Here is a 115,343-nt window from a genome sequence, read left to right as displayed (position 1 = left end):
AGCTTGAGGAAGGTGTACCAGAGCAAGAGCTCCCACTTTTGAGCCTAGAAGAAGCCGAAAAACGCATGATTGCAAGAGCGATCCGCCATTTCGATGGCAATGTAGTGGCCGCTGGAGAGTTTTTGGGCTTGAGTAAATCTGCAATTTATCGACGCCTAGAAAAGCATGATATGAGCCCAAAGGCAGAGCTTGATGGCTAAGCTGGTATCACTTGAGCACAAGTTACTGGTGGGCTTTGCGATACCTATAATTACACTTGCTATGCTCGCGCTTGGGATGAGCTACTATTTTGAGCTTACGCTGTTAAGTGCAATCACTTTGTTGCTCGGTATGATGCTCCCCTCTGTATTCGCACTGAGTTACGGCTATCGGGTAGTAATGCAGGTACTTGAAAATTTGGCTGTCCAGTTGGACGGTGTGACCAACGAAGAGTTTGGTGTATGGCAGTTAGCGCAATACCGCAAGGGCCGGGTTGAATTGCTCAAGGCCGAGCTCAAAGAAGCTGCCACGCGATTACAGCAAAAGCGTCAAGAATATGGTCAGAATGAAGCTTTTGTATTTAATTTTATTAGCGAACTCACTCTGCCAATAGTGGTACTTGATGCGCATCATCATGTGTATTTTGCTAATCATGCCATGAATACCGTGTATCCAGAGCAGGTGTTGCATGGTGCACATGCTAAAACACTGGCGCTTCAGTATGTGGATGAACAATGGCAGCATACGCAGCACATCTCTCGATTTAGCATTGCGGCTCATAAGCTATACCGGGGGCAGCGGGTCTATCAATTACTGGTGTTTTTCTCAGTAGAGCAAGCGCTGCGAGATAATGAAAAGCAGGTATGGCAAAAGCTACTATCGGTGCTCAATCATGAAGTGCGAAACGCTTTAACTCCGGTCTACTCAATGGCGCAATCTCTACAACAAGATGGGAATATCATTTCACCTGAGATGCAGCAAACTATGCTCGGGGTAATAGAAAGCCGTGCCGCTCACTTACAGCAATTTGTTGCAAACTACGCACAAGTAGCGCAGCTTCCACCCGTTGATATGCACAGCATTGAGGTAGAGTTGCTGGTATCCCGCTGGCAGGCTTTATTTCCCGGTGTTGAGATAAAGACGCTTAATAAAGGCTTGGTTTATTGTGATGAAGCTCAGCTAACGCAGGCTATGATCAACCTTGTCAATAATGCTGAGCAAGCAAATCAATCTGCGGGGAATGATGGCGTAACACTAACCATAGATAGACCAAAAAATTGGCGCTTTACCCTAGAAGATAACGGCGCTGGAATCGCCAATCCAGATAACCTTTTTGTACCTTTCTATTCCACTAAACCAAATGGCTCAGGTATCGGTTTGGTGTTGAGCAGGGAGCTTATTCGTAATCAGCAAGGGGAGTTGCATTTGGCGAATTTACCTGACAATAAAGGGGCTCAAGCTGTGGTTACTTTGCTTTCGCGTTAATAATAAGTGGTGATAACTTGGTCGTTATCACCACTTGGCGGGTCTAATCGTTGAGTGTTTTTTTAATGAACAAACCCGCCATAGAGATATCAGTAGAATGTGTCATGGGCGCATTCTCAAGTCCCACAGCGCTTAACACGCCATTTTGAATGGTTAAATCTTGGAAACTGGCGGAACGTGCTGTGCTAGTGGTTTCAACAGCAATATCGGCTAGGTTTTCAAGGTTGATTTTTCCAATAAACGCCTTGCTATGTTCAACCCAGCTATTTGTGTCCACTTGTACACCACCAGTATGGCCGTACACAAATAATGTGTCGTTGCTGATCTTTACTCCACGTAGCACATCTTCTTTATCTAAGTCATACCAATAACGCTCAGCAGCCCTTTCACCATGGTAAATTTTTACTAAGCCAATATCCCATTCGCTTGAATATCTTGTTTTACCCGTTTTGTTGCGGCGTGCCGATATACCAACAAATACACTGTCTTGGTGTACTTGAACATCCTCAACTAACGATGAGTCAGTATCACTGATAAATTGTTCATTGAGTTGTTCGCCGTCTACATTAAAGGTTTTTACAATCATGTGCATTGCACTTTGCTCTGTGTTATCGGGTATCGCATGGTTGGTCGAAAATTTATGATTGTAGGCAGGAATTGCATCAGTACTAATATTTTGCACTGTGTATAAAAATCCATTCTCAGAGAGCGCCATTTCAATTGCTTCAGAAGCACGCGAACTGTTAGCCCAGTAACGAATATCGATCAGCTTTTGCCATTTAAGTTGGAGGTTTACGTCGTATTTTGCAATCTTTTGACCTCCGTTGTTATAACTGACGTACAAGTTGTTGTCATGGCAGGAGAACTTTACATTGTTAAAGCGCCACCATGTAATGCTAGTTTGCGTATATGGAATCTCACTCAATGGATTGTCTGTCGGAATAATAGTGAACGGCTTTTTAAGCCAAGCACTCTTATCAGCTGGGATATCATATTTAACGTCCATTGATAACGCCTTCATTTCAGCACTTTGTAGCAAAGTACCTGAGCTATCATAGCGTTCAAGTTGTACACTAAACTGATCAGTATCTTCACGTTTAAATCGACCTATGACGTATTCCCCTGAGTCAAAAGCACAGGCATCAACAAATCCTTCTTGCGTTTTCTCATATTGATAAGTTTGACCCTCTAGGTTCGTGATCGCATAAAAACCTTCTTTATTACCTGATTCTTCAACACTTGATGTTTCTCCAAGCACTAATAGTTTGTCGTCTTTTAAGTTGAAGACGCGCTCCAAAGTCGTGGTGTAACCCAAGTCGCTCGAGTAAACATGATTGTTTTGGTCCAGTGCCGTGATATTGAGTTTGTTCTCTGTAGGAGAGGGTGGTGGCGTGATCGTTTTGGGTGGTGGTGCTTGGTCTTGTGAGTCAGTTGAAGAGCCACCGCAACCAGTTAGTAGGGTAATAGTTGCCACTGCAATAGATAATCCTAAACGCATAGTAAAATCCTTTCAAAAGTGAATCAAAGAAGTAGAGGTTACAAAATATACTAACTTAGGAACAAAATAGAGTTGTAAAAGAATGTTATCGTAGCGAGGTTTTTTGTTATGCCAGCTTTTGTGATCCAATTTCGTCAACTTAGCAATATTTGAATATTTATCTTTCTTTGGAATTTGTAACCTCTCCAGATAAGTAGTTTTACCTTGCCATATTATGGCAACTGAGGATTAGTTAACGTAAACAATAGAAACCAATCTAAAAACTTCACAATTCGCCCACAAACTTTAAGCATGATCAACCGTACACCAAGCGGGAGATTAAAAAAGTGGTTGAACTAGAGTTAATTCGAGTTGATAAATACAGCGAGCAGGCTTTTACACATTTGCTAGAAGCGAGTCATTATCAAAAGCAAGTGGGTTCGTTTGAGCTGTGCAGTGCAACCAATATCGCTTATCTTTTTTATGCAGATGGCAAGCTGGTTGGTTTTACCGTTATTGGTGTTTCAAACCGTCGGGAGTTTGAAGTCTGTGCACTTTATATTGTGCCTGCCGAGCGCAGAAAGCAGTATGCCACCGAATTTATGGCACACATTTGGTCGGTATATAAAGGTCGCTGGAAAGTACGTATGCAAGATAAGATTGAAAGTTCGTGCGGTTTCTGGCGCAAAACCTTGGCTGACATGACCAATCAATCGCAACTGCAGAGACGAGAAAGCGAGTTTGAACACGCTTTTGCAGTGTAGGTCCTAGTACCATTCCTGTTTTTCTAGCCAAAATGCACGGCCAAAACCGCCTACATACCGCACCCTGGCTACCTCAATTCGCCATAGGTGAAAATCACCGAGCATGGCATATTGCTGAGCTTTTTCGTGCTTCATTACGAATTGTGCAATCAGGCTTTCACTATCCGCTCTTGGCAATTTGTGTGCATGTCCAAGAATAGTAACTCGCGCATTTTCAACATCTTCAGCCGCGCCATCACCAAGCACCATAAACGAAAGTGCCGGGTGCTTGGCTAAATTCTTGGTGTGCTGGGCGATATCACTAATAAAGAAGTAAAAGTGATTATCTTCAAGAAAAATATATTGAGCGATAGAAGAAAAAGGAAAACCTTTTTGGTTGTTAGAGAAGGTAGATAAAAATGCGCTCTTATGGCTTTGGCATAAGGCTTTTACTTCGCTGATTGCGGTTTCTCTCATCTTGTCATGCCCTTAAATAATACGATTCCTGACTGCTATGATCGCTAAAACTAAAAATAAAATCAAAAACTAAGTAAGCAAAACTGCAAATTTGAAGCTACCTTTTTAAAAGATATGTTAGTAATTTTTAGAGTATTTACTTGGTTTTTTATCTCGTTTGTAACATAGTTTATTTACTCAAAATAGAGCAATGACATTATGCTAAGTAAACTAACAATAAAACAAAAAATTACTTTAGGCTTTAGTGCATTAGGTGTGCTGCTGTTACTTGCGTGTGTGTTTGCCTATTTAGCATTGGCGCAAATAAAGTCCGCTAATCAAAATATGGGCCAAATTACTTTGCCGATTCAGCGCAGTGCCGACGCCTTGCAACTTGAGCAGCTTAAGCTCAGCAAACTGATTTCCCAAGCTTATACTCTTGAAAGCGAGCAAGATATCAACCGGGTTCGACAGCAATTCATTACACAGCAGCAACTGTATGTTGAGCGTCAGCAGCACTTAACGTCATTGACGCAAGCCATGCCTGAATTTGTCACACCATTAAGGCAAACTCTGGCGCTGGGTGAACAACTCGGTGATGCCGCAAAGCAAATGCTGCAGGCTAAGGCTGATATTGTACAAGTACAGCAGCGGATCCAATCTCAATATCAAGCTCTTAAACAGGGTAAAGAACAGGCAAGTAATGCCATGCTGGATCTCGAGTTAATTGAGACAGATAACGCGCGGCAGTTGGAGGAAATGGTCGGGACAGGCGTTCGCATTGATGACATGCTCTTTACCTTGGATAATAACAGTCAACGGATCAGTGGGTTAACGCTTGATCAAATAGAGCAGCACCAACAAGATATGTTGTTTTTATTGGATAATATTGAAGACAACATAGCCTTTTTGAAACGGCAAGCCTATGGAATGGATGCAGATGACTTATTAAGTCAGTTTAGTGAGGGCATGACTAAGCTCAGAGAAAAGCTTGGTGAGCCGGGGCACCTGTATGTCGCGGTACAAGATAAATTGCGGCAACAACAACAAGCCGCGATGCTATATAAGCAGTCAGAGCAGTATGCGGTTGCCATTTTAACCGAGCTTGAGAAAATACAGCAAAATGCCGACGCGGCATTTAACCGCTCTCAAAATAATGCTGAAACTCTTGTTGAGCGAGCACAAAATACCGCCATTTTATTGGTGATTGTATTTATCGCATTAGGCACGTTTATCTCGATTTCAACCAGTCGGGCTATGCTTGGGCCGCTAGCTGCGGTTAATAAAATGCTCAAATACCTTGCGACTGGCGACTTTTCTAGACAAATGAGTAAGCGCAGCGATGATGAATTTGGTCTATTAATTAATAATATCAATCAGGTTAAAGACAACCTTCGTGCCTTACTTGAGTCAATCAATAACCAAGTTCATGAACTAGAAGACCTATCAGAGTCATCATTAAGCGAGAGCAAACAAATAGCCAATAATGCGACCGAGCAAATGCGCCGCATGGATAATGCCAATCGTTTAGCGCAAAGTATTTCAGCTAGTGCTTTGGCGGTTTCCGAACGCTCGTCAGATAGCCTCGCAAGTATCCATACCGCCAACCAGCATAAAACCGAAGTGAGTAAGTACACGCAAGACAATAAAGAACATATTCTATCGCTTAGCACACGCATGAGTGAAGCAGTCGAGAGTATGACCAAGCTGACAACACACAGTGAGAATATTGGCAGCATCTTGGACACCATTGTTTCTATTGCGGAGCAAACCAACCTGTTGGCGCTAAACGCAGCAATTGAGGCGGCGCGTGCTGGTGAGCAGGGGAGAGGGTTTGCTGTGGTCGCCGATGAGGTTAGAACGCTTGCGTCAAGAACGCAAGAGTCAACCAGTGAAATTAACCAAATGATAGTAGCACTAAGACAAGATACGCACACTGCCTCAGAAGCCATTAATTCCGGCCAGCGCGATGTAGCCTTATGTGTAAAACAAAGCGAGGCACTTGCCAGTGCGATGGATGAAATTGCCAATGCACTTGCGCAGGTCACTCAGCTAAGCGAAGAAGTGAGCCAAGCCGCTGATCACCAGGCGAAAGATTGCCAGCAAATTGAGCAAGTGATGTTAGATGCACAAAGTACCGCAAGTGATAATGCTCAGGCGATGCAAAACTTGGCGAAAGGCAGCGAGTCGCTCAGTAGCTTCTCGCATCGTCTAGCAACACTGGTTGAGCGCTTTAAATTGTAAAAATGTAAATTGGTATTATACACGCTTTGATGGTCTGGAATAAATATAAGACATCACTGCGATTTTTATACTGCCAATTACGCAGGCCAACCAAGCCGTCGGTGAGAAAAAAATAAGTAAAGCATAACTTGCAGCCATGCCGGCTGTTGCCAGAACTTTGGCTTTGAGAGGAATAATCTTGTGTTGCTTCCATAGTGTTAATGAGGCGCCAAACCTTGGGTGATTTAGCAGCCATAAAGCAAGCTTAGGTGAAGCTTTTGAAAAGCACGCCAAAGCCAAAATAAAAAAAACGGTGGTCGGCATGACGGGCAAAACAATACCAATAACACCAAGGGCTACAAATAGGTATCCACATAGCAGTAGGGCTATTTTTTTATAGTTGGCTAAGGCGGCTTTTAGCATCATGGATAAACGTGCGCTTGAAATGCTTGGAAACGAGTGAAGGCTTGGCGAGCACCTTCAACGAGCGCTTGCTCTTGCTGTTCACTCAGTTCAATTGAGTCTATGATTTGCACAAGCTCTCGCCAAGCGCTGCCGCGACCAGCCCCCGGGCCTGCTAGATACCGAGCGCCGTGCTGCGCATTAAAACTAAGCTTGGCTTCAACTTGTTTACCTAGCATCGCCGCACCTACTTTTGAGCCCTCAACGACATATAGCCAACCGAGTGCTGTAGCGACATCGGTATCATCGGCTATTTCTGATGTTAAATAAGGAGCTGGTATGTGGGTTTCAAGGTCGATAAAGTCTTGTTCAAGCATGCCTAAGCGGCGACGCGCGGCTAAGTCTGGAATAAGTGCTAATAATTCTGGGTGTTCATAGAGCGCACTCACATCTTTTAAAAAATAAAACTGTAGTCGTAAGAAATCAAGGTAGCTTTGTGTGTTGGTGAATGGTTCTTGCGCCATAATTGACTTGTCTACATTATCATGGGTATCTGCAGTTGCATGTTTTAAGTTTTGTGCTCTAGAAAGTGTAGAGGTAACGGTAGTCATGGGTGCTCCAAAGTGATGTAACTGAAATATAGCGCTGTCTTTAAGCAAAAGTACAGCGCTTAAGTGTTTATTAAAGTTTGATTTCTAAACCAATCGAAATAGTCTGCCCCGGTTCAGGCATCGCAACGATTGAGCCGGTTGAAACCTTATATTGATCGGTTAAATTGGTGACCGCTAGGTTGCCCTTGATGCTGTCGCTAAAGATATAATCAAAGTAAAAATCAAGCTGATAGCCTGCTGGAATATACTCAAGTGCGGTTACGCCTGTCCCTGACAAAAAACCACCCGGATGATGTTTCTCGGAGTGTTTTTTGTAGGTAAAACCTGTATCAATTGTGTCGTTGAAGAGTGTCATACCAAGCGTAGCGATATAGCTTTTTTCTGGTGGTATACGAAGTGGTGTTAAACTTCCTGCAAACCCGCTCGCATTACAAGTATCTACACCTGCAGCCTCAGCCATTAAGCGTGAGCACATTTTGACGCCGTTGTACTTTGTGTAAGATAACCTGCTGTAAAATAAGTCGCTTTGGTAATGAAGGCCAAACTCTGTACCGGGCAGTTCAAACTTATCATAGTTGGTAAAAGTGAATTTTTGATCCCATGAAGGTGCGTCGGGTTTAGGCAAAAAGCCGGTAGCCAACATACTTTCAATATTGGTGTAGAAGTATTCCGCCGAGATAATTAGCTTATCTCCGTGACTGAGTAAGTTGCTAAAGTCACTTTCAAAGCCAATATCATACGATTTCGTTTTTTCAGGGGTGATCGGATAGTCACTAGAGTAAGAAAATACCTCATTGGAAACCGTTGTTTCGTACAGGTTTGGCATACGATATGCGTTGCTATATTTGGCTTTAATAACTGTATTATCAAGCAGTTGATAATTTACTTGTACGGTTACATCCGCTTTGGCATCAAATGTAAGTTTTTCGTCTGTTTGATAGTCCTCGTTTACTGAGTCATGAAGGTTTACGTTCAGTGCAAGCTCTACAGGCGCAAGATCGATATTGGCATTGGCAAATAACGCACGTTTTGTTTGCTTGCCGTGTCGCGAAGTCGCCTTTAAATTGAAGTCAGCAGGGTACCAGTCTCGATTAAAATTGTCTCTCCAGTCTTTATGTGGGCTTAATTTTTCAACCTGCCAAGATAGACCATAGGTCAAAGTAATTGGTGTACTGGCCAGCGATAATGCAGAGGTATTGAATGCACTTATCCCATGACGCTTATTATTATAACGGTGAAAGTATTGCCCCGCATTTGCTCCTAGGTTGCTACCAAGTGCATTATATTGCTGTAACCTCGCGCTGGTACGCCAGACGTTAACACTAAGATCGACTAATGGGTTATCACTCGGTAAGAAACGGTACAACGCACTGGCACTGTTTACCAAAGCAGAGCCCGGAGCCCACTGCGGCATGGTTTCTACACCTTCTGGAATTTCTTCGGACATCCATTGTTCCTGGCCATTTTCATCAATCACCTTCCAAAACTTGGTGTCACCGGCTCGTTGTTTGTACCAGTAGGTGGCCAGCATTTCTCCCGCTTCTTGCTTATGGTAGCGTGTATTCACCTCTAATGATTGTTCGTCCGTAAACGCATAAGTTAGTTTTGCTAGGTATGAGTCGCTTTCAAAGCTTGTATTGACGACTTCGCCATTTTGATTGACCGGAGGTGGGATAAGGTCGACTACTGTTATTTCGTCATATTGTCCTTCGTGTTCAGTTGAAGGTACCCAACGCACGTACTCCTTGGCTTCAACAAAGTCGTTAAAGCCATTTTTACCAGCAAAGTAGTTACCAACCTTTTTCTTACTAAAAGCGAGTACCGCTTGTAAGTTATCTTGTTGATAAGCTGTTGCTAGCGTAAACCCGCCGCCTGCAAAGTCGAGAGTGTCATTATGGTTGCTGATTTCGTAATAACTTTGCAGACCAAAGCTTTCAGGTACTTCAGGTGTTCTATTGTTGTTGTGCGTATTTACTTTAACCAAAGCGCCGAGACTCTGACCATCTTGAAGAATATCATGCGTGCCTAATGTTCGGATATTGACTGTTCCGCCGATTGCCCCAGACCCAAAGGGTGAGGCTTTGGTCGATGCGCCTTTTTCGACATTCACCGAGCTTATCAAGTTTGAGTCGATATAGGTTCTATCCGACGAACCCATATAACCTCGGTTTGTGTGCGTTGATTGTAAACTTCCGTCGATGAAAATCGGCACTCGACCTTCGCCTTGCACACCACGAATACCAATATCAAGTGCGCCAGCTTCGTTTCGAATATTGTTTGCCTCTACACCAGAAAACGTTGAGAAGATATCTGAGTTAGATAAACCTTTGGTTCGAGCAATCTGTTCACGATTAAGATTGAGTTTATCGCCTTTGACAGTGATGACTTCAATATTATCTTGTGGATCTTTTGCCCGGTTGTGTTTTTTAGTTTGAGTGTTTTTGGTTTTGCTTTTTGCTGGCGCTGACCCGTTAATCGCCGCTTTAATAACAATGTTATTGTCGATAATACTTGCCGTTAACTGGCTACCTTTTAGTGTGCGCTCTAGTGCCTCGGTTAAACTGATTTCACCTTTAAGTGCAGGAGCCTGCAGACCATTTAATAGTTTCGCATCGGCAATTAGATTCATACTCGCAGCCTCAGCTACCTGCGTTAAGGTATGGCTAATAGGTTGCTTCATAAGATTAAATTGATATATAGCAACTTGACTCTGCGCGGCTGCAGGCAGGCTCAGGCTAAGCCCGAGTGCAAATGCTAAGGGGGAGAGTCTTGTGTTTAAAACAGAGCGGGTTCTCATTGTTATGCGTCCAAATAAATTACCTAAGATGAAAACGAATGAGAATGAGAACTCCTCAATAAAAACTTGAATATTTTTATCTTGTCATTGAGAATCAACTATAACTATATGATTGTTATACTCTTTAACTTCTACAGGGAGAACGTGTGGAAGTAAGTTTAAAAAGCTTTCTAGTTCTGATGCTAAAAAGGTACCCGAAATAACTAATTGCTCAGTTGATTGAGCGGTTAAGGTGTAACTTATCGCATGGTGTCGTTTAAATTCCTCAAATGCTTCGTTAAGTGGCGCATTGTCGAACACGAGTCGTCCTTGCTTAAACGCATCGACGAGATTGAGGTTTGGATCAAACTCAGTCTTGACAATGCCGTCACTATCCACAACCGCCATTTGACCTTTTGTCAGCGCTATTTGCTGATTTTGGTTTTGCACGTGTACACGACCATGATCTACCATAACACGAACGCTATTGGCTTTTTTATCAACGGAAAAGCGGGTACCTAGTACGGTAATTTTTGTGCTGCCGGCACTGATGACAAATGGTCGGCTTTTATCACTGGCAACGTCAAACAGCACGCGACCACTGAGTAGCTTATTACTGCGCCGGTCGCCATCAAAATCAATAGCGAGGGAAGTTTTGGCATCTAAGGTCAGTCGAGATTGGTCGGGCAGTGAGATATTGCGTAATTCGCCTCTTATTGACTGGTAGCTGGCGTGAAAGGTGTCTTCGTTTATTTGAAAGAACCAAGTTTGATAGCCAAAGAAACTCAATGCAAAAAATGCAAAGCATGCGGCCATGGCGAAGTACCGCTGAGTTGTCTTTGATTTAAGCTTCGAGTGTGTAGCAGGGCGCTCTAATTGTGCAATTTCTTGCCCTGAAAATTGCGATAACAGTTGCTCCACCTGCTTACTTTCTTGATAGGCTGTTTGGTGTGCACGGCTCTCACCAAGCCAGCGATTGAGCGCTTGCTGCTGCGCTTTGTTTAGCCCTTGCCTTTCGAGTTCTAGCCATTGGTTTACTTGCTGTTGTACTGATACATTATGACGGTCCATTGCGATTCTCTTATTGTTTTTGTAATGCGTTACGGCAAGCAAGCATGGCCGTTGCCAAGTGTTTTTCAACCATGCTGATAGATATTCCCATTTGCTCTGCTATTTGTGGTTGGCTTAAGTTTTTAAATTTATAGAGCACAAATGCTTGCTTGGTTTTTTGAGGCAAAGAGTCGATACTTCGATTAAGTAATGCCAGTTGTTGTTGACTTGCGAGCTTAGCCTCGGGCTCATAATAACTTGGCGCGACTAATTCGAAGTCGTCGGGCTCAGCAATAGCCTGATTTTTTCGATATTGATCAATCACAATGTTTTTCGCGGCTTTAAAAAACAGCGCGCGCTCTTGCGTGTTATCCTGCTTTGGATTGCTGCTTTTATAGCTTAATATTCGGGTATACGCCTCTTGAACTATATTTTGAGCCTTATCTTTGCACCCCACTGAACGAGCGATATAACTTAATACTTCTGAGTAATAACGTTCCAAAATACACCAGTATGCTTTTCAAAAGTCGCGCATACTAGCATTAATTTTTGTTATTGAGAATTATTTTTATTTGCGTTTTTTTGGTTTGAACTGCTCGTTAATAAATTTTATATTTTTAGTGTTTTTACTTAAGAATCGATTGCAAAGTTTTGAAAAGCTTGGCTTTATTTTAATCCCTTGAATCCAATCACTAAACGGAGTGCCTACTAAGGCGTAGGAGCGATACCTTTTATAATACGTTGGCAGGCACTGGGATCCATAAAATGGGGCACTGGATAATCTGGATGTGCTTCTTTTAGCGCTAGTTCTGCGAGTAGCGCCGCATCGTCAGGGAGTACTTCGGCGAGCGTGGTTTGGATCTGTAGATCAAGTAATAAGCGCTTAATGTGCTCCAACAGGTCATCCGCTTGGCGTTCGATGGGGTAGTCTAATGAGGTTAAAGCACAGTATCTGGCAATGAGTGCGAGTTGCTGGTTAATGCGCTCGCCATACCAGGTTAGCACGGGTATGAGTAACACCGCATTAGCAAGTCCGTGCGGCGTACCATATTGAGCGCTCAATTGGTGTGAGATTGCATGTACGTAGCCGACGGAGGTTCTGGTAAAAGCTTGTCCTGCGTAATGGGAAGCGAGTAGTAGTTGCGCCCTCGCTTCTAAATTCTGTGGATCTTGTTGTGCTTTGGGTAAATATTCAAAGATGGCTCTACAGGCTTCAAGAGCACGGCCTCTGCTAAATTCAAGACAGTTAATACTCAGTAGTGCCTCTATGGCGTGGGTTAGTGCATCAATTGCCGTAGTTGCGGTGATATGTGCGGGCATACTTGTGGTTAATTCCGGTAATAACACGGCATGGTGCGGCACTAAACAAAAATCAGTCGCGGCATATTTGGCGTGATTGCTAGGATCGTTAACGACGGCAGCAACGGTGGTCTCCGAGCCGGTTCCCGCTGTTGTTGGGATCGCGATATTCGGCGGTAGACGCTTTAAGACTTTAAACAACCCTTTGAGCTTAGTCACCGGTTTGTTCGGCTTGACAGCCCGAGCACCGATTAACTTGCCTGTGTCGAGTACCGAGCCACCACCAAGTGCGATAATTGCTTTACATTGATGCTGTTGGTAGACCTTTAGACCATCTTCGACGTTTGTTATGGTTGGGTTGGGTAAAACATCTGCGTAATAATGCGTAACTAATTCTGACTCACGTAGTGCGTTTTCCACAATCTGATGCAAGTTGAGTTTGAGGAGCACTTGGTCGGTCACAACTAAGACGTTATCTCCACTTTTTAACCCCAGCGCCTTAATGGCGTCCAACAACCCCGTTTTTCCCTGATGTAATTTGGGGTTCGGGATCCCGATAAAAATAACAATGCACTTTAGGGCAAAATGGTAAATACGGTAAAACCAACTCATTGCGATCCGTCTAATTTGTTTTTTATATGATTTAAAAAATGTAGACGGATCATCACTGGATTGCTAGCAAATTTTCGGCTAATTTGTGGTGATCTGTTGCGAAACTGGCTTTTCTTCTTTAATTGGCCTTTTGGGCTTGCCCATCTCAAATGCTTCTATCATCAGCAAAATATGAGCTGCGCTCCATGAGAAGTTCGGTGCGCCTTGTTGTTCACCGGTGAGTGGGTTGTAGTTTTCACGAATAGGCGCGTTTTTCATCAGACCATCCGCATTTTGCATAAATCGATCAAGCAAAGTGTTCGCTTCAGTTTCATAACCATAATAGCGTAGTCCCATCAAGCCAAAATACAATTGGTCAAGCCAGACACGACCACGCCAATAGATGTTTGCGCCAAATGCAGGGTTGGTCTGGGATGCAGATCCCAGAGGAATATAGGTGTTGAATTCACTGGGGCTGAGCATTACTTCAGAGACGCGTTTAGCATGATACGCTGTTGCTACTTGATTAAAGAGCGGAGCCCAACCCTCCGGGCCGCGACCACGCTCAATGATTGGTTTCCCTGCACAGCCATTTTCAAGCGGTGATGCGGCAATGCGAATGTCGTAGTAGTATCCGCTGTTATCGTCGAACATGCAGCGGTTAATATAATCGGCGATCTGCTTTGCTTGTGCTGAAAAGGCTTTGGCTTCCTGTGGCTTAGCCAAGATATTGGCGATGGTACTCAAGTTTTTGGTGTCAGAATAAAAATAACTGGCCCCGTCAACAGATTCTTGCATCAAAGAGTAACCTAGCAGTTGGCCTTGGGCGTCCTTATTGCTGGCAAACTCGACTTGCCAGTCTCTAGCATCACCACCTTGTTTCACATAGATCCCAAGCTGCTGTGGTGAGATAAAACCAAAGTTAGCAGCATCGTCTCTTCCAGACTCCCATGACGCTGCGGTCTGTGCGGGAATACTTATCTGTTTACCTTGTGTTTGCGCATCGCGATAGGCTTTTAGCCCAAAGCGGGCATACTTTTGCTTTCCTTCATGTAGATAGAATAACAACTCACCCGCTTGATTATTATGGTGTTTATCTATGGTTGCACCAAATTCAGGAATACCATTTTGGTTGTGATCACGGTTGCGCAGCCACCAATCACGATAGGCGACAAGTTTAGGATAAATTTGTGCAAGCCAAGCTTTGTCTTTGCTGGCATGGTAGGTATTCAACACCGCCCAAGCGGCCAGCGAGGGTTTTGAATTCCGTTCGCTCCAATTACCGCCATCGCCACCGCGTTCTGGTGGCAGGTTATAACCAATTAAATCGGGTAATAAGCCTTTATCTTGGGGTCTTACAGGATCGTTCGCTGCTATTTGATAGGAAAATACGGCATCAATGTTGGCCTTGGCTAAATTAGGTGCAAATAGTCTCAATGCTGATGCTTGTTTCCAGCTGTCCCAAGGCCAAGTTAAATTGCCGGAAAACCAGCGAGCAGTGACCGAAGGCGATACGGTATCAAACGCGATTGCCCCTGCAGGAGATCGCCAGTTACCAATGAGGGTTTCAACGGCTTTTATCGCCAATGTTTGTTTATCTCGTGGTAAGGTTTGATAGCGTGCTAAATAACCCGTCCAGCGAGCTATAGAGCGCTGCCAATACGTAACTGGGGATGAGAGTATTTTGGCAACGGCCTTTGCTGTTTTTATGCGCTCTTGTTGATTGTGGACATAGCTTATTGCGGTATAAAACTGCAGATCACCAGAGGTTTGCGTCTCGCTATAATAACGGTTGTTTTCTACCACATTTTTGAAAGGGATTGTGCGGGTAATTGAGTACTCGTTGCTACCAGAGGTCAGAAGCGCCCACGGATCGCGAACACGACCAAAAGTGGTACTGATCCCACTTTCGCTGGCAATCATGGTTGGTGCGAGCTTAGGGTATTGTTGGTCCAGTGCTTGTTGTTCATTAAGCTGGTGGAGTAATTTGCCATCCAATTTTAAAGTAAGTCGTTGCTCTGTATGAATAGTGGTTTGAATAAGAGAAACACGCTCACTTACAAAGCGTAAGCGGATCGTCACCGTCGCGAGCTCATGTCTGAGCGTTTGCACCAGCTCTCCAGGCAGGCTGTATTGCGTTGCATCAAATTGCAATTTGGTATCATCATGAAAAACCTGTAGGCGCTCAATACGCTCAAATAAATACGTTAAATACTCTTCGGTGATAATCGCGTTACCTGTGAAGCCACCGAATTGTGCAGCGCTATCAGGAAGTAAGTGACCATGCCATGCGCCGTTATCAAAAAGTGGAGAATATGGGCTATGACCAAACTTGTCTGCGGGCTTCATCACTTGAGGGTGACCAAAACGTGAAATTGTGTTGATGATTTTGGGGTTCGCGTGCGCTTTGCATGCTACAAAGAGCATGAGTAATAACATTCCTGTGAGAACTTTCATTTTTATTTTGAATAAAGTATACAATTTTTTAAATGCTATCATAGCAACGCATAAAGTTCAGTAGCAAACGATGCATTACTCGTCAATGTGGCAGCCGACATCAACCTTTTTGCGTTGCATTTGTACTCGTTCAGCGGCAGCACGTAAGCGATTTATATATTCTGTAGGAGCGTTGGAATTGGCGGTTAAATAAAGGGTTTTACTTAACTCTGGGATATCTAGCACTTTGTCCCACTGCTCGGTGACACCCATTCTAGCAGCCATCTGATCGACGAAACTTTCAGCGCCAAAAATAAAGTCAATTCTGCCTCTTTCGAGTAATTCGCCAGCTCGATCTAAGTTGGTTATTGACAATATGTTTTTATCGGCGACAAAGCCATGTGCTTTTAAATAATTCTCGGAAAGTTGATCGGCCGCAACCGCGACAACATACTGTTTAATTCTCCATATTTCCCATGCTTGCTCATTTGCAATATCCGCGCGTTTATAAAATGCGATCTTTAGCTGGCAAAGCGGTGCAATCCACACATGATTTTCTTCACGCTGCTCTGTTCTGGCGATAGAGTACAGCAACGAATAAGGGGACTTTTCTGAAAAAGCCTTAGCGCGAGTCCATGGTACCATATAGATCTGATAGCCTAGTTCTGCCTCCCACATAATTAAGCGCACGATGTCGGTCGCAAGCCCTGTGATGGAGCCATTCTTTTGCTCTATTTGGTAAGGGGGAAAATGCTCGGTATAGATATCTACTTTTGCTGGCGTTGCGGCTAAGACACTGAAGATACTAGATAACCCTATAACGCTCCCAATTAAATACTGCATACCACATTCTCAAGATCGTTTTTAATAGTATAACTCATAATTTGTTATTGGTTTTAGTTAAATTAATGTACCGATTAAAACTCTAAATTGGTGCTTTAGTGGCAATTATTATGTGGTTCTTTGGTGTCTTTTAAGAATTAAATAACGGCGTAGAATGACTTTTACCGTAGAGGAGTCGTTATGCGATTAGTTTTATTATTACTTATGCTGTTTGCGTCTACTTACTCACATGCTAATGAAGTTGCGGTTGATTATGTGGTAGGCGAAGGTGATGTAAAGGGGCTGAGGCTTGGGTATCGCCCTTTGTGTTATAAATTAGCGGATTATGGCTTTGGTGAAAGCACTTATGTTTATTTTGAGCTCAGCACCAATTATTGGGAATACGGCAACCCAACACGCTCAGATACGACATTCGCGATCGCCTTGTCACCCGTACTCAGTGTTCCACTGACCGAGTTTGCTGGAAAACCAGTAAATTTTGAGTTCGGGATTGGCATGACCTACGTCAGTGATACCCGATTTGCAGGTAAAGACATTGGTGTTCACTATCAGTTTGAAGACCGTATTGGACTTAGTGTTAATTTGAACCCCAGTACTAAAGTTGGAATCCGATATCTGCATTATTCTAATGCTGGTTTGAGCGACCACAACCCCGGTCTTGATTTTTTTAATGTGTTCTACGTTAAGCGGTTTTAACGCTTAATTGCATTGAGTTAGTTTTATCTCCCTTTGTGATTTCAAGGATGAAATTTTTTCTTTATAGAGTTCCAGTATCCAAGATAATAGAATGCAGTTAAACGCTTGACCTAAACTAAGGTTTAGGAATTAGGGTTCTGCGTAAATCAATAATAATTAAGGAACATCAATGGAGAATAGCTCTGCAATCGAGCGGTTAAAGCGCTTTACACCTTTAGTTTGGGTAATGCTTGTTGGTAACTTTTTCGTCCGTGCTAGTTACTATATGGTATGGCCATTTTTAGCTGTTATTCTTTACGAAAATTATGGGCTGAGTGCAACAGAGGTCGGTTTATTGCTGACGGTTTCAGCAACTTTCGCAGTATTTTTGGGGTTTTATACGGGGAATCTCGCAGACCGTTTCGGTCGCACCAAAATGCTCTATACGGCGGTGTTTGTTGGTGTGATTTCATTTTCACTGTTGGCGGTGGCCGAGTCGTTGTGGTTGTTTGCAACCTCTGTGTTCTTAGCTTGTCTACCCAGAACGCTCTGGGATGCGCCCAGTAAAGCATTACTTACAGAAGAGCTTGCTGACGCGAAAGACAGAGAGCTTGCATTGCATTTACTCTATTTCCTCGTGAATGTGGGAGCTGCTTTAGGGCCATTATACGGTTTATGGGCAGGGCTCAATGGTGAGCAGTTTAGTTTTATTTACACTGGCATTTCGTATATTGGTTTGTTGCTCGCATTGCTTTACTTTAGACCTAAAATGAGTGAAGTGCAGACTTTCGCTTTGCAGTCTGCCGCTCAGTCGGTACCGAAGTTTGCAAAATGGCTGGGGATCTTGCGAAAAGATAAAGTCTTTTTAATAGTACTAATCGCTACAACCTTAGTTTATTTAGTCTATGCGCAATGCGACTCTAGCTTAGTGCAGTATTTGACACGTGCAGAGGTCCCAGATCTGGCTTGGTTAATTTCTAGCTTAATTATCGCAAATTCTAGTGTGATCATCGTTTGTCAGTTTCCATTACTACATCTGATGCGTAATTGGCGTATTGAAAATAGGCTCTATGCGGGTGGCGTGATATTGATCATTTCACAAGTCATGATGGCCTTAAATGATGTGCAAAATATCTGGGGATGGATTGCAGCGATGATGGTGTTGAGTTTGAGCGAAGCGATTATGTTTACTAACATCAATGTCTATATTGACAGGTTGGCACCAGATAACCTGAAAGCTAGCTATTTTGGTGCTGCTGGCTTGTGTTCATTAGGGTATGCATTAGCACCCATTTTAGGTGGACTTATATTAGATTTTTACTCCGGCATGATGCTGTTTATCATCATGACCCTAGTATCTATCACCGCGCTTGGGTTTTATCGCATTGCTGAGCTGAGACCTAAGGCTGCTGCCGAAATTCTATAACACTATTAGGGTCTGGTTAGCTTTCAAGTTTGCTTTTTACAGTCGTTTGATTGCTATTTAACCTGAGGTTTGGATAAGGAATATTCCAACTCATTGTTGCTAAAGCAAAACTTAGTTTTTTCCTTGTCTAGCCAGAGAGTTTTAGGGATAACACCGCTTCCGCGTCCTGCTCTCGCTGAGGTACCTACATCCTGTAGGCAAGGCGAATTTACGCACCAATAGCTGGCTATTGGAAGTGAATTCAACGCAGTTAGCGCTAAAACTAGCTGCTAGAAAGGCATTAATTATTCGCAGCTCAGGTTATTTATATAAGGTAAAGCCTGTTAGCATAGTTATGCTATGTAAGTCAGACGCTAAAGACTTTGTGCTCCAGCAAAGTCACCTTACTCCAGCTTCCTGTTAGGCAACACGGTAGAAATGTCAATCATGCATCGCGGTTAAACTCCGCTCTGGAGAGCAACAATCAAATAGACCCGACTTAGTCAAAGCCAGATTCGCCTGAAATGTAAAAGAGTGGGGTAAGCCCGCCACTCTGTTGTAGATGATTAATATTCTAAAACTGTACTCATTAAACCCGTTTCGCCCACTACGAGTAAATATGAGCGGTCAAATGAAGCATTACAAAGACTAATAACTTCGTCACCCATCATGATATCTTCATTGCAGTTTTCCACTTGATACCAGCCGCTCACTTCACCTCTTTTAAACTCAATGTCAGCGCCGTTTATAGTGAGAGTCATTGTTTTGGAAGCGAGCACGCGCACAGTAAATTTATTGTCGTGGTTGTTTTTAGATGCTTTAACAACTTTGATATCTAGGGTGTCATTGCTATTTTGCATTACAACAAAGTGATAGTCCTGATCATAGCTTATTTTCACTTCTTCTTGTTCGTCCATCCCCACTTTGTTCACCGACTTTGCATAAAAGCTGATAGTTCTATTTACGTTATGCTCGTGGGTGACTTTACTTGGCTCAGAGCCCGATATTAGGGTTTTTACATGGTATTTATCGTCGGAAACGTTGCGTTTATCGCCATCCACTTCAGTGTTTGCCAAGTGAAAAGCAATTTCATAATCGGTGGCGTTGACTAAGTTATATTTATTCTTGGCGATATCTGACCCGAAATTTGCGGTTTCAAGATCTTCTGATGAGCAAGCAATGGCTAAAAATGAGAGTGTAGCAGCAGTCAGTAAACGAAAATTCATGGGTGATCTCCTTTATCAATATTTAGAATGTGGGCTTTCTCTTAGCGATTTCGGAGCAAGAATATCGGATTGAGAAACGTAGAGTTACTTTATGGTGTTTAAAAGGTGTTAGAAATTGTAGTGTGTAAGGCTTTGTTACAAAATAAGGCGTGTATTTGCCAAGGTTTTCCGTTCTAACTAGGTGATAAATATTGGCTTTTGTAATAGTTTAAGCTTTATGACAATTACATTTTTAAACATAAATCTCTAGTTGGATTTATAGTTGTAGAGCAAAATGATAACGATAAAATCTTTAAGTAAAAGTTTCTCTAAAGAAGTGCTGTTTGACAACTATTCACAACAGTTTGACCATGATAGGATTTGTTTAGCGGCACCGAATGGCGTAGGGAAAACCACCTTACTGTGTATGATTGCTGGGCTTGATGATGCGTTCAATGGCGATATTCTATTACAAGGTAAAAAAATCGATAAGCGCCAAACACTTGTTGCACTTGCGTCAGACAACATTCCCTTTCCTGCTTTTTTGCGTGCAAAAGAGCTATTAACTCTCACATCAACCGCATGGCAATGTGATTTTCCTTCTCAGCTTGTAAACGACTTCCAGTTTGAAGCCTTTTTAACGACGCGCTACGCGGATCTCTCCTCTGGTAACAAAAAGAAGCTTCAGCTTATTAATGCTTTGATGCGTAACCCCCCTTATTTATTGCTTGATGAGCCCACTGCGGCTTTGGACGCGGCAGGTTGCGAGTATATCGTTGAGTTGACGCAAAACTACGCAGGTATGGTGCTGATGACAAGTCATGAGCCCGAACCATTTTTACAAGTCGGGTTTCATTCTGTTCCTTTAGCACCGAAGCTGGGTGGTTAAAATGTTTTATTACTACAACTACAGAAAAACGTCACTTACTTTGTCGCTGCAGGCGATAGGCCAGCAACTTCAACAATTTGGCTTGATGATAGCTGCGCTGTTTCAAATCTATCTGCTAGGCTTTATCGCAATACTATTTATGGGTATAGGTAAAATAGTTGAAAGTGATAGTCCAGTGGCGCAGGTACAAATTGCATGGGGGTTACTTGCGGCGCAAAGCTTTATTCTATTTGTGTTTCGAGATGCGGTTTTGGATAAAGCGCACAGAAGTTACCACCACACGATCCTGCATCGTGCCATCCATCAAAAAGTGGCAGATGGATTGTCGGTACTTGTTGTTCACCCTTTATTATTGATGACGCTAATTCTATGCTATTCAATTGGAATTGAGAAAATCACACAAGCGTGGCAATTACTGCTTTTTGCGGTGACGCAATTCTTCGTTGCCCTTTGCTTTGTCTATCGGCCTTTGGGGACCAGTATTGGATTATTGATAACGGCAATTATCAGTTTTGCTGTTATCGAAATCACTTGGTATTTGGTTACTGTAAACTTAATAGCGTTCGGCTGTGCTGCGGTGCTACCACGTAAAGTGACGTTATCGGTAATGGTTAAAGGATTGACGACGTTTTGGTTGAGCTTTGCTTACAATCACTACTTTGTGCTGCTATGGCGTATTGTGATGAGCGTGTTGGTGGTATGGTTTGGTGCGGTCTTAAGCACAGAGCGACCTGATCTAAAAGCAAATTATGTTCCGGGACTGGTGACTCTAAATCTTTTATGGTGGTCGAGTCTTGCAATTGATCTCAAGCCTGAAATCTACGATCGTGCTGCATATTGGTTAAGTATAGATAAGCTGCAACCAGCAAAGCGGAGTATCTGGACTATTGTGCTGACGGCTGCCGTCTGTTTTTCAGTGCCTGTCTATATGTTATTGGGACTGACTGTTGTGAGCCTGTTACCCTATGCATTTTTGCCACTTTTGGTGTTAAGTGCATTAAAAGGTCCACAACATTTAGCCATGACTTGGCTCAGTACTTTAGTACTGAGCTATACAGCGTTTGTGCTTTGGTAATACCAACTGCTAATTTGCAGCTTCAGGTAGGCGAGTCAGTTTCTTGATATCGCCTTCGATACTCTCCATTTTCGCGATGAGCAGATTGCCAAGGGCGTCGATATCGTAGTGCCAGATCAGGTGGCCTACTTTTTTAAGTGTAGGCTGTTGCTCTGGCATCAATGTGAGTTGCCAGATGTAATCCTCTTTTGACCAAGCCGATTGCCAATAGATGTCGTTGTCACGAATTCTTAAGTTACTAAATTGATTAGTTTGTTTTTGACTTAGCGAGTATTTATTTATTGCTTCTGAGTCGCTTTCGAAGAGCGTCTCGTACTCAAGCAGTAGGGTTTGTTGTAGCACAAACCAAGTTTGTCTTTTGGGGTGATAAAAGACAAAATTCGCTGCGCTTTGATGGCTGCTGATAAGCGCCCCAGACAAACTGTATTGATTTAAAGTTTCGCCGTCATAAGCCCATAGTGTCTGTTCATCAATCCAGCCCATGCTTTTGACAGGCTGACTCAGCTGAGAGTCGAACTGGGTGAGTGGGCGTTTTCGGTCGTATATCACTAAATTGTTATCACGGTTTGAGGCCAAATAGTTTAGCTCTGGACTCCATACTAAAAAGCCAACGTACTCATGCCCCTGATGAAAAGAAAGCTGGCTGATTTTATCATCGCGATAAAGATACACCTCGCATACGCCGCTGCGCCTAGACATAAATGCGGTTTCCCCCAAGCTGTTGGTCAGTGGCAGGTAATCGATGCTTGAGCTTGAAAATAAGGGGAGGTTGTCTCGGTCTTTAATATTAACTTGGAAGCTTTCTAATGCGGCAAAAATATCCCCATGTTGATCGCTCGAAAAGCTTGTATAAAGGCCAATCTCCGTTTCTTTTATAGCGTGAATGTCACCGTCTCGAAAGTGCCGTGACAAGCTGCCATATTGACTCGCAATCACGGCTTGATGATAAATATCAAATGCCACGGAAGTCACAGGGACAGGCCATTCTATATGAACCGTGCCATCGAGTGTTTGAAGTCTTGCCAGCCTCTGTTTATCTTGCACTAAGTAATAGGTTTTGCCTCCCCAACCTCGAATTGCCATTTTTAACTGCTCATTGGCTGCCAAAGCGAGTGGCAGTTTGACCATTTGATGGGACTCTAGCCTGTAAAGGTGCGCTGCTTTGGCATTGTATTGGCCGAACGTTAAAATAAGTTCCTTATCATTTTTCCAAACAGGTTTAGTACCAACCTGGCAGGGAATAATTTGAGAACTGTGGAAAAATTGCCCCGCAGCAGTCATCACATGAAGTTGACAGCCACTGCCTTGATATTGCCAGAATGCTAGCTTATCTGAGTCGGGGCTCCAACTTGGAAAGCTAATACGAGAGTCGAAATGGTGTGCATTTAACTGATAGCCTTGCTTGTTGGCAATCACAAGGTGAGTAAAATCTTTAATGTAGGCGATGAGATCTTGGCTTTGGTGTGCATCAACGTCAAATTCAAGGCCTAGATCATGGCTAAGGCTCGAGGTTTCGTAGCGTGATTGAGTTTTTTCAGTCGGTGTTTGATTAAAAAAGGCGATTGCGCCAAAGCATAACACTGCCATAACGACGGCGCTAAAAGAGAAAAAACGGGACTTGGTTATCGTTTTTACGGGTTTTATCGTATGCTGAGACACCTTATCATGGCTTGTAAGTGGCGCGATAAAGCGATAACCCCGTTTGGGGATAGTTTTGATATAAATCGGATTTTTAGGGTCATCCCCAAGCACTTTTCGCAGTTTAGTCAGTAGCTGATAAAGGCTATTAGGTTCGACAACCGCGTGTTGCCATAGCTTCTCAGTAAGCCAATATTTCTCTAGTACTTCGTTATGATGCTCAATAAAAAGTGCGAGTAACCTTGCCATTTGTGGCTCAAGTTTTACGGTTTCTTGGCTTTGCCTATGTGTTAGGCAGTCTTGCTGGAGATCAAACTGCCAATGTCCAAAACAAACCATCTCTACTTCCTGTGCCTGCACGCTGAGTACCAATTTCAATAATCAAAGCCAATTGTTCCTATAACGTTAGCGTTTCTTAAGATTAAGTCAATGTTTATAAAGGTTAAGTCAGCTTTCTTCAGAAAAAGTTAAGAACTTTTTACGGCAAAGTTTGTTGCAATAGCAGGCATAACTCTGAGGAAAGTATGTATGAATAAAAGCAATAAGTTTTGGCTTGGTTTAAGTTATCCCATGATGGCAGGAGCTGTACTTGCGGAACCTATCGTGATTGATGGTAAGTTAAATGAAGCGCAGTGGGGTTCTGCTACACACTTTGAACAATTTGTTCAGGTTGTGCCTGTAACTTTGGCATCTGCCAATGACAAAATTACAGCAAAAGCCTTTGCAACCGCCGACGGTGTTTATATTGGTATTAAAAACTTTCAGCATAAAGCCGAGCGTAAGCGACAATTCAATATCCATGACCGCTTTATGCAAGCTGACTTCAATCGGGTAGTTGTGGACTTTTCAGGTGACGGTAGTAGTGCATATCAATTCTCGGTGACATTAGGTGGCGGCTCGCAAGATGGTGTTGTAACCCCGAGTTTAAACGTGGATTACGATTGGGATGGGGATTGGCACTATGCCAATCACATTGACGATACGTATTGGACCACAGAATTACTGATCCCTTGGCATACTGTATCGTTTCAACCGGGAGATGAGCTGGGGCTTAAAAATATTGGGGTTTCGGTACAGTTGTATGAGCTTAAAAGTAATTTTATCTATGCAAACCATGAGGATACAACAGCAAATAACGACTTCTTTTTGTCTATGCCAAAGATCGCAGCACACATTCCCGAACATTCTCAATTGGCATTTGTGCCTTATTTTGCGCATCAAGCTCAATTTGCACCTTTAAGCACTTCGCCTTCCGAGCGCCAGCACCAGTCCGATGTTGGTTTTGATTTATTCTACAAGCCTTCTCATCACCAGAAGGTGAGTCTTGCCGTGAATCCCGACTTTGGCCAAGTGGATATCGATGATGTTGATGTGAATTATTCGGCCGTGGAAACGCTTCGCACCGATAAACGTCCATTTTTCACCCAAGATATCAGCCTGTTTGAAGTTGCTGCACTTGAGAGCACTAAGCTTATTCATACCCGTCGTATAGGGGCATCAAGTGATGATGGTACACGTGCAATCACCCCCATAGATGCGGCGCTACGATTTGTACATAAAGGTAAGTCGGTACAATTTGGTACTTTTGCTGTGTCTGAGTCGGACTTTTCGGATGATATCGGTAAGCAGTTTTTTGCAGCAAGAGCTAATTATCGCACGCAAGATTGGCAGGCTGGTGTGCTTGCAACCAAAACAGACAGACCGTTTCTTGAGCGTGATGCCATGAGTTATGCCCTTGATGGTCAGTATCGTAGTGATACTTGGTCTTTCAAAGGCGCGCTATTACAAACTGAGGTAGAAACACAAAAGCAACGTGTTACAGGTCAAGGTGTATCGCTAGAGGCGGAGTATCAACAGTCGTTACAGACAAAGTTCGCTGCTCGCTACTTTGCAGTGGATGACGAATTTGATAATCGTGATCTCGGCTATATGAAACGAAACGACTGGCAGGTGAGTGAGCTTTATGGTGAATACTCGATGCACCCAAAAGACAGCTGGTTTACCAGATTAAAGCAGTCACTCACACTGAGGCATGAGCAAAACAATGCTGGAACAGATTTAGCAGCCAGACAAGCATATTTAGCGCAGTTTTTGCTGGCAAATGGTGGTCAGCTCAATCTCGGCCTAGATTATTACACCAGCGGTAAACAAGATAATTTAGGGCGAGGCACAGAGATGTTTGAGATGCCAAGTCGTACGGAGTCTCGGGTATTTTATCAAAGCCCTTATGTGGGGGATTTTTCTTGGGCTGCAAGTATAGAGCTTGACCAAGAAGGAATATCAGGCTCAGCACAGCAGTACGCCGTGGATTTGACGTGGATGCCACATTATAACTGGAACCTTAAGTTGAGTAATTTCTTTAGAAGCGGTGATGGCTGGCTAATGGCAAACGGGCAAAACCGCTTGAGTGAATACGATAGAGATGAGTTTTCCAATAAATTTGAATTTAATGGCCGGATCACTGACAACCTTGAACTCAGTGGTTCACTACAGTGGACGGTACTTGAAGCGCAAAGTAAGACGATTTATCAACTTACCAACGGTGAGCTTCGCGAGATTCATGGTGATACCAGTTTTGACGATAGGCGCTTAGCGAGCCAGATAAAACTGCGTTATCGTATGGGTGCATATTCAGACATTTTTTTAGTGTATCAACGAGGAGGTGCAAACTTTTCGACACTTGAAAAGTCTCAGGTCGGGCGCAGAGATTGGTTTGGTAGTGTTGCCGATTTATGGCAACAGCCAGTGCAAGACTTAGTGACGTTTAAGGTGCGATATTTATTTTAAATCACTAGAGCTGTGTTCCCCCGGCTCTAATACCAATTTTCTTAATTAAGTGGTCTATTTTGAGGCGAGAAAATCTTGTCGATAACCAGGCAAAAATTTTGTTATTTAGTTGTTCTAAATAAGAAATTTTTAACGCTGTTAGCGTCAGATTTATTCCTTCAAATTGAGCAAGTATTAAGTCAAATTGGTATAATCTGCCAAGAAAAAAGGTCAGAAAATTCTGACCTTTATATCCACGCTAATTGCTAGGGTAGTATGGGTAACACTACCTAAACAAAAATAGTTATGCTGCGTCTGCCTTAGCTGACTCTTTGGTTCTTGCTTTACCAGCAAGTAACTCTTCAGGGTCAAAGTCATCAACGTTGATAACGGCAAGACGCTTTGCTTCAACGGCAGTCAATTTCGCTGCTTCGTCTTCGCTTAGCACGCCAGCTTCAAGCCCCATTGCTGCCACTTTATCAAGCTGCATAAACGGTAACTTTTTACCAGTACCACGGCATACCTTTTCAAATAATGGCTCTACGGCAAGAATGTCTTTTAGCGTTTGCTCTTGCTTACCAAGCAAGCACAGAGGCTCATCTTTTAAGTAGATGTGTGTTGCAAGACGATCACGCGTTTCGCTAGGCACTTGAAGTAACTGAGCAAGCTTGTGTTCCATTTTGTCGGTTGGTTTACGAACTGGACGACCAAATGGGAACAGGACCACTTTCAACAGGCCACGTAATGCAGCAGAAGGCATGTTGTTAATTAAGTCAGCAAGGGCACGTTGGCAAAGATATAGGTGCTCTTGACAAGACCATTGTACAAACGGTAAGTCTTCTTTACGGCGACCTTCATCGTTATAGCGCTTAAGCGTTGCTGAAACCAAGTATAGGTAGCTTAATAAGTCGCCTAAACGTGCAGATATACGCTCTTTACGCTTAAGTGAGCCACCAAATACAGCCATACAAATATCAGACATTAATGCCAATGATGCACTGTAACGGGCAGCATTACGATAATTAACCGCTGTTTCATCGTTAAATGGTACTTTGGTGAAACGTGCACCGGTTAGTGCTAACCACTTAGTTCTTACCAAGTTCGACATAGTGAAACCGATGTGACCCATCAAGGATTTATCGAAGCTATCAAGTGCTTCTTGTTTATCTTTGATAGAGCAAGCTTCAAGTTCAGCCAGTACAAATGGATGGCAACGAATAGCGCCTTGACCGTAGATGATCATGTTACGGGTTAGGATGTTTGCACCTTCTACCGTAATTGCAATTGGTGCACCTTGGTAACCACGGCCAACGTAGTTATTTGGTCCTAGACAAATCCCTTTACCACCATGAATATCCATGGCATGGATGGTTGAAGCACGCATTTGTTCGGTTAAGTGGTACTTCAAAATGGCAGAAACAACCGAAGGTTTTTCACCTAAATCTACTGCGCCAGTTGACATAGTCACCGCAGCATCAGAGCTATACGCATAGCCACCCAGTTTCGCTAGTGCCTCTTCAATCCCTTCCATCTTACCGATAGGAAGTTTGAACTGGCGGCGAATGCGACTGTATGCGCCACTTGCAACTGCAAGGGATTTAATACCACCGGCAGAGTTTGAAGGTAGCGTAATAACACGACCAACCGACAAACACTCTACGAGCATGCGCCAGCCTTGTCCTGCCATTTTTGCGCCACCGATAATGAAATCGAGTGGTACAAACACGTTCTCACCTTGTGTTGGACCATTTTGGAATGGCACATTTAGAGGGAAGTGGCGACGACCAATTTTTACACCTGGTGTGTTAGTAGGAATAAGGGCACAAGTAATACCTAACTCTTCTTTATCGCCTAATAGACCGTCTGGGTCGCGCATCTTAAACGCCAGACCAAGGACAGTCGCAACAGGTGCTAAAGTAATATAGCGTTTGTTCCAAGTTAGGCTAATACCTAATACTTCTTCACCTTCCCATTCGCCTTTACATACCACGCCAAAGTCAGGGATAGATGACGCATCAGAGCCCGCTTCCGGTGACGTTAATGCAAAACAAGGGATTTCATCACCCACGGCTAGACGAGGTAAGTAATGTTCTTTTTGCTCGTCAGTACCGTAGTGCTGAAGTAGTTCACCTGGGCCTAATGAGTTAGGTACGCCCACGATAGACGATAGTAAAGTTGATTTACTAGTAAGCTTTTGTAGTACACAAGATTGCGCGTAAGCTGAAAACTCAAGACCACCGTATTGCTTTTTGATGATCATCGCAAAGAACTTGTTGTCTTTTAAGTATTGCCACACGTCTTGCGGTAAGTCCGTCAGTTCGTGTGTTGCTTCCCAATCGTTAAGCATGGCACACACTTCTTCCACCGGACCATCCAAAAACGCTTGCTCTTCAACGCTCAAACGTGGCTTTGGAAACTGATGAAGTTTATCCCAGTTTGGGTTACCACAAAATAGGTCGGCTTCCCACCAAGTAGTACCTGCATCAATCGCTGACTTCTCGGTTTCTGACATCGTCGGCGTTACTTTTTTGAACGCTTTAAATGCCGGAGCCACGATGTACTGCTGACGTAGGTTCGTTACTGAAAGCGGAATAACAATCGCTAAGAAAATTAACCAAGAGATAATGCCAAATGCACCAGCAAAGGTGCCAACTAGCATTGTAACTGCTGCAATACCTAGAGCGGTATTCCAGCTTGCGCGATGATAGCTTGCTGCGCTGAGCAAGGCTAACAACGCGAGAACAAATATAAGTGTCATGTTGTTCTTCCTTATAAGAGGTCTGACCACCCAGTTAGACTAGCTGGTTAACGCTGATATTTCAAGCGTCTTCATACCCTGTATGCGAATTAGTTGATGCCTTGTTGTGACATATTATTTACGTTTTGTACTTAATCTGAGTGTTAAATGAGTCATGCTTCTCATGCCAGTAATTTAAAAGTTATTGATTACACCCTAGCTACAACCTAAGAGAATTTTCAACGTTATTCATTACTGAACGATATTTAAGTGTAATGAACGTAGTGTAATGTGGCGAAAATGCACATGAATTTTCTTTCAGCGAAGTTCGCTATCTGTGCATTATAATTGCCAAAACTTCATGTCTGATTTGCATTGAAATACACGTTAATGTTTCTACAATTGGGTTAAGCATAGCGACAAAATGGTGCTTTTAAGAATTGCTAAGGAGTAGCAAATGCAGTCCATTTTCTTGGTAGCTATGTGAGTTAGGATTTACCGCCACGACCTAGTGTAGCGGTTGATATTGCTGTCCATGTTAAGGAGAAACAAAATGCAGCAGAGTATTTTTTATATCATCACTTCTTTGGCCTTTGCGGCTATGTTATCTGCTTTCCACCTCTTTCCTGAGGCGGTACTTTTTAATGTTTTTAGTAGTTTGTTTGCCGCGTTGCTTGGCTATCGTGCTTATACCCGTTGGGCTTTATTACTGTGCTGTATTAACGTGTTGGCCATGACATTTTGCCCTTTACTTGATTCAGGTGGCTGGTTAAGTCTAAAAGGAGCGGTCGTTTTTGTGTGCTGTGTGATGTTTTTTGCAATAGCCTTTGGTTGCAATAAAGCGGTGACACAAAATAAAAGGTTTTATTATTAGTCGCCTACCTTGCCATGTTAGACTCGACTCAGGCGATGCGTTATCGCCTGAATACTCGAGATAATAGGTGACAGGAAACCCGCATGCGAATATTAGCTGATCAAAATATGCCCTTAGTTGAGTCATTCTTCCGTGAAATTGGTGAGGTAACTCGGTTTGATGGCCGTAGCCTTCAACCTGACGAGCTAAAAAATGTCGATATTCTGTTGACTCGCTCAGTTACTAAGGTCAACAAGGCCCTGTTAGCACAAGCAGATAGACTGAAGTTTGTTGGGACTGCGACAATCGGAATTGATCATATTGATACCTCATTGCTGGCCAGCGCCAATATCTCGTTCAGCAGCGCACCAGGCTGTAATGCGATAGCTGTTGCCGAGTATGTGATAAGCGCTCTACTTGCATATGCACAAGAAACCTCCACGCCACTTCAAGATAAAACGATTGCCATCATTGGGGTTGGTAATATTGGCGCGTGTTTGGCATCAAAGCTTAAAGGGCTTGGTCTTACGATATTATTGTGTGACCCCGTAAGGCAGCAAGCGGGGACATTGGATTCACATGTAGCGTTAGATGAAGCTTTGGCTCGCGCGGATATTGTGACATTTCACGTTCCATTAGTTAAGCAGGGTCCGCATAAAACGGTTCATCTACTTGATGCATCGCGGATAGCGGCATTAAAGCCGGGTACGGTAATAGTCAATGCAAGCCGTGGAGATGTTATCGATAATCAAGCGCTTTTGCATGCGGTAGAGGGTGGGCAAGCGCTTGAGCTGATCTTAGACGTTTGGGAAAATGAGCCGAATATTTTACAACCGTTACTGCAGTATACTCGCTTTGCATCTGTACATATTGCTGGCCACACGCTAGAAGGCAAGGCACGAGGGACGCAAATGTTATACGAAGCTGTATGCCGGGAATTCGATTTACCAGCCAGCAAAACGATTAGTGATTTTCTCCCTAAACCAAGTGTCACCGGCTGCCAGTTGCAAAGCACAGCCAACGAGCAGGATATTATCAATTTAGCGCATCTTGTTTATGACATTCGCCGTGATGATGGCATCATGAGAAAACAGCTAAACACATTGGGCTTTGATACCTTGCGTAAAGCATATCCCGTGCGTCGAGAATTTAGTACAATTGCAGTCAATAATGACTCACCAATCAGTGAAAAGCTTTACCAGCTTGGCTTTTCTGAGCACAAGAGTTAAGTGCTGTGGTTGGTATTTTACAGAATGAGGAAAAATAATGTCGCAAAAATATAATGTTGCGGTACTTGGCGCAACAGGTCTTGTTGGCAAGCAAATTATCGAATTACTAGCGGAACGGAAATTTCCTGTAGACACGCTGTATCCACTCGCGAGTAGCCGAAGTGCGGGTGAAGAAATTGACTTTATGGGTGAAAAAATCGAAGTTCTGGATGTTGAAGAGTTTGATTTTTCTAATGCCCACATCGGTTTGTTTTCAGCGGGTGGTTCCGTGTCGGAGAAATATGCACCTATCGCCGCTGAAGCTGGCTGTATTGTTATAGACAATACCTCACATTTTAGATACGACTTTGATATTCCATTAGTGGTTCCTGAGGTGAATAAAGACAGTCTTGCAGATTTTAGAAATCGTAACATCATTGCTAACCCAAACTGCTCTACAATCCAAATGCTAGTGGCGCTTAAACCAATTTATGATGCCTATGGCATTGACAGAATTAATGTCTCAACTTATCAAGCGGTATCTGGTGCAGGTAAAGAAGCGGTAGATGAGTTGGCTAAGCAAACTGCAAACTTAATGAATGCAAGACCGATGGAAAACGAAGTGTTTAGCAAACAAATCGCTTTTAACGTCATTCCTCAAATTGATGCGTTCCAAGAAAATGGTTACACCAAAGAAGAAATGAAGATGGTGTGGGAAACGCAAAAAATCTTGGGCGACTCAAGTGTTTTGGTTAACCCGACTGCGGTTCGCGTTCCTGTGTTTTTTGGTCATGCTGAAGCCATTCATCTTGAAACGCGCATGCCTTATGATCTTGAACATGTTAAGCAATTACTTGCTGATGCGCCGGGTGTTGAGTTAATTGAAGACGAAAACGACTACCCAACACCGGTAAGTGATGCAAGTGGTAACGATACCGTCTATGTAGGTCGTGTAAGGCAAGATATTTCACATCCACTGGGCTTAAACTTATGGGTGGTATCAGACAACACCAGAAAAGGTGCCGCAACAAATAGCATCCAAATTGCAGAAGCCCTGATAGAAAGCTATCTATAAGTACCCATTGATATCGCAAAGTAAGCTGAGTTTTGCTTACTTCTTTACGCTATAACGGCAAACTTCTGCCAAGAAGTTTGCCGTTAAGTCAAATACTTGACTATTCTTCACCTATATCAGCTATTCCAAAATCAGTAAAAAGCATTATAACCATGTTACCTTTCAATACGTTGCAATGGATATTCCAACATATCTGGTTTATAGTTTGCATTTGGAATAGAGCTTGCTTCAAAGCCATAATAATAAAATGTCGTTTAACGGGTGTTAAACATTTGAGTAAAGGATCGGCATGCGCGGTTTAGCCTTATTTAGTATCTTTGTATTCGCACTGATTGCCACACCAGTATATACCCAAGAGGGGGTAGTGCTAAAAGGCCCTAAAGGGGTTGATTATGGGGCTCAAGGTCGGTCAATAGGGCCTATCAGACCCACGGATACATTGTGGCGTATAGCACAAAAAGTGCGACCAGATGACTCGGTCACCATTTATCAGGTGATGAAGGCGCTTTACGATAAAAATCCTAATTCATTTCTAGATAAAAACCTCAACCATATGCAGGATGGGGCGTATTTACGTATTCCTACCATCAATGAAATTCGCAGTGTTAACCCTGAGTTGGCAAAGCAAAAGTCGGATCAAGATGACAAACTTTGGGAAATGAAGCGTAAGGGATTATTGAATCCAAATGCAATAAACGAAGCTGAGAAAAAGGTTACGCAAGCTCGTAAAGTCGATGTAGAAGAAGCAAAAGAAGACCTGACTAATCAACTGCGCTCTTTAAAAATGGAGCAGGACATGCGGCTGATGGACTTACAAAAAGAGTTCAAGTCCTCAGTGCGTAATGTTGAAGAAATCCTATCCGAAAACAATAAGTTAAAGCAACAGCTTGGTGCTATTTCTACTGAACTTCAAACGGTTCGTACCCAACTTGGTAAAGACAGCGAAATCCAACAACAGCTAAAGGCTGTTATTGACTTACAAAATGAAATGATTGATCAGCAGGCGGCTCAGGCAAAAGCGCAAGAAAGTAGCGAGTTAAGCGCATTCTTTAGCTCGCCAGCTGGAATTGCGTTACTTGCCACATTACCAGCACTATTAGCAATTGCTGGATTTGTCATGTTTCGCCGGAAGAAAAGTCAATCTCAGGCGTCAACAGATGACGATGATTTTCTTCCGCAAACACCATCCGCTGCTACTGCGGGCGCTGCAACCGCTGCGACTGCATTTGACCCAGAGCCAGACCCACTTGATATCGGAATGGGCGACGATGAAGACGCGCTGGGCGCAAGCGTACAGTTAGATGACGATATCTTGCCTGAAGACGATGAAATTACCTTTGACTCACTTGATGATGACTTCGATGAAGGGAGTGATACGTTAGATCAAGACGAACTTGATAGTTTACTAAACGAAGATATTTCGTTTGGTGATGATCATGACGAAGACTTTATGCAACAGAGCTTCGATGAGGCTGGTGATGAAGTTTCGCTCGATGTTGATGATAGTCAAAATATTTTAAGTGACAGTGATCTAGATGATTTGTTCAACGAATCTCAGGATGAAGAAATTGATGTTAGCGATGATGCACTTGCAGCCCTGAGTGAGGAGCTTGCAGATGAGCAGGGTGCTGTTGCAAGCGATGATGATATCGATTCAATTCTTGATGGTGCGCTAGATGAAGAACCCGAATTTAGCGGCAATTTTGATAGTGAAAGCTTAGTTGAGGCTGATGATATCGACGCGCTACTTGATGCTGCCCAAGGTGCTGACGATGATGCACTGCCCGACTTTGAGGAGCCAAACAACGAGCTTGCGGGCGATGATATTGATGCGCTGTTAAATGAAGTTCAAGACGATGCGTTAGCCGAAATTAACGAAGAGCCGGATACGCTTGACGGTGATGATATCGATGCCTTATTGGATGAAGCGCAGGAAGATACGTTGCCGGAATTAGAAGAAGAGTCAGGTGATCTTGCTGGTGATGATATCGATGCTTTATTAGATGAAGCACAGGAAGAACCGTTGCCGGAATTAGAAGAAGAGTCCGATGATTTAGCTGGTGATGATATCGATGCTTTATTAGATGAAGCACAGGAAGAACCGTTGCCAGAATTAGAAGAAGAGTCTGATGCTCTCGCTGGTGATGATATCGATGCTTTATTAGATGAAGCGCAAGAAGATACGTTGCCGGAATTAGAAGCAGAGCCTAGTGATCTTGATGGTGACGACGTCGATGCTTTATTGGATGAAGCGCAAGAAGATACGTTGCCGGAATTAGAAGAAGAGTCCGGTGATGATATCGATGCCTTACTAGGTGAAGCACAAGAAGATACATTGCTAGAGCAGGAAGAAGAGTCCAATGATCTGGCTGATGATGAACTAGATGCATTAGTTGACGAAACTCCAGAGGATGTTTTGCCAGAGCAGGAAGAAGAAACCGATGAATTGGCTGATGATGAGCTAGATACATTAGTTGACGAAACACCAGAAGATGTTTTGCCAGAGCAGGAAGAAGAATCTGATGAACTGGCAAATGACGAACTAGATGCATTAGTTGACGAAACATCAGAAGATGTTTTACCAGAAATTGGAGAAGAATCTGACGAGCCTGAACAGCCTTTAACAGACTCTGAGCAAACGGAGTCAGGGCACTTATCGGGTATGCTGGATAACGAGGATGCTATTCCAGAATTATCTGAAGAATTGGTGGAAGAAACATTACAGTCCGATCTAGCCAATGAAGCAGATTTTAGTGATGAGAATGTTCAAGCTGACGAAGACAGTGAATTTGAAGATCCTGATTTAAAAAGTGTTGATGAGTTATTACAGGAGCTTCAAGCCGAAGAGCAGTTTGAGCTGGATGCTGAACTTGAAGATGACTTTTCGGATGAAGAAGTCGAAATTGAGCTGGGAGATGATCCACTTAATGACGAAGTGGACTTATTGGCAGAGGAAGAATTTCTTGACGAAGAAGATCTGCAACCAAGCGCAGAGTTAGAGAGTTATCCTGAACTGGATCTGGGCGAAGAACTTGAAACTACTGACTCACAAAGCGAAACCGAAAAAGCATTATCAGAAGCGTTATCCAAGGATGCCCAATTTGATATCGAAGGTGGGCTTGATGACGATCTTCTAGACGATGAAATTTCTGGCTTTGATGAAGATGATTTGCCTGAATTTAGTGCGGACTTTGACGAAGATACTTTGCTTGAAGACGAACCTGAAGCACCAGTCGAAGCAGCTGAGAGTGACACGCTAGAGTCCGAACCAGATCTTGAAATCGCAGACGAGCTGCCTGAGTTAACTGCAGACTTCGACGAAGAAACTTTGCTCGAAGATGAGCCGGAAGCGCCAGCCGAAGCAGCAGAAAATGACGTGCTTGAGTCTGTACCTGAACTGGATATCGAAGACGAGCTGCCTGAGTTAACTGCATACTTCGACGAAGAAACTTTGCTCGAAGATGAGCCGGAAGCGCCAGTCGAAGAAACTGAAAGTGACACGCTAGAGTCCGAACCAGATCTTGAAATCGAAGACGAGCTGCCAGAGTTAGCAGCAGACTTTGACGAAGATACTTTGCTTGAAGACGAACCTGATGTGCCAGCCGAAGAAGCTGAGAGTGACACGCTAGAGTCCGAACCAGAGCTTGAAATCGAAGACGAGCTGCCTGAATTAAATGCAGATTTTGGCGAAGAGACTCTGTCTGAATTCAACGATGAAGATGATTTGGAAACTCTACTTTCTGAGCCACAAACAGAATCAGAATTACCAGAGGTCGATGAAGCCGAAATTGAAAAAGAGTTTATGGCTGACTTTACCCAAGCAGACTTCGATGCTCTACTCAGCGAACTGGACGACCCCAGTGATTTTGACGCCGGAAATGCAGAAGACTTTGAAGTAGACTTCGATAGCTTGTTACAAGACGAGTTGGTCGCAGGGGAAGCCCAAGCGCTACCAACGGATGCCGAAGGTACAGAAGATTACTTAGAAATTGAAGACTTACTTGAACAAAGCGACGACCTTGATGGCGATGTTGAACCTTACGTTGGTGCAAATATGGACGTTGGGCTTGGCGATTTTGAAGAACTATTAGCAGGTGAAAATACCACAGATGTTGATTTAGAGGATGAAGGATTTGCCGCTAAACTAGATTTAGCGAAAGCTTACATCGAAATTCAAGATTATGATTCGGCGATATCAACGCTCAACGATGTTATTGAGAACGGTCCGAATTCAGTGCAAGCTGAGGCGGAGTTGCTTAAATCAAGTCTTACAGAGTCTTAATAATCACATCAATGATATCGACCAAACAGAGTAATTGCCTAGTTTGGTTGGTATCATCATCTACTTCTTAGCTTAAGCGCTTTAATTCATATCGCCAATCGCATAAAATGTCGTTTTTGTTATGGGTTGCGATAGAAAAAGTATGCGAGTAGCGTTAGGCATTGAATATAATGGTGCAAATTATAGTGGTTGGCAGAGGCAAAATCATGTCAGCAGTGTCCAAGAAGAAATAGAAAAAGCGCTATCGAATATCTGTAATCATCCCGTAGAGATAACTTGTGCGGGGCGCACTGATGCGGGGGTTCATGCAACGGGTCAATTAGTGCATTTTGATACAGATGCTGCTCGCGATATGAGCGCCTTTACACTGGGAATGAACTCTCAGCTTCCTGACGACATTGCGGTACGATTTGCTAAAGAAGTCGACCCAGAGTTCCATGCTCGTTTTTCTGCAACGGCTCGTCGATACCGCTACGTTATTTATAATCATACTTACAGACCGGGCATTTTACGCAGTGGTGTAACGCACTTTCACCACGAGCTTGATGTTGAAAGAATGAAAGCAGCATGCCCTGTGATGATAGGGGAGCAAGATTTCACTTCTTTCAGGGCGGTACATTGCCAGTCTAATACGCCGTTTCGGAATATCCATCACTTGGAGGTGAAACGCATTGGCAAATATATTGTCATTGATATTAAAGCGAACGCGTTTTTACACCATATGGTGCGAAATATTACAGGTTGTTTACTTGATATCGGTGTCGGCAAGCAAGAGCCTGAGTGGATGGCGGAGCTTTTAGTTGCGAAAGACCGCACCTTAGCAAGCGCTACGGCAAAGCCTAACGGATTGTATTTAGTTGACGTGGACTATCCTGAACAATGGCAAATAGAAAAGATGCCGCTAGGGCCTTTATTTTTGCCTGAGGAATTAGTGTAACGGTCGTATTTATGTAGTACCGTATACTCTTAAGACCAGTTTTTTATATCACCTATAGCTAAATCATGATTTAATTGGGAAAAGATGTCTGTCTTTACTGACGGAACAGAATAAAGCACGATAGAGAGTTGCAAATGAGTTGGTTAGAAAAGATCTTACCTAAAACCACTAAATCTTCTGGTAAAAAAGAGATCCCAGAAGGGGTTTGGGCAAAGTGTACAGATTGTGATTCAATCCTATACAAAGCGGAATTAGAAAAGTCGTTAAACGTATGTCCGAAGTGTGATCATCACATGCGCATAACGGCACGTAAGCGCCTTGAAAGCTTCTTAGATGATGCAGATCGTCAAGAGCTTGGCACAGAGCATGAGCCACAAGACGTATTAAAGTTTAAAGATTCTAAAAAATACTCGGATCGTATCGTTCAAGCGCAAAAGGTAAGTGGTGAAAAAGACGCTTTAGTTGCAATGAAAGGTCGCGTAAAGGGTATTCCTGTTGCTGCTGTTGCTTTTGAATTTTCCTTTATGGGTGGTTCAATGGCGTCGGTTGTTGGTGCGAGATTTGTAGATGCAGTTAACGTTTGCTTAGAACATAACATGCCATTAATTTGTTTCTCTGCATCTGGTGGTGCACGTATGCAAGAAGCACTTATGTCATTGATGCAAATGGCAAAAACAAGTGCTGCATTGGCAAAAATGAGTGACAAAGGCTTGCCATTTATCTCAGTATTGACCGATCCAACTATGGGTGGTGTTTCTGCATCACTGGCGATGCTTGGTGATATCAATGTGGCGGAGCCAAAAGCACTTATCGGTTTTGCGGGTCCACGTGTTATCGAACAAACAGTACGTGAAACTCTACCTGACGGTTTCCAGCGCAGTGAATTCTTATTAGAGCATGGTGCGATTGACATGATTGTTGACCGTCGTGAGATGCGCGATACGTTAGCGCGCATTTTAGCGAAGTTTATGGACTTGCCTTCCACTGAACAAGAGCATAGAGTAGCGTAAATTTTTCAAATTGAGCTACTCAACTTATGACGGTTAAACAGCCTAGCCAATCATCAAGCCTTGATGATTGGCTTTGTTATTTAGAAGCAATTCATCCAGCCACCATTGAAATGGGACTTGAGCGTGTAGCGCAAGTTGCCGAGCAAGCCGGATTACTTGAGCCTTTCAGTAAAATTATTCTAATTGGTGGAACCAATGGTAAAGGCACAACAGCCAGGTGCTTGGAATCGTTGTTGCTCGCACAAGGATTTTCGGTTGGTACCTACGCTTCACCACACTTAGTACGCTACAATGAGCGTGTCCGAGTGAATGGGGCAGAGCTTGAAGATCAGTATCATATCGATGCATTTAAATTCCTCGACGACACTCGCAAAGACACTCAGCTAACTTATTTCGAGTTTGGTACGCTTGGTGCGCTCAGTATTTTCAAGCGCTGTAAGGTTGATTATATTTTGCTTGAAGTTGGTTTAGGCGGGCGGTTTGATGCGACGAATATAGTCTCGCCATTTGCCTCTGTTATCACGACTGTCGACTTAGATCATAAAGAGTATCTCGGTGATACTAGAGAACTGGTAGGCTATGACAAAGCTGGCATTTTTCGCAGTGGTAAACCTGCAATCGTTGGTGATTTAAATATTCCACACACGGTTACAGATTATGGCAACGAAATTGCGGCAGATATGGTGTTATCGAAGCGCGATTTTTATTTTACCCCGCTAGATTCTCAGTTTAGATGGCAATATCTTGACTTTGATTGGCACTTCGACAAACCCGCTATTCCAGCACAAAACGCTGCGACAGCGTTAACAGTACTAGCTAAACTTGAGTTGCTACCTAACTATGATGAAGTGAAGGTTTGTCTGGCCAACTTGCAAGTGGAAGGTCGCTTTCAGCAACTCAATACAAATCCATTAGTCTATACAGATGTTGCTCATAATCCAGAATCGGCAAGGTATTTGGCAACTAAGTTACAAGAACTCAAGCAAAAAGGGTTTAAAATTCATGCCTTAGTCGCTATGCTTGCGGATAAAGACAAAGCCAGTGTGCTGAAAGAAGTTACCCAATATATAGATAGCTGGAGTCTAGCTTCACTTTCAGGGCCTCGTGGAGAGCGTGCAGAAAACCTTAAACCACTGCTTGACTCAAGTTGCAATGTTACCTTATTCGATAGTGTTACAGCTGCACTTGATGCTCAGCTTGAGACGCTAGCAAGCGAACAAGCAATGGTGGTATTTGGTTCGTTCTTTACCGTTGCTGAGGCAATGGAATACTGGCGAAAATAACCAAAAAAGATTTAACGTTTAGTAGAGAGTAAAGTTGTGAACTCAGTATTTATAAATCGCCTTGTTGGGACGAGCATCGTCGTGGTTGCTGCGGTGATCTTTATTCCAAATATCCTTGATGGTGAAAAGGTCCACTACAAGGAAGGATTTCAAGCGATCCCTGAAAGACCTGAGTTCAAAACCATTGATCTACAAGAAAAAGTGGATGCGCAAGCCAAGCTTGCACCAGAGTTACCCTCTGAGTCAGTGGAAGATATTGACGCTGATGATGCTAAGCTAGAGGGTACAGAAGAGACAATGCTAGCCAATGCGCCGCAATCAGATATGTCATCTACACAAGTTGAGGCAAAACCCGTCGCAACGACCAACAAAGTTGAGGTGGCTAAATTAACGCGTCCTGAGACTGGTAACTTTTCAAAAATGGCCTATGTTATTCAGCTTGGTAGCTTTTCGCATAAATCGAACGTTGATGCACTGACGAAGAAGCTTGCTGACAATGGCTTTAAAACCTTTACAAAACCCGTTAAAACGCCCAACGGTACACTGACAAAAGTGTTTGTCGGACCAGATTTAAATAAAGCTGAACTTGAAGCTAAGTTACCAGAATTAAAGAAATTAACTAAGTTAAATGGTCGTTTGACACAATTTGAAGTGACAAAATGATCTGGCATTTAGATGCCAAACCTTTTAGAATGCGCCCCACATTAACGACTTATTGGTTACTATGATCTGGGTTGATTACGCCATTCTTGGTATTGTTGGTTTATCGACTATCTTTGGCTTGCTCCGAGGCTTTGTCAAAGAAGCGATGTCACTTGTCGTATGGATCGGCGCTTTTTTCATCTCTAGTATTTTTTACCAATATCTCGCAACCTTCCTAACATTCATTTCAGAACCCCTTTTAAGAAATGCAGCCGCAATTGCCATACTCTTTTTTGCGACCTTGATGTTAGGTGGGCTTGTTAACTATGTCTTGAGTGAACTGGTTCAAAGAACTGGGCTCTCAGGCACCGATAGGATCTTTGGGATTGTATTCGGTGGACTTCGAGGTGTGTTGGTCGTTAGCGCCTTACTCTTTTTCCTTGATGCGTTTACCAGTGCACCAGACACGCAGTGGTGGAAAACATCAAACTTAATTCCTGAATTTGGCTTTGTGATAGAGTGGTTCTTTTCCTATCTTGAACATAACTCGAGCTTTTTAGATTCAGTAAACCGTTAATCGGCGAGGAAATTTTTAATGTGTGGTATCGTTGGGATAGTCGGAACATCTCCTGTTAATCAGGCGATTTATGACGGCTTAACTGTTTTGCAACACCGCGGCCAAGATGCGGCTGGCATTATTACCATTGACAACAATACGTTTAGCTTACGAAAAGCAAACGGCCTAGTGAAAGACGTATTTCATACAAGACACATGAAACGCCTACAGGGCAACATTGGTCTTGGTCATGTACGTTATCCTACTGCTGGTTCTTCAAGCTCAGCAGAAGCTCAACCTTTCTACGTAAACTCTCCATTTGGTATTGCCCTTGCGCACAACGGCAACTTAACCAATGCAGAAAAATTAAAGGAGCGTTTGTTTACTCAAGCGCGTCGCCACGTTAATACTACGTCTGATTCAGAGATCCTGCTGAACATCTTAGCGCACGAGCTTGGCAAAACAGACAAGATGAAATTAGACGCGGAAGACATGTTTACGGCAGTAACTGAGGTTGTGTCTATTGTTTCTGGTGGTTACGCGAGTATCGCGATGATCATCGGCCATGGTATTTTGGCATTTAGAGACCCTCACGGTATTCGTCCGCTTGTTTTCGGTAAGAAAGAAACTGAGCGTGGCATGGAATACATGTTCGCTTCAGAGAGTGTTGCATTGGCAACGGATGGCTTTGAGTTTGTGCGAGACGTTGCACCTGGTGAAGCTATTTACGTAACCGAAAATGGTGAGTTTTTCTCTCAGATCTGTGCTGCTAAAACGACGCTTGCACCTTGTATCTTCGAGTTCGTATATTTTGCTCGCCCAGATTCAAACATTGATAAGATGTCTGTTTATGCGACTCGCGTCAATATGGGTACCAAGCTCGGTGAGAAAATCGCGACAGAGTGGGGCGACAAAGATATCGACGTGGTTATTCCAATCCCTGAAACATCATGTGATATCGCACTTGAAATTGCTTCCGTGCTAGGGCTTCCTTATCGCCAAGGGTTTGTTAAGAACCGCTACATTGGCCGTACTTTCATTATGCCTGGCCAAGAGCTGCGTAAAAAGTCTGTACGTCGTAAACTTAACGCAATTGACAGAGAGTTTGCTGGTAAGAACGTGCTACTTGTCGACGACTCCATTGTGCGAGGCACAACATCAGCGCAAATCGTTGAAATGGCGCGTGAAGCGGGTGCGAAGAACGTATACTTTGCTTCAGCAGCACCAGAGGTAAGATTCCCGAACGTATATGGCATTGATATGCCTTCTGCATCAGAGCTGATCGCACATGGCCGTGAAGTGGAAGATATCAACGCAAGTATTGGCTCGGACGGTTTGATCTACCAATCCCTAAGCGATTTGATTGCCGCTGTTGGTCAAGAAAATCCAGAGATCTCTCGTTTTGAAACCTCTGTATTTGATGGTCAATACATCACAGGTGATGTTGACCAAAACTACCTCAATCACATTGATGAGTTGCGCAACGATTCTGCAAAGTCTAATCGTGAAGCCGCGATGTCTGCTAGCCTTGAATTACATAACCAAGAAACAGAAAGCGCTGAAAGCGATTAAACTAGCTGATGATGTGATAGACATTACACCTAGAAAAAACCCAAGTTTCACTTGGGTTTTTTAATTTAATTTGAACTCGGATCGATAAGGGATTTTAGTATTGCACCTTTGAGCTTAGTTCAACTTATCCCACCAACTAAGCTTTATTGTGCTTTTGACTGATAATGCGAACCCTACAGCTGAATTGTTGTAGATGTCGCTATGACCAGCTAACGTAAACCACAGATAGTGATTACCGTAGTTAACGAAAGCAGCGTCATCTGATGCATCATATCATTCAAAAACCTAATTCTCGGATTTCCCATCTCGAAACACACCATCAGAACCATCTTGCCGATAGCCCCAATCCGGAGTAGAAAGATAAACCTTTAGCGATAGCTAATTAAGCGGTCCTTGTTTATAAAGCAATTGTCTTTTTGGATATCGGTGGTAGGAACTGAGAGCAGCTCACCTTCAATTCGTTTCATGAGGATATAATTATGAGCTTCTAGAGTGGGTGAGGTGTGTCACAAGACTTGAAAAAGTGCTGCTAGAAAGCGAAGTAAATCATCGGGAAACGTTGTCCTGTGTTAGGAGCTATATGCCACACTTCCAATCTATTCACTATTTCTATGGCTGTTTACATAAAAGTAGCGAATAGAATGAGTGCGAACATAACGATTAGTTGGATTGTATGGGCTTGGAATCAGACAATAATAAAGTGAGTCCATCAACGAGTTCGAATAACTCAGGTTCAATCTCACTGAGTGACTTTTCCCGTTTTAAGCTTGTTTCAATGGTCTCTGCTAATTTCTTGAGCGTCGGAACGCCAGTATAGCAACAAGCTCCGTGGAATTTATGCACTACTTTAAGTAGCGTAGGCATATCTTCTTCATTTTGCGCAGATTCCAACTGCTGTAATGTTTCAGGTACACTGGAAAGCAACATATTGAGCATTTCTAATGCTAAATCGGGTTTGTTACCGGCACGCTGGAGCGCTAAATCCCAATCTAACATCTTACTATCAAACGGGGGCACACTATGCTGATGATTCTCTGTATTTTTTTGTCTCGAAACTGGAGAAGAAACGCTGTAATCACAAATTATTTGCTTGAGCATGTCTTCATCAATAGGCTTAGTCATATAATTACTAAAGCCATCTTTAAGCAGCTGTTCCTTTTCGCCAGCAAGCGCATGAGCGGTAACAGCGATGATGGGCGTGTCCTCATTTAAGGATGAATCTCTAATGCTTTTACAGGCACTGATCCCGTCCATAATAGGCATTTGAATATCCATAAATATGAGGTCGTATTTTCTGGATTTACATAGACTCACCGCTTGAGCACCGTTATGTGCTGTATCAATTGCCTCTACTTGCTCATCTAGCAAAGTACAGATCAACTTCAGGTTAGCATCGTTATCGTCTGCAACGAGCACCTTCAGTGGTAGGCTTGCGGCTTCAATTTCGTTAGCACTCATGTCTGGATGGTCTAAACGATAAGGTGCTGCAAGCATCTCACATAGCTTTCTGTGATTAAGTGGTTTGCTTAGACAGGCGTCTGCGCCACTGCCAATAAGCGCTTCACGCATATTGTGAGATACAGTATTAACCATTAGATATAAATAATCAGCAGAGCCGCGAGCTTGCTTGATATAACTTTTGACGGTTTGCATTTGATCGACGCTAGCCATAGAGCCGATTAAGCAAATATCGTAGTTAAAATCCTGTGCTAACGCAGTATCAAATTCTTCTTCGGTGATGCAGCGAGTCACCTGCATATCCCATGCTTGTAGCTGGGCGATAACCGCATAATGAGTGTGTTCTTGTGGTTCAAAATATAGAACGCGTTTATTTTCCAGCGGTTTACTTGGTAAATCGTCGTTGTAGAGACGGTTTGGCAGGGCAAAGACCGCATTAAATGAAAAACAGGTACCACTTCCTGGCGCGGAGTTAAGAGTAATACGACCACTCATCGCCTCCACAATATGCTTAGTGATGATAAGACCAAGACCTGTGCCCCCGAATTTGCGGGTGATACTGGTGTCAGCTTGAGCAAATGGCGTAAATAGCGCGTCCTGTTTATCTTGTGCAATACCGACACCGGTATCACTAACAGAGACTAACAATGAGGACTGGGACTCATCCATCAAGCGATGATTTATATCTACTTTGACAGAGCCTTTTTCCGTAAACTTGATGGCGTTGCTGATAAGGTTAGTAAGTACCTGTTTAAATCGTGTCGGATCGCCAATTAAATTGTCAGGTACTTGGCGATTAACCGAAATCGAAAATTCTAACTGCTTGTCATGAGCGCTTGGTGCTAATAACGTCATGACTTCATTAACAGCGTCGCGCAATTCGAATTGAATATTCTCTAGCTCCATTGCCCCTGCTTCTAGCTTTGAGAAATCCAAGATGTCACTAATGATGGTTAGTAAGCTATTTGCAGACAACTCTATGGTATCTAGATAATCTTTTTGATGTTTGTTTAATGGTGTTTTATATAGTTGGCGAGTAAAGCCTATAACACCATTGAGTGGTGTTCTGAGTTCATGACTCATTTTAGCTAAAAAGTCAGATTTTACGCGGTTAGCATCTTGTGCTTCTTTTTTGGCAATATTGAGCTGAATGTTTTGTGTTTCATACTGCTCCAAAGATTCGCGATAGTCACTAGTAGCTTGGTCAATGTGCTTTTGCATTTCGTCTTTTTGATTCGCCATTTTTCGACCAATAACAATCAAGCCTTGGCGCAATAGCTCAAATTCGCCTCGCATCGGCTCATTAATAGCGATGTCTTGTTTGCCCTCGTTGAGCTTGTCTGTGGCCAAAATCAAACTGGCAATTGGTTTGGTTAGCATGCGTGATAATCGCATAGCCAACATAACACTGAGTAAAAACGAGAAAATTATGACAATAGCACTTAAGATCAGTGCGCGTTGCTGCGATATTAGTGCTTGATCTTTACTGATCTCTACTACTAAAACTGCGAGTGTGGCAGGCTCTGCGCTATGCCAATCGGTTTTTTTGGCTAAATGGTTCTTCACCGGCGAATAAAACACAAAGGTATTTTTTAGTGTAGTGACTTCGGTGGTTTGTAACTTTTGTACTTCACCAAAATAATGTAATTTGTCGAACTCACTATGATAGTTACTAGTAAGAATGAGCTGATTTTGCTTATCAAACAACGCGATGCTTTTTACCAGTGGTGCGTGTTTATTGTGTGCTTGGCTTAAAATGCGGTGCAAGTGTGCTTTATCTTGCTTTTCTATTGGATATTCAACTGACATGGCCAGTGAATCTGCAATGCGATTTCCCTGACTTATCAGAATTTCCTCAAGCTCTACGTAGCGATTTATAGTAAAATAACCACCAAGTAGCAAGCCAACCAAAAGGGTTGGCAAAAGAGTGAGTAGTAAAATACTGTCACGCAGGTTTAATTTTGTCATAGGGTCAAAAAAGTGCAGAGAAATCTGTAACTAAGATTATCTTTTACCGACGTGATAAGCAAACAAATGAGGAACCCAATGGCACAGATTTTTCGTGCTAAGAAAGCTGCTAAGCCGTCAAAGCAAATAGAATTAAACATAGAATCAATGGATCATCAGGGGAGAGGTGTTGCTCGACATGAAGGTAAAGTCTGCTTTGTGACAGGCGCCTTGACTGGAGAGCGAGTGAAGGCACAGGTTGTTCAGGCTAAGTCAAAACTGTTGGAAGCAAAGGTGACCAAAGTACTTAACGTCTCGAAAGAGCGTGTTAAGCCGTTTTGTCAGCATTACCAGCAGTGTGGTGGGTGTAGCTTGCAGCATCAGAGTGTTGATGGTCAGCTCAATGAAAAGCAACTTGCAGTTGAAAAGCTTTTTGCGCGTTTTGCCAACATTGAGCTGTTGCCTTGGCAAGTGCCGATCACCTCTGTGCCGCGCCACTATCGTCGGGCAGCACGATTGGCATGTATTTACGATAAACAAAGTAAAAATGTGAAACTCGGCTTTAGAGCGAGTCAGTCTAAGCAGATTGTTGAAATAGCGCAGTGTGACGTATTGGTGTCGCCTTTTGACCGTATTTTTAACAAGCTAAGTGCGCTTGCGCAGTCACTAAGTGAATTTAAGCTAATCAGTCATATCCAACTTTGCCAGGCTGACAACCATAACTATGTACTGTGTCGTCATACAAAGCCGCTGTCCGCGTCGGCTCGTGAAGCGCTACAAAACGAGCTGGAAAATTGTCAGGTTGTGTTTGACGATGGTGAGGCAGATGTTGTGTATTCTCAGTTGCCGCACTATCACCTTAGTGAATTTGGCTTAACACTTGAATTCAAATTAAATAACTTTATTCAAGTGAATCAAACAGTAAATGAAGCCATGCTGCGTCAAGCAACAGACTGGCTGCAACTTAGTAGCGATGAAAGTGTCCTCGATCTTTTCTGTGGGGTGGGAAATTTCTCATTGGTGCTCGCAAAACAAGCAAAAAATGTGATTGGTGTTGAAGGTGAAGCGCAATCGGTTGCAATGGCTCGACAAAATGCGCAAACTAATCAAATCAGTAATGTTCAGTTTCACTGCTTTGATCTAACCCAGTCGATAACAGAGGCTGCTTGGTTCGATACAAATTTGGATGTGTTAGTACTGGATCCATCAAGGCCTGGCGCACTTGAGGTACTACAGCAATTACCGTTAAAACAGTTTACGCGTATTTTATACGTGTCATGCGACCCAGTGACGCTGGCTCGTGACGCTGCGGTGATAGTGCAGGCTGGCTTTGAACTAGAAAAGCTTGGGTTAATGAATATGTTTGTCCACACTGGACATATCGAAACCATGGCGCTGTTTAAAAAAGCAGTGTAAATAATCAGAGCTCTGCTGCACTTTAGCTCGAGCTGCTGGTTAGATAATTTATCCGAAAATGAGGCGGGTAAATAATTTTAAGGAGGTATCAAAACATGGTTGCTACTCGGCAGTCGCATCAAACCACTTTGCCACTAGAGTTTGACGCGCGACTCACTATCTTAAACTTGTCTGAGGATCAAAGAGAATGGCTACAAAGAGCCTATGAACTCTGTCCTGTGGATGAGTCCACCGAGCATCTCAACAATGCCATCGAAATGGTAGAGATCCTTGCAGATTTAAATTTTGATAGCGAATCTCTAGCAACAGCGTTTTTAACTCCTTATTTTGTCGCTGGAAAGTTGTCCCTTGAGCAAGTAGAGGAAACGCTTGGCAAAAATATCTCCCTGCTTTTAAAAGGGGTGGAGAATATGGAAACTATTAGCACGTTGGCACACCAAAGCTCGGGTAGGGTACAAGTTGATAATATCCGCCGTATGTTACTCGCTATGGTGGAAGATGTGCGTGCCGTAGTGATTAAACTTGCTGAGCAAATCTGCCATTTGCGTGCGGTTAAGAAAGCATCGGAAGAAGAAAGAGTTGTTGCTGCAAAAGCCGCTGCCAACATTTTTGCGCCACTTGCGAACCGTTTGGGGATCGGCCAATTAAAATGGGAACTTGAAGACCTCTCGTTCCGTTATTTGCATCCTGATACGTATAAGTCTATTGCCAAGAAGCTTTCTGATAAGCGCTTAGACCGCGAAGCTTATATGGAAAATATGGTTAATTCGGTGGCACAAAAACTTGCGGATGCGGGCATTAAAGCGCAGGTCTACGGTCGCCCTAAGCATATTTACAGCATTTATAAAAAAATGGCGCAGAAAAGCTATGAATTCGAACAGTTGTTCGACATTCGCGCGATGCGTGTGGTGGTAGATGAAATTCAAGATTGCTACGCTGCTTTGGGCATTGTGCACACCAGTTGGCGGCATTTAAACAAAGAGTTTGACGACTATATTGCTACGCCTAAGCAAAACGGCTATCAGTCTATCCACACCGTGGTATTTGGCCCTGAGGGCAAAACGGTAGAAATTCAAATCCGCACCGAGGCTATGCATCGAGACGCAGAGCTTGGGGTGGCGGCACATTGGATGTACAAAGAAGGTGCGTTGCCGGGCAGAAATTCAGGATACGAGCAAAAAATTAGCTGGCTACGCAAATTGTTGCAGTGGCAAGAAGAAGTGGTAGATGGCAGTGAAATAGCAGATGAGCTGAAGAATCAGGTTGTCGAGGACCGCGTTTATGTATTCACGCCCAAGGGCGATATCTTTGATTTGCCGTTAGGCTCGACGCCACTCGACTTTGCTTACTACATTCATTCAAATGTTGGGCATCGGTGCATTGGTGCAAAAGTGTTTGGTAAGATAGTACCTTTCACTTATACGCTGCGCACTGGCGATCAGGTAGAAATACTGACCCAGAAAAATGCTTCACCAAGTCGTGATTGGTTAAATCCGTCGCTGGGGTATATCCATTCTTCAAGAGCACGCAGCAAGATCCATCACTGGTTTAAGCAGCAGGATAGAGACAAAAACCTCCAAGCGGGCAAGGAAATTTTAGATAGTCATCTACAAAAACTAGACATTACCTATAAAGATTTAGAGCCCGCCATTGATCGCTTTAACTTTAAAGAACTCGACGATCTAATGGTGGCAATTGGTGCTGGTGATATTCGTATCAATCAATTCTTGAACTATGTACAGGATAAACCTGAGGATACACCTAAGTTAAAAATCTCCTCACCAAAACACAGTAAAGGCGACAAAAACGCAGTGGTCGTTGATGGTGTTGGCAGCTTGATGAGCCATATGGCGAAATGCTGTGAGCCAGTACCGGGTGATGAAATTGTGGGTTATATCACGCAAGGGCGAGGTATCGCTGTACACCGCTCCGATTGCGAGTCATTCGCTCATATTACAGATATACATCCAGAGCGAGAGATTGCGGTCAGTTGGTCTGAAGATGTAAAAGCATCATATTCCATTACATTAAAAATTGAAGCGCACGATCGTCAGGGACTGATCCGAGATATTAGTTCAGTACTTGCCAATGAAAAGGTCAACGTGCTCAATATGAATGTACAGACACAAGACGATAAAAACGTGGCGGTATTTATGATGAAGGTTGAGGTAGATGATCTTTCCGCTATGCACCGCTTGCTGACTAAATTGATGCAAATCGAAGGTGTTTTTGATGCCAAACGACTCTAAGTGTTCTGCAACATTGGGTATAGAGCAACTGCTAGAAATTATGTCGCAGTTGCGTGACCCAAGCACTGGATGTGACTGGGACAAGAAGCAAACCTTTAAAACCATTGTTCCTCATACTTTAGAAGAAGCGCACGAAGTTGCCGATGCTATCGAGCTGGGCGACTTTGCTCACTTAAAAGAAGAGTTGGGGGATTTGCTGTTCCAAGTGATTTTTTATGCTCAGCTTGGAAAAGAGCAGGGGTTGTTTGATTTTGCAGACATAGTGCAAACCCTCAATGACAAATTAGTGAGACGTCACCCTCATGTATTTGAAAAACAGGAAAACTTAAGCGAAGCCGAGCTTGAGCAGCAATGGCACGCCATTAAACAGCAAGAAAAACAGGGGCAAAAAAAAGGAACGTTCGCGGCGGATATCCCGAGCAGCCTGCCAGCATTATCAAAAGCCTACAAAACTCAAAAGCAGGCAGCTAAACTCGGATTTGACTGGCCAAGTTACCACGGTGCGTGGGATAAAGTGCAAGAGGAAGTCGCAGAGGTGAGCGAGGCACTGCAAGTCGATCCACTCTCTGAACATACTGCGGAAGAGGTCGGAGATTTGTTGTTTGCGACCGTGAATGTGAGCCGACATATAAAACGAGATCCGGAGCAGCTGCTACGTCAAGCCAATGAGAAATTTAAAAATCGCTTTGTGCAAGTAGAAGCTGTTCTGAATGAGTCCTCACTGTCACTTAAAGATGCGAACCTAGAGGAAATGGATGCTGCTTGGGAGACTGTGAAACGTCGTCAACGCAGTAAAAACTGAGACCGATTTTACTTTTGGGTCGTTAATGAAAACGACCTCGTGATAAAATATATTACCGCTCTAAGTCATTTTTAGCTGGAATGGCCCGGGTGCTTTTGCTATACTATCGCCCCGTCTTGATTCTTATTTAAATTCCAATTTTCCTGAAATTTCTAGGGTTCGCATGAGTACAAAATTTATCTTCGTAACGGGCGGAGTAGTATCCTCCTTGGGTAAAGGTATTGCAGCTGCTTCTTTAGCCGCTATTTTAGAAGCACGTGGCTTGAAAGTAACGATTCTAAAGCTGGATCCCTACATCAATGTTGACCCTGGGACCATGAGCCCTATCCAACACGGTGAAGTATTCGTAACCGAAGACGGCGCGGAAACCGACCTTGATCTTGGTCACTACGAGCGTTTTATTCGCACTAAAATGACCAAGCGTAATAACTTTACACAAGGCCGTGTATTTGAAGACGTGTTGCGCAAAGAGCGTAGAGGTGAGTACTTAGGTGCCACTATTCAGGTTATTCCTCACATCACAAATGACATCAAGCGTCGCGTGCTTGAAGGCGCGGAAGGCCATGATGTTGCTATCGTAGAGATCGGTGGCACGGTTGGTGATATCGAGTCACAACCTTTCCTAGAAGCAATTCGCCAACTAGGCACAGAGCTTGGTCGCGAAAGTGCTTTATTTATGCACTTGACACTAGTACCTTTCTTAGGCCCTGCGGGTGAAGTGAAAACTAAGCCAACTCAGCACTCAGTGAAAGAGCTTCGTTCAATCGGTATTCAACCTGATATTCTGATCTGTCGTTCGGACCGTAAACTGCCAGCGAACGAACGCGCGAAGATTGCACTATTCACTAACGTAGAAGAAAAAGCAGTTATCTCACTACAAGACGTAGACAGTATTTATAAGATCCCAGCGCTATTGAAGTCGCAAGAGCTTGATAACATCATTTGTCGTCGTTTCTACCTTGAATGTCCGGAAGCGGATTTATCTGAGTGGGAGCAAGTACTTTATCAAGAGTCAAACCCTACTGGTGAAGTGACAATTGGTATGGTCGGTAAATATATCGAGTTACCAGATGCATATAAATCGGTTAACGAAGCGTTGAAGCATGCTGGTTTGAAAAACCGTTTGACAGTGAATATTGAATACGTTGACTCGCAAGATATCGAGAGTAAAGGCACTGAATTACTTGAGCATCTTGATGCTATCTTAGTACCTGGTGGCTTTGGTAACCGTGGCGTTGAAGGTAAGATTTTAGCTGCAAAGTATGCACGTGAAAACAAAGTACCATACCTAGGTATTTGTTTAGGGATGCAAGTTGCGCTAATCGAGTATGCACGTAACGTTGCAGGTCTTACTGGTGCTAACTCAACTGAATTTGATCTTGAAAGTCCACATCCAGTAGTTGGTCTGATCACTGAGTGGTTAGATGCAGATGGTAAGATTGAAGTACGTGATCACGATTCTGATCTGGGCGGCACTATGCGTCTTGGCGCGCAGCTTTGCCACTTAAAAGAAAGCTCTAAGGTGCGTGAAGTATACGGTAATGCCGAAATCGTCGAGCGTCACCGTCACCGCTACGAAGTAAACAACAACTATGTTGCTGAGCTTGAAAAAGCGGGTCTGCAATTTACTGGTCTGTCAGAAGACAAGAAACTAGTTGAGATTATCGAGAATAAAGATCACCCTTGGTTTATCGCGGCTCAGTTCCACCCTGAGTTCACGTCGACGCCTCGCGATGGTCACCCATTATTTGAAGGCTTTGTTGCGGCGGCATACAGCCACCAAAAAGCATCTTCGTAATAAGAAAAAGCCGTGCTCTTGCACGGCTTTTTTGTTGCAGAAGGTTTTGCAATAGGCGCTAATTATAGTGTTTATCGCCAAACTTTTTCTTATCTGCCAGCGCGTCAATGTGATACGTGTAAATTCTTCACTTTGCGAAGCCGCAGAGATAAGGCAAACTTTAAAGCGGGTTTATTGACCCTGAATTCGCCTGCGACAGAAGCAGTGCAACACACACCACTTTGGGAATAAGAGGAATCAAGATGTCAAAAATCGTTAGAGTGATTGGCCGTGAAGTTATGGACTCACGCGGTAACCCAACAGTAGAAGCGGACGTACACCTAGAGTCAGGTGCATGGGGCCGTGCATGTGCGCCATCAGGTGCATCTACGGGTACCCGTGAAGCACTAGAGCTACGTGACGGTGATAAGTCTCGTTACTTAGGAAAAGGTGTATTGACTGCGGTAAACTACGTAAATAACGAAATCGCGGCAGCACTTGAAGGTCAAAACGCGCTAGAGCAACGTGCAATCGACCAAATCATGTTGGACTTAGATGGCACTGAAAACAAAGAAAAACTAGGTGCGAACGCTATCCTTGCGGTATCTCTTGCAACAGCAAAAGCAGCTGCACAAGACAAAGGCGTGGCGCTATACGAGCATATTGCAGACATCAACGGTACAGCAGGCCAGTACTCAATGCCAGTTCCGATGATGAACATTATCAATGGTGGTGAGCACGCGGATAACAACGTTGATATTCAAGAGTTTATGGTTCAGCCTGTTGGTGCAAAAAGCTTCCGTGAAGCACTACGTATGGGTGCTGAAATCTTCCACAGCCTGAAAAAAGTACTGAAGTCACGTGGCCTAAACACTGCGGTAGGTGACGAAGGTGGTTTTGCTCCAGACCTTAAATCAAATGAAGAAGCGCTAGAGGTGATCGTAGAAGCGGTTGCTGCAGCTGGCTACGAAATGAACAAAGACGTAACGCTAGCACTTGATTGTGCAGCGTCTGAGTTTTACGTCGATGGCAAATATGACCTAAAGGGCGAAGGTAAAACATTCGACTCAGAAGGTTTTGCAGGCTTTTTGGCTGATCTTGCCGCACGTTACCCAATTGTATCAATCGAAGATGGCCTAGACGAAAGCGATTGGGCTGGCTGGAAAATCCTAACAGATAAAATTGGTGATAAAGTTCAGCTAGTGGGTGATGATCTTTTTGTTACTAACACTAAGATCTTAAAGCGTGGTATAGAAGAAAGCATTGGTAACTCAATCTTGATTAAATTCAACCAGATTGGTTCACTGTCTGAAACGCTTGATGCCATCAAAATGGCGCAAGACGCTGGCTTTACTGCCGTTATTTCACACCGCTCTGGTGAGACTGAAGACGCAACCATTGCTGATTTAGCAGTGGCAACAGCGGCAGGCCAAATTAAGACAGGTTCACTTTGTCGTTCGGATCGTGTAGCTAAGTACAACCAGTTACTACGTATTGAAGAGGCGCTAGGTGAAAAAGCGGTATACAAAGGCCGTAGTGAAATCAAAGGTCAGTAATTAGCATTACTTGATGTATTGTAAAAACGCCAGTTTAGCTACTGGCGTTTTTTACTGCTAGCGGTCGTCACCCCAAATTTCACAATTTGCTTGGCCATTTCTAAATGTCCAACAGACTTGAAGTGAATTACAAGCATCACCCATCGTCGCAGGACCATTACTCCCAGCAATAGCCGGCGTTATTTTAGTCACAAGTGTTTTGTTCACACTAAGTTCTTTAATCGATTTTTTTGAGCTTTAATTTCACTGTCCTTTCCTTCTATAAAAATACCAATCAAATCTACACAAGGTGTCGGTTGTTTTATACTTGTACTTTTGTGTGATAAATGAACAGTGGTTTTAAACACCAAACTCTTGCGCCAATATCGATTGAGTGAAATTGATTTTCAAATAAAAACCTCTTGGCAAAGTCTGCACTATTTTACCGTTAGGCCCAATTGCATCGGTGAGCGCTTTGGCATTTGCCGCCTTTGGCCTTATCTGCATGACTTCTCCAAGATGCCCTGAGATTTGCTCTACATGACCCGTAGCGATTAACTCGATTTGCTCTTCCCAGTCCCTTCGTAACAACTGTTCTTGATGCGCGTCCGGCCGCCATAAGAAGCCGTGTCCAATAACCCTATCTATTAAAGGAATTTCTCGTTCGGCTAATATGGGTAGCCAAAGAACATGAGCTAATTTCTTTTTAACACTCGATGCTTCCCATGTTAATCCCGTTAACTGAGTCAGCGGTACGACAGAAACATAGGTAGTCTCTAGCGGTTTGCCTTGATAGCCTATTGGCAAAGTCTTGAGTTCAACGCCAATATGCTCAAAATCAGGCACAGGCTTTGAGCCCGCGGTAGCACCTAAGGCTGCTTCTATGAGTTGTCCTACCCAGCCTTTTTCTTTGAGCAAGTCTTGTGGAGTTTTAAACGAGAGCTGCTGAGCGAGTTCACCCAATGTTAAACCGGCTATGTTTTCAACACGCTGCATAAGTTCGCCTACAGAGCGTGGTGGTGTAACTGATGGCAAGCGATACTCCTGAGTCTATTCCTTAAAAACACGATTATAAAAGAAATCATGTAGCTAAGTAAGTTGGTTATTTTACACTCAATTTAAGTACGGCTTATTATTTCAACCTTTGAATAAAGCAATAACTCCATTATCTATATGATAAATATGAAGTTATTTTTTCTTTGCTACAGTCAGTGTGCCTTGGAATTCTTATGGCTTTGGATAAATACAAGACTATAAACATAATTATCCACAGAATATGTGGAAAACCTGAGGTTTGAAGTGTGTATCTGTGGATTTGTTCGTAATTTGAACTGGTAAATACTTAGTTATGCACAAGTTGTGGGTAACTTGAGAGTATGCTGAGATAATTTAGGTATAGAATGGAATTAAATTTGCCGTGACGCGGGAGTTGTGGAACAATCATTAAAAATCGACTTATAAATGAGGCACTAAGGTGATTGATGCCGAAGGGTTTCGTGCCAATGTCGGAATAGTGATTTGTAATAATCAGGGGCAGGTTTTTTGGGCCCGTCGTTACGGACAACACTCTTGGCAATTTCCTCAAGGCGGAATAGATCAAGGGGAAACACCTGAGCAAACGATGTATCGTGAACTTCATGAAGAAGTTGGACTTAGGCCAGAAGATGTTGAAATAGTAGCAAGTTCTAAACATTGGTTACGTTACAAACTACCAAAAAGGTTAATTAGACGAGATTCAAGCCCAGTTTGTATCGGGCAAAAGCAGAAATGGTTTTTATTGAAACTTAGGTGTAAAGATGAAGACGTAGACTTATTACGTACGCATCACCCTGAGTTTGATGATTGGCGCTGGGTTAGCTATTGGTATCCAGTACGTCAAGTTGTATCGTTTAAGCGTGATGTCTATCGTCGAGTGATGAAGGAATTCGCTCCGTTTGCGATGCCATTTGGTAAACGTGAACAGCAAGGGCAGAAGGATTTCTGGCGCACAAAACGATAAAAAAAGGAGCAGCAGGTGTTAGCAACGTTAAGATCGATTGCTGAGTCAGTGGCACAGCAAAGTGACCTACAAAGCGCGTTAAATTGCTTTGTTACTATGGTTAAAGATGCCATGCACACTGAATGCTGCTCAGTTTACTTTGCCGATTACAGTCAAGATAATTTTATCCTGATGGCAACAGATGGCTTAAACCCTGAAGCAATCGGGAAATTCCGAATGGGATTTACTGAAGGTCTAGTCGGTCTTGTTGCCCAGCGTGAAGAGCCAATTAACGTTGCCCACGCCCAATCACACCCAAGATTCAAACTGTCACCCGAGGTCAATGAAGAAGGCTACAATGCTTTCTTATCAGTGCCTGTTGTACACCAGCGCAAAGTGCTTGGGGTTATTGTGGTGCAGCAAAAGGTTGCTCGTGTATTTAGCCATGACGAAGAGTCCTTTCTCATTACGCTTTCAGCGCAATTGGCTTCACAACTTGCCAACACTGAGATCCAAACTTTACTGCAACAAGATGCAAGCAGCCATAGAACCTCGGTGTTAAAAGGGGTATCGAGTGCACCTGGTATTGCCTTAGGTGATGGTTATGTGGTGTTGCCCCATATTGATTTTGCGAGTATTGAACCGCAGCATAGTGACAATATTCAACAGCAAATTCAGCTGTTTCATCAAGCAGTGGCTGCGACTCGGCAAGAGTTCCATATTTTAGCCAAAACCTTGAGTGATGATATTCCAAAAGAAGCGGTAGCCGTGTTTGAGGTTTACCAACAACTTTTGGATGCCAAGAGTTTAGGTAAACAAGTGGAGTCTGAGATACAACAAGGCTGGAACGCAAAAACAGCGCTAAAGCTTGTTATTGAAAAGCTTGTGGCTCAGTTTGATATGATGAGTGACCCTTATATCAAAGAGCGCGCGATTGATGTTAATGATATTGGCCTGCGCGTGCTCCAGCATTTAGTCTCGACTGAACAAGCTGTTAAACACTATCCAGACAATACGATTCTAATCGCCCATACCTTGACCCCAACTATGTTAGCGCAAGTACCAAAAGAAAAGCTCAAAGGGGTAGTCAGTGTGCATGGCTCGGTCAACTCTCATGCCTCCATTCTCACTCGCGCGATGGGCGTCCCCGCTATTTGGGGCATAGAAGACATTCCATTATTACAGTTTGATGGTAAGTCTATGATCATGGATGCGTATTCTGGACGGCTTTATATTTCGCCTTCGCAAATGTTGGTCAATGAGTATGTTGAAATTAAACGTAAAGACAATATTCTGCATGATAAGTTTGAAGCGGAACATGATTTGCCGCCTATTACACTCGATGGCGAGCGTATAAATTTACTCTTAAATGCTGGGCTTGATCTATCGACTGAAACATTAAGCGCCAGTTATTGCGATGGCGTTGGTCTTTATCGTACTGAGTCTTGGTTTATGCAAAAAGGCCAATTCCCAACACAATCGGAGCAAGAAATCTGGTATCGCGAGGTGCTATCACGTTATCACCCTGAGCCCGTAGTGATGCGGACTTTAGATATCGGTGGCGACAAAATTCTAGATTACTTTGATATCAAAGAAGAAAACCCATTTTTAGGGTGGCGGGGCATTCGTGTATCGTTGGATCATCCCGAGCTTTTCTTAGATCAAATCAAAGCGATGATCAAAGCAAACGCGGGTCTTGGCAACTTACAGATTATGTTGCCTATGGTGGGCCACAGTGAGGAAATAGATGAAGCGATGGGGCTTATTGAGCAGGCTTGTTTTGAGTTGCAAGACGAATGGGCTGACCCTTTTTACACCATCGACCGGCCAGAAATTGGCGTAATGCTTGAAGTACCATCTAGCGTGTACTTGTTGCCTGAGTGGTCGAAAAAAGTCGATTTTTGCTCTGTGGGCAGTAACGATTTGACGCAGTATTTATTAGCAGTTGATAGGACCAATGCACAAGTTGCGGATCTTTTTGACCCTTATCATCCCAGTGTATTACGAGTGTTAAATCAGATTGCACAACAGTGTGAATTACACGAACTGCCTTTTAGCTTGTGTGGAGAGTTAGGCGGTGAGCCTGAGGGAGCAATCTTGCTTATTGCAATGGGGTATCGCCGTTTGAGTATGAATATTTCTTCACTGAACAAAGTGAAATGGGTGCTACGTAGACTCAAAGTAACGGATATGGAAGCTCTACTTGAAAGTTGTTTAGCACAACCTTCATCTAAGCAAGTGCGCCGTATTATTAAAGAATTTATGATAGAGCATCATTTTGCAGAATTACTCTATACCAGCCACCAAGCAAAGGGTGCTTCTTAAGGCTATTTACGCTACCATTACGGCGCTATAAGAATAAGAGCTTGTTGATGGAAACTATTATACTCATCGTTGTACTTTGCGCTTTGCTCGGCTGTGCAGTTGGCTTTTTGGCAGGTCTGCTTGGTATCGGCGGCGGGCTGCTGATAGTCCCTATTTTATCTGTTATCTTGACCAAATTTAATGTTATACCCACAGATCAAGTGGTGTTAGTTGCAATTGCGACGTCTCTCGCCTCCATTATTTTCACTTCGACATCTTCAGCAAAAGCGCATCATAAAAATGACAATGTTCCATGGCACATTGCTCCATGGGTGATGTTAGGTGTGGCAGTCGGCGCCTTGGGGAGTGGTTTTGCCGCAGTGATGTTGCCAGAAAAACTGGTCAGAATTATTTTTGTGGTTAGTGTTGTGGGTATTGCATTGAAAATGGCGTGGAGCTCCAGAAAACCGCCACAATCAACCAGAGCTATACCGCAAGGACCGATATTAGCAATGTTAACCTCGGTAACGGGGGCGCTGTCTGCAATGATTGGTATTGGCGGGGGGGCATTAATCGTCCCACTACTGACATTTTTCTCTGTTGATATGAAAAAAGCGATAGGATGTGCGTCTGCCAGTGGTATCGTTATCGCTATCTTTGGCTCCTTTGGCTATATCGCCTCTGGCAGCCAACATGTGGATATTGAGCATGGATTTTTAGGTTTTGTCTATTTACCGGCTTTGTTTGGTATAGTGGCAACTTCATGGTTTATGGCGCCTATTGGTGCTAAAGCTACGCACCACTTACCAGTCACAACGATTAAGAAAGTGTTTGCGGCGTTACTCATTGTTATCGCTGGCAATATGTTAATGAATTAAGGAAAGGCTATGGCTTTGCAGTTTCCACAGATAGACCCTGTGATTTTTTCCATCGGACCGTTAAGTGTTCGTTGGTATGGATTAATGTATTTAATCGGCTTTATGTTCGCTATGTGGTGGGCAGGGAAAGAAGCAAAAAAACCAAACTCTGGTTGGAATAAAGACCAAGTTGGCGACCTAGTTTTTTACTGTATGCTCGGGGTGATCTTGGGCGGGCGAATTGGTTACGTGTTGTTTTATCAATTCTCTCATTTTATTGAAAACCCGCTTTATTTGTTTAGGGTGGACCAAGGCGGTATGTCTTTTCATGGCGGCGCATTGGGCGTTATCACGGCGATTATCGTGTATGCGCTTAAAAATAAACGTTCAATTTTATCGGTAGGCGACTTTGTCGTTCCTATGGTGCCTGTTGGGCTGTTTGCCGGTCGTATCGGTAACTTCATTAATGGTGAGTTATGGGGTCGTGTAACAGATGTTCCTTGGGCATTTATTTTCCCTACGGGCGGTCCACAGCCGCGCCACCCATCACAACTTTATGAAGCGTTTTTTGAAGGGTTGGTATTGTTTGTGATGCTGGTATGGTTTAGGCAAAAACCGCGCCCAGCGGGCAGTGTAGCAGGTCTATTTTTAGCAGGTTACGGTGTCTTTCGCTTCTCAATCGAGTATTTCCGAGAGCCAGATGCACATATAGGCTTGTATGGTGGCCTTATTTCTCAAGGTCAGATCTTATCTCTCCCTATGGTGATTGCAGGCACTATCCTTATGGTGTGGGCATATAAGCGAGAAGGTAGCAACCCATCTACTGGGCAAGTTAAAAGTTAAAGAGTAGCGAACAATGAAGCAATATTTAGAATTGATGCGCCATGTGCGTGATAATGGCACAAAAAAAGAAGACCGCACGGGCACAGGTACAGTGAGTGTTTTTGGGTACCAGATGCGCTTCAACCTGCAAGAAGGCTTTCCGCTTGTAACGACGAAAAAGTGTCATCTACGCTCGATTATTCACGAGCTACTTTGGTTCTTGCAAGGCGATACTAATATCAAATATCTTAAGGAAAATGGCGTTAGCATTTGGGATGGCTGGGCAACCGATGAAGGCGACTTGGGCCCGGTATATGGCAGCCAATGGCGTTCTTGGACGGGGCCAAATGGAGAAGTGGTTGACCAAATCAAAGATGTTGTTGAGCAAATCAAAACCAATCCAGATTCTCGTCGCTTGATTGTGAGTGCATGGAACCCTGCGCTTCTGCCTGATACTAGCTATTCACCAAAAGAAAACGCAGCAATGGGCAAACAAGCGTTACCACCTTGCCACACGTTATTCCAATTTTATGTACTAGATGGCAAGCTTTCTTGCCAGCTTTATCAACGCAGTGCAGATATTTTCTTAGGTGTGCCCTTTAACATCGCAAGCTATGCACTGTTAACAATGATGATTGCACAAGTTTGCGACTTAGAAGTTGGCGATTTTGTTCACACTTTCGGTGATGCTCATCTATATTTAAATCATATGGAACAGGTTGAAGAACAATTAAGCCGTGAACCGTATGCAAAACCTACAATGCGAATTAACCCTGAAGTAAAGGATATATTCGACTTTAAATTTGAGGACTTTGAGTTGGTAGACTATCAATGTCACCCTCATATCAAAGCACCAGTCGCTATTTAGGAGTTAACATGAAAGCCGTTATTCCAGTTGCAGGTTTGGGTACAAGGATGCTGCCTGCCACTAAAGCTATACCAAAAGAAATGCTACCGATTGTCGATAAACCGCTTATCCAATACGTAGTCGACGAGGCTGTGGCAGCTGGAATTCGAGAAATTGTTTTAGTTACTCATTCAAGTAAGAATTCGATTGAAAATCATTTCGATAAAAGCTTTGAGTTAGAGGCAACCCTTGAGCAGAGGGTTAAGCGACAGCTACTAGAAGAAGTACAATCAATTTGCCCCAAAAATACGACTATTATTCAAGTTCGTCAGGGGGAGGCTAAGGGGCTTGGACACGCAATCAATTGTGCCGCTCCGGTGATCGGAGATGAGCCATTTGTTGTAATGTTGCCCGATGTGTTGATTGATGCCGCTGCCAGTGACTTACGTACAGAAAACTTAGCTCAGATGATAGAGCGCTTCGAACAGGGTGGCTTTAGTCAAGTCATGGTAGAGCCTGTGCCAGAACACTTAACCTCTCAATTTGGAGTTGTTGATCTACACGGTGAAACACTTCCCCCCGGTGCATCCAAGTCAATGTATAGTATGGTTGAAAAGCCACCTGAGGGCGCTGCACCCTCTAATTTGGCTATTGTAGGACGTTATGTATTAAGTAAGTCCATTTGGCCGATGTTGGCAAAAACGCCAGAGGGAGCAGGTGGTGAGATCCAATTAACAGACGCTATCGCAATGATGATGGAGACAGAAGAAGTACAAGCGTACGCTCTATGTGGAAAAAGTCATGACTGCGGAAGCAAAATCGGCTATTTAAAAGCCATAGTTGAGCATGCTTTACGGCGAGAAGCATTTAGTGAAGAACTATCTTCTTTCATTAAATCAATTATTTCAAAAAGTAAATGAATTACCTTTAGTTAAAAAGGTGAATTTTTGCGATAAAAGCATTTGGCTATTCAAGTTAGCTTAGGTAGTATTGGGTACTAAATGGATTTTAGTTGTAACTCGCTGTGCGTATTCACTTTTTTATTCTTTCCTTGCTCACTCTATTTCCTATGCTATCGGGCTGTAGTAGTCATCAGCATTCAGTTATGCAGCTCGACGAGCAACAACTGGAGAGTGTTGAGCGCCTTAGTCTTTTAGAGAGCGACTTATCTACCTTGTTGAATTTATTAGAGCAACAGGCAAATGTTGTGGACGTTCAAAGCGCTATTCGTCCGGCACAAAAAGTTAAGCGTTACTCTGCAACGCAACATGAGCAATCGCAGTCGATAGATAGCATACAACTCAAGCTTTTTCCTATTTTTAAGCACTCCGTAACGCAATTAAAAAGGCATCAAGCATTATTATCTACCATCAAGACCCGACTTCCGAGTCTATTTTCTGATGCTGAGATAGCTGTAAAAGATTTTAATAATAGAAGCTGGGCAACTATCTCAGGGTTGAAATCAACGCAAGAAGCAAAAGCGTACTGTCGCTTTTTTTCTATACAAAGTCTTGATTGTAGGAGATTATTGTTTTAATTTTCACTAAAGTTTTCCCATTTAGGAACGATAAAGAATTAGCCACCAAAAAACGGTATTTCGGTGGCGACAAAACTACCTCTAAAGGAATTTAAAAATGAAAACACTGATTAAGTCTGCGCTTATCGCAAGTTCTATTTCCGCGGCTTTACTTACTTCTTCAGCAATTGCTAAAGATACTGCTCGCCTTGAAGTTAAAGTAGAAGTTAAAAACTTATTTTCAGCAGAAGCCGGTGATCCGCTTGATTTCGGTATTATTCGAGTGCAGGGCGATGCAGCTGATGTCGCTACGATGAAGATTGAGGCGGATCCTTCACTGCCTGATCCTGAAATCAAGAGTCCTGGTGGCGCAGTGATAAACCTTATTAGTGCAGGTGGAGCTGGCTCTATCAATATCACCGATGCAGCACCAAATACTGAGTTAACGATTACGGTACCGGCTTCAGCTACGATTGATAGTGTAGGTAATGCCTCTTTTGATTTAAAGGATTTTGAATTTTTTGTGGTAAGCGGCGGGCAACCAAATAGCGAAGTGTCAAACAACAAGTTTAGAGTTGACGCAAATGGTGCTGCAACGCTTTCAGTTGGCGCAACATTAAGTACGAAAGCACTTTCTGGAACAGAGACCTATGGTGGTGGTGTTTACACCAGTAAAGTTGATATCGAAATCGCTTACTAAAAAATGTGGCTTTACATTGCACTGGCAGTACTTCTAGCCAGTCACGTGGCCAAAGCTCAAGATATATCGGTCATTAAGAAATTGAGCTTTGGCACTATTGCGATTATTGATCAAAATAGCGCAGGTACAGTGACGATAGAGCCTAATGTTAGGCCACAAACCTCAAGTAATATTTTATTTGTAAAGTTTGGTCACGCTGCGGAAATCCTATTGAACGATTTTCCCCACAATCGCCAAATTAGTGTCCAATCAACCGTTTATAATGACTGGTTCGGCTATTGGAACCTTGGCGCATCTGATGCTTTTCAGTTGACGGAGCTTTATCACGAGAACGCGGTTTACACGAATAGTGTTGGATCTGCTGAATTTAAAGTCGGTGGTCAATTGCGATTTGCTGGGAATGGTAACTCCCTATCGGATGGGGTACAAACCTTAAACGTTGAAATAACTTTGTCTTACTAAATTATGAAGAAACTAGTATTAACGCTGCTTTTGTTTTGTTGCTGGAAAGTGAGCGCTAACTTAATGATAACGCCAACACGGATTGCTTTTGAAGAACGTCAAAGAATTGAGAGAGTTACTATCATCAATAATGGTGATGTGACCAAGTCCTACCGACTTGAATTTCAAGAGAAGCTAGCGCTTAAAGAAGGTGGTTATGCCAACTTTGCCGAGCAAAAGATGAATCCAATGGCAGCTAGCCATTTTGTGCGGATTTCACCTAGGCAAGTAACGTTAGGACCCGGTGAGCGTCAGGTAATAAAGCTGGCTGTGCGTAGAAAAGCAAATATGGAGCAAGGGGAGTATCGTTCACATTTGCTCTTTAGGGAGCTGCCGAGTGATAAGGGCAAACTGCAAGAAGGTATCAATATAGACGTGCTGATGAGCTATAGCATTCCGGTTGTGCTGCGAATTGGTAAGACGCATCCGCAAATACGGCTTGAAGATGTCATTTTAAGCAGTGCAAAAAGTGGTCGTCAGGAAATTACGGTACTGCTTAGTCGAACAGGAAAATATAGTAGCTTTGGCGAACTATCTGCTTATTGGCAGGGAAAAAATGATGTTAACCCAGTGCGGATAGGTGTGTTGAATAAATTTGCGGTATATCCGGAACTTAACCAAAGAAAAGTGGAGTTTGCAATAGATCCCGCAATAAAGCTCGGGCCACCAGGTAAAATCCTAATAAAGTATGTGGGTGATGAGGAATACTCAGACCGTACTTTCGTAGATGACTTTGTATCTTTATAGCTTGGAATAAATGACCCTGATGAGAGCATCGGCTATTTGGTGTGTGTTACTAATAGGCATGCTATGTTATCAGTCTGCTGTTGCATCTCAGGCTGATACTTTGCAACAGCTATTAGAGCGGATTGAAAGAGTTAAGGCAAAACTCACCATACAACAAAGTGAACGAGTAGTTTCTCGAATTGATGTGGGTACGGAACTATTCTTATCTGCTTATAAGGGGAACTTATACTTAGGTGAAGTCATTGCGATTACTTCGGATCAAGGTGTCAACGTAGAACTCTTGAGCCTATTTTCAGCCTTGGGATTTGTGGCATCAGAAGACGGCTCGGGAAATTTTAGCGGTTGGTTCTTTACTTCTGACAACACCTTTAGCCTCAAAACTCAGTCGCTTTTAGTTGAGAGTAAAGGACAGCGGACGCAATTGAGTGATAGAGAAGTTCAGATCATCAATGGCGAGGTGTTTCTAGCTGATTATATTGTTGCGACTTTATTCGACGTCAGTCTATTTACCAATATACAAGACTTATCTCTGACCGTGAAGAGTAAGCAAATTCTGCCAATAGAAGCTCAGCAACAGCGATTAGGGCGAGAAGTAGTTAGCTTTGACCGCAATGCTAGTGCAACGTTACCTTGGCGATCAAGCCCTTATCAAAGCATTGGTAAACCAGTCTTGGATGCGCAGATAAATACACAGATCACCGAGGGCTATAATCGAACATCTTATTCCTTACTTGGTTCACAAGACATTGCTTATTGGCAAGCTCAGTACTTTATTGCTGGTAGAGAAGGGGATGTCATTAATCGCTCGCGATTGTCACTCAATCGAGCCTCAAAAAAAGCCGATGCTCTGCCGTTTGGCAACTTTACCAAGGTATCGCTCGGTGATGTTCAGAGTGTTCAAGTTGGAGTCGATGCATTAAATAATGAAGGGCGAGGAGTTAGCTTCGGTAACGCGCCGTTGGATAAGCGTACTAACCGTCAGCGCATTGTTATTTCTGGTCCAGTTCAGGTGGGATGGGACGTAGAACTTTATCGAAATGGGTTACTGATAGGGCAAGAAAATAATGTCCAATCAGGGCGCTATGAGTTTGAAAATGTTGACTTATTATTTGGTGAAAACACTTTTGAACTAGTGATGTATGGAGGTCAAGGTCAAGTATCAAAAGAAGTGCAAACATACTATGTTGAACAAAGCGCAGTGAATGAAGGCGAAGGGTTTTATGCCGTATCAATAACTGAAACGGGCAAAAGTATGCTTGGAGACAAAACGGCATTATCGGGCACTTCAAGCTGGCAAGTAAATGGTCGCTTTGACTACGGTCTCACTGAAAATTTTGCGGTGTATGCAGGTTTGCAACATCGTCAAGGTATGAAAAATAGTGCGTCAGAACAATACTTTTCAACGGGATTCAACACCAATATTAACAAACGACTATTACTGGATGTAGACTACAGTAGGAGCGAAGAGAACCACCATCTCTCTGCAAATACTCGAACTCGTCTACTTGGGCAACAGGTAGGTGCTAAAGTTGAACTAAAGGAAGAGCTAGAGCTGGATGAAAATTCGACGGAGATAAAATTAACAGCGGCAGGAGAGTGGTCTCTTTTTGACGCTGCTAAGATTTATTATCGTGCTGAATACTTGCATCTTGATAGAGCTAATAAAGACATCACAGAGCAAGCGTCGCTACTGTTTAGTACAGGTAATTATTGGGGCTCTTTCAGTAACCAATTTGTATGGCAAGAGATGGCAAATCAAGCTAGCAACGTGAGCGGCTATTTGCGCTGGCAACGCAGAGTCCTTGGCGTGTATAGTCGTTTTACTACTTGGTATGACATAAAACCTTTCAATGAAATGACAGCCGTAGAGCTCGAATTAAGTAAAGAGCTAAGTTCTGAGCTTGATCTTGGCGTTACCTTTTACAAAGACTTTACCGAAGATTACTATAAAACTGAACTTGGATTGAGCTGGAACCATGATAAGTTTAGGTTGTTAACGGACTTACAGTATGACAACGAGGATAACTGGCAAGTAGGTCTATCTGGGCAAGTGAGTATAGGTGCGGGCGAAACGGTAGAGCAGGTTTTTTTAACTAGTAAACGCTTGTCGCAGTTTGGCTCTTTGATGGTTCGTGCTTTTATCGACCAAAACAACAATGGCTATCTTGATGACGGCGAGTTACCGCTTGAAGGGGTAACTATAAAAGCATTACAAAATTTTGCACAAGGTAAAACTGACGACGACGGTATTGCGCTATTACCTTCAATGGTTAATTACAAACGAACAGATATTGTTGTCGATACAGACACGATCCCCGAACCCTTTTTAATTCCCGCTAATGATGGCTTTTCATTCACTCCAAGACCCGGTCATATTGAATTCGTTGAAATACCATTTGTAAACTCGTCGGAAGTTGAAGGGGTTATCGAAATTAATGAGGGTACCGAACGCCGACCTGCTGGATTCACCACCGTGAGTTTACTTGATGAAGTGGGCAACGAGGTCGCGCGCACTCAGACGGCATATGACGGTTACTATGTATTTACTGGTTTGAAGCCAGGGACTTATCGTACAGCGATAAGTGATGCGAAAAGGCTCGCGGTAGCCAGTACTCAACAGGTAGAAGTGGAGTTAAGTGCAGAAGGGGACTTGCTACTTGATGTTAACCTCGAATTACAACAACAGCGATTAACTACGCAAGAGTTTGCCGTAGTTGGACGTTTTAAGACACTAACAATATTAAAAGTTTATGCGGCGATTTTAGCAAAGCGCTACCGAGCAATGTTCCGCGGTGGCTTTGGGTATGCGCAAAAAGAAGGGAGCGCGACTTATTTGCTTGTCTTAAGAGATAGTGCTTCACAAAATGCGGCAAATATTTGCCAAAATCTAATTCCCTTTAAAGTTTCTTGCACCGTGGAATCCTTAACTATTTATGAAAGAGAAAACAATGCAATTAATTAAGCGGTATTTTATTATGCTCAGCTTCGTAGCGTTGAGTGGTTGTCAATCAACTAGGGACGAGAGCCAACCTGACACACTGCAAATGAAGAAGCAATTATCTTTACTTGAGCAACAGGTTAGTACCTTGCAACGGGAAGTCGAGCAGCTTAGAGTGCTAAAGCAACAGGTCGCCAAGTTTGAAGAGGTGCAGGAGGATTTAGATGTTATTGCTATGCAGTTATCAAGCACACTCACAAAGCAAAAAGATGCTGAACTCTTTACAAAGCAGCCTGAGCACGTAATTGAGCAAGAGACAAAGCTTGTGAAGAAACAAGCCAAGCCTGAGGAAATAGCTGAATTTGCAATCCAATTGGCCTCTACAACAGAGTATGCCAAGCTTAGGAAAACTTATGAGCAGCTTAAAGATAAGCTACCGCAAGACTTTGCAACAAGCGAAGTGAATATTGAACAAGTCGATATTCAAAGTACGAAGTACTACCGACTCAAACTAGGTGCATTCATGGACAAGGCCTCTGCATACAGAGGTTGCCAGCAGCTAAAACAAGCGGGCTTCAGCTGCTTGGTTAGTCACTATACGAATCACCGACTCTAAAACTTGGTGCGTATTTTGCTTCTCACCAAATAAGTTTATCGTGGGTTTGGTGAAATGAAATATCTAGTACTCATAATGGTTATGTTTATGGTCGGATGTACAAACGGCCATCAATTTGGCAAGAGGGAAGCGACCCAGCAACAAGAAGCCCTACCTGATTTGGATACATTTGGTGCTCAGTTAGCCGTGGAGTTAGGCCAATATGTTCGGCCGTTCAAGCCCAATTCAACGGTTGCCGTGACGAGTTTTTTTAGGGCTAATCAGCTAGATAATACCTTGGATGGCCAAGGTTTTGGTTTGGGCTTGGCCCTGCAAGAATCCCTTATGACTCACCTAAGCCAAATGGGAGCTGATGTTGTGGAATACCGCCTCAGAAACGCTTTATCTTTACAAAGTTCTGCCGATAGTATGTTAAGTCGAGAATTGGATATGCTGAATCAGCGCCAGAAAATTGACCTTGTCGTAGTCGGCACAATCGTGGAAAGCCGAGATACCTACTTGGTCAATGCAAGGCTTGTGGATACGCTTCATAATCGTTCTGTTTCAGCCGCATCAATCAGTATACCTAAAATTGCGATGTGGGGTACTGAGCGAGTTACGAATCGCAACGGCCAAATTATACGAAGCCAATATTAGTGGAGATGAGAGTAATGAAAAAAGTATTAAGTTTGGTTTTGCCTCTTTCATTGATGGTTGGCTGCGCCCAAAGTAATTTTTTTGCAGTTGATGGCGCACAGACTGAACCTGTTCGTAATGGCTTTGAGAAATCTTCGATGTATCAAAGCAATCCAAATGGGATGAAGCAATTCTCAGTTTCTCAGCAGATGGCGGGTAAAAATGTGACCCATTATGTGCAGGGTATTATGCAAGACATGGTAGCAAACTTGAAACACGTGAATGAGAAAACACCAGTTGCGGTGACAAGCTTTGTATTTTTAGATAAAGAATTTGATAAAGGCTCCTTACTGGGTAACCAATTGGCTGAAAGCTTTATTCATGAACTTCATGCATTTGGGATCCCCGTTGTAGATTTTAAAACAACGGACTATATCAGGGTCACACCCGAAGGCGACTTTATTTTTAGCCGTGATTTCTTAGAGTTATCTGACGACCATCCTTTTTTGTATGTGCTAGGCGGTACATTGGTTAATCATCAGGGCGGAGTGATGGTTAATGCCAGAGTGGTAGGGCTCAGAAGCAAAAGTGTCGTGGGCTCCGCTCAAGGCTTTTTGCCGCAAAATGTGGTCAATGCCTTGCAAGATGGCGCGGCATACGATGGCATTCGTATAGAGCGTGCAAACTAACTCGGAGGCTATAATGAAAAATGTAGTACTATTTGCGACAACACTTGCTTTACTTGGGGGCTGCGAAATGACAAAACAGGTGGCTCCAGAATCTACAGAAGCGCAGCAATCCGATATGGAAATATTGTACGCTATGATGAAAGAGCAAGAGCGTAATGAAGCTTCTCAAGCCACGGCAATGCAAGATATTGGCTTTATTAGCTACCGTCATCGCAAAGAAATTGCCAACTATGCTAATCAAATAGCTTTGGAACTGTCAGATACTGTTTTAGGGCAAAAGCCGGAGTCGATAGCGGTAGCCAGTTTTGTTAACTTTAATGAATCATTAAGGGATACTAACCAGTTAGGAAACCAATTGGCTGAGTCTTTAATGCACCAAATGCAAAAGCTGGGTTATCAAGCGCTAGACTTTAAAGCGCTTGGAAAAATAGAAGTGACATCCAGTGGCGATTTGACTTTTTCTCGTAACGCAAGCCGCTTGAGAAATGTGCAATCACCGAGTCATTTACTTACAGGTACTATGGTTTACCGTCCACGAGGCGTGGAGGTGAATGCAAGATTGTTAGAGTTTAACACCAGCTTAGTTATCGCAAGCACTATGGTGACCATTCCATACTTTATCCTTGATGAGCAGGCAACCGCTTCAAGATAACATTTCAGACAGCGTTTTTTAGACGAGAATAAAATTTAGGTTTTATTAAAAAACGCTATCCAATTTCTTATTCAAACCGTAGGGCAAGCAATGGAAAGTGCGGTAGTAGGTCGTAACTGTGTATATTCGCCTACTTATTAACTCCATTTATTCCTGCGAATAATTTGACTATTAATCTTTAAAAGTTCATTAAGATCAGTATACTAAAGCGAAGTCATTGAGATGCAGTACGACCGGTAGTCAACAAATCTCGACTTTAATTGGTATTAAGTAACGCAGACCTCGCTAGTGAAGGTCATAAAAGGTGATTGTTACCTGATATTTTAAAGATTGTCCCCATAGTTTAATGGATAAAACAAGGCCCTCCTAAGGCTTAGATGTAGGTTCGATTCCTACTGGGGACGCCATTAGTATTCACTTCTGCGTGGAATTACCAGAGTAAATGGGCGGCGAAAGGATGTTGTAGAGTGTGTAAAGCTATCGAAAAACCTGTCTTTTGCAAGTGGTAGTCTTAACGCTACAGCTCAAACTCATTCTCATTTTCCATTTGAATTTCAACTAAGTCATTAATTTGGACATTATGAAGTGGGCGATTGCTGATGTTTACTGCAATGGCGTTTTGCGCATTCACTTGGATCACTTGCAACTTATTAATGGTTTTAATTTGATGCATAAACACTTTACCATCGACATTAGTCAGCGGATTGCTATGCGCTACGTTAAGGATCTGGCCATTCTCTAAGCCATGCATACGGCCCAAATTAATAACGACTTGTTCATCATCAATATGTAGGATTTTGCCATTGGTTGGTAAGCAGGCGACCGCTGCGTTTAAATCAGTTGCGATTTGTGTCAGCGTGGTTTGGATCTCATCTGCATAATCTGTCTGCCAAAAGCGCTCACTGTACACATCGATTAATTTGGTTTTCTTAAACGGCCACACGCCTTGAGTCGCATATTGCTTTTGCCATACCCTTTCATGAGAAAGCGCATCAAACAGCGCAAAGTCTACCTTGAAGCTTCTTAAGTATTTATCACTTTGCCAAAATGCGAGGTCACTATTAAGTTTATCGACACTAGCAATATCAGTAATTTGACTCAGTAGTACAAACTGGCTGTTGGTATTTGCTGTAATGGTTTCGATTAGTTGTTCATTATAATCAAAACGCTGGCTGAAAAAGCGGCTAACATCTATGGTCTGTGCAAAATAGGGAACGGGCTCTAAGCTCAACTTTTGTTCGGTCATTGTCTGATATAGACGCTCGCTGACCACTTTATTTATGTCAAAAATTTGACCTAAAGTTGCTTGGTGTTTATTTTTTAACTGGCTTTGTGTGACTGCAACCTGTTTATTGTATGCACTGGTCGGGCACTGAGCACTCTGTGGGGTAATATCAATATGTAATGTCACTTGCCATGAGTCACCGACTTTGGCTTCAGCAATTACGTTGGCGCTTTGAATCTCAGCATTTGAGCGGATCTTAAGTTGATCTTGGGTGAGCACACCATCGGTGACGGTTTGTACACTGCTTACCGAAGCCCCAGAAAACAGCAAAGCTTGTGTAATGGCATCGTTTACCGCCTTTCTTTTTGCTTTTTGATGATCGCCATTTTTAACGTCAGCCATGCCAGTAACTTCAAACCATTCAGCATAAGCAGGATTAGTTAAGGTGATACACAACAATGATAGACTGCTCGCAAATTGCTTTTTCATGTTTAAATGCCCAGATCAAAAACTACCCTCTAACTCAGCAATACCTGTGCCAAATTTTGGCAAGGTTCGTGCATAATCATACATTATGAAGGTTAATTTTACTTATTGCCAATACTCAATAAAGCCGCAATAACCCTGCGAGATTAAGATGCAGGGGAGGTGTTAAGTTTGATTGGTATAGATTGTAGCGGAGTGCGGGAAATGCGTATCACTAATTCTATCAATACAATTGTTATGATTTGCTCGCTGACATGGCTCAGCAGCTGTTCAAGCCTCGTTGACAAGCACATTGAATATGAAACGGTGCAACCGGAAACTTTTCCTGTTTTACGTGCTGTGGGGTATGCGCCTTTAAGTGCTCAGCCGGGTAAAACTGCGGGTGAGAAGCAGCTGATGGCCATTAAAGTCTCAAAATTAGAAGCCTATCGTGAGCTGGCTGAGCAACTCTATGGCCAGAATTTGACATCCACTATCACGGTAAAGGGTGCTATTGCCCAAAACGACGGCCTTAAGAGCCAAGTAAATGGACTTGTTCGTGGGGCTAAGGTGCTGAAAAGTTACGCGGTCGGTGATACTTACGCGACTGAGTTAGAGCTTGATATGAAACGTGTTTATGATTTGTATGTTACTCAAGTCAAGCCTCAGAAAATCAAAAAAATATCTTACAGTTTTAAGTAAGCAGTCTAGAGCCTGTTGACCTTTGCTGCTTGATTTTTGTTTTTCTAAGAAGATTTTGGTCGCGACGATCGATTTGCCGGCTAGGCTCAGCCTTGTATAAATACCAATCAAGCTGCTGTAAACACAAACCTGAAAGATAAACAGGCCATAAATAAGCTAATCTAGAATATGCTTTTCTTAGAATTCTAAAGCAGCTGTGATGATTATTATCATAAGGAGTATAGAGAAGTGTTATCGTGTTGTTTTTAACGCTCGTGAGGTATTCGCTAGCACCAAAGGCAGAGCTTCCTCAAGCGAGTCATTAAGCTTTTAAATTACGTACTAATTCACTGTCGCTACTTTTCACGCTGCCATCTTGACCATAGGTAATCGAAGTTGGCGCCCCAATTAAAATTCCTTTCAATTCACGAGTGCTTACATTGGCTTGGTGGGCCGTTTTAGCATTGATTTCATTTTTAGTTTGGCATTCGTGAAGTAGAGTACGTACTTTAGCGATGAGTGGGATTACATCATCGTGCTCAAAAACGTGGGACTCGGTTTTTGATAATTCATTATCGAGCTTTTGTAGTTTTGAAATGAGAGTTAACTTTTCACGAGCAATTTCTTTTAAATTGTCGCCTCTCCGAGAGGCCAGCTCATCAAGCTCACGCGCCAGAAGCTGGGTCATCGCTTCTAGCGTCGAGATTTGTTCTGAAAGTTTGTGGTGGCAAAGCCGAACCAAGTCATCCATATATTTCGAACTCAAATGCCGCTATGTTTTTAGCTAGTTTTTCCGCGTCAACTTGATACTTACCTTCTGCAATCGCTTTTTTCAGCTCTTCGACTTTCTTATCGTCAAAGCCTGATGATTGTTGTGCTTTCTCATTGACAGTTTTCAGCTGTTGTGCCTGCGGGGTCAGGCTAACTGAATCCGCTGCTGCTTTAGGCGAAGCTGGTGATTTAACTGATGCGTTGTTGGCATCATTTCTTTGCAATTCAGCCTTCTGTTGCTTAACATTGTTAGCAACGGATGTAGACTGATTTTGACCGTTAACTTGATTAACCATGTTTGTAGACCCAATAAAATTATACTCTCAGCCATATTATCGGCGTTCAGTAGTATTACTTTAGCAAATTTTTTATAAATTCACCTCTACTGTTTCCACTTCTATTACTCTAGCACGTAAGGTTTTGCCAGAGCGAGAGTTTTTAACATTAATAAGTTCACCGCGGTTGCCATCTTGCTGTGCTTCTCCTTGAGTTTTGATCACAAGCCCGCCTGATTTAGCAACAATCGTCACGGTATCACCTTTACAGACCATGCAAATGTGAGCTTGAGTAAAGGCTTGGCCCTCTCTAATATTTCGCTTGCTTCGACTGCCTATTAGTATCGACTTATCTTCTATATAAGAGACTCTGCGAAAACGTTTTGGCTGATATTCTATTTTTACATCTTCATTCTGAATAACACGGCCTTTCTCTAACATGGTCGCGCTAACTAAAATGGGGAATAGATGATCGATACGCACGTGAACGTATTGAGTCCAGCTGAGCGTATCGCTGCATCTTACTTGAACAGTCACTTGAGTATCAAAAGGCGGGGTCATCGCTGTACTATATTGCAATGGCGATTGACAGTCTCTTGCTGGAATTCTTGAATCTAGTGGTATCGCAGTAATCGATAACTGACTATCGGGATCTTGCTCTACATTCGGTTCGACAAATTTTATTGCGTTTTGCTCTAAAGTTTTGTTGTCATATTGCTGACAATAACCATAGTCAACGCCTATAAAATAAGCGAACAAACAAAAAAACTGAATGTAATGGGTTTTTTTTAACAAACTCATGATGTTTCGACTATGCTTATTGGGTGAAACAAGGTATAAAGATTCTGCTTTAATAACTGCACCTAATCAAGGGTGGTAAACCATATCAGAGTCGAAGCAAAGATCGTTCCGATTAGCGGTTTATACAGTAGGAGATTGAAATGGCAGGTATTTTAGACTCGGTTAACCAGCGTACACAATTAGTTGGACAAAACCGTCTCGAGCTATTACTTTTTCGACTTCAAGGTCGACAGCGCTTCGGCATTAACGTTTTCAAAGTCCGGGAAGTGCTTCAATGTCCTGCATTGACAAGCATGCCCAAGTCAAATCCTCTGATCCGAGGGGTTGCTCATATTCGAGGTCAAACTATATCGGTAATTGACATGTCACTTGCTGTTGGCGGGCCTCCTATTCAAGATATTCGCAATTGTTTTATTGTAATTGCAGAATACAATCGCTCCGTTCAAGGGTTTTTAGTCAGTGCGGTAGAACGCATAGTGAATATGAATTGGGAAAAAATAATGCCCCCACCATCGGGAGCAGGTCGATATTCCTATTTGACAGCGGTCACTGAGATTGAAAACGAGCTAGTTGAAATATTAGATGTAGAAAAGATTCTCAATGAAATTTGCCCGATCAATACAGAAGTCAGTGCTGACATTGTTTCGGATGGTGAAATGCAAAAAGATTTGGGTGAGCGTATTGTCTTTATTGCAGATGACTCCGCGGTTGCTCGTAATCAGGTCAAACGCGCTTTGGAGCCATTAGGCGTCCAGACTGAGTTGGCAAAGAACGGCAAAGAAGCACTCATAAGGCTTCGTGAAATAGCCGAAATGGATTGTCAAAATAATGTCACTGAGCGAGTAGGACTATTGATTTCTGATGTTGAAATGCCAGAAATGGATGGTTACACGCTAACAGCTGAAATAAAAGCTGATCCAAAATTAGCGCCATTGCATGTGATACTTCATACTTCACTGAGTGGTGTATTTAATCAGGCCATGATTGAGAAAGTTGGCGCTGATGATTTTATTGCTAAGTTTAACCCAGATGAGCTAGCCTCAGCGGTTAAGAAATGGGTTCATTGTGATTAAAGCTGGTGGTAGCACTTGGAAAATAAGCATTTAGAGCAAAAAGAGTACGACCAATTTCGAACCTTTTTAGAGCAGCAGTGCGGTATTGTACTGGGTGACAATAAATTGTACTTGGTTAAAAGCCGACTTGCTCCTCTAATGGCTCGCTTTGGTGTGGAAACACTATCATCTTTAGTAGCTAAAACACTCAGTCCCCATGAGCGGCAATTGCGTGCCGCTGTGGTGGATGCGATGACAACGAATGAAACGCTTTGGTTTAGGGACACCTACCCATTCGAATTAATTAAATCGAAAATCTTACCTGAGTTTAAAGACTTAAGACGTCCTGTTAAGATCTGGTCGGCGGCAAGCTCATCGGGCCAAGAGCCATATTCAATCGCGATGTCTGCGAGTGAATATGTAAGTAAAAGCCCTGGTGCACTAAAAATGGGCGTTCAAATTATCGGTACGGATATTTCTAACACGATGCTTGATATGTGTAAGAATGCTGAATACGACGCGCTGGCCTTGGCGCGAGGGTTATCGCCTGAACGTAGAAAGAAATTTTTTATGGATAGTGGTAATGGAATGGCTAAAGTAGTCGAACCTATTCGTAAAATGGTCAGTTTTAGACATTTAAACCTGTTGGATTCTTATGCGTTGATGGGCAAATTTGATGTTATTTTCTGCCGAAATGTCTTGATTTATTTTTCACCAGAAGTGAAAGCTAAAATCATTTCGCAATTTGCTCAGTCGTTAAACCCGAATGGCTATTTATTTTTAGGAGCATCGGAGTCGATGGCGGGGTTGAGTGACGACTTTAATATGATCCGTTGTAATCCTGGGATTATCTATCAGAAAAAGACTTAATACTTACATATAGCGGCAAGGACGTTCGCTATAGTTAGGTATTGAACATTTGTATGCAGTCGCAGTTTCAATGACTATTTTTATTAGCTTTGAATTTTTGAGCTAAACCGCTAACTATTCAGACGTTCCCTCTTATTTCTTTCACTCCTCTGTATTATTTCAAGTTTAGTTATTCCAAAAATATAATATAACATATTGAATTTTAACGAATAAATTTGATTTGAAAACTGGCCTAAAGATTGCTTTATCATATCTGAGTCAATTTTTTGGAGTCAGATAATGGCAATTAGTTTCGATAAAGCGTTGGGAATTCACCAGCATACTATGCTGCTTCGCTCACAACGCGCTGAAATTCTAGCAAGCAATATCGCAAACGCAGACACTCCAGGATACAAAGCTAAAGATATTGATTTTGCCAGCGCTTTAAAAGCGGCAAAAACAATGCAAAGAAGCGGCAATGATATGGTTAGAACAGATGCAAAACACCTAAGTGGTGGTACCAAAATGAGTAACTCGTCTGAACTATATCGTTCGCCAAATCAAGCAGATACAGGTGATGGTAACTCGGTCGACATACAAGTGGAACGAAATTTGTATGTACAGAATGCATTAGAGTACCAAGCCAGTTTGCAATTTCTTGGTGGTAAGTTCAGTGGTCTTAAGAAGGCACTCGGCGGGCAAGGGGCATAATTATGAGTTTATATAACGTTTTCGATATTGCGGGTTCAGGAATGAGTGCACAGAATGTGCGGCTAAATACCACCGCAAGTAATATCTCAAACGCAAACTCAGTGAGTTCTAGTCAAGATGATGTTTATCGCGCTAGGCACCCTGTATTTGCCGCTGAACTTTCCAAAGCTTCAGCTTCCCAGAGCAATGTCGCGGGATCGTCAGTTGGAGTAAAAGTATTGGGTGTGGTTGAGAGCGATAAGCCGCTTCAAGTTGAATACAACCCAAACCATCCAAGTGCTGACGCAAATGGCTACATTTATAAACCGAATGTGAATGTGGTAGAGGAGATGGCAAACATGATTTCTGCTTCTCGCTCTTACCAAACCAATGTTCAAGTTGCAGACGCTGCAAAGCAAATGCTTAGTAAAACATTGCAACTAGGCCAGCGCTAAATTGGGAGTAACAGCTGATGAGTAATAATGTAAATGCCACTTCTTCAACGGGTGTAGATTCACTCTACTGGGATAGGCAAAAGCAGGCTGAGGAGAAAAAGCCCAGAGATGAGCTATCGCAAGAAGATTTCTTCTCGCTGCTGACTCAACAGCTCTCTTTCCAAGATCCGAGTAAACCTGCAGACAATGATCAAATGATCGCGCAGATGACAAGTTTTACCATGGCTGAGGGGATCTCAAAGTTAAATGAAAACTTTGACTCGTTGGCTGCATCAATGACTTCTAATTCGGCGCTTCAGGCATCGACACTGATTGGTAAAAAAGCATTACTCGAATCGACGACGTTGGAACATGGCGACGATGCACTTACAAAAGGTTCTGTGATTGTACAGGAGCCAGTTCAGAATTTATCAGTGGGTATCTATGATGAATCTGGAGCGCTCGTAAATACGCTTGAATTTGGCGAACAAAGTGTTGGCGCTGTGCGTTTCGATTGGGATGGTAAAAACAAAGACGGTGAGATGATGCCTCCAGGTGAATACACCATAAAAGCGGAGGGCATGATTGAAGGTGAATATCAAACTTTACCGTCGGCCACATTTAGAAATATAGACAGTGTTAATGTTAATGGTGCTAATGGCATCGTCATTAATACCAAAGAAGGCGCGGTGCGCTTAACTGATATTGCTGAAATAGCATAGTAGTTTTAAAGAATTAACCTTAAGAACTTAGAGGTGAGAGTATGAGTTTCAATATAGCACTGACAGGTATTGCCGCCGCGCAAAAAGACTTGGACGTAACAGCAAACAACATTGCTAACGTAAACACGACTGGTTTTAAAGAGTCTCGCGCAGAATTTGCTGACGTTTACGCGTCTTCGGTTTTTAGCTCAGGCAAAACGAAAAATGGTGATGGTGTACAAACTACGATGGTTGCACAGCAGTTCCACCAAGGGTCACTAAAGTTTACGCAAAACTCGCTAGACTTGGCGATTGAGGGCGAAGGCTATTTTGCCATGTCAAACTCTCTGCAATCACAGGATTTTACGTATTCTCGAGCTGGTGCATTTAAATTAAATAAAGACAACTTTATCGTGAATGCAAAAGGTGACTACTTGCAAGGCTTCCCTGTTGATCCATCAACCGGTGATACAACGTCTTTGAGTTTGAGCACAACATCGCCCGTTCAAATTCCAGATGCATCAGGTTCTCCTCGAGCAACATCGCAAATCTATACTTCGTTTAACTTAGATGCGACGGCGCAACCACCTACGATTGCTTTTGATCCTGAGCAACGGGCCTCATATAATTCAAGAACGGCAATTACGGTATATGACTCGTTGGGTGAATCACATACATTACAGTTATTCTTCAGAAAAACGGCGGATAATGAATGGTCAACTTACGCAACAATGGACGATAAGCCATTTAACCACAATGCGCAGCAAATTGACCCGACAGCTACACCACCTGTGCCATACACACCAGTAAGCGTATTTCGTTTTGACGCAAGTGGTATTCCTTCACAAACAGCGGATGATCCATCAGCTTCACCACTGACATTTAGTAACAATACTGGCTCGACATTTAACCCCTTAAGTCTTGCTGGACCTCAAGATGCAGTTGACCCAACTATCGGTATGTCAAACTTGCTTGATAACGGTGCAACTTTTCCAAATGACATTGTTGTTAACTGGCGTGATGAAGCAAATACTGCTCAAAAACTACCAACGCAATACTCATCTGGTCGATTTGAAGTAAAAGCATTGGAGCAAGACGGTGCGACCGTTGGCCGTTTAGCTGGTATTGATATTGGTACTGATGGTAAAGTAGTGGCTTCATATACTAACGGCGACTCAACGTTCTTAGGGCAAGTAGCGCTAGTACGCTTCCCGAATTCTCAAGGCCTTCAGGCGATTGGCAATACTGAGTGGAAGAAGAGCCTATCTTCTGGTGAACCTCTTGCGGGTGAGCCAAACACAGGTACGCTTGGTGGTATTAGTTCATCGGCCCTAGAGCAATCGAACGTTAACCTGACTAACGAGTTAGTAGACCTTATCAGTGCTCAACGTAACTTCCAAGCGAACTCTCGGGCGCTTGAGGTTAACTCTACATTACAACAAAATATATTACAGATCCGATAATATATTATGCCCTCCAAAGGCTGCTCCAAAGGCAGCCTTTTTTATGTCCGTCAAAAACATCTCCTCACTTTGGCACTGTGCTTGCATTAACTAAGTTAAGTTTGAATTTTATAGGTCATCGTCATGGATAAAATGGTGTATATCGCAATGTCAGGCGCTAAGCAGAGCTTACGCGGTGTGGCACTTAAAGCGAATAACCTTGCTAATGCCAACACGACTGGCTTCAAAGCTGATTTTGCACAAGCGCGCTCAATGCAGGCGTTTGGCGAAGGGCTACCTACTCGAGTTTTCGCGATGCAAGAGCGCCCTGGTACTAATATGACTGGCGGTGCAATTGTTGAAACTGGCCGAGAGCTTGATATTGCGGTAGATGACAAGTCGTGGATCAGTGTTGTTGATGCGTCGGGTGAAGAAGCTTACACCAAAGTCGGCACACTCAACATTCGTAATGATGGTGCGTTAGTCACCGCTCACGGGCGTCAACTTATTGGCGAAGGTGGGCCCATCGTCTTGCCTATCCCTGTTGATAAGGTGGTTTTTAGTGACGATGGCTCTATTCAAGTGCGTCCACAAGGCGCTCCTGCTAACTTTCTGGAAGTGGTTGATAGGCTGAAAATTATTGAAGCGGATAATAGCAAGCTACAAAAAGGTAATGACGGCCTTTATAGACCAAAAGAAGATAAGCTAGAAGATGGGATTTGTGGCTTTTGTGAAATATCTCCAACCGCAAAAGTGATGAGCGGCTTCTTAGAGATGTCTAACGTCAATCCTGTTCATGAGATGGTCGATATGATCAACCATCAAAGACAATTTGAAATGCAAATTAAGCTGATGAAAACAGCTGAAGAAATAGATGAGCGACACACTTCGCTCCTACGCATAGTTTAAGAGTGAGGTAGAGATTATGAATCCGGCATTGTGGATAAGTAAAACAGGCTTAGATGCTCAGCAAACTGATATTTCAGTTATTTCTAACAACTTGGCTAACGCCAGTACCGTTGGTTACAAAAAGAGTCGGGCGATATTCGAAGACTTACTATATCAAAACATCAATCAACCCGGAGGTCGCAGCTCTCAAGATACAGAGTTACCGTCTGGTTTGATGCTTGGTGCAGGTGCCAAAGTGGTCGCCAACCAAAAGAACTTTTCTCAAGGCAATATGTTAAGTACCGAAAATTCTTTGGATTGGATGATCCAAGGTCCGGGCTTTTTTGAGATTCAGATGCCAGATGGCACAACCGCATATTCAAGAAATGGTCAGTTCACGACGGACGAAGAAGGGCGGATAGTTACTTCAGGCGCGGGTTTTCCTGTGTTACCTGAGATGAACGTACCCGACGATGCACAGTCAATTACTATTTCTCAAGATGGTGAAGTATCGGTGCGAGTTGCTGGACAAGCTGAAAACGTTGTTATCGGACAATTGACAATTAGTGACTTTATTAATCCATCAGGTCTTGAACCGATTGGGCAAAACTTGTACACGGAAACCGCGGTAAGTGGTGCTCCGGTGCAAGGTAACCCAAGTGTTGAAGGGTTAGGTAAGATTGTGCAAGGCGCACTTGAAACGTCAAACGTTAATGTGACGGAAGAGCTTGTAAATCTAATCGAAACACAACGCGTGTATGAAATGAACTCAAAAGTGATTTCAACGGTAGATCAGATGCTGAGCTACATTAATCAACAGCTGTAATTGGGTAGGGGGTATTATGCGTGCATTATATTTAGCCATCGTAACGGTCGCTGCATTATCTGGATGTAGTACAACACAAAATAAAAATGTGGTGCGTGACGATCCGTATTATGCACCTATCTATCCCGAGGATAACCAAGCCCAAATGGTGGCAACAGGGTCATTGTTTAATACGCAGTTTTCCAACGATCTCTATGCTGACAAAAAAGCGTTAAGAGTCGGTGATATTATTACCATCGTACTCAGAGAAACGACTCAGGCAACCAAAGCTGCAAATTCTGAGCTGGATAAATCCAGTGATTCGAGCCTAGACCCTGTGATTGGCCTAGGTGGCAACGCCATTAATATCGGAAAAGAAGCAATACAGTTTGGTGCTAAATCCAGCTCTTCTTTTTCTGGTGACTCGAAGTCTAATCAGTCCAACAGCTTATTTGGTAATATTTCAGTTAATGTCACCCGAGTATTGCCTAACGGTAATTTAGTGATCCGCGGCGAAAAGTGGTTAACCCTTAATACCGGCGAGGAATTTATTCGCTTGGAAGGATTGGTAAGACCTCAAGATGTGACGGCAGATAACACGGTTGAGTCCAATCGAGTGGCAAATGCCAGAATTCAATATTCGGGTAAAGGTGATCAACAAGAAGTACAAAGTGCAGGTTGGTTAACGAGTTTCTTTATGAGCGCGCTGATGCCGTTTTAAGGTGCTGAAAATGAACAATATGTTTAAGAATATTTTGCTTATCGGTGCGGCCATGACGTTGGTTGGTTTTTCTTCTTTGGCTTCTGCTGAGCGAGTTAAAGACGTCAGTATGGTTGAAGGTGTTCGTTCAAACCAACTGGTTGGCTACGGCCTCGTTGTAGGCTTGCCTGGTACCGGTGAGCAAACCAGATTTACCGAGCAGAGCTTTAAAGCGATGTTGAATAGCTTTGGCATAACGATGCCCGCAAGCTTAAAGCCAAAAATTAAAAATGTTGCGGCTGTTGCGGTTCACGCTGACTTGCCACCTTTTGTTAAACCCGGTCAAACCATTGACGTGACTGTGTCATCTATTGGTAGTGCTGGTAGTTTACGAGGCGGTACTTTACTTCAGACTTTTCTTAAAGGGGTTGATGGTAATGTATATGCAATCGCGCAAGGTAGTTTGATTGTTGGTGGTTTGGGCGCTGATGGTGCCGACGGGAGTCGAGTTGTGATCAATACGCCGACTGTAGGCCGCGTGGCAAATGGCGCGACAGTGGAACGAGCGGTACCAAGTCCGTTTACTCAGGGCGATTACATCACCTTTAACTTGAATAGGCCCGACTTCACTACCGCAAAGCGCTTGGCCGACACGATCAATGGACTTGTTGGACCAAACAGCGCAAAACCTATGGATGCAGCCTCAGTGCGAGTAATTGCCCCAAGAGATCCGTCTCAGCGCGTTGCTTACTTGTCTACGCTAGAGAATCTAGAATTTAAACCCGCAGATACCGCAGCGAAGATCATCGTTAACTCTCGCACAGGCACTATCGTTATTGGCAAAAATGTCAAGCTACAGCCTGCGGCAATTACCCATGGCGGCCTTACCGTAACAATTGCTGAGCAGCAAAATGTATCTCAACCTAATGCGCTGGCGAATGGTGAAACAGCAGTGACGCAGCAAAGTATTATCGACGTAAATCAGGACGACTCTAGAGCGTTTGTATTTGACCCAGGCGTGAGCCTTGATGACTTGGTTAGAGCAATTAACCAAGTTGGCGCAGCACCAGGCGATTTAATGGCGATCCTTGAAGCGCTAAAAGAAGCGGGCGCAATAAATGGTCAATTAGTCGTCATTTGATGTTCTATTATTAATCAACTAGTTAGCCTCACAATTGTGAGGCTTTTTTTTGGCTCGGATTTTGCATTTCTATTTGTATAGTTATTAACGTCAAACAGTGCTGAGTGTATGAACACCGACCAATTGAAAAATCAAAGCTTTTTCGACCTAGGAAACCTTGATTCGATCCGTAAAGAGGCGCTGAAAGGTGCTGGCGATCAAGGTGCCTCTGATCAGGCATTGAAGAAGGCGGCACAACAGTTTGAGTCTATCTTTACGCAAATGTTGTTACAGAGCATGCGTAAAGCGAATGAGGCGCTAGAGGATAAAGACAGTCCATTTAACTCTAGCGGTGTCAAATTTTTTGAAGAAATGCATGATCAGCAACTTTCGATGCACTTATCTGAGCAGGGCAGCTTAGGACTTGCAGATCTGATTGTGCAACAGTTGTCTCCTAATTCTGAAAAGTATAAGCCTGCTTCTGTAATGAGAGCTGACGGCGATATTTCCTTTAAAAAACAGACGACAGCAAGTGAGAGTGTGAATAAATCCGAACCGCAGGCTGTCAATGTTAAGGCAGATACCTCAAGCGATGAACAAACAGGCTTTGGTTCTCCTGAGGAATTCGTCGACAGAATTTGGGAATACGCTCAAACAGCTGCGAAAAAGCTAGGCTTGAACCCTGCGGTAATGGTTGCACAAGCTGCACTGGAAACCGGTTGGGGTAAACACATCATCAGCAAAAAAGATGGTAGTAGCAGTTTTAACCTATTCAATATCAAAGCGGATAGCCGCTGGAGTGGTGAAAGCGCCAGAAAATCGACACTTGAATTTGAGCAAGGGTTACCGGTGCAAAAGCAAGCCGATTTCCGTGCTTATAAGTCGCTAGAACAAAGCTTTGATGATTATGTCAGTTTTCTAAAAGGTAATCCGAGATATGAGCAAGCCTTAAATAAGGCTGGTGATAGTCATGCCTATCTAAGTGAACTTCAAAATGCAGGCTATGCGACCGATCCGAATTATGCCAACAAAATTAAGTCAGTTTTAAAGCGTATTGATGTATCCGATTTCTTATCCGGTGCGCTAACAAAGGGAGTCAGATGAGATGTCATTTGATCTATTAAATATTGGTGCGGCAGGGGTTAGGGCTAACTCCGAGTTACTACAAACCACCAGTAAAAACATTGCTAACCTAAATACCAAAGGGTATATCCGTGAACGGACTGAGCACGGAACAATGATAGGTGGCATGGTTGGTCGTGGTGAAACGGTGCGTTTGATCAACCAGTTCGCGCAGCAGCAACTGAATCGTGATATTTCCAATCAGTCTTACTATGAGCAGTTTGTCACTGAGGCAAGTCGCGTTGATACATTATTTGCACAAGACTCGAATAGCCTGAGCAAGAGTATCAACTCGATGTTTAATAATTTACAAAGCGCGATTAACTTGCCTTCGTCGACAACTAACCGATCTCTATTCATGACGGGCGCTCAAGGTCTTGTCGATCAAATGGATAGATTGTCAGGTATTGTTGTTGATCAAAACAGTATCGTGAATGAGCAATTGGATATTTTCTCAGAAGAAGCTAATAACCTTGTTCAAAAAATCAGTGAATTGAATAAACAAGTGGCGAGTAAGTCAGCGCTCAATCTTAATAATGTCGATCACAGCGTGCTTAATGAGCGCGATCAAGCAATTAAGGAGCTTGCTGAGCTTGTAGATATAGAAACACTCGACGGTGAAAATGGCGAGAAGCTCGTATTTTTAGGCACTGGGGACGCGCTTGTGATGCAAGGTGGCGCTTTTAATTTATTTGCGATGAAAGGCAACCCAGATCCCAACCATAAAGAGCTAACTCTAGATATTAAAGATAAAAATGTTGTGCAACTTGAGTTAGATAGCGGCAGTTTGAAAGGCAAAATCGGCGGGTTACTGGCATTTAGAGATGAAGTGTTGATCCCGGCACAGAACCAACTAGGTCAAATTGGCCTCGCATTAGCAGATGCTTTTAATCAGCAAAATAGATTGGGAATGGACTTAGATGGCAACATAGGGGGAGACTTATTTAAGATCCCTACCGTGGGCGGCTTTGCTTACAGCGAGAATACAGGCACCGCAGCGCTTACGGCAACACTTGAGCCTGGACGCGGCAATGAGTTGCCAGCTACTGACTTCCAAGTTACTTATACCAGCGCAACAACCGTTGAAATAACAGCTGTAGACGCCAAAGGCAATCCTATCGGTACTCCAACGACTGGTAATATCGCAGGAGGAGTCATCACGGGAACAGGTGATTATTTTGGCTTACAAATGAACGTAACGGGTAGTGGTGCAACAGGTGATAGATTTCTTGTAAAATTAAATCAACAGGCTTCAACCGGGTTGGAGCTTGCAACTCAACGACCAGAAGCACTTGCATTAGCGTCACCAATTCGCACTGAAAAATCAGCAGACAATAATGGTACGGCGACCATTTCAGCTGGAGTCGTCACTGATACCGATCCTGCGACCAGTGCGTTTACGGCGGGAATGCCGCCAACCTTGAATGATGGTCCATATACTCTGACTAAAACCGCTAACGCTAACGAATATACATTGACCAGTAATTCAGGTACAACGCATACCTTTACCGCTCCTGCCGATGGCAAAGATATACTTTCCACAGTGGGAGCTGCGCCAGCACCTTTTGACAATCTTGGTTTCACGTTCGATATCGAGGGGACACCGAATACCGGTGATAGTTTTGAAATTAGCTTTAACACTGGTGGCTTTGATGACAACCGTAATGGTGCAGCGCTTGATGGTCTGAAATCATCTGATTTAGTTAGACAAAATCTAGAGTCTACAGGTAGTACCGAAAGCCATAAAACCTTTAATGAGGCGTATGCCGATATTGTCACCGGGGTAGGAGTTATTACCAATCAAGCGAAAACTAATGGCGCGGCATTCGAAGCGCTAGCCAATCAGTCAAGCGCATGGTTTGAGTCTCTATCGGGTGTAAATCTAGATGAAGAGGCAGCCAATTTGTTACGTTTTCAACAATCTTACTCGGCTTCTGCGCAAGTCATTTCAGCAGCAAGAACCGTGTTCGATACCTTATTAAGTGCAGCGAGGTAATTATGCGTTTATCTCAAAATCAAATTTTTAATTCAAATCTCAATTCTATTTTGCGTAATCAGCAAGATGTGAACAAAGCAACACAGCAGCTGAACACGCAAAAGCGGGTATTGAGTGCTTCTGATGATGCTTCAGCGACTGCTAGAGCGATGCTTTTTGACGACCGGATCCAAGCAAACGATCAGTTTACTAAGAATTTGACTATGCTGTCTTCGAGATTAGACACTCAAGAGTCAGTACTCGAAAATATTAAAACGGCCATTGATAGCGCTTATACCAAGTCGATACAGGCCGGTAATGGCGGGTTATCTGATGTTGACCGTCAAGCAATCGCTGATGAGCTAGAGTCAATCCAAGATACTATTTTGGATTTAATGAACTCAAAAAGTGAAGATGGTAAGTTTATATTTTCCGGCTATCAAGATAATACGCAAACCTATAGCTTTGACTCAGCTACTGGAAAGTACGTATATAACGGTGACCAAGGACAGCATAAAATAAAAGTTTCTGAGGGCGTCGAAATACGCTCAAGTGATAACGGTTTTGATGTATTTGAAAGTGCAGAGAAGCGACTGAATATTACTTCAAATACAGGTGTGGTTTCTGGTGGTATTACATCGGCCTCCGTGTACGTGGACGAACAAGGGGTTTTTGATGAGTTTCACAAGGCAAATTACAACGCGGATCCTAGTGCGCCTGCAGGTGCAAATACCTTTGACCTAGTGGTGACAGCCGGGACACCAAATACTTATCAGCTTGAGCAGGGGGGCACGGTTATTTCAACTGGTACTGCAGAAGGCGGAACTATTAAAGTCGCTGGTATGGAGTTTGACTTTGCTGGTGCTGCGCCAGGCCAAATAAGCTTTGACTTGGAGAAGCCCCAAAAGGAAAACATTCTAAATACATTAGAATCCATGATTACGTCATTGAGAGACCCCAGTATTATAGGGGATGATTATAAGCAGGTACTAGCTGATGGTATTACGGGCTTAGATAATGCCAAGATTAAAATATCGCAGGGACAAGCGGGGCTTGGTGGTAGGTTAAACGCCGCAAAGCTTGTATCTGATGCAAATTCAGACTTAGATGTTGATAATAAGGCAAATAAGGCAGCTTTGATTGAGGTCGACTTCTACTCTGCGATCTCTGAGCTCACTAAACATGAAACTGCACTGCAGGCTTCTCAGGCAACCTTTGGCCGCCTAACTAACCTCTCGCTATTAGACTATATTCGTTAAAAGGTAGCCTTTAAAGGTTACCTACTTCAAAACAGCTTAAAACACTGTTATTCAATTTAATATATTGAAATTAAAAGTATTTTAAATGCATTTCATCAGTATAAGCTCATAGCCATAACTTTCTGTCGATTGTTCCACATTAATCAAAAAGTCACTATTAATCAGGTTTTATGTTTTTTTAAAAAAAACACTAAAGGAAAATTTTTGCCGACCGATAACTTAAATAACCAAGCCGGAGAGTGAAAAACATTCAAAGGTTGGAAAGTTTCTAAGTTTGAGAGTGAAAGACTCGATTTAAAGTGGGAGAACCATCATGGCACTTTATGTAAATACTAACGTAAGTTCATTGAACGCACAAAGACAATTAATGAATTCTGGTAACGCACTAGATACCTCATTTAAGCGTCTATCTTCAGGCTTTCGTATCAACAGCGCTGCTGATGATGCTGCAGGCCTACAAATTTCAGACCGTTTGACTTCACAAATCAATGGTCTTAACCAAGGTAACCGTAACGCGAATGACGGTATCTCTCTTGCACAAACTGCAGAGGGGGCGATGGACGAAGTAACTTCAATGTTCCAACGCATGCGTACCCTAGCTCAACAAGCTTCAAACGGCTCGAATACTGATGAAGACAGATTGGCGATTCAAGAAGAAATCCGCTCTTTAGCATCAGAAGTTAACCGTGTAGCAAAAGATACAACTTTTGGTGGACAAAACTTACTAGATGGTTCATACGAGGCTAACTTCCAAGTCGGTGCAGATGCTGTACAGACAATTGGTTTCAGTATGAAAAGCGTCGGTTCGTCTGCGAATGGGTCCAACTCTTTGACAGCAAATGGTGGCTTCACAATGTCTGGTATCGCGGGTATCGCTTCCGCAGTAACTGGCAAAACAATGTCAACCCTTGCTGCTGGTATTAGTAACGTTGGCACCGGTGTTACAGAAGCGACAGCTGGTTTCACCAACATGGCAGCTACCATCATCAGTGTATCGTCACAGGAAAATGCACAACAAGTGTTAGCTGCGATGGATTCAATGATTGCAGTAGTTGATAAAAAACGAGCTGAGCTTGGTGCGGTACAAAACCGGTTCCAATCAACTATTCGTAACCAATCGAATATTCAGGAAAACTTATCAGCTGCAAAATCTCGAGTGAAAGATACTGACTTTGCTCAAGAAACAGCAAGCTTGACTAAAATGCAGATTCTACAGCAGGCAAGCCAAACAATCTTAAGTCAGGCTAACCAACGTCCTCAAGCTGCATTAAGTCTACTAGGATAATTTAACTAGGATGGTAAAAGGTGCCTAAGCCAGATGGGGTATTTGCTTAGGCACCGAATTGGATGATAAAGCGGAGGAGCTAAAAAATCCAATAGCGTTCATTAAATCAATGAACACGTTAATTAAAGCACATACCATGCCAAGTTTGTGTTAGAAAAATGACACTCACTCTCAAACTTACTAAAGAGGGGCTAGCCAGCCCCTCTTTTACCATATATTAACTTCCTTTAGTTCCAACTATACAGAGCGTTATATCTGTTTTCGTGTCGCTAAATCAATGTGTGAGTACTAGATGCCCGATGCTCAGATTATTTAATCAGCTACTTCAATGCCTAGGCTATTTTATTTAAGATTTATTGGTAAGCATCGCTCACACGGTATATGAGTACCGCTCAAATAAGCACAGTAAATTGACGCTACGATGGTATCTATATCAAAATCCCAAAAGAGAAAACTATAAAGTCCATATTTATCATGGTGTTAAATTGATTTCTTTAGCTGCATTTATAACGTTTTGTCTTTTTGGCCTGTAACTTGCTTTAAACCCAGTAGAGTTAATTTTGGCGTCAAAGTGGCAATTGGTTGCCTTAGTAAAAAGAAAACCTGAAACATGCATGCCGCTTTGTCATTTAACTATCTATCAATTAGATATTGATTTGGCAAAAAGAGAGTGAGTTATGGCTTTATATGTAAATACCAATGTCAGTGCAATTAATGCACAAAGACAATTGACTAATTCAGGTAATGAACTAGATACTTCATTCAAGCGTCTATCTTCTGGTCTGCGGATAAACAGCGCTGCTGATGATGCTGCAGGTTTACAGATATCCGACCGATTAAATTCACAGATCATGGGGCTTGAACAAGGTAACCGTAATGCGAATGACGGTATTTCTCTTGCTCAAACAGCTGAAGGTGCGATGGACGAAATCACCTCTATGTTTCAGCGAATTAGGACGCTCGCGCAACAGGCAGCCAACGGCTCTAATACTGATGAAGACCGTTTGGCGATCCAAGAAGAGATTCGTCAGCTATCAGCTGAAGTAAATCGTGTCGCGACTGACACGACATTCGGTGGTCAAAACTTGCTTGATGGAACCTACTCTGCAAATTTCCAAGTAGGTGCTGATGCTGTTCAAACTATTGGCTTTAGTATGAAAGAGGTCGGGTCTACAGCTAATGGTGATAACTCCATGACTACCAACGGTGGTTTTACTATGTCTGGAATAGCAGGGATTGCGTCTGCGGTTTCAGGTAAAGGGATGTCAGTGTTGGCTGCTGGCATTAGTAATATTGGCACCGGAGTAACAGAAACGACTGCCGGTTTTACTAACATGGCTGCAACTGTGATTAGTGTTTCATCGCAAGAAAATGCACAACAAGTGCTCGCAGCGATGGACGCAATGATAGCTGTAGTGGATAAAAAACGTGCAGAGCTGGGTGCTGTTCAAAACCGCTTTCAGTCGACTATTCGAAATCAATCGAACGTATCTGAAAATCTAAACTCAGCTAAATCGCGAGTAAAAGACGCGGACTTTGCTTTAGAAACAGCAAAGTTAACGAAGAATCAAATTTTACAACAAGCTAGCCAAACTATATTAGGTCAAGCAAATCAACGGCCTCAAGCAGCTTTAAGTCTACTACAAGGCTAATGAGTTAAATTTTTCTAAAAAAAAACTAAAGCTTCCTCTTTTATAGTCGATAGAAGAGTTAGAGAACTATCAATCTAGTACTCTAACTTCTTCAATACTGCAGGGTAGGGGTATCCCGCAGCGTTGAAATATGTATTATAAAGCGGAGGCTATTATGGCTATTTACGTTAATACCAATGTCAGTTCATTGAATGCACAAAGACAATTGATGAACTCAGGTAGTGCGCTTGATACTTCTTTTAAAAGATTGTCATCAGGCTTTAGAATAAACAGTGCAAAAGATGATGCTGCAGGTATGCAGATCTCGAACCGTCTAACAGGACAAATTAATGGATTAAACCAAGGTATTCGAAATGCGAATGATGGTATTTCTCTTGCGCAAACCGCAGAGGGTGCTTTGGATGAGACGACACAAATGTTTCAGCGTATTCGTACGTTAGCGCAACAAGCATCAAATGGTTCGAATACAGACGAAGACCGATTGGCACTGCAAGAAGAAATTCGCTCGTTGGCATCGGAAGTTAACCGTGTTGCTAAAGACACAACCTTTGGTGGTCAAAATCTACTTGACGGCACCTATGATTCAAATTTCCAAGTTGGCTCTGATGCCGTTCAGACTATAAGCTTTAGTATGAAAGACATTGGCTCGTCATCGAATGGTTCTAACTCTTTGACAGCAAATGGTGGCTTCACAATGTCTGGTATCGCGGGTGTCGCTTCCGCAGTAACTGGCAAAACAATGTCAACATTGGCTGCTGGTATCAGTAATGTTGGTACTGGTGTTACGGAGGCTACCGCTGGTTTCACCAACATGGCTGCCACAGTAATTAGTGTATCTTCGCAAGAAAATGCACAGGAAGTACTGGCTGCAATGGATACCATGATTGCGGTAGTTGATAAAAAACGTGCTGAGCTTGGTGCGGTACAAAACCGATTCCAGTCAACTATTCGTAACCAGTCAAATATCCAAGAAAACTTATCAGCAGCTCAATCTCGAGTTAGAGATACCGATTTTGCTCAAGAAACTGCCAACCTGACTAAGATGCAGATTTTACAACAAGCAAGTAGCTCTATTTTGAGTCAAGCTAATCAGCGTCCACAGGTAGCACTATCGTTACTTGGGTAATATTCTGAGAAAAGCGTCAAGTTTGGGAATGTTCGCGAACTTGACGTATACTCTTTATAGGCTTTACAGGAGGTCTAGATGAGTGATGTTCAAATTTCTCAAGGGCTAAACTATTCGGTTGATAGTCAACTGAATAAGCAACCAAAACAAGAATTAAACAATGAAGGTGGTATTGCTCCAGATAGAGCAAAACCTGAAGATTCACCTGAGCATAATGGTAAAGGTGCTAGCAGTAATGAACAGTTAATATCAGAAGTTAAAGACAATTTAGCAAGATTAAACGATGTTATTCCCGTTACGGCTACGAACTTACAGTTTCAACTTGATGAAGAGGGTGATCCTCCGGTTGTTCTTGTTTTAGATAAGTCTAGCAATGAAGTAATTAGGGAAATTCCTTCAAAAGAGTTTAGGGAAGTAGCTAAGGCTTTGGAAGAGTTTGCCGATAAACTTACAAAGCGTGGCGTGTTATTTGATAAAACCGCCTGATATAGATTTGGAGGTAGATTATGCCACTTATTACATCTGCGGGTGTTGGCTCAGGGCTTGACTTAGAGTCAATCATAAAAGCTTCTGTGGATGCGGAAAACGTACCCAAGATGCAAAGGTTTGCTGCAAAGCAAGAATCACTGAAAGTTGAATTGTCTTCTGTCGGTGAGGTTAAATCTGCCATTTCAAAACTTAAAGACACAATTGAAAAACTAGCGGACATCGATAACTTTGGCAAGCGAATCGCTAATATTCGTCAACCGGATGGTGCTGAAATAATTAGCGTAACACCAACGTCAGATATTTCTACAGGTAATTTTAAGATTGCCGTAGAACAGTTGGCGCAAGGAAGCAGAGCCGTTTCTGCTGATGGTGCTTTTGCTTCAGCCGACACTGTTGTTAGTGCAAGTGGTGGTACTTTGTCTTTCTCAGCAGGTGCGGATAAATCATTTGATTTAGAAGTGACAGCTGGAATGACTCTGGCTGAGTTAAGAGATGCTATTAATGCATCAGATACTAATTTCGGTATCACTGCTAATATTATTAACACTGGCGATCCCGATGTAGGCTCCAAACTTGTTTTCACGTCAAATGTCAGTGGCGATGGAAACGACCTCGTGATTACAAGTGATACTGCTGAGCTTGATGCTATTGAGACATATGACGAGACAACAAACCCTTCTGGAGGCATGGTCATTGCCGATGCGGACAAAGCTCAAGATGCAATCATAACGGTAGATGGCCTTACAGTTAACAGCGATACAAACACATTTAAAGATGCTGTCCAAGATATGACGATAAGGGCACTCGAGGTTAGCCCTGAGGATACATCTGGTACAAAATTAACAGCTAAGTTGGACGTAGATTATGACAGAGAATCTGTCACTAAGCTCGTCGATGAGTTGATTACAAATTACAATAACCTCGTTGGAATGATTGGCTTGCAAACTCGAGCAGGAAAGCCTCTAAATGGCGATGCTTCGATGAGAGCATTGAGTGATCAGCTAGTTTCTACTCTGGGGTCTACGTTGACTGATGCTGGGCCATTTGAGTCGGTGTTTGACATGGGCCTTGGCGTTAATAAAGAAGGTTATTTAGAAAAGTCATCACTAGTTCGCAGCTTAAACGAAGCAATGGATGATAATTACGATGATATTGGTACAGCATTTGCAGGGGAAAATGGTGTAGCCAAAAAATTAGAAGAATTACTCGGAAATTACGTTGATTCAGGTGGGCTTATGAAACAACGTGAGACTAGTTTGAATGCTCAACTTGACGATTTAGAGGACGATGTCATAAATCACCAGGAGCGTATGAAGTCATTTGAAGCTGGCTTACGTCAAAAATATGCAGGGCTTGATGTACTTATCGCGCAAATGCAGCAAACTCAATCTTATTTGGGGGCTCAGCTTTCTAATCTGCCAGGCTTTACCAAATCCAAGTAATAGAGAGGATTGAACATGTATAATGCAAAAGTTAAGAATTACCAGAGAGAAGCACTTAAAACTCGAGTGGCAGGTGCAGATCGTTATGAAATAATCCAGATGTTGATGGCTGGTGCTATTGAAAAAATGGTATTGGCAAAAGTAGCTATTGATAAAAGAAATCTAGAAGCCAAATCTGAGCATATTTCAAGAGCATCAGCAATTATTGAAGCATTACGCGAATGCTTAGACTTTGATGTTGGTGGTGAAGTGACAGAAAACTTATATGCCTTATACAGTTATATGATGGATAGGCTATTAGATGCATCAGTACAAAATGATTCAGCCATCGTAGATGAAGTGTCTAACCTGTTGAAAGAAATTAAATCAGCTTGGGATGCTATCCCTGTGGATGTCCGGATTAAAACACTGAATAATGCTTCTCCAGACGCTAGTCATGGATAATCAGCATCAAGGCGAGCTTGGGGAATTGTTGTGTTTGATTTTTGAACACCTTCAAAGAGGTGAGATGGAACTCGCTGAAACAGAAACCAAGAAATTTTGTTTATGTATTCAAAAACGGTCAGATTTGATAGAAGATGTTGAAGAGAAAAGGGTCTACCTAGAAGAGTCAATCGCAATGTTGAACGAAGTGATTGAACGTATGAATCAAGAAAAAAGAAGTACCCGAGAGCAGTTGCTGAAGATTCAGCGAAAACAATCCTCAATCAAGAAATATAACGAGTTCAAATAATATCATGGATCCAATTAAGTCCCAGTTAGAGACTCTTGAAGTAAAGTTAAAAGCCGTGGAAGAACAAGCGGTTAGAGAAGAGTTGTTTATAGAAGCTGCCAATTTAAAGTTTGAAAGAAACCTCAAAGCCTTCAAATTACATTTCCCAGAAATTTACGAAAAATACTTAACCTACGAGCCAAACTCGCTGTTTAACTTATTTGTTAACCCTAACGGCAGCGCCAATATTATTGATTATAAAACTGGCGTACCTATGTATAGCGAGGATCCAGTTTCACAAATTCAAAAGCAGACACAGAAAAATATCGAAAACCCAATTCTTGGACGTTTAGACCACTCCGGTGTTGCATTTGTCGAAAATGGTGATATTGAATTTCTTCATGTTGAATTGATGCGAAAATTAGGGGAAATCTTCGTTGAGACGAAATCGAACTTAGCACCATTTAAAAAGCTAGGTAGTGCAGTTCCTAACAAGATGATTTTTGGTATTGGGCTTGGCTATCACCTTGAAGACGTCATCGATGCTTGTAAAGCTGGTTACGTAAATATTTTTGAACCGAATGAAGACTACTTTTTTGCTAGTTTGTTTGTTTCCGATTGGGTTTCTATTCTTGAAAAAATTGAGGCTCAAGGCGCTTACCTTTATCTAGGTGTAGGGGTGACGGAACATGAAATTTACGAAAAGGTTTATTCACGCTCAAGGGAAATAAGCGTAGCTAGTGTCTGTCACTCTTGGTTTTATCAGCATTATCCATCAGTTGAAGTAAATAAATGGATCGCGGAATTTAAAAAGAATTATCACCAGTTCTTCGCGGGGTTTGGTTTCTTCGATGATGCTATGATCGGGATAGCTAACTCATTGGGGAATGTCAAAAACAACTGCAACTTCATGTTTTCTGCCAATGAACAGCAAGATAAAGCGCTATTGCATGATATACCAGCTGTAGTGGTTGCAAACGGTCCTTCATTAGACGCCAATATTGAACCGCTAAAACGGATCCAAGATAAAGTCATTATATTCGCGTGTAACTCAGCGACCACAGCACTAATAAAGCATGGGATTACTCCCGATTTTCACGTTGCACTGGAACGAACTAAATCAACCTATTATTTCCTCAAGCAGCATATACCCGAATCGATGCGCAAAGACTTAAACTTGCTTGTTACTAATGTGATGCATCCAGATGTGGCTGGTCTATTTGGATGGGCGGGAATGGCGCTTAAGCCTGGTGAATCAGGTACACAAATGTTACAACTATCTCACTACAGGAATGAGAATAAAGTGCTTCGGAGCCTTTCATTTTCAAACCCCCTTGTGGGTAATACTGCGCTGAGTTACGCATGTCACCTTGGGTTTAAAGAAATATATCTGTTTGGTGTGGATAATGGCTACATAGACCCTGACCACCACCATAGTAAGGCAAGCTTTTATTACAGTGAAGAAGGTGAGACTGTCATTGAGCCAACCAAAATAGGTGGGCAAGTCAGGATCCCTGGAAACTTTTGCGAAACAGTACTTTCTGATGAGTTTATGTATGTTGGCAACTGCCAAATGGAAAGGATTCTAGAGTCATTTCTTAAAGACAATGTAAACTGTTATAACTGTAGTAATGGAGCAAAGATTAAGCACTCTATACCACTTGAGAGTAAAGATATTTTGTTGCCTGAAAGGGGAATTGATAAACATCAAGTTGTGGAGCATATCAAAACTAATCTTTTCGCAGCTAATGCTGACATTGAATCTATGGAAAAGCTACTTTGCGAAGAAGAGTTTGAACAGCTGTGCGGCACAATGGTGGAGCTTTTGGAAGAAGAGTTTGATAGTCGAGAATCTGCGCAAGAAGTTTTATTGAAAAGTCTCAGGTATTTGTACTCATTTAGAAACTCTGCAGATCATTTAGGCTTGTATCAGTTGCTAGAAGGCGAGGCTCTTTATACGTCCTCAATATTAATTTCAATTCTTCATAACTTTGGTGATGATTACGAAGTGGTTCCGTATTTTAGAAAAGCGTTAAAATCTTGGGCTGACTTTCTTAAGCAGTGTCCTGAATACTACCGTCAAAGAAATAGACTTTGTCAATAAAAGTCGATACATAAAAGAGTGACAAGATTTTGTCGCGGCTCCGAAGTTAATGAGTAGACGCTTCGGAGCTAGCTTAAACCAGAAATAATAAGCGTTTGATATGACTTATTGCTTCCTACATTTCTCCTCATTTTCGTTTAAAATTAGCTGTTTATTGAAAATTCCCTTACACTTTACTGAAATCTGATTCTTGAGTTAAAACTGTCAGGTAAACTACCCTTGATTTCCTTAGGGGAGTTGTTTACTGGAGATTAAATATGACTCAAGCCAAATTTAAGGGTTAGTTACCATCTAATTGGTACTAACTTTGCTTCATCAGTGAAGTTGAAAATGTTAGTTGAGAAATCATGACGAATAAAAATACTGAAATGCAAGCAAAAGCGAAGCAACTGATCCCTGGTCTTTCACAATTGTTGTCAAAGCGACCTGACATGTTTAATCAAAGTGTGTGGCCTAGTTACTTCAGCAAAGCGAAAGGTTGTTATGTTTGGGACCTCAATGAGCAACGATATCTTGATATGTCGATATCTGGCATAGGGGCAAACATTTTAGGGTATGCTGAGCCTGCCGTCGATCAGGCTGTAATTGAAACAATTAATAATGGGGTTAGTTCTAGCTTAAACTGTCCAGAAGAGGTCATGCTGGCAGAGAAGTTAATAGAGCTGCATCCTTGGTCAGATCAAGCCCGGTTCGCAAGGTGTGGTGGAGAGGCAATGACAATTGCAGTAAGAATTGCCCGCGCCGCGACAGGAAAAGATAAAATTGCATTTTGTGGTTACCATGGCTGGCATGACTGGTACTTGGCGGCAAATGTGTCCTCGAAAGAAAACCTAGATGAGCATTTAATTGCGGGTCTATCTCCAGCGGGGGTTCCAAAGGCGTTGGCTGGCACTGCAATACCATTTTCATATAATGACATTGACTCTCTAAAAGAGGTTGTCGAGCAACATGGCCCTGAGCTGGCCGCTATTGTTATGGAGCCAATGCGTAATATTGCACCTAATTCAGAGTATTGGAGTTTCGTTGGAAAAATAGCCAAAACACTGGGTATCCCATTAATAATTGATGAAATATCGATGGGTTTCAGAATTAATTGTGGAGGGTCTCATTTACTGCTTGGTATAGAACCTGATATTGCCGTGTTTTCTAAAGCATTAGCGAATGGTTATGCGATGGCCGCAATAATCGGAAAAGAGAAGTGGATGGATGCTGCACAATCAAGTTTCATCTCCAGTACTATGTGGACGGAGCGAGTGGGTCCAACCGCAGCACTAGCAACTATACGTTATTATGAAGCAAATAACGTGCATGATCATCTTCAAAAAATTGGTGCACTGGTTAAAGCCGGTTGGCAGTCTCTTGCTGAAAAACATGGTTTGAGTATTCATATTTCTGGTATTGATGCCCTGTGTCATTTTTCTTTCGAGCATAATAACCCACTGCAGCTAAAGGCGTATTTTATAGAGCAGATGATAAACCAAGGAGTGTTAGCTACAAATATGTTCTATGCAATGTATGCACATAAAGAACTACACGTAGATGAATATCTATCTGCAGTGGACAATGCTTTTAAAGCAGTAAAGGTCGCTCTGTATGATCCTGAAATGTTGAAAGAGGTTACTCCGACAACTGCTGGTTTTAAAAGGTTAAATTAATATCAACAACTTTTTGAATACTGATATTTGATATTAGACGGGAAAGTACAAAATGACGATTGTTTCCGAGCGTTTCAAAATGAGAGGGTTAACTCCGTCCGACGCAACCGCTGATTATCTTTCATGGTTAAATAGTGATGTCAGTCAGTTTATTTTAAACCGACAACAAACGACCGACGATTTAGTGGCATATATCAATACACAAAATAATACGCCAGATACTTATTTGTATGGAATTTTTACAAAGGAAGCTGAGCAGCATATTGGCAACGTGAAGTTTATTCTTTCAGAATATTCTGGCGGAACTTCGGCTGAAATGGGGATCTTGATTGGCGATAAAAATTGGCATGGCAAGGGAGTTGCGAAAGAGGTGATTTTTGCTTTTATCACAATAGCAAAAGACAAATACAACCTTAAGAGAGTGTTTTTGGGCGTTGATAAGTCTAATGTCCCGGCTGTGAAAGCGTACATTAAAATGGGTTTCAAGACTTTGGAGCCTGATCAGCTCGATGATGAAAGTCTCTCTGGGGTTAAAATGGAATTGTTATTAAATTAGTTATTGGTTTGGCCGATAACAAAGCATTGAAGTATTTTAGTTATTAGTATGAATCAAAGTGACTCTATTTATGAAAGCTTAAAAAATAAGGACTTTCATATTATTATTCAGGCGCGCATGACATCAACTCGCTTGCCTAAAAAAGTGATGTTGCCTTTGTGTGGACGTCCAGTGCTTCAGGTTATGATTGAGCGCTTATCCCCTTTCAAAGACAAAATTATTGTAGCAACAACTAATGATGGCTCCCAAACCCCAATTACCGAACTGTGCAAGTCTTTGGGGGTAAAATTTGTTGAGGGGGATACTCACGATGTGCTGAGCAGGTATTACTTAGCAGCAGAGTTAGTTAACGCGAAACCAGATACAGTACTTGTTCGCTGTACTAGTGATTGCCCTTTGATTGATGCCTATGAAACCGCTAAGGTCGTCTCTCATTTCTTTAATATCCGCAACAATTTTGATTATGTATGCGCGGGTCCTCATTGTGGATTTCCAAATGGCCTTGACACCGAGGTATTTACATTCGCAGCGCTAGCACAAGCACATACCAGTGCTAGCCGAGATTTTGAGAGAGAGCACCTGACACAGTATATAGTGAAAAATTTGAAGGTCGCTGATTATAGTTATCATGAGGATTTATCTCATTGGCGTTTGACTTTAGACGAACCAGATGACTATCTAGCAATACAGAAAGTTTTTCAGCTCTTCGATAATAAGACTGAATTTAGTTTTCCTGAACTGAAGAGAAAATTAAAAGCGCACCCAGAAGTACTCGACATAAATAAACATGTTGAGCAAGTAAAAGTTGGATAAATATGTTTAAACAAGAGCTTAAAATAGATGGGCGTCTAGTCGGACATCAACACCCGAATTATATTATTGCTGAGATGTCAGCAAACCATGGGCAAAGCTTAAGTCGAGCCAAAGAGTTGGTTTATGCGGCAAAGGAAGCGGGTGCCGATGCAATTAAATTACAAACATATAGTGCCGACACGCTTACAATGAAGTGTGATTTACCACATTTCTTTATTAAAGATGGGCCGTGGAAAGGGCAGTATTTATACGATCTTTATCAACATGCGTATATGCCTTGGGAGTTTCATGCTGAACTTTTTGAATTAGCTAAAAAAATAGGGATTACTTGCTTTTCTTCACCATTCGATAAATCAGCTGTTGATTTATTAGAACAACTTGATGCGCCGGCATACAAAATTGCGTCTCCAGAGCTGATTGATCATCAACTTATTCGTGATGTTGCCGCAACCGGCAAGCCTATGATTATGTCTACTGGCGGTGCGACTCTGCCTGAAATTGCAGACGCAGTAAAAGTAGCAAAAGATGCCGGTGTTACTGAATTATGTCTGTTAAAGTGTACCAGTACTTATCCGGCACCTGCTGATAGTATTAATCTAAGAACAATACCACACATGCGAGAAGCTTTTTCGGTTCCTGTTGGTTTGTCAGATCATACTCTAGGGAACGATGTGCCTTTAGCGTCGGTTGCTGTGGGTGGATGTGTTATCGAAAAGCACTTTGTAATGGATAAAAATGATCAAACTGCAGATAGCTTTTTCTCAATGACACCAGAAGAATTACAAAATCTTGTACATGGTGTAAGACAGATCGAGAAAGCGATGGGGCGAGTACATTACCCTGATACTCCTTGTCAAAAACGCCGTTGTGTTTACCTTATTAAGGACGTTAAATCGGGTGAAACGCTGTCTGATATGCATTTGCGACAAATGCGCCCAGGTGGAGGCGAAATTCAACCAAAGCACTTGCCATCGCTTATCGGGCGACGAGTAAATAAGTCTTTACCTGCAGGTACTCAGCTTAAATGGGAGGATTTTTGTTAATGCCTAGCGAAACTCAGTTACTTGAATTTTTTCATACCTTTCTATTAGCTCGTGGTGTAGCGGTTAAGAGTGAACAGCTACAAAGTTTTAATTTTATGGAATCCGGGTTATTAGACTCATTTGAAATGTTATCAATGGTAATGCAGATCGAAACCGACTTTGGGGTTCGTCTAACACCTGAGCAAATGTTGAGACCAGGCTCAGCGACAGTGGGTGGCCTCATTGATGTGATCTTGAGGTCTTGATGTTTGTTTTTCGTGTTAACAGCACTCAAGGAATTGGCCACTTAAAACGATGCTTGAATTTGGCTAAGGAGCTTAGTGTTCGGGGCTGTGGTAGTCATTTTATTTTAGATGAAAATGACTGTCTGAGTGACTATATCGGTGGTATCAACTACAGCGTCACCCTAATTACTCATGGGACGAGTGAATATGATGATGCCCAACAAACTTTATCTATCGCTTACCAAGTAGGTGCTGAAGCTATCGTTGTTGACTCTTATCTATTAGGTAAAGAGTGGGAAAGCCAAATTCAAGATCGATTTAAACTTGTTGTAATAGATGATTTGGGTCGTGAACATTTAGCCAATACATTAATAGATATTAGATGGCGAGGAGATCAAACCGAAGCTTATTATCATCATTTGATATCTCATGACTGTGAAACTCTTTTGGGACCTAAATATGCTTTACTTGAAAGTGTATATCACGACAGTTCGCGCGCAGATATAGAACGTTCTCATCTGCTATTTTCCCTCGGTGGTGGGGGGGATTGGGAGGTATTGACTCCTATAATTGAATTAGTGTGTGAGCTTAGGCCAAGTCAGCCAATAGAAATTGTCCTAGGACCATCTGCAACAAACTATGACTCGATAATAGCGTTGCAGCATATTTATCCACAAGTTGAAATAAACAGAAGTCCAGAAAGTTTGTACTCAAGCTTTATTAGAGCACAGTTGTTTGTTGGTGCTTTGGGTACTTCGTTGTATGAACTTGCTGCAACAAAAACACCTGCACTTACATTTAGTATGGCTAAAAATCAAGAGCACAATCAGAGCTGGTTGGATGATTTAGGACACTGTTTGCACCTGCCTGAATTTTCATCTAGTGATCCGTTGGAAGTTGTTGAATTGATTAATATATTACTTGATAATTCAGACAAGCTAGCTAAGTGCAGAAACCACAGTAAAGTTTGCGTCGATGGCCGGGGAGCTGCTAGAGTTTCAAACTATTTATTATCACAACAGACACAGTCTGAAGCGGAAGTACAGCCACTTTGTAAACGTGAATATCTACCTATAGCAGCAGATTTAACCGTCAGGATGGTAGACTTTTTTGATATTAATCGCTATTTACACGCCCGCAATAGTCAACATAATAACGTCAGAATGACTATCACGGAAGCTATCCCGACACTTGGTCACTACAAGTGGTGGCATCAAAATCAACGTGAAAACTTTGTCGTTGAATTAGATGGCAATCCTCTCATCTATATTTGGCACCAATCACTAGAGCAAAACGGACAAACATACTTATATGGCGGCTGGTTTTCAGCCCTTGAGCAGGTTAATTTTGCGTATGTCCAGTTGGCATTAAACTGGCAGCTAAAACTCTGTGAGGAAGAATATCCTGATGGTATTTGGCTTGCGGTAATCCATAAAGACAATAAATTTGTTAATTTGCTGAATCAGCATAATGGCTTTAAAGCTATTGAGGTCGATAGTCCTCATTTTCAGGTTACACAATCAATTTTCCCGTCAGCTGATCCTAAAAAGTTTAATTATGTAATGTTAACTAGAGAGAACGAGCATGGATAATATATACCACCTTTTTCATCGAAATGTGGAAAAGTCGCCAGATAAGGTGGCAATAGTATTTTCCGGAACGGAAGTTACCTATAGCTCGTTATTTAATCAAGTCTTAATTTTAAGTCGTTTTTTTAAGGATCAGGGCCTAACACCAGGGCAAAGAATTGCATTATTTGCACCCAATGGCATTGAATACCCTGTTGTATTACTAGCTGCTGCGAAATTGGGTTTAGCTGTCGTACCGTTGCCAATAACCTTAAAGGGAGCTGCGTTAGAAATAGCGCTGAAGAAGACTCCTGTAAGTATGGCCATTTGTTGGCCTACTGTTAGTCGTACTTTATTAGAAAGTGCGGTTGTGAGAGAAGATGAGGTTATAACTTTAGGTGAAAGTGTTCTCGGTGAACGTTGTTGGGAAGATATTCTCACCGGTGTAGAACATGACGAAGAATACTCGAATGCAGCGCCTGAGTTGGACTTTATTTTGACTATGACGTCAGGCTCAACAGGTTCACCAAAACCAATCGTGTTAAGTCAAAAGTGTAAAATTGAACGCGCGTTTTCAGCAACGATAAATTACTATCAATTAACGTCAGATGATGTCATTTTGGTCGCAACACCGCTTTATCATTCCCTTGCCCAACGGGGGGTGTTAATGCCGTTAATGCTCGGTGCCACAACTGTGATTTTACCTAAGTTTCAGCTGCAAAACTGGCTAGATGCTATCGAGCAGTATCAAGTAAGCTTCTTGTTTGCGGTGTCTTCACAGCTTGAGGGGTTAGTTGCCCAAAGTGTCGAAAACAAAGACATTTCCTCCGTCCGAATACTTGTGTCTTCATCAGCTGTTTTAAATACAGTTACGAAAGCGAAGTTATTAAAGTTACTTAGCTGCGAGTTTCATGAATGCTATGGTGCATCTGAAGTGGGGGTAGTAACGGACTTTTGTATTGATGATGAAAATGGAAATCAGGGCAGTGTAGGTAAACCTCTCCCATTTGTGGATGTAAAGATCTGTGACGGCCACCGAAAGCCTGTTGAAATCGGAGTCGTCGGAGAAATTGCCTGTAAAACTACAACTCAATTTTCAGGTTATTTGAAACAGTTAGAGGCCACAAAAGCTGCATATGATGATACAGGTTATTTTTACACAGGCGATTTGGGCTACCTGAATAAGGAAGGTTTTCTATTTTATGTGGGTCGCAAAAAAGAGGTAATATCAAGTGGTGGCATCAATATTTACCCACAAGATATTGAAGAGGTAATAAAGCGTCACCCCTTAGTTACTGATTGCGTTGCTTTTGGCGTTGCCGATCCTACTTTAGGAGAAGTCATTAAAGTAGTCTACGAGCAGGCGAATGTACAAGAAGAAGAGAGCCTTGAGCGAGCGTTACGTAAATTATGCTTCGCTGAATTGACCGATTATCAACAGCCTCGGATTATTGAAAAGTGTGACAATTTAGCCCGAAATGCGATGGGAAAAGTACTCCGACAGCAAGTCAAAGAGACATACAGCTAGTCAGGTCGACAAGCACTTTAGAGAGTAATAGCATGAAGATTTCACTAATAGTACCAACTTACAACAGCGCTGAGTATATTCAAGCTTGCCTTGCAAGTTTGGTGACTCAATTAGAAGATTTCGCTGAGATCATCGTAATTGATGATTGCTCAACGGATGATACTTTTGCGTTGTTATCAGCTTTTGCGAAGCGCAATCAAGCTGTACATGTGCTCCAGACTGAAACTAATAGTGGTCCGGGAGTTGCGCGTAATTTGGGTATAGAGCATGCTAAAGGGGAGTGGATTTTATTTGTTGACAGTGATGACGCATTGACTGATCTAGCGTTAAAGCAGTTGATACAATTTGTTGATTTCGAGGCTGTTAATTGTGATGTGGTGGCTTTTGACTGGCGATATAAAAAAGATAAAGTTAACAATGAGACATTTCACTTTGAAGGTCGGTTTGATAAACCTGAATTTACAAATGAAAAAGCGTTGTTGTTAGAAAAATACGTAAAATTTAGAATGGATCATTCGGCAATTTACTTGATGATCAAGCGTCAATTATTGATAGAGCATCAGGTGTCCTTTGCTGGTGGCTTCCATGAAGATATTGACTTTACCTTTTTAGTGTACTGGCATGCAAGGGAAGTAAAATTACTGGATGAAGTTATCTATTTAAAAACCCCACGACCTGGTTCAATAGTGAATTCGGTTAGCATGTCTCACATCAAAGGGTTTTATCGTTCTTATGCAGTGATCCACACACTCCTCAAATCAGTTTCAAAGAACCAGAGCCTGCATACTGCTTTCTTAACCGGTGTTATTGGGTTGGTTGCTACTTGCATCCGGAAAATATTCTTAAAAGCGCCAAGTAAGGAGCTTAGAGAGCCTCTCTATGAATATACGTTTAAACAACTTAACGATTTTTCTGTGCCTATTGATAGCCTACCATTGGACAAAACCTATTACAGTTTGTTAGTAAAACACTTTCTTAATACCATGATGACGCATGAAACCGCAGCGCAGCCTCGAAGTGAAGTAATAGATGAATTCCTAGAAGAAAACGAAGGGAAAAAGTGGAGTTGTATAGACTTACATCATTCCGCGTTTCTTGCACCAAAAGAAATTCGTACTTGTTGTAAGCGTTTCTTTGTCGACAACGAAATGCGTGGCGACGTAACTATTGTTAATAGTGAGCAGCTAGAGCAATCCGAAAATCTAGTAAAAACGATAATGGATGCAAAGAAAAAGCTATTTGCAGATATCAATATGGGTGAGCCGACAGGTTGCGATGGTTGCCCTTATCTAGAGTTTAAACAGTGGGGGGCGATTGAATCTAGTAAAATTACAAAGGTATCGTATGAGCATCACTCAGTATGTAACTTGAAATGTAGCTACTGTAGCGATACTTACTACGGTGGAGAAAAGCCAGCTTACGACGTACTGGCTTTGCAAAAAGCATTATTAGATGAGCAACGGCTGAGTGAAAAAGCGCTTTGCATTTGGGGGGGAGGGGAACCTACCTCTGATAAGCATTTTTCTAAATTACTTTTGCAGACGACGGAGCGATTACCGCTATCAAGCAACCGGGTTATAACTAATGCGGTAGTGTTTAATAAAGCGATCTATGAGCTACTGCTCGCTAAGAAAGTTAGCATATTTACGAGTATAGATGCGGGGACTGAAGAAACGTTTGTCAAGATCCGAGGTAAAAACAGCTTACATAAGGTGATGGAAAACCTTGTAAAATACTCCAGTGCTAATGCCGAAGCCGTTACGGTTAAATACATATTCACGGATGGAAATAAGTTTCAAGCGGAAATTCGTGCGTTTGCCGAGCTAATTGCTCGATATCAGCTGAAAGCTTGTAATTTTCAGATAAGTTTTGATTTTAAAGAAGAGCGTATTAGCAGCGATGATTTGGTGCTTATTGTGCGTCTATATAAATCATTAAAGCAGCTTGGCGCACACGTGGTTTATTTAGACGACTTGATACTCATGCGTATCGGAGAGTTAAGCGTTGATGAAGAGGCGTTGTTAGCGGATAAATTGGAGCTGGCTGGGCTGAATGATATCGTCGCGTTAGCGGACTCCAAAGTGCCTGTTGCTCTTTGGGGGGCTGGAGAAACAGCACGCTTGTTATTAGAGCATAGCAACTACTTCAAAAGAGTCGAGTTAGCTTACTTTGTTGATCCAGACCCCAATAAAATTGGAACCACGTTTATGGGTAAACCGGTTTATGCACCAGATGTGCTGACAAAAACCCACACACCGGTGTTTATCGCAGCGGTTCAGTACTATGCTCCGATATATAGAGAATTTAAGCAACTAGGCTTGCCTGACAGCCGTTTGATTAACAAGCTTATTATCTAATCTGGACAGTGGGCAAGCTGAGAAGGTCAATTGCACTTTGCGGCTACACGATGTAAAAGCACTATTATGTTCAGCACAAGGTGAACTACAAAAGATAGGTTTAACAACACCTTATACAAGGAAGGGATATCCCGGAAGTGATTTTTATTTTAGTGGTATGAAGAGCTAAACCGGAGGTAAAAGTAGTTACAAAGCTTGGCTAATTCAGAACTCAAGAGCGAACTGTCTGATGCAATTGGCTGAAAATTTATTCCCTAAAATTGATTAGGGAATAAATAAGGTCTATTGAAACGATGTTAATTCGCTATTTTTTCCCAAGTACCAGAATGTACAGATTCTTTGGCGGCTTTAAATAGGCACAAACCTGCTTTAGCTTGCTCTAGACCAAATACGTAGTCATTGCTTTTCTTTTCACCTTCCAAGTATAGGCATAGCTCGTGGTGTATATCTGCGTATAGGTTAGCGAATGCTTCGACAAACCCGGTAGGGTGGCCTGGCTTCATACGGTTATACCTAAATTGACCTGCGTATTCACATTGTCCTGCGCGGTCCAAAATTTCTCTGCGGCCGTCATTATAGTTGAGTTCAAGTTCATCTGGGTTGAGTTGATACCAAAACGCACTCCCTTTTTCACCATAAATGCGCACTTTTAAGCCATTCCTATGTCCTATTGCTGTCTTGGACATCCACATGCTGCCTTTAATATTACATGGATATTTTAATAGCATATGTACATCATCTACTAAATTTGGGTACTGCGAGTGATTCGCAAATTCTGCTATGGTTTCGTTTGGTTCAATGTCAAGCAAGTAGGTGGACAAGTGATGTAAATGAACGCCTAAATCCAAACAAATTGTTGGAACTTCGCTGTCGTGTAAGCGCCAAGTTTGAGGGCTAGAAGCTTTCCCCGCAATATCTGGAGGTCTACGAAAACCCTCTTGAGGCATCTCTAAATGAACTTTTTGTATGGTTCCCAGCTTATCGTGCTTAATCAGGTGCTTTAGCTCTCTGATCATGGCGTAACCTGAATAGTTGTAGGTTACTGCTAAAAAGTGCTTACTGGCGTTATAAGTTTTCTCGAGAGTTGCTATTTCAAGTGGGCCGCAAACTAATGATTTTTCGCAAATTACGGGTATATCTTGCTCCAACAAAGCTGTGAGAACTTCGATGTGGTGCGGGGTAGGTGTCAATACAACAAATGCATCTACGTTACTTTTCTCTTTTTTTATAAGCTCTTTCCAGCAACGATAAGTGCGTTGCTCTGATATACCCCAGCGATTTGATGTTGCAATGTTTTGTTCCATATCTCGTGAGAAAGCACCAGCAACAACGGTGAATTTGTTGTCGAGTTGAGTGGCTGCAAAGTGTACATAACCGACAGCTGAATTATTGCCACCACCGATGAACGCAAGCTTTAGTGGGGACTGGTTTGTCTTCATTTGCATTTTAATTCCTATTCGTTATGGCCACAATGCGGGGTTGGTTAACGCTAAATCATCCACACTCAAATCTGGCAAGTCACTTGAAGCTATATGAATCGCATTCTCAAAAGCTGATAGTATGTCAGTAAGCTCTCGAGCCTTATTTACTCCAACAACACAGTGATCTATCGCTTTTTGCTGTAATACGTAAGCGAGGCTAATAACTAGCTTGGAGGTATTGAAGGTCTCTGCAAGTTTTGAAATCTGTTCAAGGTTGCTTATCCAAGGCTTGAAGTAAGGCGGTACTTTGTCAGATTCCATCAAAAGCAGCCCCTGTAGAAATATGCTTCGAGCATGAACTTCAATTCCTCGTTGTCGGAATTGAGCTAACCACCCAGCCTGTTCAAAGTATCTATCTAATACATTGTATGGCAGTTGAACGAGATCAAGCTGATAAAGTGATAAGAGCTGTTTACAGTCAGCATTGGCATACATTGATACACCTAGCTTTGAAATTTTTTTTTCACTTTGGAGGGCTGTTAGTCTTTGCCAGATTGCTTCTACTCCAGGCTTTAGGAGATCTGCACTTTGGTGAAATAACACGCCGTATAAAGAGTCGGCGCCGAGTTCCTCAAAAGCACTTTCAATATATTGCAGGTAATGGTCTACATCCGACTTTTCGAAGTAAGCTTTGTTGAGCGGAGGAAGTTTCGTGATCAGATTGAAATCACGTTTGGCTACATGATGATCGTTTAGGACGTTATGACTATTGCCGTAACCGATAGCAGTATCAATCAAGTTGATATTATTTTTTTCAGCAGTCTCTAGAATTTGAGCCACTTCCGCTGTGTCCGGTCTGCCATCAAAATTACTCACTCCATAATCTAAACCAAATTGAACGGTACCTAGTGCTAACTTCATAATAGCTCCGATAATATGGATGAGATATAAGCAATATCTTGTGTTGTCAAATTAGGGTGTAGAGGCAAAGTAATGGCACGTTGGTAGTACGCTTCCGCATTGGGAAAATCACCTTTTTTAAATCCGAGAGATTGGTAAAACGGCTGTAAATGAATCGGGATATAATGGACGTGTGCAAACACTCCTTTATCGCGTAAATGTGTGACCACGTATTTTTGGTCCAAGCCTTCAGGTAGCAGCACGATATAAAGGTGATAAGAGGAGCGACGATTAGATAGCCGAGTTAAATGGCAAAACTGTTTAGGCAAATTATCATTGTAAATCTCAGCCAACTGGTTTCGCCGAGTGACAAAATCTTCTAGGCGCGACATTTGACTTATACCGAGAGCAGCTTGTATATCTGTCAGTCGATAATTAAAGCCTAAAGATTGCTGTTCATAATACCAAGGACCGTGACTTTGCTGGACTAATTCTTTTGGATCAGAGGTAATACCGTGGCTTCTAAATGACTTAGCTCTGTGTGCTAGTTGTCGATGCTTAGTTGTAAGCATGCCTCCTTCAGCACTTGTGATAATCTTTACTGGATGAAAGCTAAATACGCAAATATCACTGTATTTGCAGTTTCCTACAGGTTCCCCTTTGTAATTCGCACCGATAGCGTGGGAGGCATCCTCTATTACTTTAAATCCATATTTTTTCGACAGTTCAGCAATTTCATACATATCGCAAGGCTGACCTGCAAGGTGCACTGGAATGATAGCTTTGGGCAATTTATTTTCAGATCTTGATTGCTCAAGTTTTTTTGTTAAAGCTTGAATCGACATATTACCCGTTTGGGTGTCTATATCAACAAAGTCGATGCTTGCACCGCAATATAGGGCACAGTTACTACTTGCTACAAATGAGACTGGTGAAGTCCAAACGATATCATCTGGACCGATTTCTAACGCTAAGCACGCTATGTGCAAAGCTGAAGTAGCACTATTACATGCGATAGCATGTTCAACATTGCAGTGTTGCGCAACTTTTAACTCAAAATCTTGAACTTTAGGGCCTTGGGTTAGCCAGTCTGACTTTAGAACTTCAATGACAGCATCTATATCATCTTGATTAATATCTTGTCTGCCATATGGGATCATTTAATTGCCTCAATGTTAAATGCCAATATTTCTTCAACAGACATATAATCAGGGTTATCGAGAGAGTTAAATTCGAAGTTAGTATTAACAGGGTGGCCTTTTTCGCCAATTGCGTTGATCGTAAAGTCGTTACTTCGACTACTAAACTTTATACCCGGAGCGATAACGAAATGATCGTCATATTCAAAAGTATCAAAGCATAAGTCTGCAGGACACATTACTTCGTGAAGTTTTTCGCCTGGACGTATACCAATAATTTTCTGTGGTAAGTTGGGGGCCATTGCGGTCGCCAAATCCGTAATCTTTATGGAAGGTATCTTTGGAACGAAGATTTCACCACCTAGCATCCGTTCAAAATTCTTCAGTACAAAGTCAACCCCTTGCTGCAAGCTTATCCAAAAACGGGTCATTTCAGGGTGTGTGATAGGAATGTGATCTTTACCTTCATCAATGAACTTTTGAAAGACAGGAACTACAGAGCCTCTGGAGCAGACAACATTGCCATAACGGACAACGGAAAAAAGAGTTTTATGTCCACCTGCAATATTATTCGCAGCGACGAAAAGTTTATCTGATGCGAGCTTCGTAGCACCGTATAAATTAATTGGATTAGCAGCTTTATCTGTAGAAAGTGCGATTACTTTTTCTACATCATTATCTAAAGCGGCTTCAATCACATTTTCAGCCCCATTAATATTGGTTTTAATACACTCCATAGGATTATATTCAGCAGCAGGAACTTGTTTCAACGCAGCGGCATGAATGACGTAGTTGACGCCCTGCATTGCTCTTCGTAGCCTATCTTTATCTCGTACATCGCCTATAAAGTATCGCATGCAGCGTTGATTAAACTCTTGTTGCATCTCAAACTGTTTCAACTCATCTCGAGAAAAGATAATGATTTTTTTAGGCTTGTATCTCTCGAGCAAAGTTTTTACATATTTTTTGCCAAAAGAGCCTGTGCCGCCGGTTATTAAAATGGTTTTATTATCAAACATAGGGTGTCCACCTACAGGTGCAATCAAAACTTTACAGTATCGAGTATCGAAACTGCTCTAGATATCTCACCGATACAATAAATTAGCTTCTACTCAATACTTTATATCACTTCTATGCGTTTTGCAGTATTTATGCCAGTCATTGCAGGAAATTTAACGGCTATGGTGACTTTTTGCTCACAATAGCGTAGATTAAACCTAATGATAGTGAATGGGGGTATATATGAAAATCCAATCACAAAGTACTGCTTTTTTTAATCGCACGGAGCAGACTGCCAATAAACTCAATCAACAGCTGGCTTCTGGTAAGAAGGTTAATTCTGCTGCGGACGATGCAGCGGCTTTGCAGATCATTAATCGTTTGACGTCTCAACAAGATGGCTATAGTCAATCTATTCGTAACGCATATGATGGTATCTCGTATTCGCAAACTGCTGACTCGGCATTATCGGGTGTGAATGATGCGGTTTCCCGAATTAGAGAATTATCGATTCAATCCGGTAATGGGGCGTTGACAGATAGTGATCGTCAGGCATTGCAAGAGGAAGTATCGCAGTTGCAAACGCAAATCAGCGAAACGTTTGAAAATACTACATTTGGCGGCGCACAAATTTTTGACGGTGAGTCTCGTAGTTTTCAGGTAGGCCCCGATGCTAACACGACCCAGTCGCTTCAGCAGACTGATGGTGGCTTTGCCAGTGCAATATTGAGTGTAGACATATCGACGCAAGCGGGCGCACAAGCTGCCATTGATACGGCAGACACAGTCTCTGAGGATTTAAACAGCCAACGTGCTGAGCTTGGCGCATTTGAAAATGCGGTATCTAGTACAATTCGCTCTGCAAGTAACCAACGTGAGAACATTGCGGCGAGCCAAAGTCGAATTCAAGACACAGATTACGCGCAAGCGGTGAGCGAGCAAGTTGCCAACGATATTTTGTCGCAAGCGTCAATTGCTTTGCGTGGTCAAGCTAACCAGTCTGCATCATCGGTACTAGGTTTATTATAAATTAATACCAAAGTATTGATATAGAACAGCTCTAGTGGCGATTTTTTGGCGTTAATGTCAAAAAGTTGCCACTTAGGTATTGCATCCCCCTTAATCTCTCTTACAATCTAACTATTGAAAAAATTTTAAGTAGATTGGTTCTCAAGCAATGGTCTTGATCTTAGATAACAACAACAAAAGAGCGATCGGATTAGGTGCGGCACTTAGTTTTGTCGGTCAAGCAAATGAAGTGCTGGCTGAAGAGTGTTATGAAGCCAAGATCCTTGATAACAACCAAGAACCAATTTTTGTGTTAGGCGCTTTGCAAAGCTTAACACACGAGACGTTAATAAAATCTCATCCCGCCGTCCCGTTTCTGTTAATAGGTGAAACACTCAGGCCGCTACTTGCATTACCGAATGTGATAGGACTCATCACAGAACCCTTCGGGCAAGAAGTGACAATGCAATTACTACATGACTGCCAGCAATACTTACGTATGCTACCAAACAAAGAAAACAAGCTGCAAAATAAGAGTTTTGATGGTTTAGTTGGGGAAACCGAAGCGGTTAAAAACGTTCGCTTCTTGATTTCTCAAGTGGCTAAAACCGACGCCAATGTCCTTATTTTGGGTGAATCGGGAACTGGTAAGGAAGTGGTTGCACGTAACGTGCACTTATTGTCTAAACGTGCTCAAGGACCATTTGTGCCTGTCAACTGTGGTGCTATCCCTGGTGAGCTGTTAGAAAGCGAGCTTTTTGGTCATGAAAAAGGCGCGTTTACTGGCGCGATTTCAGCCAGAAAAGGGCGCTTTGAACTGGCGCAAGGAGGGACGCTTTTTCTCGATGAAATCGGTGATATGCCACTGCAAATGCAGGTGAAATTGTTACGAGTTTTGCAAGAACGTACCTATGAACGAGTAGGGGGCACAAAGCCTATTCAGGCGGATGTTCGTGTGATTGCGGCGACTCACCGTAATCTTGAAACCATGATTGAAGACGGCAAGTTTCGCGAAGACTTATTTTATAGACTCAATGTATTCCCGATTGAAAACCCCTCCCTAAACGAGCGCGCGGAAGATATTGCGCTACTGCTAAAAGAGTTAACACGTAGAGTAAATGAACAAACGGGCAATTCGGTTAAGTTTACTGATAGAGCCGTAGATAGCTTAAAGTCGCACGCTTGGCCTGGGAATATTCGAGAGCTTGCAAACCTTGTGGAACGAATGGTGATTATGTTCCCGGACAAGGTTGTCGATGTGACGGATTTACCACAAAAATACCGCTACATAGAAGTCGAAGCGTTTGAGCCTGAGTATCCAGAAGAACTATTAGAAAAAGATGCGTTTAATGAACTATTTAGCGATGGCTTTAGTGACGACGAAGAGGACATGGTAGCGGAAGATTTTGCGCCGCAAGCATCGAATGTTGGCATACTGCCAGAGGAAGGGATAGAGTTAAAAGAATATCTGGCAGAGCTTGAAATTGATTTGATCACTCAAGCTTTAGAGCGCTACGATTATGTGGTTGCAAGAGCTGCAGAAATATTGGGTGTTCGCCGTACAACATTAGTTGAGAAGATGAAAAAGTATAATCTCAACCGTGATTGATAGTTCATCGATTACTACCTAATCAACTCAGCAAGGCCGCTTAACATGCGGCCTTGTGTTTTATTGTTTAAGGTCGAGTAAAATCAAAGTCTTGATAACTGGCAATAATGGTTTGTTTGCAAAAACAGTTATCGGCATGGTCGTTAACCATGCCGCATGCTTGCATATGTGCATACACGGTCGTTGAGCCTAAAAACTTAAATCCACGTTTTTTTAAGTCTTTGGCAAATTTGTCGCTGAGTTCACTGGTGGCAACGGCATCGTGTTTGTCACGCATGGGGTTGATAACAGGCTTGTAATTAACAAATTGCCACTGGTATCTTGCAAAGCTGCCAAACTCTTGCTGAATTTCAATAAATCGCTTAGCGTTATTTATTGTTGCTGCGATTTTTGCGCGGTTTCTGATAATTCCGTCAAATGCTAATAACCGTTCCACATCTTGCTCTGTCATCTGGCTCACTTTGTGTACATCAAAATTGTGGAATGCTTTTCTATAGCCTTCACGTTTTTTCAAGATGGTATACCAGCTTAGGCCAGCTTGCGCAGATTCCAATGTAATAAACTCAAACAAACTCTGGTCGTCCAGTACGGGCCTTCCCCATTCCTTATCATGATATTCAACATAATCAGGTTTACTTTCGTCCACCCAGCCGCATCGTATTGTCATTGTTGGCTCTCTTCTATCTAATTATGAATGTGAATAAGCTAAATGATTTACTACGCCAACTACTCATTACGGCATCACATTTGGCTTTCAAAAACTCTAGCATAGTGCTGTATATAAAAACAGTGTCAATAAATTGATATTGTTTAGTGTTGTGTAACTATATGTTTTAAATGAAATATAAAGTTGGATCGTTTTTTGCTTTTATCCATTGAGTTTATTTTTAAGAGAGCGGAAAAATGGCATTAGCACATGTTATTAATCCACAATTTGTACCAACGATGAATCGCTACAATCCCTGTTTGCTGCAAGAAGCCTATGTCGGTGAATTAAGCGACCTTAGGCAGCAGGCGAGTTGGTTAAGTCACCTTGTTGATACTATGCCTGCAGGTGTCGTGGTACTCGATGGTCAAGGTATGATTGCCAAGGCAAATCAAATCGCGATGGATATGTTGGGTGAACCACTCGAAGGCGAAAAGTGGTTTAGTATTATTCAGCGTTCATTTCGACCACAGCAGGACGACGGTCATGAAGTCTCTCTTAAAGATGGCAGAAGAATTAAGCTAGATATTACCGCGCTAACACCAGAACCTGGCCAGCTCATTTTGATGACAGATCTCACCGAGACGCGCAGGCTTCAAAGTCGTGTTGCGCATATGCAAAGATTGAGTGCATTGGGAAAAATGGTCGCTTCACTGGCCCACCAAGTGCGTACGCCGTTATCGGCTGCGATGTTATATGGTGCAAACCTAGGTGCAGCTAACCTTCCTTCGGCTTCTCGAGAAAAGTTTCATGACAAGTTGATGTCTCGCCTAAAAGACTTAGAAAGCCAAGTTAATGACATGCTGTTGTTCGCTAAAAGTGGTGAACAACAAGTCGTTGAGCGAGTGTCAATGCAACAGTTATTGAGTGAAGTCAAAGCGGGTGCTGACGCTATGGTTGAGCTTAACCAAGCAAAGCTGGAAGCATTTTTACCCGAGCCAGATATCGAAATATTAGGTAATCGTACTGCGCTTGCAAGTGCGATCCAAAACCTGATCCACAACAGTATTCAAATTATTGGCAGTGCGGCACACATTGAACTTAATGCAGAGCGCGAGCCGTGTGGCGAGTATGTACGTATCTCAGTTGTTGATAATGGGCCTGGCATTGATGAAACCTTAGTAGACAAGTTGTTTGAACCATTTTTTACAACTAAGTCGCAGGGGACTGGGCTAGGACTTGCGGTGGTTAATTCGGTTGCTAACGCGCATAAAGGGTTTGCGCAGGCAGACAATGTTGAAGGTAAGGGTGCGCGTTTTAGCTTGGTACTACCACTAATTGAGGCGGAGGAACTATGAGTAACAGAGTTTTAGTTGTTGAAGATGATGCTGGTTTAAGAGAAGCACTCATTGATACATTGCAGCTTTCAAATATTGAGTGCGTAGAAGCAAGTTGTGCGGAACAAGCCGTTTTATTGCTAAAGCAGGAAACCTTTTCTTTGGTGGTGAGTGACGTGCAAATGGGTGCCATGAGTGGACTTGACTTATTAAAGACTATTAAACTCAACTATCCAGAATTACCAGTATTGATGATGACAGCATACGCAACCATTGATGATGCGGTTGAAGCGATGAGATTGGGCGCTATCGACTATATGGCCAAGCCATTTGCACCTGAAGTGTTGCTCAATATGGTTGGTCGTTATTTACCTGAGAAGGAAAAAGAGACTGACGGCCCCATTGTTGCCGATCCAAAGAGTATTAAACTACTTGAACTGGCTGCAAAAGTAGCTAAGTCGGATGCCAGCGTTATGGTACTTGGGCCAAGCGGTTCAGGTAAAGAAGTGTTGGCTCGCTATATTCACGATAAATCAGATAGAGCAGACGAGCCTTTTATCGCAATTAACTGCGCTGCAATTCCAGAGAATATGCTTGAAGCAACCTTATTTGGCTACGAAAAAGGGGCGTTTACAGGTGCCATTCAAGCGTGTCCTGGAAAATTTGAGCAAGCGCAAAAGGGAACCATTTTGCTTGATGAGATCACTGAGATGGATTTGGGCTTACAAGCAAAACTACTTCGTGTGCTACAAGAGCGTGAGGTAGAGCGTCTAGGCAGCAGAAAAACCATTTCACTGGATGTCAGAGTGTTGGCAACCAGTAACCGCGATTTAAAAGAAGCGGTGGATGATGGGGTATTTAGAGAAGATTTATATTACCGTCTCAATGTTTTCCCGCTAGAGTGGCTGCCATTGAAAGACAGAGCGGGTGATATCGCTGTGTTAGCTGAGCATTTGTTGGTAAGACATACGCAAAAAGCAGGCAAGTCAACACCTATACTAAGCAGCGGTGCAAAGCGCAAGCTCAGTTCGCACACTTGGCCAGGAAACGTACGGGAGCTAGACAACGTTATTCAACGCGCCCTAATTTTGTTCCAAGGTAATGAAATTCAAGAAGATGATATTTTTATCGAAAATTTCTCACCGATGGCTTTGGTTGAGTCATCTCCAACTGTAAACCATGAGGCATCAGTTTTAATGGAGCGCTCGCAAAGTGATGATGAGATCATTAGCTATAAAGATGAGTTACAGGATAAAGAGCACCAAATTATTTTAGATACGCTGGCAAAGTTTAATGGTAAACGTAAAGAGGTAGCGGAGGTATTGGGCAT

The 115,343-nt window shown here is 42.6% G+C and carries 98 protein-coding genes and 1 tRNA gene (2 of these 99 only partly in view); 74 read left to right on the top strand and 25 right to left on the bottom strand.

Annotated features, from left to right (window positions below; all coding sequences use genetic code 11):
• Together DRB05_RS16910 and DRB05_RS16905 are read left to right on the top strand one after the other, a co-directional pair.
• Positions 1–200, top strand: partial view of a sigma-54 dependent transcriptional regulator gene (locus tag DRB05_RS16910; protein ID WP_128727961.1) — the 3' end only. The gene continues 1,135 nt to the left of window position 1, outside the view; only the last 200 of its 1,335 coding nucleotides appear in the window; the start codon falls outside the window, past its left edge; it ends in the stop codon at positions 198–200.
• Entirely contained in the window at positions 193–1,464 is a 1,272-nt protein-coding gene (locus DRB05_RS16905) for a HAMP domain-containing sensor histidine kinase (protein ID WP_128727960.1), read from the top strand. Before DRB05_RS16910 ends, DRB05_RS16905 begins: the two co-directional genes overlap by 8 nt.
• A 43-nt stretch (positions 1,465–1,507) precedes the next feature.
• On the opposite strand, the gene DRB05_RS16900 is transcribed toward DRB05_RS16905, so the two are convergent.
• Positions 1,508–2,962 carry a hypothetical protein gene (locus tag DRB05_RS16900; RefSeq protein ID WP_128727959.1) on the bottom strand — a complete coding sequence of 485 codons (1,455 nt, stop codon included), beginning with the start codon at positions 2,960–2,962 and terminating at the stop codon, positions 1,508–1,510.
• 326 nt (positions 2,963–3,288) lie between these two features.
• Here DRB05_RS16900 and DRB05_RS16895 point away from each other — a divergent pair, with 326 nt between their 5' ends.
• The gene (locus tag DRB05_RS16895; RefSeq protein ID WP_239966554.1) at positions 3,289–3,705 is read left to right on the top strand and encodes a GNAT family N-acetyltransferase; all 417 of its coding nucleotides are present in this window, start codon (positions 3,289–3,291) and stop codon (positions 3,703–3,705) included.
• A 3-nt stretch (positions 3,706–3,708) separates the two neighbouring features.
• On the opposite strand, the gene DRB05_RS16890 is transcribed toward DRB05_RS16895, so the two are convergent.
• Positions 3,709–4,161: a pyridoxamine 5'-phosphate oxidase family protein gene (locus DRB05_RS16890; RefSeq protein ID WP_128727958.1), complete on the bottom strand. Its 453-nt coding sequence runs from the start codon at positions 4,159–4,161 to the stop codon at positions 3,709–3,711.
• Between the two features lie 198 nt (positions 4,162–4,359).
• Here DRB05_RS16890 and DRB05_RS16885 point away from each other — a divergent pair, with 198 nt between their 5' ends.
• Complete coding sequence (locus DRB05_RS16885; protein WP_128727957.1) at positions 4,360–6,384, top strand: methyl-accepting chemotaxis protein; 2,025 nt, start codon at positions 4,360–4,362, stop codon at positions 6,382–6,384.
• 15 nt (positions 6,385–6,399) lie between these two features.
• Here DRB05_RS16885 and DRB05_RS16880 read toward each other — a convergent pair whose 3' ends face one another.
• From DRB05_RS16880 to DRB05_RS16845, 8 genes are all read right to left on the bottom strand, one after another.
• The gene (locus DRB05_RS16880) at positions 6,400–6,789 is read right to left on the bottom strand and encodes a YbaN family protein (protein WP_128727956.1); all 390 of its coding nucleotides are present in this window, start codon (positions 6,787–6,789) and stop codon (positions 6,400–6,402) included.
• On the bottom strand, positions 6,786–7,376 hold the full coding sequence (locus DRB05_RS16875; RefSeq protein ID WP_128727955.1) for a biliverdin-producing heme oxygenase: 591 nt from the start codon (positions 7,374–7,376) through the stop codon (positions 6,786–6,788). The genes DRB05_RS16880 and DRB05_RS16875 overlap by 4 nt, the downstream gene beginning before the upstream one ends.
• 70 nt (positions 7,377–7,446) lie before the next feature.
• The gene (locus DRB05_RS16870) at positions 7,447–10,173 is read right to left on the bottom strand and encodes a TonB-dependent receptor (RefSeq protein ID WP_128727954.1); all 2,727 of its coding nucleotides are present in this window, start codon (positions 10,171–10,173) and stop codon (positions 7,447–7,449) included.
• A gap of 84 nt (positions 10,174–10,257) precedes the next feature.
• Positions 10,258–11,223: a FecR domain-containing protein gene (locus DRB05_RS16865; protein WP_128727953.1), complete on the bottom strand. Its 966-nt coding sequence runs from the start codon at positions 11,221–11,223 to the stop codon at positions 10,258–10,260.
• A 10-nt stretch (positions 11,224–11,233) separates the two neighbouring features.
• Positions 11,234–11,704: a sigma-70 family RNA polymerase sigma factor gene (locus DRB05_RS16860; RefSeq protein WP_128727952.1), complete on the bottom strand. Its 471-nt coding sequence runs from the start codon at positions 11,702–11,704 to the stop codon at positions 11,234–11,236.
• Positions 11,705–11,910: 206 nt separating this feature from the next.
• Complete coding sequence (locus tag DRB05_RS16855; protein WP_128727951.1) at positions 11,911–13,113, bottom strand: iron-containing alcohol dehydrogenase; 1,203 nt, start codon at positions 13,111–13,113, stop codon at positions 11,911–11,913.
• 78 nt (positions 13,114–13,191) lie between these two features.
• Positions 13,192–15,549: an alpha-glucosidase gene (ygjK, locus tag DRB05_RS16850; protein ID WP_240036264.1), complete on the bottom strand. Its 2,358-nt coding sequence runs from the start codon at positions 15,547–15,549 to the stop codon at positions 13,192–13,194.
• A gap of 75 nt (positions 15,550–15,624) precedes the next feature.
• Positions 15,625–16,371: a transporter substrate-binding domain-containing protein gene (locus tag DRB05_RS16845; protein WP_128727950.1), complete on the bottom strand. Its 747-nt coding sequence runs from the start codon at positions 16,369–16,371 to the stop codon at positions 15,625–15,627.
• A gap of 180 nt (positions 16,372–16,551) precedes the next feature.
• Here DRB05_RS16845 and DRB05_RS16840 point away from each other — a divergent pair, with 180 nt between their 5' ends.
• Positions 16,552–17,067, top strand: a complete 516-nt coding sequence (locus DRB05_RS16840; protein WP_128727949.1) for an acyloxyacyl hydrolase — start codon at positions 16,552–16,554, stop codon at positions 17,065–17,067.
• A 169-nt stretch (positions 17,068–17,236) separates the two neighbouring features.
• On the top strand, positions 17,237–18,472 hold the full coding sequence (locus DRB05_RS16835) for an MFS transporter (protein ID WP_128727948.1): 1,236 nt from the start codon (positions 17,237–17,239) through the stop codon (positions 18,470–18,472).
• 545 nt (positions 18,473–19,017) lie between these two features.
• Here DRB05_RS16835 and DRB05_RS16830 read toward each other — a convergent pair.
• Entirely contained in the window at positions 19,018–19,677 is a 660-nt protein-coding gene (locus tag DRB05_RS16830) for a hypothetical protein (RefSeq protein WP_128727947.1), read from the bottom strand.
• Between the two features lie 274 nt (positions 19,678–19,951).
• On the opposite strand from DRB05_RS16830, the gene DRB05_RS16825 reads away from it, so the two are divergent.
• Both DRB05_RS16825 and DRB05_RS16820 read left to right on the top strand, forming a co-directional pair.
• Positions 19,952–20,545, top strand: coding sequence for an ATP-binding cassette domain-containing protein (locus DRB05_RS16825; protein ID WP_128727946.1), 594 nt, complete (start codon positions 19,952–19,954; stop codon positions 20,543–20,545).
• 1 nt (position 20,546) lies between these two features.
• Positions 20,547–21,620, top strand: a complete 1,074-nt coding sequence (locus DRB05_RS16820) for a DUF6136 family protein (RefSeq protein ID WP_128727945.1) — start codon at positions 20,547–20,549, stop codon at positions 21,618–21,620.
• Between the two features lie 9 nt (positions 21,621–21,629).
• Here DRB05_RS16820 and DRB05_RS16815 read toward each other — a convergent pair whose 3' ends face one another.
• On the bottom strand, positions 21,630–23,636 hold the full coding sequence (locus DRB05_RS16815; RefSeq protein ID WP_240036263.1) for a winged helix-turn-helix domain-containing protein: 2,007 nt from the start codon (positions 23,634–23,636) through the stop codon (positions 21,630–21,632).
• A 150-nt stretch (positions 23,637–23,786) separates the two neighbouring features.
• Here DRB05_RS16815 and DRB05_RS16810 point away from each other — a divergent pair, with 150 nt between their 5' ends.
• Positions 23,787–26,045: a DUF5916 domain-containing protein gene (locus DRB05_RS16810; protein WP_128727943.1), complete on the top strand. Its 2,259-nt coding sequence runs from the start codon at positions 23,787–23,789 to the stop codon at positions 26,043–26,045.
• Between the two features lie 283 nt (positions 26,046–26,328).
• Here DRB05_RS16810 and fadE read toward each other — a convergent pair whose 3' ends face one another.
• Positions 26,329–28,782, bottom strand: a complete 2,454-nt coding sequence (gene fadE / locus DRB05_RS16805; RefSeq protein ID WP_128727942.1) for an acyl-CoA dehydrogenase FadE — start codon at positions 28,780–28,782, stop codon at positions 26,329–26,331.
• Between the two features lie 532 nt (positions 28,783–29,314).
• Here fadE and DRB05_RS16800 point away from each other — a divergent pair.
• The 10 genes from DRB05_RS16800 to purF all read left to right on the top strand — a co-directional run bounded on the left by DRB05_RS16800 (position 29,315) and on the right by purF (position 42,179).
• Positions 29,315–29,635, top strand: a complete 321-nt coding sequence (locus DRB05_RS16800) for a DUF6419 family natural product biosynthesis protein (protein WP_128727941.1) — start codon at positions 29,315–29,317, stop codon at positions 29,633–29,635.
• Positions 29,636–29,718: 83 nt separating this feature from the next.
• Positions 29,719–30,843: a 4-phosphoerythronate dehydrogenase gene (locus DRB05_RS16795; protein WP_128727940.1), complete on the top strand. Its 1,125-nt coding sequence runs from the start codon at positions 29,719–29,721 to the stop codon at positions 30,841–30,843.
• 37 nt (positions 30,844–30,880) lie between these two features.
• Positions 30,881–31,897: an aspartate-semialdehyde dehydrogenase gene (locus DRB05_RS16790; protein WP_039496085.1), complete on the top strand. Its 1,017-nt coding sequence runs from the start codon at positions 30,881–30,883 to the stop codon at positions 31,895–31,897.
• A 289-nt stretch (positions 31,898–32,186) separates the two neighbouring features.
• Positions 32,187–36,179 (top strand): FimV/HubP family polar landmark protein, encoded by a 3,993-nt coding sequence (locus DRB05_RS16785; protein WP_128727939.1) that lies wholly within the window; start codon positions 32,187–32,189, stop codon positions 36,177–36,179.
• A gap of 142 nt (positions 36,180–36,321) precedes the next feature.
• Complete coding sequence (truA, locus tag DRB05_RS16780) at positions 36,322–37,116, top strand: tRNA pseudouridine(38-40) synthase TruA (protein WP_128727938.1); 795 nt, start codon at positions 36,322–36,324, stop codon at positions 37,114–37,116.
• 134 nt (positions 37,117–37,250) lie between these two features.
• Entirely contained in the window at positions 37,251–38,126 is an 876-nt protein-coding gene (accD, locus tag DRB05_RS16775) for an acetyl-CoA carboxylase, carboxyltransferase subunit beta (RefSeq protein WP_010606271.1), read from the top strand.
• A gap of 26 nt (positions 38,127–38,152) precedes the next feature.
• Entirely contained in the window at positions 38,153–39,409 is a 1,257-nt protein-coding gene (gene folC, locus DRB05_RS16770) for a bifunctional tetrahydrofolate synthase/dihydrofolate synthase (RefSeq protein WP_128727937.1), read from the top strand.
• A gap of 36 nt (positions 39,410–39,445) precedes the next feature.
• A complete protein-coding gene (locus tag DRB05_RS16765) occupies positions 39,446–40,072 on the top strand; it encodes an SPOR domain-containing protein (protein WP_128727936.1) in 627 nt (208 codons plus the stop codon).
• Between the two features lie 61 nt (positions 40,073–40,133).
• Positions 40,134–40,628, top strand: coding sequence for a CvpA family protein (locus DRB05_RS16760; RefSeq protein WP_010369359.1), 495 nt, complete (start codon positions 40,134–40,136; stop codon positions 40,626–40,628).
• Positions 40,629–40,646: 18 nt separating this feature from the next.
• Positions 40,647–42,179, top strand: a complete 1,533-nt coding sequence (gene purF, locus DRB05_RS16755) for an amidophosphoribosyltransferase (protein ID WP_128727935.1) — start codon at positions 40,647–40,649, stop codon at positions 42,177–42,179.
• Positions 42,180–42,839: 660 nt separating this feature from the next.
• On the opposite strand, the gene barA is transcribed toward purF, so the two are convergent.
• Positions 42,840–45,605, bottom strand: coding sequence for a two-component sensor histidine kinase BarA (gene barA, locus DRB05_RS16745; protein WP_128727934.1), 2,766 nt, complete (start codon positions 45,603–45,605; stop codon positions 42,840–42,842).
• A 78-nt stretch (positions 45,606–45,683) separates the two neighbouring features.
• Between barA and rlmD the strand changes: the two genes are divergently transcribed.
• The 5 genes from rlmD (at position 45,684) to eno (ending at position 53,384) form a co-directional block, all read left to right on the top strand.
• On the top strand, positions 45,684–47,000 hold the full coding sequence (gene rlmD / locus DRB05_RS16740) for a 23S rRNA (uracil(1939)-C(5))-methyltransferase RlmD (protein WP_128727933.1): 1,317 nt from the start codon (positions 45,684–45,686) through the stop codon (positions 46,998–47,000).
• Positions 47,001–47,095: 95 nt separating this feature from the next.
• On the top strand, positions 47,096–49,249 hold the full coding sequence (relA, locus tag DRB05_RS16735; protein ID WP_128727932.1) for a GTP diphosphokinase: 2,154 nt from the start codon (positions 47,096–47,098) through the stop codon (positions 49,247–49,249).
• Positions 49,233–50,051, top strand: coding sequence for a nucleoside triphosphate pyrophosphohydrolase (mazG, locus tag DRB05_RS16730; protein ID WP_128727931.1), 819 nt, complete (start codon positions 49,233–49,235; stop codon positions 50,049–50,051). Before relA ends, mazG begins: the two co-directional genes overlap by 17 nt.
• A 163-nt stretch (positions 50,052–50,214) precedes the next feature.
• Entirely contained in the window at positions 50,215–51,849 is a 1,635-nt protein-coding gene (locus DRB05_RS16725; protein WP_128727930.1) for a CTP synthase, read from the top strand.
• Between the two features lie 242 nt (positions 51,850–52,091).
• Positions 52,092–53,384, top strand: a complete 1,293-nt coding sequence (gene eno / locus DRB05_RS16715; RefSeq protein WP_128727928.1) for a phosphopyruvate hydratase — start codon at positions 52,092–52,094, stop codon at positions 53,382–53,384.
• A 57-nt stretch (positions 53,385–53,441) separates the two neighbouring features.
• On the opposite strand, the gene DRB05_RS22670 is transcribed toward eno, so the two are convergent.
• Together DRB05_RS22670 and mutH are read right to left on the bottom strand one after the other, a co-directional pair.
• Positions 53,442–53,591, bottom strand: a complete 150-nt coding sequence (locus DRB05_RS22670; RefSeq protein WP_161568699.1) for a hypothetical protein — start codon at positions 53,589–53,591, stop codon at positions 53,442–53,444.
• 132 nt (positions 53,592–53,723) lie between these two features.
• A complete protein-coding gene (gene mutH / locus DRB05_RS16710; protein WP_128727927.1) occupies positions 53,724–54,398 on the bottom strand; it encodes a DNA mismatch repair endonuclease MutH in 675 nt (224 codons plus the stop codon).
• 439 nt (positions 54,399–54,837) lie between these two features.
• On the opposite strand from mutH, the gene rppH reads away from it, so the two are divergent.
• From rppH to DRB05_RS16630, 16 genes are all read left to right on the top strand, one after another.
• The gene (rppH, locus tag DRB05_RS16705; protein ID WP_010369331.1) at positions 54,838–55,362 is read left to right on the top strand and encodes an RNA pyrophosphohydrolase; all 525 of its coding nucleotides are present in this window, start codon (positions 54,838–54,840) and stop codon (positions 55,360–55,362) included.
• A gap of 15 nt (positions 55,363–55,377) precedes the next feature.
• On the top strand, positions 55,378–57,666 hold the full coding sequence (gene ptsP, locus DRB05_RS16700) for a phosphoenolpyruvate--protein phosphotransferase (RefSeq protein WP_128727926.1): 2,289 nt from the start codon (positions 55,378–55,380) through the stop codon (positions 57,664–57,666).
• Between the two features lie 47 nt (positions 57,667–57,713).
• Complete coding sequence (locus DRB05_RS16695) at positions 57,714–58,523, top strand: sulfite exporter TauE/SafE family protein (RefSeq protein ID WP_128727925.1); 810 nt, start codon at positions 57,714–57,716, stop codon at positions 58,521–58,523.
• Between the two features lie 9 nt (positions 58,524–58,532).
• Entirely contained in the window at positions 58,533–59,345 is an 813-nt protein-coding gene (gene lgt / locus DRB05_RS16690; RefSeq protein WP_128727924.1) for a prolipoprotein diacylglyceryl transferase, read from the top strand.
• A 13-nt stretch (positions 59,346–59,358) separates the two neighbouring features.
• Entirely contained in the window at positions 59,359–60,192 is an 834-nt protein-coding gene (locus DRB05_RS16685) for a thymidylate synthase (protein ID WP_128727923.1), read from the top strand.
• Positions 60,193–60,200: 8 nt separating this feature from the next.
• On the top strand, positions 60,201–61,091 hold the full coding sequence (galU, locus tag DRB05_RS16680; RefSeq protein WP_128727922.1) for a UTP--glucose-1-phosphate uridylyltransferase GalU: 891 nt from the start codon (positions 60,201–60,203) through the stop codon (positions 61,089–61,091).
• Between the two features lie 104 nt (positions 61,092–61,195).
• Complete coding sequence (locus DRB05_RS16675) at positions 61,196–61,708, top strand: hypothetical protein (protein ID WP_128727921.1); 513 nt, start codon at positions 61,196–61,198, stop codon at positions 61,706–61,708.
• A 97-nt stretch (positions 61,709–61,805) separates the two neighbouring features.
• The gene (locus tag DRB05_RS16670) at positions 61,806–62,387 is read left to right on the top strand and encodes a DUF4402 domain-containing protein (protein WP_128727920.1); all 582 of its coding nucleotides are present in this window, start codon (positions 61,806–61,808) and stop codon (positions 62,385–62,387) included.
• Positions 62,388–62,390: 3 nt separating this feature from the next.
• On the top strand, positions 62,391–62,849 hold the full coding sequence (locus tag DRB05_RS16665; protein WP_209319020.1) for a DUF4402 domain-containing protein: 459 nt from the start codon (positions 62,391–62,393) through the stop codon (positions 62,847–62,849).
• A gap of 63 nt (positions 62,850–62,912) precedes the next feature.
• On the top strand, positions 62,913–63,635 hold the full coding sequence (locus DRB05_RS16660; RefSeq protein ID WP_128727919.1) for a fimbria/pilus periplasmic chaperone: 723 nt from the start codon (positions 62,913–62,915) through the stop codon (positions 63,633–63,635).
• Between the two features lie 10 nt (positions 63,636–63,645).
• Entirely contained in the window at positions 63,646–66,597 is a 2,952-nt protein-coding gene (locus tag DRB05_RS16655) for a hypothetical protein (RefSeq protein ID WP_240036262.1), read from the top strand.
• A complete protein-coding gene (locus DRB05_RS16650; protein ID WP_128727918.1) occupies positions 66,584–67,189 on the top strand; it encodes an SPOR domain-containing protein in 606 nt (201 codons plus the stop codon). The genes DRB05_RS16655 and DRB05_RS16650 overlap by 14 nt, the downstream gene beginning before the upstream one ends.
• 54 nt (positions 67,190–67,243) lie before the next feature.
• A complete protein-coding gene (locus DRB05_RS16645) occupies positions 67,244–67,825 on the top strand; it encodes a FlgO family outer membrane protein (protein ID WP_128727917.1) in 582 nt (193 codons plus the stop codon).
• A 14-nt stretch (positions 67,826–67,839) separates the two neighbouring features.
• The gene (locus tag DRB05_RS16640) at positions 67,840–68,493 is read left to right on the top strand and encodes a FlgO family outer membrane protein (RefSeq protein WP_128727916.1); all 654 of its coding nucleotides are present in this window, start codon (positions 67,840–67,842) and stop codon (positions 68,491–68,493) included.
• 13 nt (positions 68,494–68,506) lie between these two features.
• Positions 68,507–69,145 (top strand): FlgO family outer membrane protein, encoded by a 639-nt coding sequence (locus tag DRB05_RS16635; protein ID WP_128727915.1) that lies wholly within the window; start codon positions 68,507–68,509, stop codon positions 69,143–69,145.
• A gap of 332 nt (positions 69,146–69,477) precedes the next feature.
• Positions 69,478–69,552 (top strand) — tRNA-Arg (locus DRB05_RS16630).
• 110 nt (positions 69,553–69,662) lie between these two features.
• Here DRB05_RS16630 and DRB05_RS16625 read toward each other — a convergent pair.
• On the bottom strand, positions 69,663–70,859 hold the full coding sequence (locus DRB05_RS16625; RefSeq protein ID WP_128727914.1) for a flagellar assembly protein T N-terminal domain-containing protein: 1,197 nt from the start codon (positions 70,857–70,859) through the stop codon (positions 69,663–69,665).
• Positions 70,860–71,060: 201 nt separating this feature from the next.
• Here DRB05_RS16625 and DRB05_RS16620 point away from each other — a divergent pair, with 201 nt between their 5' ends.
• Positions 71,061–71,537 carry an LPP20 family lipoprotein gene (locus DRB05_RS16620; protein WP_128727913.1) on the top strand — a complete coding sequence of 159 codons (477 nt, stop codon included), beginning with the start codon at positions 71,061–71,063 and terminating at the stop codon, positions 71,535–71,537.
• 301 nt (positions 71,538–71,838) lie between these two features.
• Here DRB05_RS16620 and DRB05_RS16615 read toward each other — a convergent pair whose 3' ends face one another.
• The 3 genes from DRB05_RS16615 to flgA form a co-directional block, all read right to left on the bottom strand.
• Entirely contained in the window at positions 71,839–72,267 is a 429-nt protein-coding gene (locus DRB05_RS16615) for a flagellar protein FlgN (RefSeq protein WP_128727912.1), read from the bottom strand.
• Positions 72,260–72,583, bottom strand: a complete 324-nt coding sequence (gene flgM, locus DRB05_RS16610) for a flagellar biosynthesis anti-sigma factor FlgM (RefSeq protein ID WP_128727911.1) — start codon at positions 72,581–72,583, stop codon at positions 72,260–72,262. Before flgM ends, DRB05_RS16615 begins: the two co-directional genes overlap by 8 nt.
• Before the next feature lie 72 nt (positions 72,584–72,655).
• Complete coding sequence (gene flgA / locus DRB05_RS16605) at positions 72,656–73,363, bottom strand: flagellar basal body P-ring formation chaperone FlgA (RefSeq protein ID WP_128727910.1); 708 nt, start codon at positions 73,361–73,363, stop codon at positions 72,656–72,658.
• 140 nt (positions 73,364–73,503) lie between these two features.
• Here flgA and DRB05_RS16600 point away from each other — a divergent pair, with 140 nt between their 5' ends.
• The 29 genes from DRB05_RS16600 (at position 73,504) to DRB05_RS16460 (ending at position 104,954) form a co-directional block, all read left to right on the top strand.
• Positions 73,504–74,436 carry a chemotaxis protein CheV gene (locus tag DRB05_RS16600; protein WP_010606301.1) on the top strand — a complete coding sequence of 311 codons (933 nt, stop codon included), beginning with the start codon at positions 73,504–73,506 and terminating at the stop codon, positions 74,434–74,436.
• A gap of 15 nt (positions 74,437–74,451) precedes the next feature.
• Positions 74,452–75,285 carry a protein-glutamate O-methyltransferase CheR gene (locus tag DRB05_RS16595; RefSeq protein ID WP_045961733.1) on the top strand — a complete coding sequence of 278 codons (834 nt, stop codon included), beginning with the start codon at positions 74,452–74,454 and terminating at the stop codon, positions 75,283–75,285.
• Between the two features lie 279 nt (positions 75,286–75,564).
• Positions 75,565–75,975: a flagellar basal body rod protein FlgB gene (flgB, locus tag DRB05_RS16590; RefSeq protein ID WP_010369289.1), complete on the top strand. Its 411-nt coding sequence runs from the start codon at positions 75,565–75,567 to the stop codon at positions 75,973–75,975.
• Between the two features lie 2 nt (positions 75,976–75,977).
• Positions 75,978–76,409 (top strand): flagellar basal body rod protein FlgC, encoded by a 432-nt coding sequence (gene flgC, locus DRB05_RS16585; RefSeq protein ID WP_128727909.1) that lies wholly within the window; start codon positions 75,978–75,980, stop codon positions 76,407–76,409.
• 17 nt (positions 76,410–76,426) lie between these two features.
• Positions 76,427–77,110 (top strand): flagellar hook assembly protein FlgD, encoded by a 684-nt coding sequence (locus DRB05_RS16580; RefSeq protein WP_095728186.1) that lies wholly within the window; start codon positions 76,427–76,429, stop codon positions 77,108–77,110.
• Positions 77,111–77,151: 41 nt separating this feature from the next.
• Entirely contained in the window at positions 77,152–78,552 is a 1,401-nt protein-coding gene (flgE, locus tag DRB05_RS16575; RefSeq protein ID WP_128727908.1) for a flagellar hook protein FlgE, read from the top strand.
• A gap of 123 nt (positions 78,553–78,675) precedes the next feature.
• Complete coding sequence (locus tag DRB05_RS16570; RefSeq protein ID WP_095728188.1) at positions 78,676–79,440, top strand: flagellar basal body rod protein FlgF; 765 nt, start codon at positions 78,676–78,678, stop codon at positions 79,438–79,440.
• 16 nt (positions 79,441–79,456) lie between these two features.
• Positions 79,457–80,245 carry a flagellar basal-body rod protein FlgG gene (gene flgG / locus DRB05_RS16565; protein ID WP_010606305.1) on the top strand — a complete coding sequence of 263 codons (789 nt, stop codon included), beginning with the start codon at positions 79,457–79,459 and terminating at the stop codon, positions 80,243–80,245.
• A gap of 16 nt (positions 80,246–80,261) precedes the next feature.
• Positions 80,262–80,945, top strand: coding sequence for a flagellar basal body L-ring protein FlgH (gene flgH, locus DRB05_RS16560; RefSeq protein WP_010606306.1), 684 nt, complete (start codon positions 80,262–80,264; stop codon positions 80,943–80,945).
• 52 nt (positions 80,946–80,997) lie between these two features.
• Entirely contained in the window at positions 80,998–82,065 is a 1,068-nt protein-coding gene (locus tag DRB05_RS16555; protein WP_128728054.1) for a flagellar basal body P-ring protein FlgI, read from the top strand.
• Positions 82,066–82,173: 108 nt separating this feature from the next.
• Entirely contained in the window at positions 82,174–83,148 is a 975-nt protein-coding gene (gene flgJ / locus DRB05_RS16550; RefSeq protein WP_128727907.1) for a flagellar assembly peptidoglycan hydrolase FlgJ, read from the top strand.
• Position 83,149: 1 nt separating this feature from the next.
• Positions 83,150–85,162, top strand: coding sequence for a flagellar hook-associated protein FlgK (gene flgK, locus DRB05_RS16545; protein ID WP_128727906.1), 2,013 nt, complete (start codon positions 83,150–83,152; stop codon positions 85,160–85,162).
• A gap of 2 nt (positions 85,163–85,164) precedes the next feature.
• The gene (flgL, locus tag DRB05_RS16540; RefSeq protein ID WP_128727905.1) at positions 85,165–86,400 is read left to right on the top strand and encodes a flagellar hook-associated protein FlgL; all 1,236 of its coding nucleotides are present in this window, start codon (positions 85,165–85,167) and stop codon (positions 86,398–86,400) included.
• 313 nt (positions 86,401–86,713) lie between these two features.
• On the top strand, positions 86,714–87,685 hold the full coding sequence (locus tag DRB05_RS16535; RefSeq protein ID WP_128727904.1) for a flagellin: 972 nt from the start codon (positions 86,714–86,716) through the stop codon (positions 87,683–87,685).
• A gap of 677 nt (positions 87,686–88,362) precedes the next feature.
• Entirely contained in the window at positions 88,363–89,337 is a 975-nt protein-coding gene (locus tag DRB05_RS16530) for a flagellin (protein WP_128727903.1), read from the top strand.
• Between the two features lie 154 nt (positions 89,338–89,491).
• Positions 89,492–90,463, top strand: a complete 972-nt coding sequence (locus DRB05_RS16525; RefSeq protein ID WP_128727902.1) for a flagellin — start codon at positions 89,492–89,494, stop codon at positions 90,461–90,463.
• A gap of 78 nt (positions 90,464–90,541) precedes the next feature.
• Complete coding sequence (locus DRB05_RS16520; RefSeq protein WP_128727901.1) at positions 90,542–90,949, top strand: flagellar protein FlaG; 408 nt, start codon at positions 90,542–90,544, stop codon at positions 90,947–90,949.
• Positions 90,950–90,969: 20 nt separating this feature from the next.
• Positions 90,970–92,394 (top strand): flagellar filament capping protein FliD, encoded by a 1,425-nt coding sequence (gene fliD / locus DRB05_RS16515; protein ID WP_128727900.1) that lies wholly within the window; start codon positions 90,970–90,972, stop codon positions 92,392–92,394.
• Between the two features lie 15 nt (positions 92,395–92,409).
• Positions 92,410–92,838, top strand: a complete 429-nt coding sequence (gene fliS / locus DRB05_RS16510; RefSeq protein ID WP_128727899.1) for a flagellar export chaperone FliS — start codon at positions 92,410–92,412, stop codon at positions 92,836–92,838.
• Positions 92,831–93,127, top strand: a complete 297-nt coding sequence (locus DRB05_RS16505) for a hypothetical protein (RefSeq protein WP_128727898.1) — start codon at positions 92,831–92,833, stop codon at positions 93,125–93,127. Before fliS ends, DRB05_RS16505 begins: the two co-directional genes overlap by 8 nt.
• Positions 93,128–93,131: 4 nt before the next feature.
• Positions 93,132–95,210, top strand: a complete 2,079-nt coding sequence (locus DRB05_RS16500) for a 6-hydroxymethylpterin diphosphokinase MptE-like protein (RefSeq protein WP_128727897.1) — start codon at positions 93,132–93,134, stop codon at positions 95,208–95,210.
• Between the two features lie 347 nt (positions 95,211–95,557).
• Entirely contained in the window at positions 95,558–96,865 is a 1,308-nt protein-coding gene (locus DRB05_RS16495) for an aminotransferase class III-fold pyridoxal phosphate-dependent enzyme (protein ID WP_128727896.1), read from the top strand.
• 52 nt (positions 96,866–96,917) lie between these two features.
• A complete protein-coding gene (locus tag DRB05_RS16490; RefSeq protein ID WP_128727895.1) occupies positions 96,918–97,421 on the top strand; it encodes a GNAT family N-acetyltransferase in 504 nt (167 codons plus the stop codon).
• 48 nt (positions 97,422–97,469) lie between these two features.
• The gene (locus tag DRB05_RS16485; RefSeq protein WP_128727894.1) at positions 97,470–98,234 is read left to right on the top strand and encodes a glycosyltransferase family protein; all 765 of its coding nucleotides are present in this window, start codon (positions 97,470–97,472) and stop codon (positions 98,232–98,234) included.
• 2 nt (positions 98,235–98,236) lie between these two features.
• Positions 98,237–99,277 (top strand): pseudaminic acid synthase, encoded by a 1,041-nt coding sequence (gene pseI, locus DRB05_RS16480; RefSeq protein ID WP_128727893.1) that lies wholly within the window; start codon positions 98,237–98,239, stop codon positions 99,275–99,277.
• Positions 99,277–99,522: a phosphopantetheine-binding protein gene (locus DRB05_RS16475; protein WP_161568698.1), complete on the top strand. Its 246-nt coding sequence runs from the start codon at positions 99,277–99,279 to the stop codon at positions 99,520–99,522. The genes pseI and DRB05_RS16475 overlap by 1 nt, the downstream gene beginning before the upstream one ends.
• Positions 99,522–101,093 carry a UDP-2,4-diacetamido-2,4,6-trideoxy-beta-L-altropyranose hydrolase gene (gene pseG, locus DRB05_RS16470; protein ID WP_128727891.1) on the top strand — a complete coding sequence of 524 codons (1,572 nt, stop codon included), beginning with the start codon at positions 99,522–99,524 and terminating at the stop codon, positions 101,091–101,093. The genes DRB05_RS16475 and pseG overlap by 1 nt, the downstream gene beginning before the upstream one ends.
• On the top strand, positions 101,086–102,597 hold the full coding sequence (locus DRB05_RS16465; protein WP_128727890.1) for a class I adenylate-forming enzyme family protein: 1,512 nt from the start codon (positions 101,086–101,088) through the stop codon (positions 102,595–102,597). Before pseG ends, DRB05_RS16465 begins: the two co-directional genes overlap by 8 nt.
• 32 nt (positions 102,598–102,629) lie before the next feature.
• Positions 102,630–104,954: a glycosyltransferase gene (locus DRB05_RS16460; protein ID WP_128727889.1), complete on the top strand. Its 2,325-nt coding sequence runs from the start codon at positions 102,630–102,632 to the stop codon at positions 104,952–104,954.
• Positions 104,955–105,250: 296 nt separating this feature from the next.
• On the opposite strand, the gene DRB05_RS16455 is transcribed toward DRB05_RS16460, so the two are convergent.
• The 4 genes from DRB05_RS16455 to pseB are packed head-to-tail and all read right to left on the bottom strand — an operon-like array spanning position 105,251 to position 109,433.
• The gene (locus tag DRB05_RS16455; protein WP_235956524.1) at positions 105,251–106,399 is read right to left on the bottom strand and encodes a Gfo/Idh/MocA family oxidoreductase; all 1,149 of its coding nucleotides are present in this window, start codon (positions 106,397–106,399) and stop codon (positions 105,251–105,253) included.
• Positions 106,400–106,414: 15 nt separating this feature from the next.
• Positions 106,415–107,296, bottom strand: coding sequence for an aldo/keto reductase (locus DRB05_RS16450; RefSeq protein ID WP_128727888.1), 882 nt, complete (start codon positions 107,294–107,296; stop codon positions 106,415–106,417).
• A complete protein-coding gene (pseC, locus tag DRB05_RS16445) occupies positions 107,293–108,435 on the bottom strand; it encodes a UDP-4-amino-4,6-dideoxy-N-acetyl-beta-L-altrosamine transaminase (protein ID WP_128727887.1) in 1,143 nt (380 codons plus the stop codon). Before pseC ends, DRB05_RS16450 begins: the two co-directional genes overlap by 4 nt.
• Positions 108,432–109,433: a UDP-N-acetylglucosamine 4,6-dehydratase (inverting) gene (pseB, locus tag DRB05_RS16440; RefSeq protein WP_128727886.1), complete on the bottom strand. Its 1,002-nt coding sequence runs from the start codon at positions 109,431–109,433 to the stop codon at positions 108,432–108,434. Before pseB ends, pseC begins: the two co-directional genes overlap by 4 nt.
• 223 nt (positions 109,434–109,656) lie before the next feature.
• On the opposite strand from pseB, the gene DRB05_RS16435 reads away from it, so the two are divergent.
• Together DRB05_RS16435 and DRB05_RS16430 are read left to right on the top strand one after the other, a co-directional pair.
• The gene (locus tag DRB05_RS16435) at positions 109,657–110,442 is read left to right on the top strand and encodes a flagellin (protein ID WP_128727885.1); all 786 of its coding nucleotides are present in this window, start codon (positions 109,657–109,659) and stop codon (positions 110,440–110,442) included.
• 148 nt (positions 110,443–110,590) lie between these two features.
• Positions 110,591–112,030, top strand: coding sequence for a sigma-54 dependent transcriptional regulator (locus DRB05_RS16430; protein WP_128727884.1), 1,440 nt, complete (start codon positions 110,591–110,593; stop codon positions 112,028–112,030).
• 67 nt (positions 112,031–112,097) lie between these two features.
• Here the strand turns inward: DRB05_RS16430 and DRB05_RS16425 are convergent, their stop codons facing one another.
• A complete protein-coding gene (locus DRB05_RS16425; protein WP_128727883.1) occupies positions 112,098–112,697 on the bottom strand; it encodes a DNA-3-methyladenine glycosylase I in 600 nt (199 codons plus the stop codon).
• Positions 112,698–112,933: 236 nt separating this feature from the next.
• Here DRB05_RS16425 and DRB05_RS16420 point away from each other — a divergent pair, with 236 nt between their 5' ends.
• Both DRB05_RS16420 and DRB05_RS16415 read left to right on the top strand, forming a co-directional pair.
• A complete protein-coding gene (locus DRB05_RS16420) occupies positions 112,934–114,034 on the top strand; it encodes an ATP-binding protein (protein ID WP_128727882.1) in 1,101 nt (366 codons plus the stop codon).
• On the top strand, positions 114,031–115,343 hold the 5' portion of the coding sequence (locus DRB05_RS16415; protein WP_128727881.1) for a sigma-54 dependent transcriptional regulator. It continues 67 nt past the right edge of the window; the window shows 1,313 of its 1,380 coding nt (coding positions 1–1,313); its start codon is at positions 114,031–114,033; the stop codon falls past the right edge of the window. The genes DRB05_RS16420 and DRB05_RS16415 overlap by 4 nt, the downstream gene beginning before the upstream one ends.

The sequence above is a fragment of the Pseudoalteromonas sp. A757 genome (assembly GCF_004103285.1).
Lineage (GTDB): Bacteria > Pseudomonadota > Gammaproteobacteria > Enterobacterales > Alteromonadaceae > Pseudoalteromonas > Pseudoalteromonas galatheae.
Note: the sequence above shows the minus strand (reverse complement) of the source record. Positions and strands in the feature narration are given on the sequence as shown.

Excerpts from the sequence above, each read along its gene's own strand:
- flgB (WP_010369289.1), top strand. The coding sequence starts at position 75,565 with ATGGCAATTAGTTTCGATAAAGCGTTGGGAATTCACCAGCATACTATG.
- DRB05_RS16435 (WP_128727885.1), top strand. The coding sequence starts at position 109,657 with ATGAAAATCCAATCACAAAGTACTGCTTTTTTTAATCGCACGGAGCAG.
- mazG (WP_128727931.1), top strand. The coding sequence starts at position 49,233 with ATGCCAAACGACTCTAAGTGTTCTGCAACATTGGGTATAGAGCAACTG.
- DRB05_RS16580 (WP_095728186.1), top strand. The coding sequence starts at position 76,427 with ATGAGTAATAATGTAAATGCCACTTCTTCAACGGGTGTAGATTCACTC.
- DRB05_RS16635 (WP_128727915.1), top strand. The coding sequence starts at position 68,507 with ATGAAAAATGTAGTACTATTTGCGACAACACTTGCTTTACTTGGGGGC.
- DRB05_RS16695 (WP_128727925.1), top strand. The coding sequence starts at position 57,714 with ATGGAAACTATTATACTCATCGTTGTACTTTGCGCTTTGCTCGGCTGT.
- DRB05_RS16725 (WP_128727930.1), top strand. The coding sequence starts at position 50,215 with ATGAGTACAAAATTTATCTTCGTAACGGGCGGAGTAGTATCCTCCTTG.
- truA (WP_128727938.1), top strand. The coding sequence starts at position 36,322 with ATGCGAGTAGCGTTAGGCATTGAATATAATGGTGCAAATTATAGTGGT.
- DRB05_RS16450 (WP_128727888.1), bottom strand. The coding sequence starts at position 107,296 with ATGAAGTTAGCACTAGGTACCGTTCAATTTGGTTTAGATTATGGAGTG.
- DRB05_RS16785 (WP_128727939.1), top strand. The coding sequence starts at position 32,187 with ATGCGCGGTTTAGCCTTATTTAGTATCTTTGTATTCGCACTGATTGCC.
- DRB05_RS16620 (WP_128727913.1), top strand. The coding sequence starts at position 71,061 with ATGCGTATCACTAATTCTATCAATACAATTGTTATGATTTGCTCGCTG.
- DRB05_RS16795 (WP_128727940.1), top strand. The coding sequence starts at position 29,719 with ATGCGAATATTAGCTGATCAAAATATGCCCTTAGTTGAGTCATTCTTC.
- fadE (WP_128727942.1), bottom strand. The coding sequence starts at position 28,782 with ATGACACTTATATTTGTTCTCGCGTTGTTAGCCTTGCTCAGCGCAGCA.
- pseC (WP_128727887.1), bottom strand. The coding sequence starts at position 108,435 with ATGATCCCATATGGCAGACAAGATATTAATCAAGATGATATAGATGCT.
- DRB05_RS16520 (WP_128727901.1), top strand. The coding sequence starts at position 90,542 with ATGAGTGATGTTCAAATTTCTCAAGGGCTAAACTATTCGGTTGATAGT.
- DRB05_RS16640 (WP_128727916.1), top strand. The coding sequence starts at position 67,840 with ATGAAAAAAGTATTAAGTTTGGTTTTGCCTCTTTCATTGATGGTTGGC.
- relA (WP_128727932.1), top strand. The coding sequence starts at position 47,096 with ATGGTTGCTACTCGGCAGTCGCATCAAACCACTTTGCCACTAGAGTTT.
- rlmD (WP_128727933.1), top strand. The coding sequence starts at position 45,684 with ATGGCACAGATTTTTCGTGCTAAGAAAGCTGCTAAGCCGTCAAAGCAA.
- flgJ (WP_128727907.1), top strand. The coding sequence starts at position 82,174 with ATGAACACCGACCAATTGAAAAATCAAAGCTTTTTCGACCTAGGAAAC.
- eno (WP_128727928.1), top strand. The coding sequence starts at position 52,092 with ATGTCAAAAATCGTTAGAGTGATTGGCCGTGAAGTTATGGACTCACGC.
- DRB05_RS16900 (WP_128727959.1), bottom strand. The coding sequence starts at position 2,962 with ATGCGTTTAGGATTATCTATTGCAGTGGCAACTATTACCCTACTAACT.
- DRB05_RS16460 (WP_128727889.1), top strand. The coding sequence starts at position 102,630 with ATGAAGATTTCACTAATAGTACCAACTTACAACAGCGCTGAGTATATT.
- purF (WP_128727935.1), top strand. The coding sequence starts at position 40,647 with ATGTGTGGTATCGTTGGGATAGTCGGAACATCTCCTGTTAATCAGGCG.
- barA (WP_128727934.1), bottom strand. The coding sequence starts at position 45,605 with ATGACAAAATTAAACCTGCGTGACAGTATTTTACTACTCACTCTTTTG.
- ygjK (WP_240036264.1), bottom strand. The coding sequence starts at position 15,549 with ATGAAAGTTCTCACAGGAATGTTATTACTCATGCTCTTTGTAGCATGC.
- DRB05_RS16800 (WP_128727941.1), top strand. The coding sequence starts at position 29,315 with ATGCAGCAGAGTATTTTTTATATCATCACTTCTTTGGCCTTTGCGGCT.
- DRB05_RS16875 (WP_128727955.1), bottom strand. The coding sequence starts at position 7,376 with ATGACTACCGTTACCTCTACACTTTCTAGAGCACAAAACTTAAAACAT.
- DRB05_RS16645 (WP_128727917.1), top strand. The coding sequence starts at position 67,244 with ATGAAATATCTAGTACTCATAATGGTTATGTTTATGGTCGGATGTACA.
- flgM (WP_128727911.1), bottom strand. The coding sequence starts at position 72,583 with ATGGTTAATCAAGTTAACGGTCAAAATCAGTCTACATCCGTTGCTAAC.
- DRB05_RS16535 (WP_128727904.1), top strand. The coding sequence starts at position 86,714 with ATGGCACTTTATGTAAATACTAACGTAAGTTCATTGAACGCACAAAGA.
- DRB05_RS16790 (WP_039496085.1), top strand. The coding sequence starts at position 30,881 with ATGTCGCAAAAATATAATGTTGCGGTACTTGGCGCAACAGGTCTTGTT.
- DRB05_RS16810 (WP_128727943.1), top strand. The coding sequence starts at position 23,787 with ATGAATAAAAGCAATAAGTTTTGGCTTGGTTTAAGTTATCCCATGATG.
- DRB05_RS16465 (WP_128727890.1), top strand. The coding sequence starts at position 101,086 with ATGGATAATATATACCACCTTTTTCATCGAAATGTGGAAAAGTCGCCA.
- fliS (WP_128727899.1), top strand. The coding sequence starts at position 92,410 with ATGTATAATGCAAAAGTTAAGAATTACCAGAGAGAAGCACTTAAAACT.
- DRB05_RS16475 (WP_161568698.1), top strand. The coding sequence starts at position 99,277 with ATGCCTAGCGAAACTCAGTTACTTGAATTTTTTCATACCTTTCTATTA.
- DRB05_RS16570 (WP_095728188.1), top strand. The coding sequence starts at position 78,676 with ATGGATAAAATGGTGTATATCGCAATGTCAGGCGCTAAGCAGAGCTTA.
- folC (WP_128727937.1), top strand. The coding sequence starts at position 38,153 with ATGACGGTTAAACAGCCTAGCCAATCATCAAGCCTTGATGATTGGCTT.
- pseI (WP_128727893.1), top strand. The coding sequence starts at position 98,237 with ATGTTTAAACAAGAGCTTAAAATAGATGGGCGTCTAGTCGGACATCAA.
- DRB05_RS16890 (WP_128727958.1), bottom strand. The coding sequence starts at position 4,161 with ATGAGAGAAACCGCAATCAGCGAAGTAAAAGCCTTATGCCAAAGCCAT.
- galU (WP_128727922.1), top strand. The coding sequence starts at position 60,201 with ATGAAAGCCGTTATTCCAGTTGCAGGTTTGGGTACAAGGATGCTGCCT.
- DRB05_RS16840 (WP_128727949.1), top strand. The coding sequence starts at position 16,552 with ATGCGATTAGTTTTATTATTACTTATGCTGTTTGCGTCTACTTACTCA.
- DRB05_RS16430 (WP_128727884.1), top strand. The coding sequence starts at position 110,591 with ATGGTCTTGATCTTAGATAACAACAACAAAAGAGCGATCGGATTAGGT.
- DRB05_RS16905 (WP_128727960.1), top strand. The coding sequence starts at position 193 with ATGGCTAAGCTGGTATCACTTGAGCACAAGTTACTGGTGGGCTTTGCG.
- DRB05_RS16485 (WP_128727894.1), top strand. The coding sequence starts at position 97,470 with ATGAATCAAAGTGACTCTATTTATGAAAGCTTAAAAAATAAGGACTTT.
- DRB05_RS16505 (WP_128727898.1), top strand. The coding sequence starts at position 92,831 with ATGGATAATCAGCATCAAGGCGAGCTTGGGGAATTGTTGTGTTTGATT.
- flgH (WP_010606306.1), top strand. The coding sequence starts at position 80,262 with ATGCGTGCATTATATTTAGCCATCGTAACGGTCGCTGCATTATCTGGA.
- fliD (WP_128727900.1), top strand. The coding sequence starts at position 90,970 with ATGCCACTTATTACATCTGCGGGTGTTGGCTCAGGGCTTGACTTAGAG.
- DRB05_RS16830 (WP_128727947.1), bottom strand. The coding sequence starts at position 19,677 with ATGAATTTTCGTTTACTGACTGCTGCTACACTCTCATTTTTAGCCATT.
- DRB05_RS16820 (WP_128727945.1), top strand. The coding sequence starts at position 20,547 with ATGTTTTATTACTACAACTACAGAAAAACGTCACTTACTTTGTCGCTG.
- DRB05_RS16555 (WP_128728054.1), top strand. The coding sequence starts at position 80,998 with ATGACGTTGGTTGGTTTTTCTTCTTTGGCTTCTGCTGAGCGAGTTAAA.
- DRB05_RS16455 (WP_235956524.1), bottom strand. The coding sequence starts at position 106,399 with ATGCAAATGAAGACAAACCAGTCCCCACTAAAGCTTGCGTTCATCGGT.
- DRB05_RS16425 (WP_128727883.1), bottom strand. The coding sequence starts at position 112,697 with ATGACAATACGATGCGGCTGGGTGGACGAAAGTAAACCTGATTATGTT.
- flgL (WP_128727905.1), top strand. The coding sequence starts at position 85,165 with ATGCGTTTATCTCAAAATCAAATTTTTAATTCAAATCTCAATTCTATT.
- DRB05_RS16525 (WP_128727902.1), top strand. The coding sequence starts at position 89,492 with ATGGCTATTTACGTTAATACCAATGTCAGTTCATTGAATGCACAAAGA.
- DRB05_RS16670 (WP_128727920.1), top strand. The coding sequence starts at position 61,806 with ATGAAAACACTGATTAAGTCTGCGCTTATCGCAAGTTCTATTTCCGCG.
- DRB05_RS16880 (WP_128727956.1), bottom strand. The coding sequence starts at position 6,789 with ATGATGCTAAAAGCCGCCTTAGCCAACTATAAAAAAATAGCCCTACTG.
- pseG (WP_128727891.1), top strand. The coding sequence starts at position 99,522 with ATGTTTGTTTTTCGTGTTAACAGCACTCAAGGAATTGGCCACTTAAAA.
- DRB05_RS16500 (WP_128727897.1), top strand. The coding sequence starts at position 93,132 with ATGGATCCAATTAAGTCCCAGTTAGAGACTCTTGAAGTAAAGTTAAAA.
- DRB05_RS16655 (WP_240036262.1), top strand. The coding sequence starts at position 63,646 with ATGACCCTGATGAGAGCATCGGCTATTTGGTGTGTGTTACTAATAGGC.
- DRB05_RS16855 (WP_128727951.1), bottom strand. The coding sequence starts at position 13,113 with ATGAGTTGGTTTTACCGTATTTACCATTTTGCCCTAAAGTGCATTGTT.
- accD (WP_010606271.1), top strand. The coding sequence starts at position 37,251 with ATGAGTTGGTTAGAAAAGATCTTACCTAAAACCACTAAATCTTCTGGT.
- lgt (WP_128727924.1), top strand. The coding sequence starts at position 58,533 with ATGGCTTTGCAGTTTCCACAGATAGACCCTGTGATTTTTTCCATCGGA.
- flgK (WP_128727906.1), top strand. The coding sequence starts at position 83,150 with ATGTCATTTGATCTATTAAATATTGGTGCGGCAGGGGTTAGGGCTAAC.
- DRB05_RS16625 (WP_128727914.1), bottom strand. The coding sequence starts at position 70,859 with ATGAAAAAGCAATTTGCGAGCAGTCTATCATTGTTGTGTATCACCTTA.
- pseB (WP_128727886.1), bottom strand. The coding sequence starts at position 109,433 with ATGTTTGATAATAAAACCATTTTAATAACCGGCGGCACAGGCTCTTTT.
- DRB05_RS16650 (WP_128727918.1), top strand. The coding sequence starts at position 66,584 with ATGCAATTAATTAAGCGGTATTTTATTATGCTCAGCTTCGTAGCGTTG.
- DRB05_RS16825 (WP_128727946.1), top strand. The coding sequence starts at position 19,952 with ATGATAACGATAAAATCTTTAAGTAAAAGTTTCTCTAAAGAAGTGCTG.
- DRB05_RS16530 (WP_128727903.1), top strand. The coding sequence starts at position 88,363 with ATGGCTTTATATGTAAATACCAATGTCAGTGCAATTAATGCACAAAGA.
- DRB05_RS16665 (WP_209319020.1), top strand. The coding sequence starts at position 62,391 with ATGTGGCTTTACATTGCACTGGCAGTACTTCTAGCCAGTCACGTGGCC.
- DRB05_RS16490 (WP_128727895.1), top strand. The coding sequence starts at position 96,918 with ATGACGATTGTTTCCGAGCGTTTCAAAATGAGAGGGTTAACTCCGTCC.
- DRB05_RS16845 (WP_128727950.1), bottom strand. The coding sequence starts at position 16,371 with ATGCAGTATTTAATTGGGAGCGTTATAGGGTTATCTAGTATCTTCAGT.
- DRB05_RS16865 (WP_128727953.1), bottom strand. The coding sequence starts at position 11,223 with ATGGACCGTCATAATGTATCAGTACAACAGCAAGTAAACCAATGGCTA.
- flgC (WP_128727909.1), top strand. The coding sequence starts at position 75,978 with ATGAGTTTATATAACGTTTTCGATATTGCGGGTTCAGGAATGAGTGCA.
- DRB05_RS16870 (WP_128727954.1), bottom strand. The coding sequence starts at position 10,173 with ATGAGAACCCGCTCTGTTTTAAACACAAGACTCTCCCCCTTAGCATTT.
- DRB05_RS16685 (WP_128727923.1), top strand. The coding sequence starts at position 59,359 with ATGAAGCAATATTTAGAATTGATGCGCCATGTGCGTGATAATGGCACA.
- DRB05_RS16420 (WP_128727882.1), top strand. The coding sequence starts at position 112,934 with ATGGCATTAGCACATGTTATTAATCCACAATTTGTACCAACGATGAAT.
- DRB05_RS16495 (WP_128727896.1), top strand. The coding sequence starts at position 95,558 with ATGACGAATAAAAATACTGAAATGCAAGCAAAAGCGAAGCAACTGATC.
- DRB05_RS16660 (WP_128727919.1), top strand. The coding sequence starts at position 62,913 with ATGATAACGCCAACACGGATTGCTTTTGAAGAACGTCAAAGAATTGAG.
- flgG (WP_010606305.1), top strand. The coding sequence starts at position 79,457 with ATGAATCCGGCATTGTGGATAAGTAAAACAGGCTTAGATGCTCAGCAA.
- DRB05_RS16615 (WP_128727912.1), bottom strand. The coding sequence starts at position 72,267 with ATGGATGACTTGGTTCGGCTTTGCCACCACAAACTTTCAGAACAAATC.
- flgA (WP_128727910.1), bottom strand. The coding sequence starts at position 73,363 with ATGAGTTTGTTAAAAAAAACCCATTACATTCAGTTTTTTTGTTTGTTC.
- DRB05_RS16835 (WP_128727948.1), top strand. The coding sequence starts at position 17,237 with ATGGAGAATAGCTCTGCAATCGAGCGGTTAAAGCGCTTTACACCTTTA.
- flgE (WP_128727908.1), top strand. The coding sequence starts at position 77,152 with ATGAGTTTCAATATAGCACTGACAGGTATTGCCGCCGCGCAAAAAGAC.
- DRB05_RS16760 (WP_010369359.1), top strand. The coding sequence starts at position 40,134 with ATGATCTGGGTTGATTACGCCATTCTTGGTATTGTTGGTTTATCGACT.
- DRB05_RS16885 (WP_128727957.1), top strand. The coding sequence starts at position 4,360 with ATGCTAAGTAAACTAACAATAAAACAAAAAATTACTTTAGGCTTTAGT.
- DRB05_RS16600 (WP_010606301.1), top strand. The coding sequence starts at position 73,504 with ATGGCAGGTATTTTAGACTCGGTTAACCAGCGTACACAATTAGTTGGA.